General features: G+C 71.7%; 102 protein-coding genes, 5 pseudogenes and 2 riboswitches (2 of these 109 running past the window's edge). Of the genes and pseudogenes, 42 read left to right on the forward strand and 65 right to left on the reverse strand.

Annotated elements, in window-relative coordinates; all coding sequences use genetic code 11:
* Window positions 1-1080: the 5' portion of a histidinol dehydrogenase gene (gene hisD / locus Q5762_RS05930; RefSeq protein ID WP_315890892.1), read on the reverse strand. The gene continues 243 nt to the left of window position 1, outside the view; only the first 1080 of its 1323 coding nucleotides appear in the window; the start codon lies at window positions 1078-1080; its stop codon lies off the left edge, out of view.
* Between the two features lie 175 nt (window positions 1081-1255).
* Here hisD and Q5762_RS05935 point away from each other — a divergent pair, with 175 nt between their 5' ends.
* From Q5762_RS05935 to ybaK, 4 genes are all read left to right on the forward strand, one after another.
* Window positions 1256-2857 carry an oxidoreductase gene (locus Q5762_RS05935; protein ID WP_315890893.1) on the forward strand — a complete coding sequence of 534 codons (1602 nt, stop codon included), beginning with the start codon at window positions 1256-1258 and terminating at the stop codon, window positions 2855-2857.
* 316 nt (window positions 2858-3173) lie between these two features.
* Window positions 3174-4322, forward strand: a complete 1149-nt coding sequence (locus tag Q5762_RS05940) for a hypothetical protein (protein ID WP_315890894.1) — start codon at window positions 3174-3176, stop codon at window positions 4320-4322.
* 5 nt (window positions 4323-4327) lie between these two features.
* Window positions 4328-5065: an LON peptidase substrate-binding domain-containing protein gene (locus Q5762_RS05945; RefSeq protein WP_315890895.1), complete on the forward strand. Its 738-nt coding sequence runs from the start codon at window positions 4328-4330 to the stop codon at window positions 5063-5065.
* Between the two features lie 12 nt (window positions 5066-5077).
* The gene (gene ybaK / locus Q5762_RS05950) at window positions 5078-5575 is read left to right on the forward strand and encodes a Cys-tRNA(Pro) deacylase (protein ID WP_315890896.1); all 498 of its coding nucleotides are present in this window, start codon (window positions 5078-5080) and stop codon (window positions 5573-5575) included.
* Window positions 5576-6112: 537 nt separating this feature from the next.
* Here the strand turns inward: ybaK and Q5762_RS05955 are convergent.
* The 4 genes from Q5762_RS05955 to Q5762_RS05970 form a co-directional block, all read right to left on the reverse strand.
* On the reverse strand, window positions 6113-6778 hold the full coding sequence (locus tag Q5762_RS05955) for a DUF2567 domain-containing protein (RefSeq protein WP_315890897.1): 666 nt from the start codon (window positions 6776-6778) through the stop codon (window positions 6113-6115).
* Window positions 6779-6980: 202 nt separating this feature from the next.
* Window positions 6981-7814 (reverse strand): ABC transporter permease, encoded by an 834-nt coding sequence (locus tag Q5762_RS05960; protein ID WP_399494540.1) that lies wholly within the window; start codon window positions 7812-7814, stop codon window positions 6981-6983.
* A 13-nt stretch (window positions 7815-7827) separates the two neighbouring features.
* Window positions 7828-8817, reverse strand: coding sequence for an ABC transporter ATP-binding protein (locus tag Q5762_RS05965; RefSeq protein ID WP_315890898.1), 990 nt, complete (start codon window positions 8815-8817; stop codon window positions 7828-7830).
* A gap of 28 nt (window positions 8818-8845) precedes the next feature.
* Complete coding sequence (locus Q5762_RS05970) at window positions 8846-10186, reverse strand: NYN domain-containing protein (RefSeq protein ID WP_315890899.1); 1341 nt, start codon at window positions 10184-10186, stop codon at window positions 8846-8848.
* Window positions 10187-10423: 237 nt separating this feature from the next.
* Here Q5762_RS05970 and Q5762_RS05975 point away from each other — a divergent pair, with 237 nt between their 5' ends.
* Window positions 10424-10597 carry a hypothetical protein gene (locus Q5762_RS05975; RefSeq protein WP_315890900.1) on the forward strand — a complete coding sequence of 58 codons (174 nt, stop codon included), beginning with the start codon at window positions 10424-10426 and terminating at the stop codon, window positions 10595-10597.
* Window positions 10598-10714: 117 nt separating this feature from the next.
* Here Q5762_RS05975 and dnaE read toward each other — a convergent pair whose 3' ends face one another.
* Window positions 10715-14254, reverse strand: coding sequence for a DNA polymerase III subunit alpha (dnaE, locus tag Q5762_RS05980; RefSeq protein WP_315890901.1), 3540 nt, complete (start codon window positions 14252-14254; stop codon window positions 10715-10717).
* Between the two features lie 177 nt (window positions 14255-14431).
* Between dnaE and Q5762_RS05985 the strand changes: the two genes are divergently transcribed.
* From Q5762_RS05985 to Q5762_RS06005, 5 genes are all read left to right on the forward strand, one after another.
* Window positions 14432-15757: a DUF2252 domain-containing protein gene (locus tag Q5762_RS05985; RefSeq protein WP_315890902.1), complete on the forward strand. Its 1326-nt coding sequence runs from the start codon at window positions 14432-14434 to the stop codon at window positions 15755-15757.
* Between the two features lie 62 nt (window positions 15758-15819).
* Window positions 15820-16506: a hypothetical protein gene (locus Q5762_RS05990; protein ID WP_315890903.1), complete on the forward strand. Its 687-nt coding sequence runs from the start codon at window positions 15820-15822 to the stop codon at window positions 16504-16506.
* Window positions 16507-16568: 62 nt separating this feature from the next.
* Window positions 16569-17384, forward strand: a complete 816-nt coding sequence (locus tag Q5762_RS05995) for a DsbA family protein (RefSeq protein ID WP_315890904.1) — start codon at window positions 16569-16571, stop codon at window positions 17382-17384.
* Window positions 17385-17543: 159 nt separating this feature from the next.
* Window positions 17544-19193: an alkaline phosphatase D family protein gene (locus Q5762_RS06000; RefSeq protein WP_315890905.1), complete on the forward strand. Its 1650-nt coding sequence runs from the start codon at window positions 17544-17546 to the stop codon at window positions 19191-19193.
* A gap of 326 nt (window positions 19194-19519) precedes the next feature.
* Window positions 19520-20485, forward strand: coding sequence for a zinc metalloprotease (locus tag Q5762_RS06005; RefSeq protein WP_315890906.1), 966 nt, complete (start codon window positions 19520-19522; stop codon window positions 20483-20485).
* Window positions 20486-20545: 60 nt separating this feature from the next.
* On the opposite strand, the gene Q5762_RS06010 is transcribed toward Q5762_RS06005, so the two are convergent.
* The 6 genes from Q5762_RS06010 to Q5762_RS06035 all read right to left on the reverse strand — a co-directional run bounded on the left by Q5762_RS06010 (window position 20546) and on the right by Q5762_RS06035 (window position 25870).
* On the reverse strand, window positions 20546-21124 hold the full coding sequence (locus Q5762_RS06010; protein WP_315890907.1) for a dienelactone hydrolase family protein: 579 nt from the start codon (window positions 21122-21124) through the stop codon (window positions 20546-20548).
* 28 nt (window positions 21125-21152) lie between these two features.
* Window positions 21153-22739: a Na+/H+ antiporter gene (locus tag Q5762_RS06015; protein WP_315890908.1), complete on the reverse strand. Its 1587-nt coding sequence runs from the start codon at window positions 22737-22739 to the stop codon at window positions 21153-21155.
* A gap of 146 nt (window positions 22740-22885) precedes the next feature.
* Complete coding sequence (locus tag Q5762_RS06020; RefSeq protein ID WP_315890909.1) at window positions 22886-23365, reverse strand: GNAT family N-acetyltransferase; 480 nt, start codon at window positions 23363-23365, stop codon at window positions 22886-22888.
* A complete protein-coding gene (locus Q5762_RS06025; RefSeq protein WP_315890910.1) occupies window positions 23362-24303 on the reverse strand; it encodes an RluA family pseudouridine synthase in 942 nt (313 codons plus the stop codon). The genes Q5762_RS06020 and Q5762_RS06025 overlap by 4 nt, the downstream gene beginning before the upstream one ends.
* Before the next feature lie 29 nt (window positions 24304-24332).
* On the reverse strand, window positions 24333-24965 hold the full coding sequence (lspA, locus tag Q5762_RS06030) for a signal peptidase II (RefSeq protein WP_315890911.1): 633 nt from the start codon (window positions 24963-24965) through the stop codon (window positions 24333-24335).
* Window positions 24966-25027: 62 nt separating this feature from the next.
* Window positions 25028-25870 (reverse strand): TraR/DksA family transcriptional regulator, encoded by an 843-nt coding sequence (locus Q5762_RS06035; protein ID WP_315890912.1) that lies wholly within the window; start codon window positions 25868-25870, stop codon window positions 25028-25030.
* A gap of 588 nt (window positions 25871-26458) precedes the next feature.
* Between Q5762_RS06035 and ileS the strand changes: the two genes are divergently transcribed.
* The gene (gene ileS / locus Q5762_RS06040; protein WP_315890913.1) at window positions 26459-29590 is read left to right on the forward strand and encodes an isoleucine--tRNA ligase; all 3132 of its coding nucleotides are present in this window, start codon (window positions 26459-26461) and stop codon (window positions 29588-29590) included.
* Between the two features lie 471 nt (window positions 29591-30061).
* Here the strand turns inward: ileS and Q5762_RS06045 are convergent, their stop codons facing one another.
* The 16 genes from Q5762_RS06045 to rsmH all read right to left on the reverse strand — a co-directional run bounded on the left by Q5762_RS06045 (window position 30062) and on the right by rsmH (window position 47810).
* The gene (locus Q5762_RS06045) at window positions 30062-31222 is read right to left on the reverse strand and encodes a DivIVA domain-containing protein (RefSeq protein ID WP_315890914.1); all 1161 of its coding nucleotides are present in this window, start codon (window positions 31220-31222) and stop codon (window positions 30062-30064) included.
* A 55-nt stretch (window positions 31223-31277) separates the two neighbouring features.
* Entirely contained in the window at window positions 31278-31568 is a 291-nt protein-coding gene (locus tag Q5762_RS06050; protein ID WP_315890915.1) for a YggT family protein, read from the reverse strand.
* Window positions 31569-31645: 77 nt separating this feature from the next.
* Window positions 31646-32266: a cell division protein SepF gene (locus Q5762_RS06055; protein WP_315890916.1), complete on the reverse strand. Its 621-nt coding sequence runs from the start codon at window positions 32264-32266 to the stop codon at window positions 31646-31648.
* Window positions 32267-32392: 126 nt separating this feature from the next.
* On the reverse strand, window positions 32393-33112 hold the full coding sequence (locus Q5762_RS06060; RefSeq protein ID WP_315890917.1) for a YggS family pyridoxal phosphate-dependent enzyme: 720 nt from the start codon (window positions 33110-33112) through the stop codon (window positions 32393-32395).
* Window positions 33099-33887 (reverse strand): peptidoglycan editing factor PgeF, encoded by a 789-nt coding sequence (pgeF, locus tag Q5762_RS06065; RefSeq protein ID WP_315890918.1) that lies wholly within the window; start codon window positions 33885-33887, stop codon window positions 33099-33101. The genes Q5762_RS06060 and pgeF overlap by 14 nt, the downstream gene beginning before the upstream one ends.
* Window positions 33884-35095 carry a cell division protein FtsZ gene (gene ftsZ, locus Q5762_RS06070; RefSeq protein WP_315890919.1) on the reverse strand — a complete coding sequence of 404 codons (1212 nt, stop codon included), beginning with the start codon at window positions 35093-35095 and terminating at the stop codon, window positions 33884-33886. The genes pgeF and ftsZ overlap by 4 nt, the downstream gene beginning before the upstream one ends.
* 279 nt (window positions 35096-35374) lie before the next feature.
* The gene (locus Q5762_RS06075) at window positions 35375-36178 is read right to left on the reverse strand and encodes an FtsQ-type POTRA domain-containing protein (protein WP_315890920.1); all 804 of its coding nucleotides are present in this window, start codon (window positions 36176-36178) and stop codon (window positions 35375-35377) included.
* 39 nt (window positions 36179-36217) lie between these two features.
* Window positions 36218-37309, reverse strand: a complete 1092-nt coding sequence (murG, locus tag Q5762_RS06080; protein ID WP_315890921.1) for an undecaprenyldiphospho-muramoylpentapeptide beta-N-acetylglucosaminyltransferase — start codon at window positions 37307-37309, stop codon at window positions 36218-36220.
* 6 nt (window positions 37310-37315) lie between these two features.
* The gene (ftsW, locus tag Q5762_RS06085; RefSeq protein WP_315890922.1) at window positions 37316-38656 is read right to left on the reverse strand and encodes a putative lipid II flippase FtsW; all 1341 of its coding nucleotides are present in this window, start codon (window positions 38654-38656) and stop codon (window positions 37316-37318) included.
* Window positions 38657-38711: 55 nt separating this feature from the next.
* A complete protein-coding gene (gene murD, locus Q5762_RS06090) occupies window positions 38712-40139 on the reverse strand; it encodes a UDP-N-acetylmuramoyl-L-alanine--D-glutamate ligase (protein ID WP_315890923.1) in 1428 nt (475 codons plus the stop codon).
* Window positions 40121-41191, reverse strand: coding sequence for a phospho-N-acetylmuramoyl-pentapeptide-transferase (gene mraY / locus Q5762_RS06095; RefSeq protein ID WP_315890924.1), 1071 nt, complete (start codon window positions 41189-41191; stop codon window positions 40121-40123). The genes murD and mraY overlap by 19 nt, the downstream gene beginning before the upstream one ends.
* Complete coding sequence (gene murF, locus Q5762_RS06100; RefSeq protein WP_315890925.1) at window positions 41188-42612, reverse strand: UDP-N-acetylmuramoyl-tripeptide--D-alanyl-D-alanine ligase; 1425 nt, start codon at window positions 42610-42612, stop codon at window positions 41188-41190. Before murF ends, mraY begins: the two co-directional genes overlap by 4 nt.
* A gap of 3 nt (window positions 42613-42615) precedes the next feature.
* Window positions 42616-44265 carry a UDP-N-acetylmuramoyl-L-alanyl-D-glutamate--2,6-diaminopimelate ligase gene (locus Q5762_RS06105; protein WP_315890926.1) on the reverse strand — a complete coding sequence of 550 codons (1650 nt, stop codon included), beginning with the start codon at window positions 44263-44265 and terminating at the stop codon, window positions 42616-42618.
* Between the two features lie 16 nt (window positions 44266-44281).
* Complete coding sequence (locus tag Q5762_RS06110; protein ID WP_315890927.1) at window positions 44282-46303, reverse strand: penicillin-binding protein 2; 2022 nt, start codon at window positions 46301-46303, stop codon at window positions 44282-44284.
* 5 nt (window positions 46304-46308) lie between these two features.
* A complete protein-coding gene (locus Q5762_RS06115) occupies window positions 46309-46854 on the reverse strand; it encodes a septum formation initiator (protein WP_315890928.1) in 546 nt (181 codons plus the stop codon).
* Window positions 46851-47810, reverse strand: coding sequence for a 16S rRNA (cytosine(1402)-N(4))-methyltransferase RsmH (gene rsmH / locus Q5762_RS06120; protein ID WP_315890929.1), 960 nt, complete (start codon window positions 47808-47810; stop codon window positions 46851-46853). Before rsmH ends, Q5762_RS06115 begins: the two co-directional genes overlap by 4 nt.
* Before the next feature lie 311 nt (window positions 47811-48121).
* On the opposite strand from rsmH, the gene Q5762_RS06125 reads away from it, so the two are divergent.
* The 4 genes from Q5762_RS06125 (at window position 48122) to Q5762_RS06140 (ending at window position 53675) form a co-directional block, all read left to right on the forward strand.
* Entirely contained in the window at window positions 48122-48670 is a 549-nt protein-coding gene (locus Q5762_RS06125) for a carbonic anhydrase (protein WP_315890930.1), read from the forward strand.
* A 159-nt stretch (window positions 48671-48829) separates the two neighbouring features.
* Window positions 48830-49849 carry a MoxR family ATPase gene (locus Q5762_RS06130; RefSeq protein ID WP_315890931.1) on the forward strand — a complete coding sequence of 340 codons (1020 nt, stop codon included), beginning with the start codon at window positions 48830-48832 and terminating at the stop codon, window positions 49847-49849.
* The gene (locus Q5762_RS06135) at window positions 49849-51237 is read left to right on the forward strand and encodes a DUF58 domain-containing protein (RefSeq protein ID WP_315890932.1); all 1389 of its coding nucleotides are present in this window, start codon (window positions 49849-49851) and stop codon (window positions 51235-51237) included. The genes Q5762_RS06130 and Q5762_RS06135 overlap by 1 nt, the downstream gene beginning before the upstream one ends.
* A complete protein-coding gene (locus tag Q5762_RS06140) occupies window positions 51234-53675 on the forward strand; it encodes a DUF3488 and transglutaminase-like domain-containing protein (RefSeq protein WP_315890933.1) in 2442 nt (813 codons plus the stop codon). The genes Q5762_RS06135 and Q5762_RS06140 overlap by 4 nt, the downstream gene beginning before the upstream one ends.
* Window positions 53676-53839: 164 nt before the next feature.
* On the opposite strand, the gene Q5762_RS06145 is transcribed toward Q5762_RS06140, so the two are convergent.
* The 3 genes from Q5762_RS06145 to Q5762_RS06155 all read right to left on the reverse strand — a co-directional run bounded on the left by Q5762_RS06145 (window position 53840) and on the right by Q5762_RS06155 (window position 55922).
* The gene (locus Q5762_RS06145) at window positions 53840-54244 is read right to left on the reverse strand and encodes a DUF3040 domain-containing protein (protein WP_315890934.1); all 405 of its coding nucleotides are present in this window, start codon (window positions 54242-54244) and stop codon (window positions 53840-53842) included.
* 271 nt (window positions 54245-54515) lie between these two features.
* Window positions 54516-55304, reverse strand: a complete 789-nt coding sequence (locus Q5762_RS06150; RefSeq protein ID WP_315890935.1) for a methyltransferase — start codon at window positions 55302-55304, stop codon at window positions 54516-54518.
* Between the two features lie 90 nt (window positions 55305-55394).
* Window positions 55395-55922: an SAV_6107 family HEPN domain-containing protein gene (locus Q5762_RS06155; RefSeq protein ID WP_315890936.1), complete on the reverse strand. Its 528-nt coding sequence runs from the start codon at window positions 55920-55922 to the stop codon at window positions 55395-55397.
* Window positions 55923-56081: 159 nt separating this feature from the next.
* Between Q5762_RS06155 and Q5762_RS06160 the strand changes: the two genes are divergently transcribed.
* The 8 genes from Q5762_RS06160 (at window position 56082) to Q5762_RS06195 (ending at window position 64734) form a co-directional block, all read left to right on the forward strand.
* Complete coding sequence (locus Q5762_RS06160) at window positions 56082-56975, forward strand: ATP-binding cassette domain-containing protein (protein ID WP_315890937.1); 894 nt, start codon at window positions 56082-56084, stop codon at window positions 56973-56975.
* Window positions 56947-59034, forward strand: a complete 2088-nt coding sequence (locus Q5762_RS06165; RefSeq protein WP_315890938.1) for a YhgE/Pip domain-containing protein — start codon at window positions 56947-56949, stop codon at window positions 59032-59034. Before Q5762_RS06160 ends, Q5762_RS06165 begins: the two co-directional genes overlap by 29 nt.
* Window positions 59035-59086: 52 nt before the next feature.
* Entirely contained in the window at window positions 59087-59695 is a 609-nt protein-coding gene (locus Q5762_RS06170) for a helix-turn-helix domain-containing protein (RefSeq protein WP_315890939.1), read from the forward strand.
* A gap of 296 nt (window positions 59696-59991) precedes the next feature.
* Window positions 59992-60615, forward strand: coding sequence for a DUF4126 domain-containing protein (locus tag Q5762_RS06175; RefSeq protein ID WP_315890940.1), 624 nt, complete (start codon window positions 59992-59994; stop codon window positions 60613-60615).
* Window positions 60616-60688: 73 nt separating this feature from the next.
* Complete coding sequence (locus Q5762_RS06180) at window positions 60689-62122, forward strand: NAD(P)/FAD-dependent oxidoreductase (protein WP_315890941.1); 1434 nt, start codon at window positions 60689-60691, stop codon at window positions 62120-62122.
* Between the two features lie 67 nt (window positions 62123-62189).
* Window positions 62190-62891, forward strand: coding sequence for a VanZ family protein (locus Q5762_RS06185; protein WP_315890942.1), 702 nt, complete (start codon window positions 62190-62192; stop codon window positions 62889-62891).
* Window positions 62892-62900: 9 nt separating this feature from the next.
* Window positions 62901-63656, forward strand: coding sequence for a response regulator transcription factor (locus Q5762_RS06190; protein ID WP_315890943.1), 756 nt, complete (start codon window positions 62901-62903; stop codon window positions 63654-63656).
* Window positions 63649-64734, forward strand: a complete 1086-nt coding sequence (locus Q5762_RS06195) for a HAMP domain-containing sensor histidine kinase (RefSeq protein WP_315890944.1) — start codon at window positions 63649-63651, stop codon at window positions 64732-64734. Before Q5762_RS06190 ends, Q5762_RS06195 begins: the two co-directional genes overlap by 8 nt.
* 16 nt (window positions 64735-64750) lie before the next feature.
* Here the strand turns inward: Q5762_RS06195 and Q5762_RS06200 are convergent, their stop codons facing one another.
* From Q5762_RS06200 to Q5762_RS06225, 6 genes are all read right to left on the reverse strand, one after another.
* Window positions 64751-65578 carry a hypothetical protein gene (locus Q5762_RS06200; protein WP_315890945.1) on the reverse strand — a complete coding sequence of 276 codons (828 nt, stop codon included), beginning with the start codon at window positions 65576-65578 and terminating at the stop codon, window positions 64751-64753.
* Between the two features lie 51 nt (window positions 65579-65629).
* Window positions 65630-66547: a methylenetetrahydrofolate reductase [NAD(P)H] gene (metF, locus tag Q5762_RS06205; protein ID WP_315890946.1), complete on the reverse strand. Its 918-nt coding sequence runs from the start codon at window positions 66545-66547 to the stop codon at window positions 65630-65632.
* 134 nt (window positions 66548-66681) lie between these two features.
* Window positions 66682-67332 carry a thiamine phosphate synthase gene (thiE, locus tag Q5762_RS06210; protein ID WP_315890947.1) on the reverse strand — a complete coding sequence of 217 codons (651 nt, stop codon included), beginning with the start codon at window positions 67330-67332 and terminating at the stop codon, window positions 66682-66684.
* A gap of 91 nt (window positions 67333-67423) precedes the next feature.
* Window positions 67424-67789 carry an Rv2175c family DNA-binding protein gene (locus Q5762_RS06215; RefSeq protein WP_315890948.1) on the reverse strand — a complete coding sequence of 122 codons (366 nt, stop codon included), beginning with the start codon at window positions 67787-67789 and terminating at the stop codon, window positions 67424-67426.
* 42 nt (window positions 67790-67831) lie between these two features.
* On the reverse strand, window positions 67832-69046 hold the full coding sequence (locus Q5762_RS06220) for an FAD-dependent oxidoreductase (RefSeq protein WP_315890949.1): 1215 nt from the start codon (window positions 69044-69046) through the stop codon (window positions 67832-67834).
* A gap of 28 nt (window positions 69047-69074) precedes the next feature.
* Window positions 69075-69428, reverse strand: coding sequence for a hypothetical protein (locus Q5762_RS06225; RefSeq protein ID WP_315890950.1), 354 nt, complete (start codon window positions 69426-69428; stop codon window positions 69075-69077).
* A 54-nt stretch (window positions 69429-69482) separates the two neighbouring features.
* Window positions 69483-69595, forward strand: a riboswitch (TPP riboswitch).
* On the opposite strand from Q5762_RS06225, the gene thiO reads away from it, so the two are divergent.
* From thiO to Q5762_RS06255, 6 genes are all read left to right on the forward strand, one after another.
* Entirely contained in the window at window positions 69593-70750 is a 1158-nt protein-coding gene (thiO, locus tag Q5762_RS06230) for a glycine oxidase ThiO (protein ID WP_315890951.1), read from the forward strand. Its footprint overlaps the riboswitch before it by 3 nt.
* A complete protein-coding gene (gene thiS / locus Q5762_RS06235; protein ID WP_315890952.1) occupies window positions 70747-70947 on the forward strand; it encodes a sulfur carrier protein ThiS in 201 nt (66 codons plus the stop codon). The genes thiO and thiS overlap by 4 nt, the downstream gene beginning before the upstream one ends.
* Window positions 70948-70952: 5 nt before the next feature.
* Window positions 70953-71747 carry a thiazole synthase gene (locus tag Q5762_RS06240; protein WP_315890953.1) on the forward strand — a complete coding sequence of 265 codons (795 nt, stop codon included), beginning with the start codon at window positions 70953-70955 and terminating at the stop codon, window positions 71745-71747.
* A gap of 102 nt (window positions 71748-71849) precedes the next feature.
* Entirely contained in the window at window positions 71850-73778 is a 1929-nt protein-coding gene (gene pknB, locus Q5762_RS06245; RefSeq protein ID WP_315890954.1) for a Stk1 family PASTA domain-containing Ser/Thr kinase, read from the forward strand.
* A 6-nt stretch (window positions 73779-73784) separates the two neighbouring features.
* Window positions 73785-74636 (forward strand): deoxyribonuclease IV, encoded by an 852-nt coding sequence (locus Q5762_RS06250; protein ID WP_315890955.1) that lies wholly within the window; start codon window positions 73785-73787, stop codon window positions 74634-74636.
* An 82-nt stretch (window positions 74637-74718) separates the two neighbouring features.
* Window positions 74719-75258: a DUF4396 domain-containing protein gene (locus Q5762_RS06255; protein WP_315890956.1), complete on the forward strand. Its 540-nt coding sequence runs from the start codon at window positions 74719-74721 to the stop codon at window positions 75256-75258.
* A gap of 6 nt (window positions 75259-75264) precedes the next feature.
* On the opposite strand, the gene Q5762_RS06260 is transcribed toward Q5762_RS06255, so the two are convergent.
* The gene (locus Q5762_RS06260; protein WP_315890957.1) at window positions 75265-75897 is read right to left on the reverse strand and encodes a sulfite oxidase-like oxidoreductase; all 633 of its coding nucleotides are present in this window, start codon (window positions 75895-75897) and stop codon (window positions 75265-75267) included.
* A gap of 176 nt (window positions 75898-76073) precedes the next feature.
* Here Q5762_RS06260 and bfr point away from each other — a divergent pair, with 176 nt between their 5' ends.
* Window positions 76074-76550, forward strand: a complete 477-nt coding sequence (gene bfr / locus Q5762_RS06265; RefSeq protein WP_315890958.1) for a bacterioferritin — start codon at window positions 76074-76076, stop codon at window positions 76548-76550.
* Between the two features lie 13 nt (window positions 76551-76563).
* Here the strand turns inward: bfr and Q5762_RS06270 are convergent, their stop codons facing one another.
* Both Q5762_RS06270 and Q5762_RS06275 read right to left on the reverse strand, forming a co-directional pair.
* Window positions 76564-76809, reverse strand: a complete 246-nt coding sequence (locus Q5762_RS06270) for a (2Fe-2S)-binding protein (protein WP_315890959.1) — start codon at window positions 76807-76809, stop codon at window positions 76564-76566.
* Between the two features lie 130 nt (window positions 76810-76939).
* The gene (locus Q5762_RS06275; RefSeq protein ID WP_315891099.1) at window positions 76940-78286 is read right to left on the reverse strand and encodes a class II 3-deoxy-7-phosphoheptulonate synthase; all 1347 of its coding nucleotides are present in this window, start codon (window positions 78284-78286) and stop codon (window positions 76940-76942) included.
* A gap of 163 nt (window positions 78287-78449) precedes the next feature.
* On the opposite strand from Q5762_RS06275, the gene Q5762_RS06280 reads away from it, so the two are divergent.
* Both Q5762_RS06280 and Q5762_RS06285 read left to right on the forward strand, forming a co-directional pair.
* Window positions 78450-81230 carry an N-acetylmuramoyl-L-alanine amidase gene (locus tag Q5762_RS06280; protein WP_315890960.1) on the forward strand — a complete coding sequence of 927 codons (2781 nt, stop codon included), beginning with the start codon at window positions 78450-78452 and terminating at the stop codon, window positions 81228-81230.
* 266 nt (window positions 81231-81496) lie between these two features.
* Entirely contained in the window at window positions 81497-83470 is a 1974-nt protein-coding gene (locus Q5762_RS06285; protein ID WP_315890961.1) for an anthranilate synthase family protein, read from the forward strand.
* On the opposite strand, the gene Q5762_RS06290 is transcribed toward Q5762_RS06285, so the two are convergent.
* The 5 genes from Q5762_RS06290 to Q5762_RS06310 all read right to left on the reverse strand — a co-directional run bounded on the left by Q5762_RS06290 (window position 83467) and on the right by Q5762_RS06310 (window position 88357).
* Complete coding sequence (locus Q5762_RS06290) at window positions 83467-84465, reverse strand: 2-hydroxyacid dehydrogenase (RefSeq protein WP_315890962.1); 999 nt, start codon at window positions 84463-84465, stop codon at window positions 83467-83469. The two genes, Q5762_RS06285 and Q5762_RS06290, sit on opposite strands and share 4 nt — an antisense overlap.
* Before the next feature lie 76 nt (window positions 84466-84541).
* Window positions 84542-85570 (reverse strand): 6-phosphofructokinase, encoded by a 1029-nt coding sequence (locus Q5762_RS06295; RefSeq protein WP_315890963.1) that lies wholly within the window; start codon window positions 85568-85570, stop codon window positions 84542-84544.
* Window positions 85571-85682: 112 nt separating this feature from the next.
* Complete coding sequence (locus Q5762_RS06300) at window positions 85683-86330, reverse strand: response regulator transcription factor (RefSeq protein ID WP_315891100.1); 648 nt, start codon at window positions 86328-86330, stop codon at window positions 85683-85685.
* A gap of 47 nt (window positions 86331-86377) precedes the next feature.
* Window positions 86378-87589: a MacS family sensor histidine kinase gene (gene macS, locus Q5762_RS06305; RefSeq protein ID WP_315890964.1), complete on the reverse strand. Its 1212-nt coding sequence runs from the start codon at window positions 87587-87589 to the stop codon at window positions 86378-86380.
* A 36-nt stretch (window positions 87590-87625) separates the two neighbouring features.
* The gene (locus Q5762_RS06310; protein WP_030547417.1) at window positions 87626-88357 is read right to left on the reverse strand and encodes a 1-acyl-sn-glycerol-3-phosphate acyltransferase; all 732 of its coding nucleotides are present in this window, start codon (window positions 88355-88357) and stop codon (window positions 87626-87628) included.
* A 226-nt stretch (window positions 88358-88583) separates the two neighbouring features.
* Here Q5762_RS06310 and Q5762_RS06315 point away from each other — a divergent pair, with 226 nt between their 5' ends.
* Both Q5762_RS06315 and Q5762_RS06320 read left to right on the forward strand, forming a co-directional pair.
* On the forward strand, window positions 88584-89366 hold the full coding sequence (locus Q5762_RS06315; RefSeq protein ID WP_315890966.1) for an alpha/beta fold hydrolase: 783 nt from the start codon (window positions 88584-88586) through the stop codon (window positions 89364-89366).
* Window positions 89359-90033: a hypothetical protein gene (locus Q5762_RS06320; RefSeq protein ID WP_315890967.1), complete on the forward strand. Its 675-nt coding sequence runs from the start codon at window positions 89359-89361 to the stop codon at window positions 90031-90033. Before Q5762_RS06315 ends, Q5762_RS06320 begins: the two co-directional genes overlap by 8 nt.
* Before the next feature lie 43 nt (window positions 90034-90076).
* On the opposite strand, the gene Q5762_RS06325 is transcribed toward Q5762_RS06320, so the two are convergent.
* The 6 genes from Q5762_RS06325 to Q5762_RS06350 all read right to left on the reverse strand — a co-directional run bounded on the left by Q5762_RS06325 (window position 90077) and on the right by Q5762_RS06350 (window position 94854).
* Window positions 90077-90820 (reverse strand): endonuclease/exonuclease/phosphatase family protein, encoded by a 744-nt coding sequence (locus tag Q5762_RS06325; RefSeq protein ID WP_315890968.1) that lies wholly within the window; start codon window positions 90818-90820, stop codon window positions 90077-90079.
* Between the two features lie 74 nt (window positions 90821-90894).
* Window positions 90895-91836, reverse strand: coding sequence for an ROK family glucokinase (locus tag Q5762_RS06330; protein ID WP_315890969.1), 942 nt, complete (start codon window positions 91834-91836; stop codon window positions 90895-90897).
* A 66-nt stretch (window positions 91837-91902) separates the two neighbouring features.
* Complete coding sequence (locus tag Q5762_RS06335; RefSeq protein WP_315890970.1) at window positions 91903-92358, reverse strand: DUF5304 domain-containing protein; 456 nt, start codon at window positions 92356-92358, stop codon at window positions 91903-91905.
* A gap of 41 nt (window positions 92359-92399) precedes the next feature.
* On the reverse strand, window positions 92400-93518 hold the full coding sequence (locus Q5762_RS06340) for an ArsA-related P-loop ATPase (RefSeq protein ID WP_315890971.1): 1119 nt from the start codon (window positions 93516-93518) through the stop codon (window positions 92400-92402).
* A gap of 49 nt (window positions 93519-93567) precedes the next feature.
* A complete protein-coding gene (locus Q5762_RS06345) occupies window positions 93568-94017 on the reverse strand; it encodes an SRPBCC family protein (RefSeq protein ID WP_315890972.1) in 450 nt (149 codons plus the stop codon).
* A gap of 69 nt (window positions 94018-94086) precedes the next feature.
* On the reverse strand, window positions 94087-94854 hold the full coding sequence (locus Q5762_RS06350) for a metallophosphoesterase (protein ID WP_315890973.1): 768 nt from the start codon (window positions 94852-94854) through the stop codon (window positions 94087-94089).
* Window positions 94855-95108: 254 nt separating this feature from the next.
* On the opposite strand from Q5762_RS06350, the gene Q5762_RS06355 reads away from it, so the two are divergent.
* Window positions 95109-96905, forward strand: a complete 1797-nt coding sequence (locus Q5762_RS06355) for an AMP-dependent synthetase/ligase (protein WP_315890974.1) — start codon at window positions 95109-95111, stop codon at window positions 96903-96905.
* 159 nt (window positions 96906-97064) lie between these two features.
* Here Q5762_RS06355 and Q5762_RS06360 read toward each other — a convergent pair whose 3' ends face one another.
* Entirely contained in the window at window positions 97065-98207 is a 1143-nt protein-coding gene (locus Q5762_RS06360) for a glycosyltransferase family 4 protein (protein ID WP_315890975.1), read from the reverse strand.
* A 66-nt stretch (window positions 98208-98273) separates the two neighbouring features.
* Between Q5762_RS06360 and Q5762_RS06365 the strand changes: the two genes are divergently transcribed.
* A complete protein-coding gene (locus Q5762_RS06365) occupies window positions 98274-99536 on the forward strand; it encodes a glycosyltransferase family 87 protein (RefSeq protein ID WP_315890976.1) in 1263 nt (420 codons plus the stop codon).
* Between the two features lie 84 nt (window positions 99537-99620).
* Here Q5762_RS06365 and Q5762_RS06370 read toward each other — a convergent pair whose 3' ends face one another.
* The 9 genes and pseudogenes from Q5762_RS06370 to Q5762_RS06410 all read right to left on the reverse strand — a co-directional run bounded on the left by Q5762_RS06370 (window position 99621) and on the right by Q5762_RS06410 (window position 107069).
* Complete coding sequence (locus Q5762_RS06370; RefSeq protein ID WP_315890977.1) at window positions 99621-100685, reverse strand: MFS transporter; 1065 nt, start codon at window positions 100683-100685, stop codon at window positions 99621-99623.
* Between the two features lie 53 nt (window positions 100686-100738).
* Window positions 100739-100915, reverse strand: a pseudogene (locus Q5762_RS06375) (MFS transporter); the annotation flags it as partial.
* Window positions 100916-100999: 84 nt separating this feature from the next.
* Window positions 101000-101245 (reverse strand): hypothetical protein, encoded by a 246-nt coding sequence (locus tag Q5762_RS06380; RefSeq protein WP_315890978.1) that lies wholly within the window; start codon window positions 101243-101245, stop codon window positions 101000-101002.
* An 85-nt stretch (window positions 101246-101330) separates the two neighbouring features.
* On the reverse strand, window positions 101331-101462 hold the full coding sequence (locus tag Q5762_RS06385) for a hypothetical protein (RefSeq protein WP_315890979.1): 132 nt from the start codon (window positions 101460-101462) through the stop codon (window positions 101331-101333).
* 204 nt (window positions 101463-101666) lie between these two features.
* A complete protein-coding gene (locus Q5762_RS06390) occupies window positions 101667-102896 on the reverse strand; it encodes a hypothetical protein (protein ID WP_315890980.1) in 1230 nt (409 codons plus the stop codon).
* A 40-nt stretch (window positions 102897-102936) separates the two neighbouring features.
* The gene (locus Q5762_RS06395; RefSeq protein WP_315890981.1) at window positions 102937-103956 is read right to left on the reverse strand and encodes an NlpC/P60 family protein; all 1020 of its coding nucleotides are present in this window, start codon (window positions 103954-103956) and stop codon (window positions 102937-102939) included.
* A gap of 186 nt (window positions 103957-104142) precedes the next feature.
* Complete coding sequence (locus Q5762_RS06400; RefSeq protein WP_315890982.1) at window positions 104143-105171, reverse strand: NlpC/P60 family protein; 1029 nt, start codon at window positions 105169-105171, stop codon at window positions 104143-104145.
* 255 nt (window positions 105172-105426) lie between these two features.
* A complete protein-coding gene (locus Q5762_RS06405; protein WP_315890983.1) occupies window positions 105427-106791 on the reverse strand; it encodes an NYN domain-containing protein in 1365 nt (454 codons plus the stop codon).
* Window positions 106792-106826: 35 nt separating this feature from the next.
* Window positions 106827-107069, reverse strand: coding sequence for a hypothetical protein (locus Q5762_RS06410; RefSeq protein ID WP_315890984.1), 243 nt, complete (start codon window positions 107067-107069; stop codon window positions 106827-106829).
* 179 nt (window positions 107070-107248) lie between these two features.
* Between Q5762_RS06410 and Q5762_RS06415 the strand changes: the two genes are divergently transcribed.
* From Q5762_RS06415 to Q5762_RS06435, 5 genes and pseudogenes are all read left to right on the forward strand, one after another.
* Window positions 107249-108001 (forward strand): rhomboid family intramembrane serine protease, encoded by a 753-nt coding sequence (locus Q5762_RS06415; RefSeq protein ID WP_315890985.1) that lies wholly within the window; start codon window positions 107249-107251, stop codon window positions 107999-108001.
* Window positions 107998-108279, forward strand: coding sequence for an Lrp/AsnC family transcriptional regulator (locus tag Q5762_RS06420; RefSeq protein WP_017238849.1), 282 nt, complete (start codon window positions 107998-108000; stop codon window positions 108277-108279). Before Q5762_RS06415 ends, Q5762_RS06420 begins: the two co-directional genes overlap by 4 nt.
* Before the next feature lie 98 nt (window positions 108280-108377).
* Window positions 108378-108641: a small hydrophilic protein gene (locus Q5762_RS06425; RefSeq protein ID WP_315890986.1), complete on the forward strand. Its 264-nt coding sequence runs from the start codon at window positions 108378-108380 to the stop codon at window positions 108639-108641.
* Window positions 108622-109940, forward strand: a pseudogene (locus Q5762_RS06430) (sensor histidine kinase); the annotation flags it as partial. The gene Q5762_RS06425 and the pseudogene Q5762_RS06430, both read left to right, overlap by 20 nt.
* 126 nt (window positions 109941-110066) lie before the next feature.
* Window positions 110067-110255: pseudogene (locus tag Q5762_RS06435) on the forward strand (DNA-binding response regulator); the annotation flags it as partial.
* A gap of 262 nt (window positions 110256-110517) precedes the next feature.
* Here the strand turns inward: Q5762_RS06435 and Q5762_RS06445 are convergent.
* A pseudogene (locus tag Q5762_RS06445) lies at window positions 110518-110940 on the reverse strand (SLC13 family permease); the annotation flags it as partial.
* On the opposite strand from Q5762_RS06445, the pseudogene Q5762_RS06450 reads away from it, so the two are divergent.
* Window positions 110916-111224 (forward strand): annotated as a pseudogene (locus Q5762_RS06450) (glycerate kinase); the annotation flags it as partial. The pseudogenes Q5762_RS06445 and Q5762_RS06450 overlap by 25 nt on opposite strands.
* Before the next feature lie 10 nt (window positions 111225-111234).
* On the opposite strand, the gene Q5762_RS06455 reads toward Q5762_RS06450, so the two are convergent.
* From Q5762_RS06455 to Q5762_RS06465, 3 genes are all read right to left on the reverse strand, one after another.
* Window positions 111235-112635, reverse strand: coding sequence for an aminotransferase class V-fold PLP-dependent enzyme (locus tag Q5762_RS06455; RefSeq protein ID WP_315890987.1), 1401 nt, complete (start codon window positions 112633-112635; stop codon window positions 111235-111237).
* 189 nt (window positions 112636-112824) lie between these two features.
* A riboswitch (SAM riboswitch) is annotated at window positions 112825-112941 on the reverse strand.
* 140 nt (window positions 112942-113081) lie between these two features.
* Window positions 113082-114146: an anthranilate phosphoribosyltransferase gene (trpD, locus tag Q5762_RS06460; protein WP_315890988.1), complete on the reverse strand. Its 1065-nt coding sequence runs from the start codon at window positions 114144-114146 to the stop codon at window positions 113082-113084.
* Window positions 114147-114267: 121 nt separating this feature from the next.
* On the reverse strand, window positions 114268-115040 hold the 3' portion of the coding sequence (locus tag Q5762_RS06465; protein ID WP_315890989.1) for a cytochrome bc complex cytochrome b subunit. It continues 853 nt past the right edge of the window; the window shows 773 of its 1626 coding nt (coding positions 854-1626); the start codon falls outside the window, past its right edge; the stop codon is at window positions 114268-114270.

A 115040-nucleotide genomic window follows, 5' to 3' on the forward strand; every position in this document is an offset into this window, starting at 1 on the left:
CGCCCAGGGGCCGACGAAGATCGCGCCGGCGTTGCGGACGCGCTCGGCGCGGGCGGCGGCGTCGGCGGTCTGGATCTCCAGGTGCTCCGCCCCGTACGCGTCGACGACCTTGAGGCCGTCCTCCAGGTCGGTGACGAGGACGATCGCGGACTGCTTTCCGGCCAGGGCCGGGACGATCCGGTCGTCGATGTGCTTGGTGGCGGCGACCTGGGTCTTCAGCTCGGCCTCGGTGGCGGCGGCCAGTTCCTCGGAGTCGGTGACGAGGACGGCGGCGGCCATCGGGTCGTGCTCGGCCTGGCTGATGAGGTCGGCGGCGACGTGGACCGGGTCGGCGGTGGAGTCCGCGAGGATCGCGATCTCCGTGGGGCCTGCCTCGGCGTCGATGCCGATGCGGCCGGTGAAGTACCGCTTGGCGGCGGCGACCCAGATGTTGCCGGGGCCGGTGACCATGTTGGAAGGGGCGCAGGACTCGGTGCCGTACGCGAACATCGCGACGGCCTGGGCTCCGCCGACGGCGTACACCTCGTCGACGCCGAGCAGCGCGCACGCGGCCAGGATCGTCGGGTGCGGCAGGCCGCCGAACTCCTTCTGCGGCGGGGACGCGAGCGCGATGGACTCGACGCCCGCCTCCTGTGCCGGGACGGCGTTCATGATCACGGAGGAGGGGTAGACGGAGCGGCCGCCGGGCGCGTAGAGGCCGACGCGCTGGACGGGGATCCACTTCTCGGTGACGGTGCCGCCGGGCACGACCTGGGTGGTGTGCGTCGAGCGGCGCTGGGCGCGGTGGACGATCCGGGCGCGCCGGATGGACTCCTCCAGGGCGGCCCGGACTGCGGGGTCGAGCTGCTCCAGGGCCTCGGCGAGCGCCTCGGCGGGCACGCGCACGTGCTCCAGCGTCACGCCGTCGAACTTCTCCGCGTAGTCGACCAGTGCCGCGTCGCCCCGATGATGGACGTCCTCGCAGATGGGCCGCACCTTCTCCAGGGCGGCTTCCACGTCGAACTCGGCACGGGGCAGCAGGTCGCGCAGAGCGCCACCCTCGGGGAGGGCGTCGCCGCGCAGGTCGATTCGAGAGATCACGGGTCAATTCTCGCAGACGCCCCACGGGCGCCGGTCGCCCGTATCACTGGCTGATACGAGCCACATTGGCGTCTTGTCGCCACAGCTGACCGTTAGCGTTCACTCCGTCACTCAGCGGGAAGAACGGCTGTACGAATCCAGGGAAGCGGGTTCGTTGGAAAGCGAGGGGGCGGCAGTGACCGAGCCGCACGAGGACGGAATACCGGACGGTCTGACGGGCCCTGAGCGGGTCATGTGGCGGGCCTTCCGGATCGGCAGGACCTGTGATCTGAGTGAGGGGGACACGACGCTGGACGACCCCTTCGGGGCGCATGTGTGGGGCGTGGAGCGCAGTGTGCGCGCCGAGGTGGTGGCGCTGCTGCTGCTCGACGGCCCGCCGGCGCGCTCCGGGCGGGTCGCGGCGCTGAAGCTGCGCGGGGTGCGGATCACGGGCGTGCTCGACCTGGCCGGCGGCACGGTCGATCCGTACGTGGAGTGGAACCGGTGCCGGTTCGACCAGGAGATCGTGCTGCCGGAGGCGCGGTTCGGGACGGTGCGGATGGTGGAGTGCGCGATACCCCGCCTGGAGGGGGCGCGGCTGCACACCCAGGGCGATCTGCATCTGCCCCGGTGCCGGGTGCAGCGCGGCATCCGGCTGACGGACGCCCAGATAGGCACGGATCTGCTGATCAACCAGATCCAGGTATGGCCGGACCGGCGCGGCCGTGCGATCACGGCGGACGGGCTCGTGGTGGCGCAGGACCTCCAGGCCGAGCTGATCGAGGCGTACGGCGAGCTCAGCCTGCGCGGGGCGAAGGTCGGCGTGTCGCTGAGCCTGCGGGGCAGCGTGCTGCGCGGCGCCCAGCAGCGCCGCGCGCTGAACGCGCCGCAGCTGACGGTGGAGCGCTCGCTCTATCTGAACGCGGCATGGGTGTACGAGGGCTCGGGGAACTCGGCGGCCACTCCCCCGTACGGCATCGGATACACCCCGGTGCGCGGGGCCCGGCGCAAGCCGGTGGAGTGCCACGGCGGGGTCCGGCTCGACGACGGGCGGTTCGGCGACGCGGTGGACCTGCACTACGCGCGGTTCGTGCTCGACGGGGCGAAGCGGGAGGAGGTGTCGCTGCGCCGGATCGTCACCCCGGAGCTGCGGTTCAACGGGGAGCGGCCGGAGGAGGGGCGGGTGGTGCTCAACGGCGCCCGGGTGGTGACGCTGATCGACCTGTCCACGAGCTGGCCGGGTCCTGGCGGTCTGTCGATGAACGGCTTCGTCTACGAGAACCTCGTGCCGTACGGCCACTTCCCGCTGACGCGCCGCCTGGAGTGGGTGGCGGCGGCGACCCCGGAGTACGCCCCGGAGCCGTACGAACGGCTTGCGACGGTGCTGCGCAACACCGGGGAGGACGCGGACGCCCGGGTGGTGCTGCTCGCCAAGCAGCGCAGACGCCGGGAGACGCTGCCGGTGGCGGGGAAGCTGTGGGGCTACCTCCAGGACTGGACGGTGGCGTACGGCTACCGGCCGGGCCGGGCGGCGCTGTGGATGGCGGTGCTGTGGGCGGCGGGGGCGCTGGCGTTCTCCCGCTACGACCCGGTGCCGCTGAAGGCGGAGGAGTCGCCGAACTGGAACGCCACCCTGTACGCGCTGGATCTGCTGGTGCCGGTGATCAATCTCGGCCAGGACGGCTACTGGCGGCTCGAAGGCCTGTGGCAGTGGGCGGCGACGGCGCTGATCCTGCTGGGCTGGGTGCTGGCGACGACGGTGGCGGCGGGGGCGTCGAGACTGCTGCGGCGCGGGTGAGGCGGGTGGGCGGCGGCGTCGGGTGGGTCGGGTGGTCGCCCGGGCAGGGGCGAGGAGACAGCCGAGGGTCGCCGGGGCGGGCGCGAGAAGGGGCTGACGGGCAGCCGGGGCAAGGGGCTGACGGGCAGCCGGGGCAAGCGGGGACAAGGCTGCCGACCGGTCGAAGAGACTGTGGAGACGGATGGGGCTCAGGGGTCTGGATGCACCGACTCCGCCCCCTTTCTTTACGCTGTCTTGACCTCCCACAGGACAACTTTCCCGCCGCTACCAAAGCTTCACAGTCCCCTACTGGCGCCGCTCCCACCTGCGGTTTTCAATGGTCCGCACCATGTCTTTGCTCCGCGCCCTGATCGGCACCGCCCGTCTGGTCCGGCACGCACCGCGGCTCGCCGCCGCGCTGCCGCCGGACGACGACGTGCTGCTCGACGTGGCGGACGAGCGGCTCGCCCCCGCGCTGGTCGCGGCCGCCCTCGCCGACCCCGAGCCCGCGGCCAAGCTGCTGGCGACCACCCGGGACGGCGCCGAGTGGGAGGCCAGGGACCGGTACGTGGCCCGGCTGGCCACGTTCGCGTACAGCCGTGACGACTGGCTGGCCCACTGGCTGCAGGCCGCGCCGCGCGACCCGGACGCGCTGCTCGTGAAGGCCGAGCTGGCGGTGCGCCGGGCCTGGGAGTCGCCGGCCCGCGCGGAGCGGCTGCGTGAGCTGGGGCCGCTGATCGACGCGGCGGCGGAGGCCGCGCCCGGCGACCCGGTGCCGTGGCGGCTCGCCCTGGACCACGCGCGCGGCACGCACGCCGGGAACACGGTCTTCGAATCGCTGTGGGAGCAGGCCGTGCGCCGCGCCCCGCACCATTACGGCTGCCACATCGCGGCGCTGCGGTATCTGTCGGCCCAGTGGTACGGCTCGCACCGCGAGTGCTTCGACTTCGCCGAGCAGGCCGCCGACGACGCCCCGCCGGGCTCGCTGGCGCGGGTACTCCCGGTGAACGCCGCCTTCGCCCAGTACCTCACCGGCTCGGGTCCGCTGCCGGAGGACCGCATCGACGCGGCGGCGGAGCGTGGCCTTGCGCTGTCGGCGGCGTACCCGGAGGGGGATCCATGGCCTGCGGAGGTCCGCAATCTGCTGGTGTACGTGCTGGTCAGGCGGGAGCGCTGGGAGGAGGCGCTGGAGGAGTTCCGCAAGATCGGCCCGTACGCCACGACGTTCCCGTGGGCGCTGGTGGGCGACGACCCGCTCACGGGCTTCCTGGAGACGCGGGACGCGGTACGGGCGGAGGTGGCCAGGAGGACGCCGCTATGCGGGAAGAACGGCTACGGACAGGGGCAGGGAACGGGCCCCGGACCGAGGCACGACAGCGGTGGAGGGTCGGCCCACGAACCGGCCCACGAACCGGCCCACGGATCGGGGCGGCGGACCGGACATGGACGGGCCGGACGAGGCGGCCCCGGCGGCCATTACGCTTAGCCGCTGTGACCACCGCTCGCCTGCCCCTCTTCCCGCTCAACGCGGTGCTGTTCCCGGGCCTCGTGCTGCCCCTGAACGTGTTCGAGGAGCGGTATCGCGCCATGATGCGCGAACTGCTCAAGACCGACGAGTCGGAGCCGCGCCGCTTCGCCGTCGTCGCGATCCGCGACGGCCGTGAGGTCGCGCCGACGGCGCCGGGGATGCCGGACCCGACGGCCATGCCGGAGAAGGGGCCCGCGGCGGGCTTCGGCCCGGACCCCATCCAGGCGTTCCACCGGGTCGGCTGCGTCGCGGACGCGGCGACGATCCGGGAGCGGGCGAACGGCAGCTTCGAGGTGATGGCCACCGGCACTACCCGGGTGAAGCTGCTGTCGGTCGACGCGAGCGGGCCGTTCCTGGTGGCCGAGGTGGAGGAGCTCCCGGAGGAGCAGGGCGACGAGGCGGGCACGCTCGCTGAGGGCGTGCTGCGGGCGTTCCGGAGCTATCAGAAGCGGCTGGCGGGTGCGCGGGAGCGGTCCCTGACGACCAGCGAGTTGCCGGACGACCCGTCGGTGGTGTCGTACCTGGTCGCGGCGGCGGCGGTGCTCGACACCCCGGCGAAGCAGCGGCTGCTGCAGGCGCCGGACACGGCGACGCGGCTGCGGGAGGAGCTGACGCTGCTGCGGTCGGAGACGGCGGTGCTGCGGCACCTCCCGTCGCTGCCGGCGGTGGAGCTGACGCGGGCGCCGACGAGCCCGAACTGACGGAGGAGCCGAGTGGCGAAGAAGCAGAAGAAGCAGGCGGGCGGCACGCCGGCGACGGTGGCGCTGACGACGGCGGGCGTGGCTTTCAGGGTCCACGCCTACGAGCACGACCCGGCGTCGGCGTCGTACGGCGAGGAGGCGGCGGAGGCGCTCGGGGTCTCGCCGGACCGGGTCTTCAAGACGCTGGTCGCGGACGTCGACGGCGAACTGACAGTGGCGGTCGTCCCGGTCGCCGGCCAGCTGGACCTCAAGGCGCTGGCGTCGGCGGTCGGCGGCAAGCGCGCGGCGATGGCGGACCCGGCCCTGGCCGAACGCACGACGGGCTACGTCCGAGGCGGCATCTCCCCCCTGGGCCAGCGCAAACGCCTCCGCACGGTCCTGGACGCGTCGGCATCGACCCACGAAACGATCTGCGTCTCAGCAGGCCGCCGAGGCCTGGAGGTAGAACTCACCCCCACAGCCCTGACGACGATGACATCAGCAGTACTGGCCCAAATCGGCCGCGCCTAGCGCACCCGCACAACCCCAACGTCACGCCCCCGGGCCCGGGCCCGCGACTATGCGGTCACCCGCAGCACAAGGCCGCCAGTGCCGGAGGCCGGGTCCCAGGCCCACCACGAGCGGCGCGAAGCTGCCGCTCACGGATCGGGTACAGCGCCCCCGGTTCCTCGCGGGGCGAAGCTACCCCTCAGGGGGTTCGGGGCAGAGCCCCCAGCCCCGCAACGCGAGCCACCGCCCGCACCACAGGCGTAGCCCCCGGTCCGTCTCGGAGGGCGGTGCGGGGGACTCCCCCGCAACGCGAGCCACCGCCCGCAGCTCGGGGGCAGCCCCCTTGGTTTTCTCGCGGCGCGAAGCCGCCGCTCAAGGGCTCGGGGCAGAACTCCGGTCCCGTCAGAGTTTTGGGCCCCCCGTCGCGAAAGCCGCCGCACACGGGGATTCGGGTACGGAGCCGCGGGCTCGTCAGAGTTCGGGGGAGGGGTGTCTGGGGGACTCTCCCGGCTGCACCCCCGGCGCCTCCGGGACTCCCCCGGCCGCGCCCCGGGCGCCTCAGGCCGTCGGGGTCGCCGGCTTCGCGTCGTCCTGTGGGGGCCATGTCGGGTCCGGGTCCCTCGGGCCGAAGACCGCCGTCAGGGCCAGGTGGACGATCATCGCCGCCAGCGGCCACGCCAGCAACGCCCCCGCCCACATCTCCAGCTTCAGCGGCGCGTCGAACACCACGTTCGCGCCCACCTCCCGCGCATGGGCGACCACGTCGCGCGTCGGGCCCAGGAACGTCCCCACACCCCACCCGAGCAGCGAACCCAGCACACCGCCAGCCGCCAGCGCGAGCACCAGCGCCACGCCGCCGTGCCGGTGGACCAGGAAGACGAGCGTCGCCGCCACCACACCGAAGCCGAGCGCCAGCAGCACGAACGTTCCGTCCGCCCCGACCGCCGACTCACCCTCGCTGTCCCGCAGGAACACCGCCTTGCCGTCCGAGATCAGCGGCACCTTCGGCGCGAGCCACAGCCACAGCAGCCCCAGCGCCACACCCGCCACCGTCGAGATCGCCGCCACCACGACGGCCTGCCGAAGCTCCGAGGCCACGCTCGGGCCCCCGTCGTCCGCCGGCGACGGCGGATAGGGCGCCGGCCATCCGTGCGGCGGCACGGCGTCGTTCGGCGGCTCGTGAGGCTGCTGGGGCTGGTGAGGCGGTGTCAGAGGTGCGGTCACCCCGCCATCGTGCCAGGTGCACGCACGACCCGCCTCAGCGGCCGGTACGGAACGCAACCCACCCGCCTCAGCGGCCGGTACGGAACGCAACCCACCCGCCTCAGCGGCCGGTACGGAACGGAACCCACCCGCCTCAGCGGCCGGTACGGAACGGAACCAGAACGGAACCGGCCCGCCCCAGCTACCCGAACAGGCCCGCCCCTCACCGCACCGCCGCCCGCCGATACGCCCACGTCGCCACCGCCAGCGACACCACACCCACCGCCCCGCACACCGCGAGGTCGACCCCGACCGCTGCCCAGTCCGGGTGCGGCTCGAAGGTGCGGGCCAGGGCCTCCACCCCGTACGTCGACGGCAGCAGGTCCCGCGCCCAGCCGATCGGGCCGGGCAGCCGGTCCGCCGGCAGTACCCCGAGCAGCAACGCCGCCGACATGCCCAGCTGGCCGAGCAGCGTGGCCAGTTCCTGGCGTGGCGCGAGCAGCCCAAGCGCCGCGCCGAGCCCCGCCAGCGCCGCCCCCGCCAGCGGCACGACCGCCGCGAGGATCCACAGATGACCGAGCGGCAGCCCGAAAAGCAGCGACCCGATCACCGCGGTCACCACCGTCCCCGGCACCGTGAAGGACGCGTACGCCCCCGCCGCCCCGAGCACCACGGCCGCCGGCGGCACCGGCAGCGTGGCGTAGTGGTCGAGGCCGCCGGTCGCCCGCAGCTGGCCGAAGTACTGCGCGAGCAGGTTGAGCGCGACGAACGCCACGACGAGCACCGAGGAGCCCGCCACCACGGCCCGCGCCTCCGACCCGCCGTCGACGACGCCCCGCATCAGGACCATGATCCCGACGGACTGGAACGTCGCCACGAAGAGCAGCGGGATACGGGAGACCCGGGCCCGCGAGAGCTGCGCGCGGTACACCGCGGCGAGCGCGGGCAGCAGCCGGGCGCGCGGCGCCAGGGGCGCGGCGGCTCCGGCGGCGGCCGGTGCGCCGGGCGCCCAGGCCTGCGCGGCCTCGGCGATCGGGGCGGCGGGCACGATACTCACTCCGTACAGCTCCTCATGCCTTGACCAGTCCGGTGGCCCCTGCGGTCGCCCCGCCCAGCGCCAGATACACGTCCTCCAGGCTCGGCGTCGCAAGGGTGAAGTCGTCCAGGGCCGCGAACGCCGCCCCTCCCGTCACCGCCGCGACCGTCGCCCGGGCCTCGTCCGGGGCGAGCCGGAGGGTCCAGCGCCGCCCCGACTCCTGCGCGAGCCCGCGCAGCGCGGCGACCTCGGGCACCTCCAGCGGGGCGCGTTCGCGCCACACCAGGTCGACCCGGACCTCGCCCGCGACCTGCTCCTTGAGACCGGCCGGGGTGTCGCAGGCGATGACCCGGCCCCGCTCCAGGACGGCCACCCGGTCCAGTACGGTCTCGGCCTCGATCACGTTGTGGGTGACCAGCAGCACGGTGGTGCCGTGCTCGGCGCGCCGCCGGTCGACGGCGGACCAGACGGCCCGCCGGGCGATGGGGTCCATCCCGGTGGTGGGCTCGTCGAGGACCAGCACCGGCCGTTCGCCGACCAGGGCGGCCGCGACGCAGGCGAGCCGCCGCTGTCCGCCCGAGAGCTTCTTCAGCGGCCGCCCGGCGAGCTCGGCAAGGCCCAGCTCGTCCAGGACGGCGTCCCGCTCGTCCCGCGCGTCCCGTGCGGAGAGTCCGCGCAGCCGAGCGGTCGTCTCGGCGGCGAGCGCGACCGTCAGCTCGTCGAGCGCGGTGGACTCCTGGCCGAGGTAGGCGAGCAGGCGCGCGGCGCGCTCGGGATGGCGTACGAGGTCGTGGCCGAGCAGCTCGACGGTGCCGGAGTCGGGGCGCATCAGCCCGGTCAGCTGCCGGACCAGGGTGGACTTGCCGGCGCCGTTGGGCCCGAGCAGGCCGAAAATCTCGCCGCCCCTGACGTCGAGGCTGATGCCGTCGGTGGCGCGGATCTCGGGCGTCCCGGGCGTGCCGCGCCGGGCGCGCGCGGCGGGGTACGTCTTGACCAGCTCCCGCACCACGCACACCGTACTCACGGGGGAAGAGCCTACGGGGTCCCTCGGCCTACTCCCCCGCGGGGGCGCGTTCCGCGGCGGCCCGGACGTCGATCTCGCGCCAGAAGCCGGCCCGGATCGCGTACCGGTCGTGCTCGTCGATCTGGTCGTCCTTGTGGGCGAGCAGGCCGAACCTGGCCGCGTACCGGAGGAGTTCGCCGTCGATACGGTGCGGGATCCGTGGGTACATGAGGGACAGCTTCTGGACGTGGCTCTGCTCGGGGAGCCTTTCCATCCAGCGACGCGCGAACACCTGTCCGACCTCGAAGGGATCGCCGCCGACGGTGGTGATGTCCTCCTCGCGGTCGGCCCAGCGCTGCTCGGCGCTGGTGAGCTGGGCGAGGGTGGGCAGGGACGCGGTCTCGGGCGGTTCGCCGAGGGCGGAGGCGGGCCGGTCGATCCAGCCCTTGTCGGAGGACCAGCGGAGGGTGGCCCCGGTCGGCTGGTGCACTCCGGGCCCACCCGGGCCGCCAGGTCCGCCCGGTCCCCCCGGCCCCGCCGGTCCCCCCGGGCCGCGCAGTCCGGCGAGGTCCTTCGGCGTGGGGACGCCCTTCCCGGGCGACGGGGCGGGAACCCCGGCCACCGCCGGTCCGCCCTCGTCCGTCGGGGAGGCGGACGCGGGCGCGGCGGTCTCGGAGGCGGACGCTGCGTCGTGTGCGGCGGCGGCCGCGGCGGCCGCCGCCTCCGCGGCCCGCTCGGCGGAGGCGGCGAGGGCCGACTCGGGCAGCGGCGCGGAGAGGATCGCGGCGATCTCGGGGCGCGGGACGGGCGGGGGCGCGCAGAGGCCGGAGAGGTCCTTGGCGCGGACGGCCCGGGTGATCCAGGCCCGGTCGAGGACGCGGCGCTCGTCGGCCTCGGCGACGAGGTCCTCGGACTGGTTATAGTCGCCGTCGGCGGCCTGGACGGCCCAGAGGTGGACGGCGACGCCGTGTTCCTTCGCGGACATCAGGCCGGGCAGCAGGTCGCCGTCGCCGGTCACCAGGACCACGTCCGAGCAGGCCCGGTTCCGGGCCAGCTCGGTCAGCTCGGCGTGCATGGCCGCGTCGACGCCCTTCTGGGCCCAGCGGCCGTCGCTGCGGGTCAGCGCGCCCAGCCGGACGGTGACCCGGGGCATCACCCGGAGCCTGCGGTGCTCGGGCTGGGGCACCCGGTCGGGCGCGCCGTCGAACCAGTAGATACGGAGCAGGGGCTGCTCGGTGTCCGCCTCCGCCCGTTCTCGGAGGTTCTGGATGAGCGCGGCGTGGTCGACGGTGATCCTTGAGCGGGCCGGTTCCCCGGCGAGAAGGCTCGCGGCGGCGCCCAGCAGATAGCCGGCGTCCACCAGAACGACGCAGCGGTCCACGTGTTCCACCCTCTTTCGGGAACCTCGGGAACGGAAGTTGCGAATGATTTCCTTCGAGTCTGCCCGAACGTGGGGAGCTTGACGGCCGGAACTGGATCATCGGCGTGGCGAATGTCACTCCGCACTCCGCTCAATGCCGCTCCGCACCCTGCTCACTGTCGGTAATGATCCAAAATGCGGCGGTTCACCCTGTATGTGAGTCTGACAGCGGCCCTGGCCCCGAGTTCCCCATGAGGAGGCATCACCATGGCCAAGAATCGGAAGCAGAACCGTGAGCAGCAGAAGTCGTCGCCGGCCGAGCGCGGCGCCCAGCAGGCGCAGCAGTCGTCGATGGAGTCGCAGGCCGAGCAGCGCGCCTCGCAGGTGACTCCCGGTGACATGGCCCGCAAGGGTCGGCAGAAGCGCTTCGGTCACAACTGACCGCGCGTAACCCCGGAAGGGGCGCACCCGTGACGACGGGCGCGCCCCTTCCGCGCGTGGCTGTACGAAGCCGGAAGCCGAGGCGGCTGCGGCTGTACGAGGCCGGGACCCGGCCCGCTACCCCGCCAGGCAGGACGGACCGAGCAGCACCTTCAGGTCGCCGAAGAGCGCCGGATCCGCCTGGACCCGGTGCCGGTCGAGCCGCAGGACGGTCGTCTTACGCGGGCCCTGGAGCTTGATCCGTACCTCGGTGTTGCCCTTGTGGTGCCCGAGGATCTCGCCGAGCCGGGTGATCATCGGCGGCGTGACCTTCACCGTCGGGATGGTCAGGATGACGGGCGCGTTGGTCCCGGCGTTCGACACGTCGGGGACCATCAGCTCCATGGCGACAAGCCGGGGCACGTCCTCGCGCTTGTCGAGACGGCCCTTGACGAAGACGACCGTGTCCTCGACGAGCTGGGTGGAGACCAGCTGGTACGTGGCCGGGAAGAACATGCACTCGATGGAACCGGCGAGGTCCTCGACGGTGGCGATGGCCCAGGCGTTGCCCTGCTTGGTCATCTTGCGCTGGAGGCCGGAGATGATGCCGCCGATGGTGACGACCGCGCCGTCCGCGTGCTCGCCGCCGGTCAGCTGGGAGATCGCCGCGTCCGACTTGTCGGACAGGATGTGCTCGATGCCGAAGAGCGGGTGGTCGGAGACGTAGAGGCCGAGCATCTCGCGCTCCTGGGCGAGCAGGTACGACTTCTCCCACTCGACGTCGGAGAACTCCACGTCCAGGCCGAAGCCGGGCTCGTCGCTCGTCTCCTCGCCCATGCCGCCGAAGAGGTCGAACTGCCCCTCGGCCTCCTTGCGCTTCACCGCGACCACGTTGTCGATCATCGGCTCGTGGTGGGCGACCAGGCTCTTGCGGGTGTGGCCCATCTCGTCGAAGGCGCCGGCCTTGATCAGCGACTCGATGGTCCGCTTGTTGCAGACGACCGCCTCGACCTTGTCGAGGAAGTCCGGGAACGTGGAGTACTTCCCCTTCGCCTTGCGCGACTTGATGACCGACTCGACGACGTTGGTACCGACGTTACGGACGGCGGAGAGGCCGAAGAGGATCACGTCGTCGCCCTGGGCGGCGAAGTTCGACTCGGACTCGTTGACGTTCGGCGGCAGGACCTTGATGCCCATGCGGCGGCACTCGTTCAGATAGACCGCGGACTTGTCCTTGTCGTCCTTGACCGAGGTCAGCAGTCCGGCCATGTACTCGGCCGGGTAGTTCGCCTTGAGGTAGGCGGTCCAGTAGGAGACCAGGCCGTACGCGGCGGAGTGCGCCTTGTTGAAGGCGTAGCCGGCGAACGGGACCAGCACGTCCCAGAGCGCCTGGATGGCTTCGTCGCTGTAGTCCCTCTTCCGGGCGCCCTCCTGGAAGATGGTGAAGTTCTTCGCCAGCTCGTCGGGCTTCTTCTTGCCCATCACGCGGCGGAGGATGTCGGCCTCGCCGAGGGAGTACCCGGCGATGATCTGGGCGGCCTTCTGCACCTGCTCCTGGTAGACGATGAGGCCGTAGGTGACCGCGAGCACCTCTTCGAGCGGCTTCTCCAGCTCCGGGTGGATCGGTGTGATCTCCTGCTGCTTGTTCTTGCGCAGCGCGTAGTTCGTGTGCGAGTTCATGCCCATCGGGCCCGGCCGGTACAGGGCGGACACGGCGGAGATGTCTTCGAAGTTGTCGGGCTTCATCAGCCGCAGCAGCGAACGCATGGGTCCGCCGTCGAACTGGAAGACGCCGAGGGTGTCACCGCGCTGGAGCAGTTCGAAGGTCTTCGGGTCGTCCAGCGGCAGGGCGAGGAGGTCGAGGTCGATGCCCTTGTTGGCCTTCACCATCTTGACGGCGTCGTCCATGATCGTGAGGTTCCTGAGGCCCAGGAAGTCCATCTTGATCAGGCCGAGCGACTCGCACTGGGGGTAGTCCCACTGCGTGATGGTCACGCCGTCCGTGTGCCGCACCCAGATCGGGGCGTGGTCGACGATCGGCTCGCTGGACATGATCACGCCGGCCGCGTGCACACCCATCTGCCGGACCAGGCCCTCGACGCCCCGGGCGGTGTCGATGACCTTCTTGACGTCCGGCTCGTTCTCGTACATCGCGCGGATCTCGCCCGCCTCGCTGTAGCGCGGGTGCGAGGGGTCGGTGATGCCGTTGAGGTCGATGCCCTTGCCGAGGACGTCGGCGGGCATGGCCTTGGTGAGCCGGTCACCCATGGCGTAGGGGTAGCCGAGGACGCGCGCGGAGTCCTTGATCGCGTTCTTCGCCTTGATCTTGCCGTACGTGCCGATCATGGCGACCTTGTCGGAGCCGTACTTCTCCGTCACGTACCGGATCACCTCGACGCGCCGACGCTCGTCGAAGTCGATGTCGACATCGGGCATCGAGATGCGCTCGGGGTTGAGGAAGCGCTCGAAGATCAGTCCGTGCGGGATCGGGTCGAGGTCGGTGATGCCCATGGCGTACGCGACGATCGAGCCGGCCGCGGAGCCTCGGCCGGGGCCCACCGCGATGCCCTGCTTCTTCGCCCACATGATGAAGTCGGCGACGACGAGGAAGTAGCCGGGGAAGCCCATCGAGATGATCGTGTCCATCTCGTACTCGACCTGCTTCATGCGGTCGTCGGGAATGCCCCCGGGGAAGCGGCGGTGCATGCCCCGCATGGTCTCCTCGCGGAACCAGGTGACGTCGGTGTACCCCTCCGGGATGTCGAACTTCGGCATGAGGTTCTTCTCGACGAACATGCCCTCGGTGCTGACCTGCTCGGCGACCAGAAGGGTGTTGCGGCACCCCTCCTGCCAGGCGTCCGAGGAGTCGATGGCGTACATCTCGTCCGTGGACTTGAGGTAGTAGCCGGTGCCGTCGAAGCGGAAGCGGTCCGGGTCGGAGAGGTTCTTGCCGGTCTGGATGCAGAGCAGAGCGTCGTGCGCCATCGACTCGTGCGCGTAGGTGTAGTGCGAGTCGTTGGTGACCAGCGGCGGGATGCCGAGCTTCTTGCCGATCTCCAGGAGCCCGTCGCGGACCCGGCGCTCGATCTCGATGCCGTGGTCCATCAGCTCCAGGAAGTACCGGTCTTTGCCGAAGATGTCCTGGTACTCGGAGGCGGACTTGAGGGCCTCGTCGAACTGGCCGAGGCGCAGCCGGGTCTGCAGCTCTCCGGAGGGACAGCCGGTGGAGGCGATCAGGCCCTCGGACCACTGGGAGATGGTCTCCTTGTCCATCCGGGGCCACTTCTGGAGCCAGCCCTCGGCGTAGGCGTCGGAGGAGAGCTTGAAGAGGTTGTGCAGTCCGGTGCTGTTCGCCGCCCAGATCGTCTTGTGGGTGTAACCACCGGAGCCGGAGACGTCGTCCCGCTTCTGGTGCGGCTGGCCCCACTGGATCTTCCGCTTGTTCCGCCGGGACTCGGGGGCGACGTACGCCTCGATGCCGATGATCGGCGTGACCCCGGCCTTCTTGGCCGAGTGGAAGAAGTCGTACGCCCCGTGCAGGTTGCCGTGGTCGGACATCGCGATATGGGTCATACCCATCTCGTTGCACGCGTTGAACATGTCCTTGAGCCGCGCGGCACCGTCCAGCAGCGAGTACTGGGTGTGTACGTGAAGGTGCGTGAAGGGCGGCTTGGTCACGGCGGAAGGCCTCCGGAAACGAGAGACGACAGGCTGCGGACAGTCTGGGGGGACAGCGTGGAAGTCTACGTCGGCGGACTGACAGAGGTGGGGCACTCAGGGGTACGGTCGCGCGTTGGGAGACACAGAACGCCTGTCCCAATTGTCATGCAGTCTCGCGCCCAGGAGGCACTCTCGATGTCGGTCCCCCAGCCCACCGCCGCCGAGCGCGGTGAGCAGATTCTCGCCGTCTTCGACACCGCCTTCGGAGAGCTCCTCGCCGCCGACCCGGCCGCCTTCCGCGTGAAGTTCCGGAAGATGGCCGGCTCCGCCTTCGCCTTCTACCGGGGCGCGGCGGGCCTCTTCTACGCCGACCTGGAGCAGGAGCAGCACGCCGGACCGTACCTGGACGAGCGGACCGGCCGGGTCTGGATCCACGGCGATCTGCACGCCGAGAACTTCGGCACGTACATGGACGCCAACGGCCGGCTGATCTTCAACGTCAACGACTTCGACGAGGCGTACGTCGGCCCCTTCACCTGGGACCTGAAGCGGCTCTCCGCCTCGCTCGCGCTGATCGGCTACACGAAGGCGCTCAGTGACGAGCAGATCACCGAGCTGGTGCGGATCTACGCCGCCGCCTACCGGGAGCGGATCCACGCCCTGGCGACCGGCGCCAAGAACGACGAGGTGCCGCCGTTCACACTGGACACGGCCGAGGGCCCGCTCCTGGACGCCCTGCGCGTCGCCCGCTCGCTGACCCGCTTCGGGCTCCTCGACTCGATGACCGAGATCCGTGAGTTCGAGCGCCGTTTCTCGTCGGGCGGCGGCTCCATCGAGCTGGACGCGGCGACGCGCTACAAGGTCCTTGCAGCCTTCGACGGCTATCTGGAGACCCTGCCGGAGTCCTCGCTCGCGCGCCCCGACTCGTACCGGGTCAAGGACGTCGTCGGGCGGCGCGGGATCGGCATCGGCTCGGCCGGTCTCCCGTCGTACAACATCCTTCTGGAGGGCAACAGCGACGCCCTGGAGAACGATGTCGTGATCTACATGAAGCAGGCGCAGACGCCGGCGGTTTCGCGCCATGTGACGGACGCGGCGGTACGGGGGTACTTCCAGCACGAGGGCCACCGCACGGTCATCTCCCAGCGGGCCCTGCAGGCGCACGCGGACCCGTGGCTGGGCTGGACGGAGCTGGACGGCTCCGGGCAGCTGGTCGCCGAGGTCTCGCCGTACGCGGTGGACCTGGACTGGTCGGACATCGACGACCTGGAGGAGATCGCGGCGACCGTGGCCGACCTCGGGCGGGCGACGGCGACGATGCACGCGGCGGCCGACGACTCCAGCGGCCACTCCCTGGTGCCGTTCTCGACGGAGCGGGCCATCGACGCGGCGATCGCGGCCGACGAGGAGGGCTTCGCGGACCTGCTGGTCGACTTCGCCCACAGCTACGGGGCACGCGCGCGTGCGGACCACCAGATCTTCGTGGACCTGTTCCGCAACGGCCGGATCCCGGGCCTGTAGACCAGGCTCACAGCTCGCCCTTAAGGGCCCCTTACAGGAAGGCATGGCACACTTTTCAGGCTATGGACATATCGGGGAAGCGGCTCAGGGGGCTGCGGGCGGCACTCTTCACGGCACTGGTCGTGACGCTGTCCGCCGGCTCGCATGTGCTGCTGTCCCAGGTGCCACTGCCGCTGCTGACCGTGGGGCTGCTCTCGGCCGGCGTCTTCGCCGTCGCGTACGCGCTGGCCGGCCGGGAGCGCGGCTTCGGCCCGATCGCCGGGCTGCTCGTCCCGCTGGAGCTGGCCGCCGACACGATCTTCACCGCCGGGCAGGCGGTCTGTTACGGACCCTCCGGCGGCCCCGTCACCGGCTCGCTGCGCGCGGTGGGCGTGGACGTGCTGTGCGGTGGCGCCGTCGGCACCCCGCTGCCGGGCGTCGCCGCGCCGGAGACCGGGACCGCGGCCGCGCTGCTCAGCTCCCCCGCCCCGGCACTGCCGTGGCTGCTGCTCGCCGCCCATGTGTCGGTCGGGCTGTTCGCGGCGGCCTGGCTGCGGCACGGCGAGCGGGCGCTCGCCCGGCTGGTCGGCGCCGTCGCCGCCCTCGCGTTCCGGCCGCTGCTGCTCGTCGCCGCGTTCTTCGGCGCGCCCCGCCCGGTCTCCGGGCGCCCGGGCCGCCCCACGGACGGGCCGCGCCCGTCCCGTACCCGCCTTCTCGTGCACTCCGTCGGACGGCGGGGACCGCCGCGCTCGGGCTACGCCCTCGCCTGAGCACCGCAGTCCCCTTTCCTTTCGCCCGGTCCGGGCATTCGACCTTCACGGAGAACACGACCATGAGCGCACGCAACAACCAGGCCAACAAGGCAGCCGCCCGCGAGCGGCTGCGCGTCGAGCGCGAACGCCAGGCCAAGAAGGAGAAGGCGCGCCGCCAGGTGACCGTCGCCGTCTCCGCGGTCGCCGTCCTGGCGGTCGCCGGCGGCATCGGCTACGCCGTCGTCCAGTCCAACCAGCCGACGCAGTGGGAGGCGGCGGCCAAGGAAACGAAGATCACCGCGCCCGAGAACACCGAGGGCACGAACGGCACGACGGTCGTCGTCGGCAAGCCGGCCGCCAAGAAGACCCTGGAGCTCTACGAGGACTCGCGCTGCCCGGTGTGCGCGCGGTTCGAGCAGCAGGTGGGCTCGACGGTCGACAAGGACGTCGAGGCCGGCAAGTACAAGATCAAGTACGTCGGTGCCACCTTCATCGACAACTCCGACCAGGGCGAGGGCTCGAAGAACGCCCTGTCGGCCCTGGGCGCGGCCCTGGACGTGAGCCCCGAGGCGTTCCTGAAGTACAAGGCGGCGCTCTACTCCGCGGAGTTCCACCCGGAGGAGAGCAAGGACGAGTTCGCCAAGGACTCCTACCTTCTGAAGGTCGCGGACTCCGTCCCGGCGCTGAAGGGGAACGCGGAGTTCAAGAAGAACGTGGAGAACGGCACCTTCGACGCCTGGGCGATGAAGATGTCGGAGACGTTCGACAAGAGCGGGGTCACGGGCACGCCGACGCTGAAGATGGACGGCAAGACCCTGACGGTCCAGGGCAGCCAGAACCCGCCGCTGACGGTCGAGGAGTTCAACGCGGCTCTCACCCCGGCACTGAAGGGCTGACCGCCCGGCGCGAGGTCGTCTGAGGCACGGGTCCGTGGGAGTCCGACTCCCACGGACCCGCCCCGTTTGTCCCGGCGAGGAGAACCGCCGGGCGACGAGTGGGCGAACTTTCCGGATTCGCCCGCCTGTTCGTCATACTGGTCGGTAATCTGACTGCCCGTGACCAGTCGACACATATCCCACGCCCCCACGCGCCGTACCGTCGTGAAGGCCGCCGCCGTCACGGCCGTCGCCGCCCCTGCCCTGGTGGGCGCCGCCTCCCCCGCGTTCGCGGGCGCCGAGCCCCCCGCGTTCCTGCACGGCGTCGCCTCCGGCGACCCGCTGCCCGACGGCGTCCTGCTCTGGACGCGCGTCACCCCCTCCTCCGACGCCACGCCCGGCTCGGGCAAGGGCCCGGCCGTCGAGGTCCGTTGGGAGATCGCCGAGGACCGCGCCTTCACCCGGACCGCGGCCCAGGGCGCCGCCACCGCGACCGCCGCCACCGACCACACGGTGAAGGTGGACGTCCGGGGCCTGCGCCCGGCGACCCCGTACTGGTTCCGCTTCACCGCGGGCGAGACCGTCTCCCCCGTCGGCCGCACCCGCACCACCCCGACCGCCGACGCCACCACCCCGGGCGTCCGCTTCGGCGTGGTCTCCTGCTCCAACTGGGAGGCCGGCCACTTCTCCGCGTACCGCCACCTGGCCGCCCGCACGGACCTGGACGCGATCCTCCATCTCGGCGACTACATCTACGAGTACGCGTCCGGCTCCTACCCCACGGCGCCGTACACCGTGCGGCAGCACGAGCCCAAGCACGAGATCGTCTCGCTCGCCGACTACCGGCTGCGGCACGCCACGTACAAGACGGACGCCGACCTCCAGGCGCTGCACGCCACCCACCCGATGATCGCGATCTGGGACGACCACGAGGTCGCCAACGACACCTGGTCGGGCGGCGCGGAGAACCACACGCCGGGCGCCGAGGGCGACTGGGCGGCCCGGGTCGCGGCGGCCAAGCAGGCGTACTTCGAGTGGATGCCGGTCCGCGCCTCGACCGAGGGCACGGTCTACCGGCGGCTGCGCTTCGGCAAGCTGGCCGATCTGCACCTGCTCGACCTGCGCTCCTTCCGCTCCCAGCAGTCGTCCGTCGGCAACGGCGCGGTCGACGACCCGGAGCGTACGATCACCGGCCGCGCCCAGCTGGACTGGCTGAAGTCCGGGCTCGCGGGCTCGGACGCGACCTGGAAGCTGGTCGGCACCTCGGTGATGATCTCGCCGGTCGCCTTCGGCGCGCTGCCGGCCCACCTCCTCGCCCCGCTCGCCGAGTTGCTCGGTCTGCCCAAGGAGGGGCTCGCGGTCAACGTCGACCAGTGGGACGGCTACACGGACGACCGCAAGGAGCTGCTCGCGCACCTGACCCAGCGGTCGATCCGGAACACCGTCTTCCTGACCGGTGACATCCACATGGCCTGGGCCAACGACGTGCCGGTGAAGGCGGCGACGTACCCGCTGTCGCAGTCGGCCGCGACCGAGTTCGTGGTGACCTCTGTGACCTCGGACACCGTCTCCGACCTGCTGCACGTGCCGCCGGGCACGGTCTCCGTGGTGGCGTCCGGCGCGATCAAGGCCGCCAACCGCCATGTGAAGTGGGTGGACATGGACCACCACGGCTACGGCGTCCTCGACGTCACCACCGCCGCCACGCAGATGGACTACTACACCGTCTCCGACCGCACGAAGCCGGACGCCACGACCGCGTGGCAGCGCTCGTACCGGACGAAGAGCGGAACGCAGAAGATCGAGCGGGTGTACCAGCCGGTGCGATGAGATGACCGCGTGGTCGATTTTCGGCCATGATCCCTTCTGTTAACGGGAGATCACATCGCTACGACGGGTGGTGGGTTCGGGTGGCCGAAACCGGACACACCACCCGTCTGCGTCACCCGGCTTGTTACGTCGGCATCTCAAACTCCGGAACGGACCGGATTTTTTCTTCCCGATGCCCTGATTTACACCATGAATGATTGGGCCTGATCAATGCTCAACAAGGTCTGACATGGACCCGTAATCTCCCCGCCGTGGCGAGGAAGTACCTCTCCACAACCCCCCGCGAGGAGTCACCTGTGCGTGCTCTTGTTCGTATATCGCCGCGTATGTCACGTCGTATGCTCGGCACCGCCGTGTTGGCCGGAACCCTGGCCCTGGCACCCCTCTCCGCCCCGTCGGCGGCCCCGGCAGCCACCACCTCCGCCGCCGGCGTCTCCGCCGAGGAGTGCGTGGAGGAGGCGGACGCCCAGTCCGCCGCCCGCAAGTCCCGCGGCGCCGACACCCAGGCCGGCGAGCCCAACGAGGTCTCCGCGGCCCAGGCCAAGGCCATGGACGCGGACCTGAAGAAGAGACTGGAATCGGTTCGCGCCAGTGGCATGAACTCCACCGCCGCCGTGGTGAACATCCCCGTCTACTTCCACGTCGTCCACAGCGGTACCGCGGGCAAGCTGAGCGCCACGGACATCAACAACCAGATGGCGGTCCTCAACGCGGCCTTCGGCGGCCAGGGCACCGGCAACGTGAACACCAACTTCCAGTTCACGCTCGCCGAGACCGACTACACGGACAACGCCACCTGGTACAACCTGGCATCCGGCTCCACGGCCGAGAAGCAGATGAAGCAGACCCTCCGCAAGGGCGGCGCCGGCGCGCTGAACGTCTACACCGCGAAGCTCAGCGGCGGTCTGCTCGGCTGGGCGACCTTCCCGTCCTCGTACAACTCCAACCCGTCCATGGACGGTGTCGTCGTCCTCGACTCCTCGCTGCCGGGCGGCTCCGCGGCCAACTACAACGAGGGCGACACCTCCACCCACGAGGTCGGCCACTGGCTGGGGCTTTACCACACGTTCCAGGGCGGCTGCAACGGCAACGGCGACTACGTCAGCGACACCCCCGCCGAGAAGAGCCCGGCCTACGAGTGCCCGGTCGGACGTGACAGCTGCGCGTCCAAGCCCGGTGTGGACCCCATCAAGAACTTCATGGACTACACCTACGACGCGTGCATGACGCAGTTCACCATCGGCCAGGTCACGCGGATGACCGACATGTGGACCGCGTACCGCGCCGGCTGACAACCCCTCGGCTGAGTTAGGGCGCGGCGGGAGAGCCCCCGCCGCGCCCTTCCGCGCGTCCTACAGATCGTCCAGGAACGCCAGCGCGACATTCCAGGTCCGCTCGGCCGCGTCCTCGTCCCAGTCCGGCAGGTCCGGGTCGGTGAAGAGGTGCCCGGCTCCCGGGTAGCGGTAGACCTCCACATCGGCCCCCGCCTTCCCCATCTGGAGATACCAGGACGTCAGCCAGTCGTGCGGCTCGAAGGGGTCCGGGTCGGCGAGGTGCAGCTGTACGGGAAGGTCGTCGGCGGACGCGTTCTCCGCGATGTCCGAGGTGCCGTGCAGCAGGAGCAGCCCGCGCGCCTTGTCGTCCCCGAGGGCGAGGGTCTGAGCGACCGAGGCGCCGAAGGAGAAGCCCGCGTAGACCAGACCCCGTTCCGAGTACGGGGCGGCGGCCAGGACCGCCCGCTTCAGCAGCTCGTCCTTGCCGATCTCCTCCTGGAGCGCCATGCCCGCCTCCACGGTGTCGGCGGTCCGGCCCCCGAACAGGTCGGGCACGTGCACCTGATGTCCGGCGGCCCGCAGGCGTTCGGCCGCGGCCTCCACCGCCGGACGCGGACCGTAGGTCGAGTGGAAGAGCATGATGTCCATACGGTCCATCCTGCCAGCCGCCCGCGCCGCCCTACGGTCACCTCAAGCTGCGCACGTCCAGCTGGCGCAGCACCCGGTCCACCACCTCGGGGTCGGCCCCGTGCTCGCTGCGCGCCGCGAGCACCTCGTGCCGCGCGGCCGACATCATCTCGCGCTGGATCCGCTGGACGGCCTTGAGCCGTCCGGCCCGCTCGGCGAAGGCCGCCCGCCGTTCCTCGTCCACCATGTCCGGGCTGATCCGCGCCCCGATGTCGTACGCCCCGCGCTGGAGCCGTTCCTGGACCTCCTCCGGCAGCTCCTCGACGTCCTCGATCTCCTTCAGCCGCCGCTTGGCCGCCTTGGCCGCGCGGACCGCGAGCTCCCGCTCCAGGGCGCGCTCGGCGTCCGTGTCGGCCCGTACACCGAGCCGCTTGACCAGCCAGGGCAGGGTGAGCCCCTGGAGCAGGAGTGTGGTCATGATCACGCAGAAGGCGATGAAGACGATCTCGTCCCGGCCGGGGAACGGCGATCCGTCGTCCGTACGCAGCGGAATGGCGAGCGCGAGCGCCACGGAGGCCACCCCGCGCATCCCGGACCACCACATGACGACGGTCTCCCGCCAGCTCACCGGGATCTCCTCGTCGTAGTCGCGGCGGGTGTGCAGCCGCTTGGCCAGCCAGGTGGCGGGCAGCAGCCACAGCAGCCGTACGACGATCACGACACCGGCCACGGCGGCGCCCCAGCCGAGCATCTCGCCGAGCTGGTCCTCGGCGGTGCCGAAGACGTTGTGGAGCTCCAGGCCGATGAGTCCGAAGGCGATGCCGGTGACCAGGGTGTCGACGATCTGCCAGAAGGTCTGGCCGGCGAGCCGGCCCATCACGTCGTCGGCGTCGAGGGCGTTCTCCGCCAGGTAGAGCGCGACGACGAGGACGGCGAGGACGCCGGAGCCCTTCATCTCCTCGGCGAGGACGTAGGCGACGAAGGGGACGAGGAGGGTGAGCCCGGTCTGCAGGGTGGCCTCGCCGAGGAGGCCCATGAGCTTGTTGCTGACCCAGCCCAGGACGAGACCGACGGCGATGGCGACGACGGCGGAGAGGACGAGTTCGAGACCCGCGCCCTCCCAGCTGAAGCTGCCGCCGACGGCCGCGCCGATCGCCACGTGGTAGAGGACGATCGCGGTGACGTCGTTGAAGAGCCCCTCGCCCTCCAGGATCGAGACGAGCCGGCGCGGCAGCCCGAGCGAGCCGGCCACGGCGGTCGCGGCGACCGGGTCGGGCGGCGCGACGAGCGCGCCCAGGGCGACGGCGGCGGCGAGCGGGAGCGCGGGCACGAGCGCGGTCGCCGTGGCGGCGACGGCGGCCGTGGTGACGAAGACCAGGGCGACGGCGAGCAGGAAGATGGGCCGCCGGTTGGCCGCGAACTGCCGCCAGGAGGTGCGCTGCACGGAGGCGTAGAGCAGCGGCGGGAGGACGAGCGGAAGGATGTACTCGGGCGGGATGTCGACGTTCGGTACGAAGGGCAGGAAGGCCAGCACGATCCCGATGACGGTCATGAGCACGGGGGCCGGCAACCCGAGCCGGTCCCCGAGCGGCACGGTGACCACCGCACCGAGCAACAGCAGGAACAACAGGGCCAATTGATCCACGGGGTGCCCTCAGGTCGACGATCGGACCTCAACCCTGCCACGGGAGGGGGCAAATCATCCTTCTTGTGGGCATACGTTCCGCAGGGGATGGGGGTCCCCCCTTGCTCGAGCGAAGCCGAGAGCTTGGGGGAGGGTCGGCCCTGTGGCTAAAGAACCCGCCGCATCGCGCGATGCGGGATCCCCGCGTCCGGGAACTCCGGCCCGTACACCTCGTACCCGAGCCGCTCGTAGAAACCGAGCGCATGGGTCTGGGCGTGCAGATCCACCGCCGCGAGGCCACGCCCCCGCGCCGCGTCCTCGATCGCGCGGACGAGCGCCGCACCGACCCCGAGACCGCGCGCCGCCCTGGAGACCGCGAGCCGCCCCAGCGAACCGACGGAGGCGTCCGCTCCGGTCTTGCCGACCGCGTCGGCCCCGTGCAGCAGTCGGCCGGTGCCCAGCGGCAGCCCGTCCTCGCGCAGGGCGAGGACGTGCACGGCCGTCTCGTCGTACGTGTCGTACTCCAGCTCCTGCGGCACGTTCTGCTCGACGACGAAGACCTCGCGGCGCACCGCGAAACAGGCCTCCCGGTCCTCGGCCCCGACCGCCTCCCGGAGGACGTACCCGGTGCCGGCGTCCGCGCTCACGCGCTCTCCGCCTCGATCCGGTCCAGCGCGTTCTGCAGGTCCGCCGGGTACGTGGACGCGAACTCGACCCAGCTCCCGTCCGACGGGTGCTCGAAGCCGAGCCGCACGGCGTGCAGCCACTGCCGGGTCAGGCCGAGCCGCTTGGCCATCGTCGGGTCCGCCCCGTAGGTGAGGTCCCCGACGCAGGGGTGGCGGTGGGCCGACATGTGCACGCGGATCTGGTGCGTACGGCCGGTCTCCAGCTTGATGTCGAGCAGCGAGGCCGCGCGGTACGCCTCGATCAGGTCGTAGTGCGTGACCGACGGCTTGCCCTCGGCCGTCACGGCCCACTTGTAGTCGTGGTTGGGGTGGCGCCCGATCGGCGCGTCGATCGTGCCGCTCATCGGGTCCGGGTGGCCCTGGACCAGCGCGTGGTAGCGCTTGTCGACGACCCGCTCCTTGAACTGCGCCTTGAGCAGCGTGTACGCCCGCTCCGACTTGGCGACGACCATGAGCCCCGACGTACCGACGTCGAGCCGGTGCACGATGCCCTGGCGCTCGGCGGCACCGGAGGTGGAGATGCGGTACCCGGCGGCGGCGAGGCCGCCGATGACCGTGGTCCCGGTCCAGCCGGGGCTCGGGTGCGCGGCGACCCCGACCGGCTTCATGATCACGACGATGTCGTCGTCGTCATGGACGATCTCCATGCCCTCGACCGGCTCGGCCACGATCTGCACCGGCGCCGCCGCCCCGGGCATCTCGACCTCCAGCCACGCGCCGCCGCTCACCCGCTCGGACTTGCCGACCACGGCGCCGTCGACCTGGACCCTCCCGGAGGCGGCCAGCTCGGCCGCCTTCGTACGGGAGAACCCGAACATACGGGCGATTGCGGCGTCGACGCGCTCGCCCTCCAGGCCATCGGGAACGGGCAGCGTGCGGATCTCGGGACTCATACTCACTCGTCGAGTATGCCTTGTGCCGGGAGTGGTCAGTCCTTGTGGACGGTGCCGTCGGGGTCCAGGCCCCGGAAGGACAGGATCACGATGAGGAAGCCGCCGCAGACGATCGCCGAGTCCGCGAGGTTGAAGACGGCGAAGTTCGCGGGGGCGATGAAGTCGACGACCGCGCCCTCGAAGACGCCGGGCGAGCGGAAGATCCGGTCGGTCAGGTTGCCGAGTGCACCGCCGAGCAGCAGCCCGAGCGCGATCGCCCACCAGGTGCTGTAGAGCTTGCGCGCGAGCCGGATGATCACCACGATCACGACGGCCGCGATGCAGGTGAAGACGATCGTGAAGGCCTCGCCCATGCCGAAGGCGGCGCCCGGGTTCCGGAGCGCCTCGAACCTCAGCAGGTCGCCGATCACCTGGATCGGCTCGTGGCCCTCCAGCTTGGCGACCACGAGCATCTTGCTGCCGAGGTCGATCAGATACGCGACGAGCGCGACCACGAGCAGCGCGAAGATCTTGCGCTTGCCCTTGGGCCGCTCGGCGGGAGCCTGGGCCTCGACCTCGGCCTCTCCGCCCGAGCCGCCGACGCCGTCCACGCCGTCGGCGCGGTCCGCGCCTTCAGCGCCGTCAGCGTCCGAATCCGGCGTACCGATGATGCGCTCCGCCTCTGCCACGTGAGTCCCTCAACCTAGGTGCCTGACTGTGCACGAGGGTACGGCACACCCTTTCGGGGCCGTCAGCCGCGGCGCTCCTGCTTCTGCTTGTCCTCGACGCAGAGCGTGGCCCTCGGGAAAGCCTGCATCCGCGCCTTGCCGATCGGCTTGCCGCACACCTCGCAGAGGCCGTACGTGCCCGCGTCGAGGCGCTCCAGGGCGTGCTCGGACTGCTCCAGCATCTCGCGGGCGTTGGCCGCCAGGGCGAGCTCGTGCTCGCGCGTGATGTTCTTGGTGCCGGTGTCGGCCTGGTCGTCGCCGGCGCCGTCCCCGGAGTCCCGCATGAGGCCGGTCAGCTCCTCCTTGGAGTGCAGCAGCTCCGCACGCAGCCGCAGGACCTCGCTCTCGAGCCCCGCACGGGCCTCGGCGACCTCCTCGGGCGTCCAGGGGTCCTCTCCGGGCCGTACGGCCAGCTCACCGGTACGCGCCTGGGGAACCGCGGCCTCGCTCTCGGCCGTCGTGACGCCACCCGCGGTCTTCTTCGCTGCCACTGTCCCGGCTCCTGTCTGCTCCACGTGCGCCGCGGAAGCGGCCTTCTTCTTGACTGCGGACTTCTTCGCGGCGGCCTTCTTGGCGGCCGGTGCCTTCTTCGCGGCGGCCTTCGTGGGGGCTGCCTTCCTGGCCGCCGTGGCCTTCTTGGTGGCCGGAGCCTTCTCGACCGCCGGGGCCTTCTCGGCGGTCGTCTTCTTGGCGGCCGTCTTCTTGTTCCTGGCGGCCGTCTTCTTGGCGGTCGCCGTCTTGGCAGCTGTCTTGGTGGCAGCCTTCTTCGCGACCGTCGACTTCTTGCCGGTGACGTCCTTGACCGCGCCGGCGGTCGAGGTCTTCCTCGCGGCGGACTTCTTCGCGGCGGTCTTCTTCGCCACCATGTCGCGGCCCCTTCACATTTTGTGATCTCGCTCGCGAATCGTGCTGGGACGATAAATCGGCCCAAGGCCCGCGGCAACGGGGCACGCCGCCGTTCGCACCCGCCCCATGCCGGCGGCAAGGCGAGCTTGCATCCGTTGTGCCCAGCTCCCCGCCCGGTAATCCGCCCCGCGACGGTCCGGCGAGGCCCTGCGAAGTCCGGCCGCGCCCGTATGACCATTCGGGTCACGCCGGACCCCCGGCGGACCACCCCGCAGGCCACCCGGCGGGCCACCGGGAAATCGGTCTGCCGAGGCCCCTCCGGCCCCGTACACTGGGCTCAGCGAAAGGCTTGGATGGGGACGAGTAGCGTCGTACGCAGCCGTGAGCGACCCGGGGACGGTGAGAGCCCGGGGGCGAGCCCGATGTGAAGCATCACCCCGGAGCCGCCGGAAGAAAGCCGTCAGGCGACTAGAACCGGCATCGCGACCCCAATGAGGGGGCCACGGGCAGCACGCCCGGGGTCAAGGAGGGTGGTACCGCGGGAGCCGCACAGCACGGCGCTCTCGTCCCTCCGGACGGAAACGAAGCAGTCCGCCGGAGGAAGATCGATGACGCAGTACCGCCAGGTGCCCGCCCAGGTCGACCTGCCCGCGCTCGAGCACGCCGTGCTCGATTTCTGGCGCGAGAGCAAGGTCTTCGCCAAGACCCTGGAGCAGTCCGAGGGCCACCCCGAGTGGGTGTTCTACGAGGGCCCGCCGACCGCCAACGGCATGCCCGGCGCCCACCACATCGAGGCCCGCGTCTTCAAGGACGTCTTCCCCCGGTTCCGGACCATGCGCGGCTACCACGTGGCCCGTAAGGCCGGCTGGGACTGCCACGGCCTGCCGGTCGAGCTCGCCGTGGAGAAGGAGCTCGGCTTCACCGGCAAGAAGGACATCGAGGAATACGGCATCGCCGCGTTCAACGACAAGTGCCGCGAGTCCGTGACCCGCCACACCGACGCCTTCGCCGAGCTGACGACCCGCATGGGCTACTGGGTCGACCTGGACGACGCGTACCGGACGATGGACCCCGAGTACATCGAGTCGGTCTGGTGGTCGCTCAAGCAGATTTTCGAGAAGGACCTGCTGGTCCAGGACCACCGCGTCGCCCCCTGGTGCCCGCGCTGCGGCACCGGCCTCTCGGACCACGAGCTGGCGCAGGGGTACGAGACGGTCGTCGACCCCTCCGTCTTCGTCCGCTTCCCGCTGACCTCCGGCCCGCTGGCCGGCCAGGCCTCGCTCCTGGTCTGGACGACGACCCCCTGGACCCTGGTGTCCAATACGGCGGTCGCCGCGCACCCCGAGGTCACGTACGTCGTCGCGACCGACGGCGACGAGAAGCTGGTCGTCGCCCAGCCGCTGGTGGAGAAGGCGCTCGGCGAGGGCTGGGTCACCACGGGCGAGTCCTTCACGGGCACCGAGATGGAGCGCTGGACGTACGAGCGTCCCTTCGCCCTCGTGGACTTCCCGGCGGAAGCCCACTACGTGGTGAACGCCGACTACGTGACGACCGAGGACGGTACGGGTCTGGTCCACCAGTCCCCCGCCTTCGGTGAGGACGACCTCAAGGTCTGCCGTGCGTACGGCCTGCCGGTGGTTAACCCGGTCCGCCCCGACGGCACCTTCGAGGAGGACGTGCCGCTGGTGGGCGGCGTCTTCTTCAAGAAGGCCGACGAGGCGCTCACGAAGGACCTGGACGCACGGGGCCTGCTCTTCCGCCACGTCCCGTACGAGCACAGCTACCCGCACTGCTGGCGCTGCCACACGGCGCTGCTCTACTACGCGCAGCCGTCCTGGTACATCCGTACGACCGCGGTGAAGGACCGTCTCCTCGAAGAGAACGAGCAGACGAACTGGTTCCCGGACTCGGTCAAGCACGGCCGCTTCGGCGACTGGCTGAACAACAACATCGACTGGGCGCTCTCCCGCAGCCGCTACTGGGGCACCCCGCTGCCGCTGTGGCGCTGCGAGGACGGCCACCTCACGTGCGTGGGTTCGCGCGCGGAGCTGTCCGAGCTGACGGGCACGGACCAGTCGGAGCTCGACCCGCACCGCCCGTACATCGACGCGGTGACCTTCCCCTGCCCGAGCTGCTCGAAGACGGCGACGCGCGTGCCGGAGGTGATCGACGCCTGGTACGACTCGGGCTCGATGCCGTTCGCGCAGTGGGGCTACCCGCACAAGAACAAGGAACTCTTCGAGTCCCGCTACCCGGCGCAGTTCATCAGCGAGGCGATCGACCAGACGCGCGGCTGGTTCTACACGCTGATGGCGGTCGGCACGCTGGTCTTCGACAAGTCCTCGTACGAGAACGTGGTCTGCCTGGGCCACATCCTCGCCGAGGACGGCCGCAAGATGTCCAAGCACCTGGGCAACACCCTGGAGCCGATCGCGCTGATGGACCAGCACGGCGCGGACGCGGTGCGCTGGTTCATGGCGGCGGGCGGCTCGCCGTGGGCGGCGCGCCGGGTGGGCCACGGCACGATCCAGGAGGTCGTCCGCAAGACCCTCCTCACGTACTGGAACACGGTGGCGTTCCAGGCGCTGTACGCCCGTACGTCGGGCTGGGCGCCGAGCGCGTCGGACCCGGCGCCGGCCGAGCGCCCGGTCCTGGACAAGTGGCTCCTGTCCGAGCTGAACACGCTGGTGTCGGAGGTCACCCAGTCGCTGGAGTCGTACGACACGCAGCGGGCGGGCAAGCTGATCTCGTCGTTCGTCGACGACCTGTCGAACTGGTACGTGCGGCGTTCGCGCCGCCGGTTCTGGCAGGGCGACGCGGCGGCGCTGCGCACCCTCCACGACGTGATCGAGACGGTGACGCGCCTGATGGCGCCGCTGACCCCGTTCATCACGGAGCGGGTGTGGCAGGACCTGGTGGTCCCGGTGACCCCGGGCGCCCCGGAGTCGGTGCATCTGTCGACGTGGCCGGAGCCGGACGCGTCGCTGGTCGACCGGACGCTCTCGTCGCAGATGCTGCTGGTCCGCCGCCTGGTGGAACTGGGCCGGGCGACGCGGGCGGAGTCGGGCGTGAAGACCCGTCAGCCGCTGTCGCGCGCGCTGGTGGGGGCGACGGGCTTCACGGACCTGTCGCCGGAGCTCCAGGCGCAGATCACGGAAGAGCTGAACGTCTCGTCCCTGGCGTCCCTTTCGGAGGTGGGAGGGTCTCTGGTCGACACGACGGCGAAGGCGAACTTCCGCGCGCTGGGCAAGCGTTTCGGCAAGGGCGTCCAGGACGTGGCGAAGGCGGTGGCGTCGGCGGACGCGGCGGCCCTGTCCCTTGCCCTCCGCAACGGCGAGGCGACGCTGGAGGTCAACGGCGAGACGATCACGGTCGGCCCGGAGGAGATCATCATCACGGAGACTCCCCGGGAGGGCTGGTCGGTCGCGTCGGACGCGGGCGCGACGGTCGCCCTCGACCTGGAGATCACTCCGGAGCTCCGCCAGGCGGGCCTGGCGCGTGACGCGATCCGCCTGATCCAGGAGGCCCGCAAGAACAGCGGCCTGGACGTTGCGGACCGCATCGCCCTCCGCTGGACCTCGGAGTCCCCGGAAACGACGGAGGCCCTGACGACCCACGCGACCCTGATCGCGGACGAGGTCCTGTCGACGGACTTCGCATCGAGCCCGGCGGACGACACGTACGGCACCCCGTTCACGGACGAGTCCCTGTCCCTGACGTTCCGCCTCCGCAAGGCGTAACACCACACCGAAAGGCCCGGCACCGCAGACGGTGCCGGGCCTTTCGGTTCCCCACCCCCCAGACTCGGTCCGGGGGGACCCCCGAAACTCTGACGAGCCCGGCGGCTCCGCCCCCGAACCCCCGACGCCGGCGCGGCGGCCGCGAGCGAAGCCCAGCAGGCCGTCGCGGCGCGAAGCGGCTGCCCCGGATGCCCGGCGAAGCCTCGCGGCGCGAAGCTGCCGCGCCCGGGCCGGGGGCGAAGCCCGCGGCCCCCGGGGTTCGGGGGCGGAGCCCCCGCGACCGACCCACCCCCCGGGGTGTTCGGGACGGGGCGGGGTGGGGAAGGAGCCCGCCGCAGGCGCCCCACCCGCACCCGGCCCCCACCCCCCCCGACCGCCCCGCCCACGGCAAAGGGCCGGGCCCCTGGTTTCCCAGGGGCCCGGCCCTTTAGCCTGCCGACGGCTACGCGCTCATCGCGCGAGCTCCCGCCGTCAGTTGTCGTCCTCGTCGATCAGGAAGCCACGCATCGGCGCCGGCGCCTGCTGCATCGGCTGCGGCGCCTGCGGGCGGACCGGAGCCATCGGCTGCGTCATCGCCGGGGACATCTGCTGCTGGCCGCCGTAGGACGGGGCACCACCCATGGACGGCGCGCCGCCCATCGACCCGTTGCCGCCGTACGACGGGGCGCTCGCACCGGCCGAGGCCATCGAGGGCGCCGGCGGCAGCGAAGCCGTGGCCGGCGTCCGCGGCGGGGCCAGCGAGTCGTCCGCCTGGGTCTCCAGCTGACGCAGCTGCGACTCCAGGTACGACTTCAGACGCGTCCGGTACTCACGCTCGAAGCCCCGCAGGTCCTCGACCTTGCGCTCCAGCGTCGCGCGGGCCGACTCCAGCGAGCCCATCGCCACGCGGTGCTTCTCCTGCGCGTCCCGCTCCAGCGCGTCCGCCTTGGCGCGGGCGTCCCGCTCCAGGCCCTCGGCGCGCGAACGCGCCTCGCCGACGATCTTGTTGGCCTCGGAACGGGCCTCCGCGATCGCCTGGTCGGCCGTCTGCTGGGCCAGCGAGAGGACACGCGCGGCGCTGTCGCCACCGGGGCCCTGCTGCGGCTGCTGCATGGGCTGCTGCATCTGCTGCTGCGGGTGCCCCATGGGGCCGCCCATCGGCTGGCCCATCGGGCCACCCTGCATCGGACCGCCCTGCATCGGACCGCCCTGCATCTGGCCGCCCTGCATCGGGCCGCCCTGCATCTGGCCGGGGCCGGGGCCCATCGGGCCACCCTGCATCGGACCGGGGCCGTGGCCACCAGGACCGGCGGGGAGCTGCGGCGCACCGGACGGCAGCTGCGGCGGGCCCATCTGCGGGGGCTGCTGCTGGACCGGCGGTCCGGATATGGCGGCGGGCACCGGGGCGCCGGGACCGACGGGACGATCCTGCTGCTCCGGGGGCTTGCGCATGCCCTGCTGCTGCTGGTTCTGCGCGGCGGCACGCGTCGCCGCGGCCAGCTTGGCGCGCAGGTCCTCGTTCTCGCGGAGCAGGCGGGTCAGTTCGCCTTCGACCTCGTCGAGGAAGGCATCGACCTCGTCCTCGTCATAGCCTTCTCGAAGGCGGACGGTCGTGAACTGCTTGTTCCGCACGTCCTCGGGGGTCAGCGGCATCTCTTCTTCACCTCTACGTAGTCGTCGGCAGTCGGCAAGACCGTATCGTCCACATTCACCTCGCGAAGCTGCTCACGATGGAGATCAGGATGTAGACGATGATCATCAGAACGAAGAAGGACAGGTCGAGTGCCACGCCCCCGAGACGCAGCGGCGGGATGAACCGCCGCAGAAGCTTGAGCGGTGGATCGGTGACAGTGTAGGTGGCCTCCAGAACGACCACCATCGCCTTGCCGGGTTGCCATGAACGCGCGAACTGAAAGACGTAGTCCATGACCAGCCGGAAGATCAGCACGATGAGGAAGCACATCAGCGCGATGTAGATCACTTGTAGTGCGACGCCCATCCCGCGCTTCCCTCTCCCCTGGCTCGTGCTCTCGCTTGTCCGGCCTTGCGGCCGGGCCCGTTCCGGTCTTCGTTGTCTCAGCTCTGGTTGAAGAATCCGCCCTCTGCGATCCGGGCCTTGTCCTCCGCCGTGACATCGACGTTAGCAGGCGACAACAGGAACACCTTCTGCGTCACGCGCTCAATGCTGCCATGGAGCCCGAAGACGAGTCCGGCGGCAAAGTCGACAAGTCGCTTCGCATCGGTGTCGTCCATCTCCGTGAGGTTCATGATCACCGGAGTGCCCTCACGGAAGTGTTCCCCGATGGTACGGGCTTCGTTGTAGGTCCGGGGGTGCAGCGTGGTGATGCGGTACGGCTCCCGCTCGGACACGACCTTGGGCATGATCACCGGTGCGTTCTTCTCCATGCTCGGACGTTCGGGTGTGATGGACGCCACGGGGGCGATTCGTGCCGGACGTCCGCTTTCGACGGATAGCGGGGCGGCGTGAGCGACCGGCTCACGGGGCGCGGGCTGCTGCACCACGCGCACCGGTTCCGCCCGCTCCACCTGACGCGGGGGCTGGTGACGCCGCTCACGCTCGGGTTCCGGTTCCAGCTCGGGTTCGAAGTCGTCGTCGGGGTCGAACCCCCGGCCGTCGTACCCATCGTCCTCCACGAGGCCGAGGTAGACCGCCATCTTGCGCATCGCGCCGGCCATTCTCTGAGTCCTCCGCTCTGTGGTGGATCGGCCTCGTCGCCAAGTGCCCGTGATCCACGCGGTCCGCCCCCGCCGACCGGCGGGAATGACCATATTTTCTGCTGTGGTCCGACTTGCTTCGCGACGTTACCGGAGCCTGGGGCGGACACCCAGTACCGCCGTACCGATGCGCACATGTGTCGCTCCGGCCGCCACGGCGTCCTCAAGGTCCGCGCTCATTCCCGCGGACACCATGTTCGCAGCCGGACGGGTCGTGCGCAGGAGAGTCGACAAATCCATCAGACTGTCGAACGCCGCACGTTGGCGCCCCGCGTAGGGGCCGGCGAGCGGCGCGACGGTCATCAGTCCGTCGAGCCTCAGCCCGGGCGCCGCGTCCACCGCGGCGGCCAACTCCTCGACGCCGTCCGGTGCCACGCCGCCGCGCTCGCCCCGCGCGCCCGACTCGGCGTCGAGGGCGACCTGGACGAGACAGCCCAGCTCGCGCCCGTTCTTCTCCGCCGCCGCCGAGAGGGCGGTGACGAGCTTCAAACGGTCGACCGACTGCACGACATCCGCATAACTCGCCACAGAACGGACCTTGTTGGTCTGCAACTGGCCGACGAAGTGCCAGCGGAGGTCCAGATCCGCGCAGGCGACGGCCTTGGGCGCGGCATCCTGATCACGGTTCTCCGCCACGTCCCGTACGCCGAGTTCGTGCAAGATCCGCACATCGCTCGCCGGATAGGTCTTGGTGACCACGATCAGGGTCACATCCGACCGCTTCCGCCCGGCGGCCGCGCAGGCTGCGGAGATTCGTTCCTCCACCTGCGCCAGGTTCTCGGCGAGTTCCGTCTTACGGTCCCTCATGAGCTCTTCCTGCCGGGGGTCCGGGGGTTTTCCCCCGGGTAGGCACAGCGTCCAACCAGACATATCCCGCGAGTCGCCCTGTGGTGCGATCGCGGCGGTACGAGAAGTGGTCGCCCGACTCGAGAGTGCAGACTTCACTGGCCCGCCGGTCCCGAATCCCCAGCCGCTCCAACTGCGCGTGGACTCCCCCGACGACGTCGACGGCCGGGGTTCCCCAGCTGGTCTCGGCGTACGCGGCCGGTTCGGCCGCGGCCACCTCGGCCCGCATCGCCGCCGGCACCTCGTAACAGCGCCCGCAGACGGCGGGGCCGGTACGGGCGGTGATCCGGGCCGGGTCGGCGCCCAGTTCGATCATGGCCCGCACGGCGGCCGGGACGACCCCGGCGACCATCCCGGGCCGCCCGGCGTGGGCGGCGGCGACGACCCCGGCCACGGGGTCCGCGAGCAGTACGGGGGTGCAGTCGGCGGTCAGGACCGCGAGGGCGAGTCCGCGCCGGGTGGTGACGATCGCGTCGACCTCCGGAACCGGACGGTCGCCCCAGGGTCCGTCGACCACCGCGACATCGGGGCCGTGCACCTGGTTCATCCAGACGACCCGCCCGGGGTCGAGCCCCAGGCCCCCGGCGGCCCGCGCCCGGTTGGTCCGGACGGCCTCGGGGTCGTCCCCCACGGCGCCGCCGAGGTTGAGCTCCTCGTACGGAACGGCGCTCACCCCGCCCCACCTGTCGGTGAAGGCGAAGTGCGCGCCGCTCACGGGTTCGAGCTGCTCTATCACTTCAAGAAGTCCGGAACATCCAGCTCTTCGGCCTGGGTGTCCGGGTACGGGCGGGCCGGCGGGACCACCGGCGGGGTGACCGGCGGCAGCGGGCTCTCGGCCGAGGCGACCGGAGCCGACTCGGCCGGGGCGGACGGCTCGTCGCGCGGGGCAACGGTGCCGAGGCCGCCGAGCGGGCGCTCGGTGGCGCGCGGCGCCGGGGCCGGCTCCTCGCGCTTGGCCGAGGCCGAGCTGAGGATGTTGTCCCGGCGGGTCGGCGGCTGGCCGCCGTCGAAGCCGGCCGCGATGACCGTGACCCGTACCTCGTCGCCCAGGGCGTCGTCGATGACGGCGCCGAAGATGATGTTGGCCTCGGGGTGGGCGGCCTCGCTCACCAGCTGCGCGGCCTCGTTGATCTCGAAGAGACCGAGGTCCGAGCCGCCGGAGATGGAGAGCAGGACGCCCCGGGCGCCGTCGATGGACGCCTCCAGGAGCGGCGAGGAGATCGCCATCTCGGCCGCCGCGACCGCGCGGTCGTCGCCGCGGGCGGAGCCGATGCCCATGAGGGCCGAACCGGCCTCGGACATGACCGACTTGACGTCGGCGAAGTCGAGGTTGATCAGACCGGGGGTGGTGATGAGGTCGGTGATGCCCTGCACACCGCTCAGCAGCACCTGGTCGGCCGACTTGAAGGCGTCGAGCACGGAGACCTGGCGGTCCGAGATCGAGAGCAGCCGGTCGTTCGGGATGACGATGAGGGTGTCGACCTCTTCGCGGAGCTCGGCGATGCCGTCCTCCGCCTGGTTGGCCCGGCGGCGTCCCTCGAAGGTGAACGGCCTCGTGACCACACCGATCGTCAGGGCGCCGAGCGAGCGCGCGATGTTGGCCACGACGGGTGCGCCGCCGGTGCCGGTGCCGCCACCTTCGCCGGCGGTGACGAAGACCATGTCGGCCCCCTTGAGGACCTCCTCGATCTCCTCACGGTGGTCCTCTGCCGCCTTGCGACCGACTGCCGGGTTCGCCCCGGCCCCGAGGCCACGGGTGAGTTCACGGCCGACGTCGAGCTTGACGTCGGCGTCGCTCATCAACAGCGCTTGCGCATCGGTGTTGATCGCGATGAACTCGACGCCCTTGAGACCGACCTCGATCATTCGGTTGATGGCATTGACACCACCGCCGCCGACACCGATGACCTTGATGACTGCGAGGTAGTTCTGCGGTGCTGCCACGTCGAAGGCCTCTCGCCTCGAGTTACGTGTCGCCGCTACGCGTTGGTCTTCGCGCTGCGGCGACTGATGCCGATGGGACGGTCCGAAACGCCGACCCAAACCCTAACGTTGAAGTTTAGGGTTACCAGTGTCTCTGTTCGCTGGACTCTTCCGAACAGGACACTAAGTCGACAAGCGGCGCACGTTCAACGAACACGCCGAACCTCCCGTTTTTCTTTTCACCCTATGTGATCACCCGTAGCGCTGGCCAACCAGGGTGCTGGCCAGCGCGTATGGGCGTCAACTCCCCGACGCGGCGGGCGCGGTAGGGGCGCTTACATCGAAGTGCCCCGCTTTGGGCGTTGCCTTCATCAGAGCGGCGAGGACCCGGGCCTTGACGGCACCGTCCTCACCGCTGCCCCAGAAGACCGTCCGGCCGCCGCTGAGCTCCAGGGTGATGGAGTCGTACGACGCGACCTCGACGACACGAGCGTCCCGGGCGATTTTCTCCGGGAGTTCGCCCGTCACGCCCACCGCCTCCAGGAGCAGCCGGTCCTCGTCGAAGCGGCGCAGGCTCGGCGCGGAGGCGGCGTTCAGGAGGAGTTCCGGTACACCTGCGGGCGCTTCGTCCACGGTGGCGAATCGCGTTCCGCCGGAGTCCACTTCAATGAACTTTCCGCCCTTTTCCACCACCAGAACCGGTTTCCGCTCCGTCACTTTCAGACCGATTCCATGCGGCCAGGACCGAATGACCTCGACCGTGTCGATTCGGGGCAGTTCCCGCACCAGTCGCGCCTCGATGGCGTCCGTGTCGACGGAGACCAGCGGGGAACCGATCGGCACGGCGGCGGCCTCCTCGACCTCACGGGGTGTCAGAACCTGCGTGCCGGAGGTCGTCACCCGTTCCACGCGCAGCCAGGTGGAGCCGTAGAGCGCCCAGATCCCGCCGGCCACGATCAGGACCACGGCGAGCGCGATCAGCAGGAGACGCGGTCCGGGCACCCGGAATACGGGATTCGGGGTGCCCGGACCGGAGGTGGCCCGTTCCGGCGACCCCTTCGGCTCGCGTGTGCCACGCTTCTCCGCTGTCGTCGGTCCGGACACGTCCCCTGCCTCCTGTGCTGTGCGGGTGTGTCCCGCCGCCTACGAGCGCCGCGCGGCGATCGCCTCGTACACCATGCCGACGAGCAGGTCGTCGGCGTCCCGGCGGCCGAACTCGGCGGCGGCGCGGGACATCTCGTACAGCCGGTGCGGGTCGGCCAGTACGGGCAGGACGTTGCCCTGCACCCACTGCGGCGACAGCTCCGCGTCGTCGACGAGCAGCCCGCCGCCCGCCTTGACCACCGGCTGGGCGTTGAGCCGCTGTTCGCCGTTGCCGATCGGCAGCGGGACGTACGCGGCGGGCAGCCCGACGGCGGAGAGCTCGGCGACGGTCATCGCGCCCGCGCGGCAGAGCATCATGTCCGCCGCCGCGTACGCGAGGTCCATCCGGTCCACGTACGGTACCGGGACGTACGGCGGCATCCCGGGCATGTTGTCGACACGCGGCATCTCGTTCTTCGGGCCGACCGCGTGCAGGATCTGGATGCCCGAGCGCTGGAGCACCGGGGCGATCTGCTGGATGACCTCGTTGAGCCGCCGGGCGCCCTGCGATCCACCGGACACCAGCAGCGTCGGCAGGTTCGGGTCGAGGCCGAAGGCGGCGCGCGCCTCGGGCCGGACCCGGGCCCGGTCGAGGGTGGCGATGGTGTGCCGCAGCGGGATACCGATGTAGCGGGAGTTGCGGAGTTTGGAATCCGGGGTGGCGACGGCGACCCCGGCCGCGTACCGCGAGCCGATCTTGTTGGCAAGGCCCGGCCGGGCGTTGGCCTCGTGGACCACGATCGGCACGCCGAGGCGCTTGGCGGCGAGGTAGCCGGGCAGGGCGACGTAGCCGCCGAAGCCGACCACACAGTCCGCCTTGGTGCGCTCCAGGATCTGCTCGGCCGCCTTGATGGTGCCGCGCAGCCGTCCGGGGACGGTGATCAGCTCAGGGGTGGGCTTGCGCGGCAGCGGCACGGCGGGGATGAGCGCCAGCTCGTAGCCCCGTTCGGGCACGAGCCGGGTCTCCAGGCCCTTCTCCGTGCCGAGCGCCGTGATGCCCACGCTCGGGTCCTGCCTGCGCAGGGCGTCCGCGAGGGCGAGCGCGGGCTCGATGTGGCCGGCGGTCCCCCCACCGGCGAGTACGACATGCACCGAAATTCACCGCTCTCCGGACGGACGCTTCTTGACGCGCCGTCGCATCGACTTCCATCTCACCCCGGCCCGCTTGCCCCAGCCGGGGCGGCGCATGGCCAGGGCCGCTTTCGCGGCGGGTTCCTGTCGCGCGAAGGCGATGAGGAGCCCGACGGCGAACATGGTCGGCAGCAGGGCCGACCCCCCGTACGAGAACAGCGGGAGCGGGACACCGGCGATCGGCAGCAGACCGAGCACCGCACCGATGTTGATCACGGCCTGCGCCGTGATCCAGGTGGTCACGCCTCCCGCGGCGTACCTCACGAAGGGGTCCTCCGTGTGTCCGGCCACGCGGATACCCGCATAGCCTAGAGCCGCGAACAGGGCGAGTACCGACAGCGTCCCCGCCAGACCCAGTTCCTCCCCGGTGACGGCGAAGATGAAGTCGGTGTGCGCTTCGGGTAGTTGGCCCCATTTTTCCACACTGGCGCCCAGTCCGGAACCGAACCATCCGCCTGACGCCAGAGCATAGAGCCCGTGGGCGGCCTGCAGGCAGGGGGCACCCTCTCCCCCGGGGTCGGTGGCGCCGATGCAGGCGAACCGCTTCAGCCGGTTGTCGCTGGTCTTGATCAGCAGGAAGCCGATCGCGCCGGCGATCGTGAGCACCCCGACGAAGAGCCTGGTGGGCGCGCCGGCCGTCCACAGCAGCCCGAAGAGGATCGCGGCGAGCACGATGGCCGTGCCCATGTCCCCGCCGAGCATGATGAGGCCGAGCAGCAGGAACGTGCCGGGTACCAGCGGCACCAGCATGTGTTTCCACTGGGTGAGAAGTTTCATGTCCTGTTTGCGGGCCAGCAGGTCGGCGCCCCACAGGATGAGCGCCAGTTTGCCGAATTCGCTGGGCTGGAGCATGAACGGTCCGCCCAGCGAGATCCAGTTCTGGTTTCCGCCGACCGCGCGCCCTATCCCCGGGATCTGGACGAGCACCATCAGGAAGACGGCGCCGACCAGGATCGGGTACGCGAGCGCCCGGTGCAGCTTCACCGGCATCCGGGAGGCGACCAGGAGCAGCGCGGTGCCGAGGATCGCGGCGAAGAACTGCTTGCGGAAGAAGTACGAGGGCACCAGGTCGTAGCGGAGCGCAGTGATCATCGAGGCGCTGTAGACCATCACCAGGCCGAGCATCGTGATGAGCAGCGCGGCGCCGAGGATGACGTAGTACGCGGTCAGCGGCCGGTCCCAGGCCCGCCGGGCCTGCTCGTACATCCGCCGTACGCCGCCGGCGCGGGGTGGCCGGGGCGGCGTGGGAGCCCGGCCCCCGCCGCGGAGGGCGGAGGGCCGGCGGGTCCCGGCGATTCTGCTCGGCATGGGCGCTGTCCCCTCCAGTCGTGCCCGGCGCGGCCGGACCTCCTTGCTGGTCAGGTCAGACGCGCCCGGTGGTGGCGAGGGCGCGGACCGCGTCCGCGAAGGCCTCGCCCCGCTTGTTGTAATTGGCGAACATGTCCATCGAGGCGCAGGCCGGGGCCAGCAGAACCGTGTCGCCCGGCCGGGCGAGCCGGGCCGCCTCGCGGACCGCCTCGGACATCGCCCCAGTGTCGGTCCGGTCGAGGTCCACGACCGGGACCTCGGGGGCGTGTCGCGCCAGGGCTTCGCGGATCAGCGCGCGGTCCGCGCCGATCAGGACGACCCCGCGCAGGCGCTTCGCCGAGGCGGTCACGAGCTCGTCGAAGGTCGCGCCCTTGGCGAGGCCGCCGGCGATCCAGACGATCGGGTCGTAGGCCGCCAACGAGGCTTCCGCGGCGTGGGTGTTGGTGGCCTTGGAGTCGTCGACGAAGACGACGCCCTCGATCTCCTCGACCAGTTCGATGCGGTGCGGGTCGGGCCGGAAGGCCCGCAGTCCGTCCCGTACGGCCTTCGGCTCGACGCCGAAGGCGCGGGCGAGGGCGGCCGCGGCGAGCGCGTTGGCGACGTTGTGCGGGGCCGGCGGGTTCACGTCCGCGACCTCGGCGAGCTCCTGGGCCTGCTTCTGCCGGTTCTCGACGAAGGCCCGGTCGACGAGGATGCCCTCGACGACGCCGAGCTGCGAGGGGCCGGGGGTGCCGAGGGTGAAGCCGATCGCGCGGCAGCCCTCCTCGACGTCGGCCTCGCGGACCAGGTCCTCGGTGGCCTTGTCGGCGACGTTGTAGACGCAGGCGACCTGGTTGCCCTCGTAGATCCGGCCCTTGTCGGCGGCGTACGCCGCCATGGAGCCGTGCCAGTCGAGGTGGTCGGGCGCCAGGTTGAGCACGGCGGCCGAGTGGGCGCGCAGGCTGGGCGCCCAGTGCAGCTGGTAGCTGGAGAGTTCGACGGCGAGGACGTCGTACGTCTCCTCGCCGAGGACGGCGTCGAGGAGCGAGACGCCGATGTTCCCGACGGCGGCGGTCCGCAGCCCCGCGGCCTCCAGGATCGAGGCGAGCATCCGGACGGTCGTCGTCTTGCCGTTGGTGCCGGTCACGGCGAGCCAGGGAGCGGCATCGGGGCCACGCAGGCGCCAGGCGAGCTCGACGTCGCCCCAGACCTCCACGCCCGCCTCGGCGGCGGCCGCGAAGAGCGGCTTGTCGGGCCGCCAGCCGGGGGTGGTGACGACCAGTTCGGTGCCGTCCGGCAGGGTGTCGCCGTCGCCGAGGCGGACGGTGATCCCCTCGGCCCGCAGCTCGTCGGCCTGCGCCCGGGAGCGTTCGTCGTCGCCGTCGTTGACGACGGTCACGACGGCGCCGAGGCCGTGCAGGACCCGGGCGGCCGGGATCCCGGAGACCCCGAGACCCGCGACGGTGACCCTCTTGCCGTTCCAGCTCACTTTTCGGATGCCCATCCCGCGTAGAAGAGGCCCAGGCCCACGATCACGCACATGCCCTGGATGATCCAGAACCGGACGACGACCAGGACTTCCGACCACCCCTTGAGTTCGAAGTGGTGCTGGAGCGGGGCCATCCGGAAGACTCGCTTGCCGGTCATCTTGAACGAGCCGACCTGGATGACCACCGACATGGTGATCAGTACGAACAGGCCGCCGAGCAGGGCGAGCAGCAGCTCGGTACGGGAGCAGATGGCGAGACCGGCGAGCGCGCCGCCGAGGGCCAGCGAACCGGTGTCGCCCATGAAGATCTTGGCCGGCGAGGTGTTCCACCACAGGAAGCCGAAGCAGGCGCCCATGAGGGCGGAGGCGACGACCGCGAGGTCGAGCGGGTCGCGTACCTCGAAGCAGGCGTTGGGGTTGGTCAGGGTCACCGCGTTGGCGCAGGACTCCTGGAACTGCCACAGGCCGATGAAGGTGTACGCGCCGAAGACCATCACCGACGCGCCGGTGGCCAGGCCGTCCAGACCGTCCGTCAGGTTCACGCCGTTGGACATGGCCAGGATCATGAAGAGCGCCCAGACCACGAACAGCACCGGCCCGATGGACCAGCCGAAGTCGGTGATGAAGGAGAGCTTCTCGGAGGCCGGGGTGAGCCCGCGCAGATCCGCGAACTGCAGCGAGAGCACGGCGAAGGCGATGCCGACGATCAGCTGGCCGGCCATCTTCGCCTTGGCCCGCAGACCCAGCGAACGCTGCTTTACGATCTTGATGTAGTCGTCGAGGAAGCCGACCAGACCCATGCCGGCCATCAGGAAGAGGACCAGGACACCCGAGTACGTCGGGTCCTCACCGGTGATGACCTTGGCGAGGGCGTACGCGATGAGCGTGGCCAGGATGAAGGAGATGCCGCCCATGGTGGGCGTGCCCTTCTTCCCGGCGTGGCCGCGCGGGCCGTCGTCGCGGATGAACTGCCCGTACCCCTTGCGGGCAAGGAGTTTGATGAGCAGCGGGGTGCCGATCAGGGTCAGGAAGAGCCCGATGGCCCCCGCGAAGAGGATCTGCCTCATCGGCCCGCGACCTCGCTCTCGGAGTCGAGGAGGGCCAGGGCGACCTGCTCCAGACCGACCGACCTGGAAGCCTTCACAAGGACGACGTCCCCCGGGCGCAGCTCACTGCGCAACAGGTCGACCGCCGCCTGCGCGTCGGACACGTGCACCGACTCCTCACCCCACGAACCCTCGTTATATGCGCCCAGTTGCAGCCAGGACGCTTCCCTGTCCCCGACCGCGACGAGCTTGCTGACGTTGAGCCGGACGGCGAGCCGTCCGACCGCGTCGTGCTCGGCGAGCGATGCGTCTCCGAGCTCGGCCATCTTGCCGAGCACCGCCCACGTGCGGCCCCCCTGGGCCTGTGCGGCCCGGCCCATGGCCGCGAGCGCGCGCAGGGCGGCTCGCATGGACTCGGGATTCGCGTTGTAGGCGTCGTTGACGATCGTCACGCCGTCCGGACGCTCCGTGACCTCCATGCGCCAGCGCGACAGGGTGCCCGCCTCGGAGAGCGCGGTGGCGATCTCCTCCACGGGCATGCCCAGCTCATGGGCGACGGCGGCCGCGGCGAGCGCGTTCGACACGTGGTGCTCACCGTACAGGCGCAAGGTCACGTCACTGCACCCGGTGGGTGTGTGAAGCTTGAAAGAGGGCTGTCCAGCGGCTGTGAGACGGACGTTCTCGGCACGTACGACCGCTTCGTCCGACTCTCCGAACAGCGTCACGCGCGCGTGGGTGCGTTCGGCCATGGCCCGGACGAGCGGGTCGTCGGCGTTGAGGACCGCCACTCCGCCCTGGTCGGCCGGCGGGAGCGCCTCGACGAGTTCGCCCTTCGCCTGGGCGATCTGCTCGCGGCCGCCGAACTCGCCGATGTGGGCGGTGCCGACGTTGAGGACGAGGCCGATGCGCGGCGGGGTCAGTCCGGTGAGGTAGCGGATGTGACCGATGCCGCGGGCGCCCATTTCGAGGACCAGGTGCTGGGTGTCGTCGCTCGCGCGCAGTGCCGTCAGCGGCAGCCCGATCTCGTTGTTGAGCGAGCCGGGCGTCCACACCGTGGGTGCGTGGCGCTGGAGGACCTGGGCGATCAGGTCCTTGGTGGAGGTCTTGCCGGCCGATCCGGTCAGCGCGACGACATCGGTGCCGAGGCGTTCGACGACGGCCCGGGCGAGGGCGCCGAGCGCCGTCTGGACGTCGTCCACGACGATGGCGGGTACGCCGACGGGGCGGGCGGCCAGTACGGCTGCCGCGCCCGCCTCGACGGCGCGGGCCGCGTAGTCGTGGCCGTCGACCTGTTCGCCTGCGAAGGCGGCGAACAGGCTGCCGGGCTTCACCTCACGGGAGTCGATGACGACGGGACCGGTGATCCGGACGGCCGGATCCGGTATGTCGTACGACTGCCCGCCGACGATTTCGGCGATCTCGGCGAGGGAGAGGGCGATCACAACTTATCCCTGACTGTTCTTGAGGCTGCGTTCAATCGCTTCGCGCAGGACCCGGCGGTCGTCGAAGGGGCGGACCACACCGGCGATGTCCTGGCCCTGCTCGTGGCCCTTGCCGGCGACGAGGACGGTGTCGCCGGGCTGCGCGCGGGCCACGGCCGCGGCGACGGCGGCGGCCCGGTCGGCGTCGACCAGGACGTCGCCACGCTCGTGCGCGGGCACCTCGGCGGCGCCCGCGAGCATCGCGGCCAGGATCGCGAGGGGGTCCTCGGAGCGGGGGTTGTCGGAGGTCAGTACGGCGGTGTCGGCGAGGCGCGCCGCGGCGGCGCCCATCGGGCCGCGCTTGGTGGTGTCCCGGTCGCCGCCGCAGCCGATGACGATGTGCACCTTGCCCTCGGTGACCTTGCGCAGCGAGCGCAGGACCGATTCGACGGCGTCCGTCTTGTGCGCGTAGTCGACGACCGCGAGGTACGGCTGGCCCGCGTCGACGCGCTCCAGGCGGCCCGGCACGCCGGGGACGGCGGCGACGCCGTCGGCGGCGGTCTGCGGGTCGATCCCGGCGACGGCCAGGGTGACGATCGCGGCGAGGGTGTTGGCGACGTTGAACGGGCCGGGCAGCGGGGCGGCGGCGGAGATCCGCTCGCCCTGGGGGCCGACGACCGTGAACGTGGAGCCGTGGGAGCCGATCTCGACGGACTCGGCGCGCCAGTCGGCGTCCGGGTGGCCCTCGGCGGAGAAGGAGACGACCGGAACGGTCGCCTCCGCGACCAGCCGGCGGCCGTAGGCGTCGTCGAGGTTCACCACGCCGCGCCTGCTGCGCTCCGGGGTGAAGAGCCGCGCCTTGGCGTGGAAGTAGTCCTCCATGTCGGAGTGGAACTCCATGTGCTCCGGGCTCAGGTTGTTGAAGACGGCGACGTCGAAGACGCAGCCGTCGACCCGGCCGAGCACGAGGGCGTGGCTGGAGACCTCCATGGCGACGGCCTCGACGCCGCGTTCGCGCATGACGGCGAAGAGGGCCTGGAGGTCGGTGGCCTCGGGGGTCGTACGTTCGGACTTGATGCGCTCGTCGCCGATCCGCATCTCGACCGTGCCGATGAGGCCGCTCTTCCGGCCGGCCGCCTTGAGGCCGCCCTCCACCAGGTAGGCGGTGGTGGTCTTGCCGGAGGTGCCGGTGATGCCGATCTGGAGGAGGTCCTCACCCGGCCGGCCGTAGACCTCGGCGGCCAGCTCGCCCATCCGGCCGCGCGGATCCTCCACGACCAGGACCGGCAGGCCGGTCGCGGCGGCGCGTTCGGCGCCCGCCGGGTCGGTCAGGATCGCGGCGGCTCCGAGACCGGCTGCCTGGTCGGCGAAGTCGGCGCCGTGGACCCGGGCGCCGGGGAGGGCCGCGTACACGTCTCCGGGGCGTACCGCCCGCGAATCGTGCGTGATGCCCGTGACGTCCGTGGCGCCTGGCGCCTCGACGCCGAGCCGTGCGGCCAGGTCGCCCAGGGGTGTCGGGCGGGCCTGCTCCGGGCGGGGCGGGGTGGTTCGGTACTGATCAGCGTGTGGCACGGCGGTGAGCGTACCGGGCCCACCCGCCGCGGGGCCAAAAGAGGCCCGGGCGTCGCCGGAGTTCGAATTCCGGTTCCCGGAATCGGGGGTGATCGTGCTCACTGGTACTCCCGGGGTGTCACTCGCTGTCCTTGAAAATGACCGGCAGTCGGGCGGGCTCGCTGCCGGTCGGGGCCACGTGGAGGGTCTTGAGGGCGAACTCCATGACCTCCTTGTAGATGGGGCCGCAGATCTGGCCGCCGAAGTAGCTGCCCTTGGTGGGGTTCTGGATGGCGCAGTAGACCGTGATCTGCGGGTCGTCGGCGGGCGCGAAGCCGGCGAAGGAGGCGGTGTACCCCTTGTAGCGGCCGAGCTCGGGGTCGACGCGGTTGGCGGTGCCGGTCTTGCCCGCGACCCGGTAGCCGGGGATACGGGCCTTGGTGCCGGTGCCCTCCTCGTCGCCGACCACGGACTCCAGCATCTGCGCGAGGGTCTTCGCGGTCTTCTCGCTGACCACCCGGGTCTGCCCGGGCGCGGGCGCGGGGGTGAACCGCCCGTCGGCCCCCTTGGTGCCGCGGACGAGGGTCGGCTCGATCCGTACGCCGCCGTTGGCGATGGTCGAGTAGACCGAGGCGGCCTGCATGGCGTTGACCGAGAGGCCCTGGCCGAAGGGGATCGTGTACTGCTGCGAGGTCGACCAGTCCTGGGGCTTGGCGAGGATGCCCGGGGTCTCGCCGGGGTAGCCGAGCCCGGTGGGGCTGCCGATGCCGAACTTGCGCAGGTACGAGTGGAGGACCCGGTTGGACTCGGCCTGGGTCCTGCCGAGCTGGCCGGTGGCCAGGATGGTGCCGATGTTGCTGGACTTGGCGAGGACCCCGTTGAGGGTCAGGTACCAGGTGGGGTGGTCGATGTCGTCCTTGAAGAGCCGGTCGCCGCGGTGCAGCCGGTTGGGGACGGTGACGTGGGTGTCGGGGGTGGCCGCGCCTTCCTCCAGGACGGCGGCCATGGACATGACCTTGCTGGTGGAGCCGGGCTCGTAGGCGTCCTGGAGGGCCGCGTTGCCCAGCGCGGCGGCGTTGGCCGCGGACAGGTCGTTGGGGTCGAAGCCGGGGGCGTTGGCCATGGCCAGGACCTCGCCGGTCTTCGTGTTCTGCACTATGACGTAGCCGCGGTCGGCCCTGGACTTCCTCACCTGGTCGGTGATGGCCTGCTGGGCGGCCCACTGGATGTCCCGGTCGATGGTCAGCTCGATGTCGACGCCGGGCACGGCCGGCGTGCCCTGGGAGCCCGCGGTGGGCACCTGGCGCCCGCCGGACTCGGCGAACCTGATCTTGCCGTCCTGGCCCGCGAGCTCCTTGTCGAGCTGGGACTCCAGGCCGCCGGCGCCGCGGCCCTCGGCGTTGACGTACCCCAGTATCCCGGCGGCGAGTTCGCCGTTGGGGTACACGCGCTTGGTGCTGGGCTCGCTGAGGATGCCGCCCAGGAGGTTGATCCCGTTGCCGCCCTCGGAGGTCTTGGCCTTCTGGCCGTAGACCTTCTTGAGGTCCTTGATCTGGTTCCAGACCTGGGGGGTCTGCTTGCGGGCGAGCAGCGTGTAGCGGGACTTGGGGGTGCGGAGCTTCTTGGCGAGGTCCGCGGGCTCCTTGCCGAGGAGCGGCGCGAGGAGCGCGGCGGCCTGCTCCGGGGCGTCCGGAACCTTGCTCTCCTCGGGGGTGAAGAGCTTGGGGTCGGCGGTGATGTCGTACGCGTCGACGCTGGCGGCAAGCGCGATCCCCGAGCGGTCGGTGATCTCGCCCCGGTCGGCGGAGAGCGTGTACTCCTGGAAGCGGTGGGCCTCGGCCTTGGCGGCCAGCGTGCCGGCGTCGACGGCCTGGACCTGGAGCAGCCGGATGACGAAGGCCACCATCACGAGGGTCAGGCCGAGGGAGACGAGCCGCAGCCGGGGCTTGGGGCTGCCCAGCCGGATGGTGTGCGCCTTCGGTCGCGCCTGTGGGCGGGGCGCGGGCCTGCGCGGGGCGCCTCCCGAGCGGGCGCCGGCGGACGGGCGGGCTGCGGCGGACGGCCGGGCCGCGGCCGACGGCCGGGGGCGGGCGGGGCGCGCGGGCCGCTCGGAGCGGGCGGGGCCGGGCACGCGGCGGCGCGGGGGCTCCTTGGGGGGCACTGAGGTCACCTGCCGGAGTTCGTCGGGGCGGGCGCGGTCGTCTTCGCGGGTGGTGGCGTGACGGGGGTGGTGTTCGTGCCGGGGTTCGCGGGCTGCGAGGCGGACCCGGACGGCGTGCTGGTCGGTGTGCCGCTCGGCGTGGTCGCCGGGGTGGGGTCGGGCTTCGGGGTCGGAACCGGCTTCGGGGCGACCGCCTCGGAGGGCTCCCCGCGGACCGTGCCGTCCGGGTCGAGGAAGGCGGGGCTGCCGCCGGGGACCATGCCGAGCTCGCGGGCCCGCCGCTCCAGCGCGTCGGGCGCGGAGTAGTCGTCCACGTCCCGCTGGAGCGCCTGCTCCTCGTCCGTGAGCTCGGTGGTGCGGTTCTTGAGGTCACGCAGATGGAAGGAGCCCTGGTTGAGGGCGGAGTTCAGCAGCAGGAGGGTGATGAGCCCGCCGCCGAGGAGCACGACGACGAGCAGGACGAAGGGGGTACGGGCGGCGCTGCTGGGTCCCGACGGCATGAGCCGCCCGAGTCGTGCCGCCCGCCCTTTGAGCGGCCCCTTCGTCGTCATGCCTTCTCGTCCTCCCGGATGCGCTGCGCTCCCCGGAGCCGGGCCGGGGCCGCGCGGCGGTTCTCGGCGATCTCCTCCTCGGTGGGGAGCTCGGCGCCGCGGGTGAGCAGCTTCAGGCGGGGCTGGTACTGCTCCGGGACCACCGGCAGGCCGGGCGGCGCGGTGTTCGCCGCGCCCGCCGCGAAGACCTGCTTGACCAGCCGGTCCTCCAGGGAGTGGTACGACAGGACCGCGATCCGGCCGCCCACCGCGAGCGCCTTCACGGCCGCCGGGATCGCGTCCTCCAGGACCGTCAGCTCGCCGTTGACCTCGATGCGCAGCGCCTGGAAGGTGCGCTTGGCCGGGTTGCCGCCGGTGCGCTTGGCCGCCTGCGGGAGGGCGTCACGGATCAGCTCGACCAGCCGGGCGCTGTTGGTGAAGGGCTCCTTCTCGCGCTCGCGCACGATCGCGGAGACGATCCGCTTCGCCTGCTTCTCCTCGCCGTACGCCCGCAGGATGCGGACCAGCTCGCCCGGCGGGTAGGTGTTGAGGACCTCCGCCGCGCTGACGCCGGTCGTCTGGTCCATGCGCATGTCGAGCGGTGCGTCCTGCGCGTACGCGAAGCCGCGGTCGGCCTCGTCGAGCTGCATGGAGGAGACGCCCAGGTCGAAGAGGATGCCGTCGACGCGGGGGATGGCGAGCCGGTCGAGGACCTCGGGCAGCTCGTCGTAGACCGCGTGGACGAGCGTCGCGCGCTCCCCGTAGGGGGCCAGCCGCTCACCGGAGAGCCGCAGCGCCTCCTTGTCCCGGTCGAGGGCGACCAGGCGCGCCTCGGGGAACCGCTTGAGCAGCGCCTCGCTGTGGCCGCCGAGGCCGAGGGTGCAGTCGACGACGACCGCGCCGGGGCGCTCCAGGGCGGGGGCCAACATGTCCAGGCACCGCTGGAGCATCACCGGGACGTGTCGGTCGTTGCTCAATGCGCCCTCTCAGAATTCGGCTCAGATTCGGCGCGGCCGCTACGCATCCGCCGCACACGCGGGGGAGAAACTGCGGAAATCGCTCAATGTCTCCGTGAACTTCGCGTCACTTTAGTCCACTGGCCCCGGCGGTCAATCAACCGGCTGGCGCGTCGCCCGGGGCTTCGACCGGAGCCGGACATTCCTGACGACTCACCCGGATGGGCCCGCTCTACTCATGCCTGTGGGTTACCTCACAACAAGGCTCATTGACGTTCTTTGTCCGCTCTCACAGCAGGCCACGATCCCGTGTGACCACTACCGTCATAGACATGTCGACCTCTGCGCACCCCTCCGCCGACGCCGCCGACGTGATACACGCCGGCGGCACCGTCACCGACCGTCTCGTCGAGGCCAACGAGCGATACGCGGCCGACTTCACCGATCCCGGCATGGACGCCCGACCCGTGCTGAACGTGGCCGTGGTGGCCTGCATGGACGCCCGTCTCGACCTGCACGCCGCACTCGGCCTTGAGCTCGGCGACTGCCACACCATCCGCAACGCGGGCGGCGTGGTCACCGACGACGTGATCCGCTCGCTCACGATCAGCCAGCGCGCCCTCGGCACCCGCAGCGTGATGCTGGTGCACCACACGGGCTGTGGTCTGGAGTCGCTGACCGAGGACTTCCGGCACGAGCTGGAGGACGAGGTCGGCCAGCGTCCCGCATGGGCCGTCGAGGCCTTCCGCGATGTCGACCAGGACGTCCGGCAGTCGATGCAGCGAGTGCGGACCTCGCCGTTCCTGCTGCACACCGACGACATCCGCGGCTTCGTCTTCGACGTGACCACCGGTCTGCTGCGCGAGATCGACCCCTCCTGATCTGCCGGGCGCAACACAGCAAACCCCGGCATATCGCTCCCACTTGTCCACAGGCAAGTGACACAACCCGGCAGAGGCAACAAGAATGCTCGGGTGACACCCCCCGAAGAACCGCGGGGGCAGGTGTCGGTGTTCAACGGAGGGGCCGAGGAGGGCCGGGTGACGACCTATGACGATCGAGCGAGCCTCACAGATCTGACCACCACAGCGGAGCGTGTCCGCAGGTCGGTGGAGGGTGTGATCGAGGGCAAGCCTGAGGTCGTACGGCTTTCGCTGACCGTGCTGCTCGCCGAGGGGCATCTTCTGATCGAGGATGTCCCCGGCGTCGGCAAGACGATGCTGGCCAAGACGCTGGCGCGGTCCATCGACTGCTCGGTGCGCCGTATCCAGTTCACGCCCGACCTGCTGCCGTCGGACATCACCGGCGTGTCGATCTTCGACCAGCAGCGGCGGGACTTCGAGTTCAAGCCGGGCGCGATCTTCGCCCAGATCGTGATCGGCGACGAGATCAACCGCGCTTCGCCGAAGACCCAGTCCGCGCTGCTGGAGTCCATGGAGGAGCGGCAGGTCACCGTCGACGGGCAGACGTACGAGCTGCCGAGCCCGTTCATGGTGGTGGCCACCCAGAACCCGGTGGAGATGGAGGGCACGTACCCGCTCCCCGAGGCCCAGCGCGACCGCTTCATGGCGCGGGTCTCGATCGGCTACCCCAGCCCGGAGGCCGAGCTCCAGATGCTCGACGTCCACGGCGGGGTCAGCCCGCTGGACGACCTCCAGCCGGTCGCGCACGCCCATGACATCGTCAAGCTGATCGACGCGGTACGGAGCGTCCATGTGGCCGACTCCGTCCGCCGGTACGCGGTCGAGATCGTCGGCGCGACGCGCAACCACCCGGACCTGAGACTCGGCGCCTCGCCGCGTGCCACGCTGCATCTGCTGCGCGCCGCCAAGTCCTCCGCCGCGCTCAGCGGCCGCGAGTACGTCCTGCCGGACGACGTCCAGGCTCTCGCCGTGCCCGTGCTCGCCCACCGGCTGCTGCCGACGGCGCAGGCCCAGCTGAACCGGCGGACTTCGGAGCAGGTCGTCCTCGACATCCTGCAGCGCACGCCCGTCCCGGCCGCGGCGCCGCCCGCCGGCCCGTCCTACGGCCAGCGGCAGCCCGGTGGCCGGCCGCTGTGATGACCACCGCCGCCGCGCCGGACGCGCAGCGGGGCGACGACCGGGACGGCCGCCCGGGTGACGGTCGCCCGGGCGAGGACGAGGCCGGACTGCGCGCCGCCCTGAGCGGTCTCACCACGCGCGGCCGGTCCTTCCTCGCCGCCGGGGTCGCCGCCGGGATCTGCGCCTACGTCCTCGGCCAGGGCGATCTGCTGCGCGTCGGGCTGCTGCTCGCCGTGCTGCCGCTGATCTGCGTCGGCGTGCTGCACCGCACCCGGTACCGGGTCGCGGGCAGCCGCCGGCTCTCGCCGCAGCGGGTGCCCGTCGGCTCGGAGGCCCGGGTCCACCTCCGGATGGACAACGTCTCCAAGCTGCCCACCGGGCTGCTCATGCTCCAGGACCACGTCCCGTACATGCTCGGGCCGCGGCCCCGGTTCGTCCTGGACCGGGTCGAGGCGGGCGGCCGGCGTGAGGTGTCGTACCGGGTCCGCTCCGATCTGCGCGGGCGGTTCCCGCTGGGCCCGCTCCAGCTCCGGCTGAACGACCCGTTCGGCATGTGCGAGCTGACCCGCTCCTTCAGCGCGTACGACACCCTGACCGTCATCCCCCGGACCGAGCCGCTGCCGCCGGTGAAGCTGACCGGCGAGGCGGCGGGGTACGGCGACGGCAGCCTGCGCTCGCTGGCGCTCGCCGGGGACGACGACATCATCCCGCGCGCCTACCGCCACGGCGACGATCTGCGCCGGGTCCACTGGCGGTCCACCGCGCGCTACGGCGAGCTGATGGTGCGCCGTGAGGAGCAGCCGCAACGGGCCCGCTGCACGGTGCTGCTCGACACCCGCGCGATCGGCTACCAGGGCGCGGGCCCGGACTCGGCCTTCGAGTGGGCCGTGTCGGGCGCGGCCTCCGTCCTGGTGCACATGCTGGAGCGGGGTTTCTCGGTGCGGCTCCTCACCGACACGGGTACGGCGGTGCCCGGCGAGGGCGCCGAGGGCTTCGCCGGCACCTCGCAGGACGCGGCCGAGGCGGCCGGCCTGATGATGGACACCCTCGCCGTCGTGGACCACTCCGACGGGGCCGGTCTCTCCCGCGCGTACGACGTGCTGCGCGGCGGGAACGAAGGCCTGCTGGTCGCCTTCGTGGGCGACCTCGACGACGAGCAGGCCGCGCTGGCGGCCCGGATGCGGCAGCGCGGCGGCGCGGCCGTCGCCTTCGTCCTGGACTCCGGGTCATGGCTGACCGGCGGCGCCGTGAGCGGCACGGTCGAGGAGCGGCTGCGACAGCTGCGCGAGGCGGGGTGGACGGCGCTTGCGGTGCCCCCGGGGGCCAGGCTCGCCGAGCTGTGGCAGCGGGCGGGCGGCCTCCGCGCGGAGAGCGCCTCGGGCGAGACGTACGGAGGTTGGTCATGAGCGGCCGCGGGCGGCTGACACTGGGGGCCTACGCCGCCACGCTGATGGCGGCGGGCGCGCTCCTTCCGCTGGTGAGTCCGTCGACGTGGATCTTCACGGCGGCGATCCTGCTGGCCGTGCAGAGCGGCGTCGGGGCCTGGGCGCGGCGGGTACCGCTGGCGCGGCCGGTGACGCTGCTGCTGCAGCTCGTCGCGACGCTCCTGCTGCTGACCCTGGTCTTCGTCCGGGAGCAGGCGGCGCTCGGCTTCCTGCCGGGGCCGGAGGCCTGGGCGCGGTTCGTCGCGCTGTTCCAGGCGGGCGCCGAGGACGTCGGTACGTACGCGACGCCGGCCCCGGACACCGAGGGAATCCGGCTGATGGTGGTCAGCGGTGTGCTCCTGATCGGGCTGCTTGTGGACACCCTCGCGGTGACCTTCCGCAACGCGGCCCCGGCGGGTCTGCCGCTGCTCGCGCTGTACTCGGTGGCCGCGGGGCTCTCCGACGGCGGTGCGAGCTGGATCTGGTTCCTGGTGGCGGCCACCGGCTATCTCCTGCTGCTCCTGGCGGAGGGCCGGGACCGGCTCTCGCAGTGGGGCCGGGTCTTCGGCGGCGCGGCACGGACCGGACGCCCGGGGGCGGGCGGGTCCGGGGGCGGCAGCGGCGGGAGCGCGAGCGGCGGGAAGGCGTTCGCCCCGGTGCGGACCGGCCGGCGGATCGGCGTGGTCGCCATGGGAGTCGCCCTGGTGGTGCCGGCGGCGCTGCCCTCGCTCTCCGGGGGACTGTTCGGCGGGGCCGGCGACGGACCGGGCGACCGGGGCAAGGGCGGCACGATCTCGGCGGTGAACCCGCTGGTGTCGCTCCAGGACAACCTGCGGCAGCCCGAGGACCGCGAGGTGCTCCGGTACCGGACGAACGCGACGGACACCAGCGGCATGTATCTGCGGCTCGTGGCGCTCGACCAGTTCGACGGCACGTCGTGGAAGTCCTCGGTCCGCCCGATCGAGGACGTGCCCGAGCGGCTGCCCCGGCCGACGGGCCTGGGCGACGGGATCCGTACGGTCGAGGTGACGAGCAACTTCGTCGCCGCCCAGACGTATCAGCAGAAGTGGCTCCCGATGCCCTACCCGGCGGACCGGGTGGAGATCGACGGGCGCTGGCGGTACGAGCCGGCCGGGCGGATGCTCGTCGGCGACGACGAGCAGAACACGGCGGGCGCCCGGTACACGGTGACGAGCCTGGACGTCCGGCCGACGGCCGAGCAGCTGGCGGCGGCCCCGCCGGCACCGGACGCGCTCCGCGCCGAGTACACCAAGGTCCCCGACTCGATGCCGCAAGAGGTGCGGGCGACGGCGCTGCAGGTCACGAAGGGCGCCCGGAACGACTACGAGCGGGCCGTGAAGCTCCAGGACTGGTTCACGGTGGACGGCGGTTTCCGCTACGACGTCGATGTCGACTCCGGTACCGGAGTCCAGGCGATCACGCGCTTCCTGGAGCGGCGGGAGGGCTTCTGCGTCCACTTCTCCTTCTCGATGGCGGCGATGGCTCGGTCGATGGGGATTCCGGCGCGGGTGGCGGTCGGCTTCATGCCGGGCAGCCGGCAGTCGGACGGCACGATGTCAGTGGGCATCCGGGACGCCCACGCCTGGCCCGAGCTGTACTTCGAGGGCGCGGGCTGGACCCGGTTCGAGCCGACGCCGTCCCGGGGCTCCACGCCGGAGTACACCCGTGAGCAGTCCCCCGTCGGCACGCCGACGGAGTCGGCGCAGCCGTCGACCAGCACCTCGGCGGCGCCGTCCGCGGCGCCCCGGACCTCGGAGGGCTGCCCGGCGCAGCTGCGCGCCCAGGGCGACTGCGGGCAGGAGGAGGCGGGTGCGGCGGCGTCGGACGGCGGCGGACCGGACCCGCTGACGGTGGTACTGGTGGCACTTGGGGTGGCGCTGCTGTTGGCCCTGCCCCTGTCGCCACTCCTCTGTCGGACGCGGGTACGGAATCGGCGGCTCGGCTCCTCGGGCCGTACCGCCGAGGAGGCGGTCGCGAGGACGCTGGCGGCGTGGCGGGAGATCGGGGACACGGCCTGGGACCACGGGGTGGTCCCGGACGAGTCGATGACTCCCCGCAAGACGGCGGCCCGGATCGTCCGCCTCGGCGGCCTGGAGGGCGAGCCGGCGAACGCGGTGCACCGGGTGGCGCGGGGGGTCGAGCAGGTCCTGTACGCCCCGGAGCCGCGCCCGGGCACGGGCCTCGCGGACGAGGTGTCCCTGGTCCGCGCGGGCTTCGCGACGACGGCGACTCGTGGTGCCCGGCTCCGAGCGCTGCTGTTGCCGCGCTCGGCGGTCCGGGTGATCTGGACGGCGTCCGCCCGGTGGTCGTCCACGACCACCCGCTGGCGCACCCACCGCGAGTCCCTGACGTCCCGCCTCACCACCCGCCTCCGCCCGAAGCCCACCCCGGACGCCTGACGGGAGGCGGCCCGTGACGGGAGGCGGCCCACCGGGTCGCCTCCCGTCACGGGCCACGGGACGACGCGGCGCGGGCCTGGTAGACGTCGAGCCCCGTTGGGCGCCGCTCTGTGCGGGCCCACGGGGCTCGTGGTCTTGTCGGGGCCGGGGGCCTCAGGGGGGCGTCAGTGGCCGCCGCCCTGCTGCTCGTCGCGGCGGCGCTGCCACCGCTCCTCGATCCGGTTCATCATCGAGCGGCGCTGCCGGGTCCGACGACCACCGGCCGCCGCCCCGCTTCCCGCCTGCTGCTCACCCGGCTTGGGCGCCTTGCGCCATCCAGTGACCGCCAGTACCGCGCAGCCCAGCATGACGAGGAACCCCACCACGCTGATCCAGATCTGCTGAGCGACCATTCCAGCCATGAGGAGCGCGATACCCACCAGGAAGCCGGCGACTGCCTGGTAGACCCGTCGCCGGGTGTACGTACGCAGTCCGCTTCCCTCGAGCGCTGTCGCGAACTTGGGATCTTCGGCGTACAGCGCTCGCTCCATCTGCTCGAGCATTCGCTGCTCGTGCTCCGAGAGCGGCACGGAGTCCTCCTAGTCGTCGGTCGCGGGGGCGACCGGGATGCGGCCCTTTCAGGATAGGCAGGGAATCGCCCCCGTGAAACCCGCCCTCAACGCCTATTCGCCAATCCGGGCCGCCACGCGGTTCGGGTTGCTGAAGCGTTGATTCCCCAGCACCTTGCCCGTCATGCCGGACGATGTCCCCCGATCATACGGGGCAAAGCCGTCGACCGGGGGTGCTGTGGCGTACTCCATGTGCGGCTGCGTCGCTGATCAGCGCGCCACCACCGCGTTCTCAGGCGCGCTTCTCGCCCAGGAGATGCAACTGGGTGGCAATGGCATGGAACGACGGGAGCTCCGCCGCGGCGGCCTCCAGCTTCAGCAGAGCCTCCGCCGCGCCGGGCTCGGTGTCGACCAGGACACCGGGGACCAGGTCCGCGAAGACCCGTACGCCGTGGACGGCGCCGACCTCCAGACCGGCCGCGCCCGCCAGTTCCGTGAGCTGGTCGGCGGTGAAGCGCCGGGGCACCGGGTCGCCGTCGCCCCAGCGTCCGTCCGGGTCCCCGAGCGCGTTCCTGGCCTCGGTGAAGTGGCCGGCCAGCGCGCGGGCGAGGACGGCGCCGCCGACCCCCGCGGCGAGCAGGCTGAGCGAGCCGCCGTCCCGCAGCGCGGCCGCCGCGTTCCGTACGCCCTCGGCCGGGTCGTCCACGTACTCGAGGACGCCGTGGCAGAGCACCACGTCGTACCCGTCGCGTCCGACCACGTCGAAGAGGCCGCGGATGTCGCCCTGGACGCCGGTGACCCGCTCGGCGACGCCGGCCTCGGCGGCCCGCCGCTCCAGGGCGAAGAGCGCGTTGGGGCTGGGGTCGACGACCGTGACCCGGTGGCCGAGGCGGGCCACCGGCACGGCGAAGTTGCCGGAGCCGCCGCCCGTGTCGAGGACATCGAGGCAGTCCTTCCCGGTGGCCTTGACCCGGCGGTCGAGGGCGTCCTTGAGGACGTCCCAGACGACGGCCGTACGAAGGGAGGCGCGCGACGGGCGCGACGTCGCCTCTCGACCGAAGACAGGGGAAGGGTCCGACACGGCTGTTGACTCCTCGGTGACGGTGTACGAACGCTCCCACCCTATGGCCTCGGACGCCTTCCCCGGCTCAACCGCTCCTCAGCCCCGCGACTACACCGCCTCCCCGGCACCCGGCTGACGGGGCAGCACCGGCTGGAGGACGAGAAGGCGCTCGACCAGGCGCAGGAACATCGCGGCGTCCCGCATCAGGTCGTCGGCGTCCCGCGGGCTGGCCGCGCCCGGTATGCCCGCCTCGGCCCGCGCCCGGCGGGCGGCACCGGAGGCGAACAGGGCGCTCCACTCGGTGAGCTCGGGCGCTATCTCGGGCAGGACCTCCCAGGCGCTGCGGATCCTGCCCCGTTTACGGGGGTTGGTCTCGGGCCTCCCCCGGACGGCGAGCACCGCGGCCGCCGTGCGCAGGGCGGCGAGGTGGGCCGTGGCGTACCGCTCGTTGGGCCGGTCGAGGCCGACCGCCTCGGCGAGGCCGTCGCGGGCCTGGGCGAGCAGGCCGAGGGCGGCGGGCGGCGCGCCGGCGCGGCGCAGCACGGGGTGGATGTCGGTGGGCGGTCCGGCCGGCGCGGTGGCAGGGCGGCCTCCCGGGCGGCGCCGGGGCGCGGCGGATGCGGAGGAGCTGGTCATGACGAGCCTCCTGTCGTCGTGTGACGGCTCTGTGTCCGTATGTGTCCATCGTGAAGGGCGCCACTGACAATGGGCCTGACCTGCGGCTTTGCCGAGATCGATGATCCAGGGGTAAGTTTTTGCACTGACTGGTCAGTTCATAAATGGGGAATGGGGGGTGTGCCGGTGGAACCGGTGGACGTGAACCCGGAGGAGCCGCACGGCGCCGCCGTCGTCGCGGACGGGTTCGGACTGAAGGGGCCGCGCGGCTGGGTCTTCCGCGAGGTCGGCTTCCGGGCCGAGCCGGGCGCGCTCGTCGCGATCGAGGGCCCGTCCGGATCCGGGCGTACCTGTCTGCTGCTCGCGCTGACCGGCCGAATGAAGCCGCACGAGGGCCACGCCGAGGTCGGCGGGCTCCCGCTGCCACGCCGGATGGCCGCGGTGCGCCGGTTCAGCGCGCTCGGCCCGGTGCCCGGGGTCAGCGACCTCGACCCCGCCCTGACCGTCGCCGAGCACCTGCGCGAACGCGCCCTGCTCCAGCGCCGCTACGACGGCGCCGTCCGGGCCCTGCTCAAGCGGCCCGCCGAGCGCGCCGCCGCCACCCGGGCCCGGATCGACGCGGCCCTGGAGGCCGCCGGGCTCGACCCGGACACCCTGCCGAAGGCCGAGCGGACCTCCGTACGGGACCTGGAACGGCTGGAGGCCCTGCGCCTCTCCGTGGCCCTGGCCCTGATCGGCCGCCCCCGGCTGCTCGCCCTGGACGACACCGACCTCAAGCTCTCCGCCGCCGACCGGGCCGAGGCCTGGACGCTGCTCCGCTCGATCGCCGACGCCGGCACGACGGTGCTCGCCGTGTGCAGCGAGGCCCCCGAGGGCGCCCTGAAGATCACCACCGCACCACGCACGACCGAAGAGGCCGCGGAGGCCGCCGAGGCCGAAGAAGCCACCGAAGAGGCGGCCACGGACGCACCCGAAACCGCCTCCGAAACCGCCTCCGAAGACGCCACCGAAGACGCCGAAGACACGACCGAGGAGGGGGAAGCCGATGCGCTCGCCGAGACTGGCCGCGCTTGAGCTGAAGCGGTTCGGCAGGGGGAAGCTGCCGCGCGCCGCGCTCGTCGCGATCCTGCTGCTGCCGCTGCTGTACGGCGCGCTGTACCTGTGGTCCTTCTGGGACCCGTACAGCAGGCTCGACCGGATACCCGTCGCGCTCGTCAACGACGACAAGGGCGCCACCGCCGACGGCAAGAAGATCGACGCCGGTGCCGACATCACCGAGAACCTGCTCGACAGCAAGGTCTTCGACTGGCGCCAGGTGAGCGACGCCGAGGCCCGCAAGGGCGTCGAGGACGGGACGTACTACCTCTCGCTGACCATGCCGGCCGACTTCAGCACCCGGATCGCCTCCAGCTCGGGCGACTCCCCCGAGACGGGCGCGCTGAAGGTCCGTACGAACGACGCCAACAACTACATCGTCGGGCAGATTTCGCGGACGGTCTTCTCCGAGGTGCGCACCGCCGCCTCCATCAAGTCCTCGCGCTCCTTCCTCGACAAGATCTTCATCTCCTTCTCCGGCATCCATGACGCCACCGCCGAGGCGGCCAAGGGCGCGGGTGACGTCAAGGACGGCGTGGACAAGGCCAAGAAGGGCTCCAAGGGCCTGGCCGACGGTCTGAAGGACGCCAAGACCGGCAGCGGGAACCTGGCCACCGGCCTGAAGAAGCTGGACAAGGGCGCGGGCGAGCTGGAGACCGGTTCGAAGCAGGTCGCGGCCGGTACGAAGGAGCTGGCCGGCAAGGTCAACGGGACGGCCGACAAGGTCCGCCCGTACCTGAAGAACAACGGCAAGACGATCGGCGACACCGCCCGGCTGGTCGGCGACGCGGCCACGGCCGTCCGCAACGACCTGGCCGACGTGGTCCGGCGCGCGCCGCTCGCCCGGAGCGCCGCGCAGCTGGCCGCCGACAAGCTGGCGGCCCTCCACAAGAAGGAGTGCGTCGACAGCCCGCTTCCCGACCTCAAGGCCTGCCCGCTCCTCAAGGAGGCCAAGGTCTCGGCCGCCGACGTGGCCAAGGTCGCCGACGACCTCCACGAGCTCTCCAAGGACAGCAACGGGGACCTGAAGAAGCTCGACACCCGGCTCGCCGACGTGCAGAAGCGGGCCAACGAGCTGGTCAAGGCCGCCCCCCGCCTGGACGACGACCTCGAAGGCGCCGTCAGGAAGATCAACAAGCTCAACGAGGGCGCCCAGAAGGTGGCCAAGGGGGCCGACGAGCTCCACACCGGCCTCACCACCGCGAAGAGCGGCTCGGTGAACCTCGACGGCGGGGTCGGCAAGCTCAAGAAGGGCGCCGGGGAGCTCGACGGCGGGCTGTTCAAGCTGGCCGACGGCTCGGGCGAGCTGGCCACCGGGCTGAAGGACGGGGTCGACAAGATCCCCGACTACGACAAGGACGCCCGCGACCGCCGTACGGAGGTCATGGCCGACCCGGTCGAACTCGCCTCCCAGTCGCTCCACAAGGCGCCCAACTACGGCACCGGATTCGCCCCGTACTTCATCCCGCTCTCCCTCTGGGTCGGCGCGATGGTGGCGTACATGCTGATCCAGCCGCTCAACCGGCGCGCGCTCGCCGCCGGTGCGTCGGCCTGGCGGATCGCCCTGACCGGCTGGCTGCCGGTCGCGGCCATCGGGCTGCTCCAGGTCGCCGCGCTGATGTCGGTCCTGCACTGGGGGCTCGGCCTCCAGATGACCAGGGCCGCCGGTACGGTCGGCTTCCTGGCCCTGGTGACCTGCTGCTTCGCCGCGATCATCCAGTGGCTCAACGCCCGCTTCGGCGCGGCGGGCCGGATCCTGGTGCTCGCCGTGCTCATGCTCCAGCTGACCTCGGCGGGCGGCACGTACCCCGTGCAGACCAGTCCCGGGTTCTTCAACGCCATCCACCCCTTCCTGCCGATGAGCTACGTGGTCGAGTCGCTGCGCCGGCTGATCTCGGGAGGCGGGATCGGACCCGTCTGGCAGGCGTGCGCGGTGCTTGCCGCGTTCACGCTCGGGGCGCTCGCGCTGACGGCCGTGTCGGCCCGGCGCAAGCAGGTCTGGACGCTGGACCGGCTCCACCCCGACCTGAGCCTGTGAAGACCTCCGGTCCGAGCCGGTGAGACCTCCGGAACCTGTGAGAATCGAGCCCATGGACAGCAGCAGCACCAGACGCCAGGCCACGCGCGCGAAGCTCTACGAGGCCGCCGTCACCCTCATCGCCGAGCAGGGATTCTCGGCGACCACGGTGGACGAGATCGCCGAACGCGCGGGTGTCGCCAAGGGCACGGTCTACTACAACTTCAAGAGCAAGACCGAGCTCTTCGAGGAGCTGCTGCGGCACGGTGTCGGGCTGCTCACCGCCTCCCTGCGGACGGCGGCCGAGGAGACGGCGGAGCGGGGCGGGAGCCGGGTCGACGCGCTGGACGCGATGATCCGGGCCGGTCTGGTCTTCATCGACCGCTATCCGGCCTTCACCCAGCTGTACGTGGCCGAGCTCTGGCGCACCAACCGGGCCTGGAACTCGACCCTCCTGGTGGTCCGCCAGCAGGCGGTCGCGGTGGTGGAGGACGTGCTGCGCGAGGGGGTCGAGGAGGGCGAGCTGAGCCGTGAGATCGACATTCCGCTCACGGCGGCGGCGCTGGTCGGGATGGTCCTGGTGGCCGCCCTGGACTGGCAGGCCTTCCAGCGGGAGCGCTCGCTCGACGACGTCCACAGCGCCCTGTCCCGGCTGCTGCACGGGCGCGTGAGCGGGCGTTAGCCCGGTCCGGCACGACGCACGACGGACGTACGACGAACGGCGAGGCTCGATCCCCCCGAGCCTCGCCGTTCGCCGTTCCTGCACCCCCGTGCACCCCCGTGCACCGCGTTCCCCCGTGCGTTCCCCGTGGTGCCGGCAGGCGCGCGGCCCCGTTCCGCCACCCCGTGTCGGCGGTACCGGAGCCGCGCCCCTTCCGTGCCCCCCACTCTCTCGTCCCCGCAGGTGGGAACCCATCCGCGTACCTACTCATCTCGACACCTAGGTACGGATACTCAGACCTGGTTACGATCGCGGGCGTGTCCGTACTCCCCCTGGTCTTCACCAGCGGCTGGGCGAGCGGGATCAACGCGTACGCGGTGGTCCTCCTGCTCGGCATCTTCGGCGCGACCGGTCTCACCGACGAGGTGCCCGAGTCGCTGCAGCGCACCGACGTCCTGATCGCCGCCGGGGTGCTGTTCCTCTGCGAGGCGGTGGCGGACAAGATCCCCTACGTGGACTCCGTCTGGGACTCCGTCCACACCGTCATCCGGCCGGTGTCCGGCGCCGTGGTCGGCGCCCTGCTCGCCGGGCAGTCCGGTTCGCTCCCCGACCTGGCGGCGGGCGCGGTCGGCGGCTCGACCGCCCTGATGAGCCACTTCGTCAAGGCCGGGACGCGGATGGCGATCAACACCTCGCCGGAACCGTTCTCCAACATCGCCATGAGCACGGCGGAGGACCTCGGGGTCGCCGGGATCATCACCTTCGCGATGTTCAACCCGGAGGTCGCGGCGATCATCGCGGCCGTCCTGCTCGTGCTCGGCCTGGTGATACTGATCTTCCTCGCCCACAGCATCCGCCGCTTCCTGCGCCGCCGGGCTCAACGGCGGGAGGAGCGGAAGCTGGCCGCGGCGGAGGCCCGCGGCTCGGGCCCGCCCGGCTGACCGGAGCTCGGGCCCGCCCGGCTTACCGGGGCACGCGGCGGGGCTGTCGGTGGCGGCCGATAGGGTCGCTGGCATGGCACGGATTGTGGTGATCGGCGCAGGCATGGGCGCCATGGCGGCGGCCGCCCGGCTGGCCGTGGCGGGCCACCGGGTGACGGTGTACGAGCGCGGCGGGACGTACGGCGGTGCGGTGCGCCGCTTCGAGCGGGACGGGTTCGGCTTCGACACCGGCCCCGGGCTGCTGCACCTGCCCGCGGTCTACCGCGATCTGTTCGTCAAGACAGGCAAGGAGCCCCTGGAGGACTGTGTCGAGCTGACGCAGGTCGATCCGGCGGCCCGTCATGTCTTCGCCGACGGCACCCGCGTGGACCTGCCGAACGCCTCCCGGGCGGGCACGGTCTCCGCCCTGGACGCGGCGCTCGGCGCGGGCGCGGGCGAGCGCTGGGGCGACTTCCTGGGCCGGGCCCGCGAGGCCTGGGACCGCACGCGCCGCCCCCTCCTGGAGGAGCCGCAGGCCGCGGACACCTCCCCGCTCGCCCGTGAGCCGTACCCGGCTCTGAAGGCGCCGTTCCTGCGGCGCCGGACGACCACCCTCGACCAGATCGGCCGGCGGGAGCTGCGCGACCCCCGGCTCGTCGCGCTCTTGGACTCGTACGCCTGGGCCTACGGCTTCGACGCGGCCACCGCCCCTGCCTCGGCCGCCGTCCTGCCGTACATGGAGCAGACCTTCGGGACCTGGTACGTGAAGGGCGGCATCCGGGCGCTCGCCGACGCGGTGTACGAGCGGTGCCTGAAGCGGCGGGTCGAGTTCGCCTTCGGTGCCGAGGTCACCGCCGTACGGGAGAAGGACGGCCGGACCGTCGGGATCGAGCTGGCGGGCGGCGAGGTCGTCGAGGCGGACCACGTCGTCGCCGGCGCTCCCGTTCCCGCGCTGTACGGGGACCACGTCGTGGCCTGGGAGCGTCAGGACGACTGGCCGCGGTACCAGCACGACGTGACCGGACGGGTAACGGTCTGTCTGGCTCTGCGCGGAGCCCGGGAGGCGGAGGCCGCGCACCGTACGGTCGTCCATGAGGCCGGGGACCACCCCACCACGACGGTGCTGCGGCCCGACGACCCGTCACTGCGCCCCGACGGCGACCACGAGTCGGTGACGGTCACGGCAACGGTGAACGTGTATCCGGAGCACGACTGGTCGGAGATCGCCGAGGAGATCGTGAAGGCTGCGGAGGCGGCCGTTCCCGGGCTCCGTGACCGGCTGCTGTGGCAGGAGGTCCGTACCCCGGACGACACCCTGCGGGAGACGGGCGTCCCCGAGGTCCCCGGCCCCGCCCTCGCGGGCGACGGCGGCGACTTCCTGCCCGCCGACAACCGCGCCCCGCTGCCCGGCCTGTACTTCGCCGGCGGCTGGTCCCACCCGGGCGGCGGCCTGGCCCACGCGGGCATGTCGGGCGCGCTGGTCGCCGGCCTGATCGTGGAGGGCGACGACTTCCGCGGCTCCCAGTGAGGACGTATCGCGGGCGTATCGAAAATCGCATACGCCCCCGCAACAGGCTGCCGTCTTCAATCGCGGCATGAACCACAGCGCATCCCTGTCAGCACCGCCCCGCCGCACCCGCTGGATCGTGATCATCGGTCTGGCGGTCCTCGGCGTGGCGATCGCCCTGCTCTTCCCGCGCCGCATGCTCATGATGTCCGCGCCACGGTGCATGGCCGGGCGCTGGCACGGCTGCTACGACACGTTCAACGGTGTCGTGCTCATGACCTTGGTCGCGCTGCCGTTGGCGGCCCTGGTGGCGGGTGCTCTGGCGTGGCGTCGGCGTGCCGCGGGCGTCCCCTCGGCGTGGCGGATGTCGCTGGCCGAGGTGGGCATGGTCCACGGGACGGTGCCGTTCGTGTGGCTGACCATGATGCCGGGCGCCGGGGCCGGCATCGTCCCCGGCCGGTTCAGCCTGGTACCGCTGCGGGACCTGGTCACGATGGGGCCCCTCGGTATCGTCGGCAACCTGTTGGTCTTCGCCTCGCTGGGGTTCTTCGCCCCGATGCGGTTCGCGGCGCTGGCGTCCGTGCCGCGGATCCTGGCCCTCGGGGCGGGCTGCTCGGTCCTGGTCGAGATCGCCCAGTACGTCCTGCGCCTCGACCGGGTGTCCTCCGTGGACGACGTACTGGTCAACGCCACCGGCGCCGTACTGGCCGCGCTGGCGTCGCGCCACTGGTGGCGCACGACGGCGGAGGCACCGTCCGCGCATTCGTCGGCGACATACGGAGCTGCTTAGGCTTCGGACATGCGCGTACTGATCGTGGAGGACGAGCCCTACCTGGCCGAGGCCGTCCGTGACGGTCTGCGGCTTGAGGCGATCGCCGCCGACATCGCCGGCGACGGCGACACCGCCCTGGAGCTGCTCGGCGTCAACTCCTACGACCTCGCCGTCCTCGACCGCGACATCCCCGGCCCGTCCGGCGACGAGGTCGCCCGGCGCATCGTCGCCTCCGGCAGCGGCATCCCGATCCTCATGCTCACCGCCGCCGACCGGATCGACGACAAGGCCTCCGGGTTCGGGCTCGGCGCCGACGACTACCTCACCAAGCCGTTCGAGCTGCGGGAGCTCGTCATGCGGCTGCGGGCGCTCGACCGCAGGCGCGCGCACGCCAGGCCCCCGGTCAGGGAGATCGCGGGCCTCCGGCTCGACCCCTTCCGCCGGGAGGTCTCCCGCGACGGACGCCACGTCGCGCTCACCCGGAAGCAGTTCGCGGTGCTCGAAGTCCTCATCGCCGCCGAGGGCGGTGTCATCAGCGCCGAAGAGCTGCTGAGGCGGGCCTGGGACGAGAACGCCAACCCCTTCACCAACGCCGTCCGCATCACCGTCTCCGCACTGCGCAAACGGCTCGGGGAACCCTGGCTCATCGCCACGGTGCCGGGTGTCGGCTACCGCATCGACACCGGCCCGGACACCACCGGCTCAGACACCACCGGCGCGGACGCGGCCGCCCCCGACACCACCGGCCCCGACACCACCCGCCCCGGCGACGCTCGTGGATAGACGCCCGGGGCTCAGCGCCCGGCTGAAACTCACCCTCAGCTACGCCGGGTTCCTCGCCCTCGCCGGCGCTCTCCTGCTGGCCGTGGTGTGGGTGTTCCTGCTGCGCTACGTACCCGACAAACCCCAGGGCCTGCTCGGGATCTCGCCCAACCGCTACCTCCTCGTCCGCACCTTCGTCCCCGCCGCGGCCGTGGCGATGGCCGTCCTGCTCGTGTTCGGCCTCGTCGGGGGATGGTTCCTGGCCGGCCGGATGCTCGCACCGCTCACCCGGATCACGGCCGCGGCACGCACCGCCGGGAACGGATCGCTGTCGCACCGGATCCGCATGAAGGGCCGTCAGGACGAATTCCGCGAGCTCGCCGACGCGTTCGACACCATGCTGGAAGAACTCGAATCGCACGTCGCCGAGCAGCAGCGGTTCGCCGCGAACGCCTCCCACGAACTGCGCACCCCGCTGGCGATCTCGCAGGCGCTGCTCGACGTCGCCCGCAGGGACCCCACGCGGGACCCGGGCGAACTCGTCGAACGCCTCCACAAGGTCAACACCCGGGCGATCGACCTCACCGAGGCACTCCTGCTGCTCAGCCGCAGCGACCGCGGAAACGTCACCCGCGAGCCCGTCGACCTCTCCCTCATCGCCGAGGAAGCCACCGAAACGCTGCTTCCCCTCGCCGAACGGCGCGGGACGACGCTCGACGTCACCGGCGGGGCGGCCCGGACCAGCGGCTCCGCGGAGCTGCTCCTGCGGATGATGACGAACCTCGTCCAGAACGCCGTCGTCCACAACCTCCCCGCCGGCGGCACCGTGACGGTCCACACCGAGGCGCAGCCCGACGCGAGCGTGCTGCGGGTCGAGAACACCGGCCATCGGCTCCCACCGGAACTGGTACCGACCCTGACCGAGCCCTTCCAGCGCGGAACGGAACGCGTACGCACCGACGAACACGCCGGCGTCGGCCTCGGCCTGGCCATCGTGCACAGCATCGTCCGCGCCCACGACGGGACCCTCGACCTCACGCCCCGCCCGACCGGCGGTCTCATCGTGACGGTCCGGCTTCCCCTACGGGACGACCTTTAGGACCGGTCGGTGCCGGTCAGTACCGGTACTGCTGGTCGTTGTCGTAGCCGTAGAACTCCTGGCCCTGCTGCGGCGGCGGGGCGCTCTGCTCGCCGTCACGCTGCTGCGGCACCCAGACCCCGCCGGGCGGCGTGTCGTAGGCGTACGAGGGCGCGTACGGGTCCTGGTAGGGCTGCTGGCCACCGGTGCCGTAGTCGTACGCGGCGTACTGCTGGCCGTCCGTGCTCGGGCCGATGTACGGGTCCGAGTAGGCGGCGTACTGCTGCTGGCCGGTGCCGTAGCCGTAGGCCGGCTGCTCGTAGCCGGGCTGCTGCTCGTACCCGGGCTGCTGCTCGTACCCGGGCGTGCCGTAGCCGCCGTCGTATCCCCCGTAGGAGTGCTGCGGGGTCTCGGCGTGCGCCTGGGAGTGGTCGTACGCGGGGGTGTAGACGCCGTACTGGCCGGTGTCGTCGGGCATCGGCTCGGGCGCGTAGACGGCCGCGGTCTCTCCGGGCGCGGGGTCGGCGGCCTCGTAGGAGAGGTCGCTGACCTCCAGCGTCGGTCCGGCCTCGGCGGGCGGGGCGGACTTGCGGCGCCGGCTCGCGCCGGGGCTGCCGCCGATCGCCCAGCCGGTGGAGAAGCCGCGGCGGAAGGAGAGGGTCACATAGGTCTGGCCGACGGCGAAGGCCACCGCGCCCACGACGATCACCGCGACGGACGGCAGCAGGACGCCGATGACGACGCCGAGGAAGCCGGAGAAGGCGAGCAGGCGCCAGCGGAGCCGCGCCTTGTACTGCAGAAGCACCTCACCCAGCAGCCACAACGCGACGACACCGAACGCGATGTAGAGGACCGTCCACCCCATGCCCGCCCCTCTCCTACGGCCACCGCCTCGGGTCTGGGGCGGGTACGCCGGTCACGACTGCACGTGCAGTCCGAGATTCTCGTAGATCTCCAGCGTCGCGGTGGAGTTGTTCAGCGTGATGAAGTGCAGTCCGGGGACACCCTCGGAGAGCAGCCGCGCGCAGAACTCCGTCGCGAACTCGATGCCAATGGAGCGTACAGCGGCCGGATCGTCCTTGACGGCGAGGATGCGGTCTTTCACATCCGACGGGAAGAGAGCGTTGCTCAGCTGGGGCAGCCGGTCGAGGGTCTTCACGTTAACAACAGGCATGACTTCGGGGATGATCGGCGTCTCGCAGCCGGCCTTCACCACGCTGTCGCGCATCCGCAGGTAGTTCTCCGGGTCGAAGAACATCTGGGTGATCGCGTAGTCGGCGCCGGCCCGGCACTTGTCCACGAAGTGACGGATGTCCGTGTCCCAGTCGATGGAGCGCGGGTGCATCTCCGGGAAGGCGGCGACGCCGACGCAGAAGTCGCCGGACTCCTTGATCAGCCGGACCAGGTCGGCGGCGTACCGGACGCCCTCGGGGTGCTCGATCCACTCCCCCAGCGGGTCGCCCGGCGGGTCGCCGCGCAGCGCGAGCATGTTGCGGATGCCGGCGTCGGCGTACTGGCCGAGGACGTTGCGCAGCTCGGCGATCGAGTGGTCGACGGCGGTGAGGTGGGCGACGGGGGTGAGGGTGGTGTCGCCGGCGATCTTCTGGGTGGCCTTGACCGTGCCGCCGCGGGTGGAGCCGCCGGCGCCGTAGGTCACGGAGACGAAGCTCGGGCCGACCGCCTCGACCCGCCGCAGGGCGTTCCAGAGGCTCCGTTCGCCCTTCTCCGTCCGGGGCGCGAAGAACTCGAAGGAGTACGACGGCTTGCCGGAGGCGAGGATCTCGCGGACCGTGCGTGCGCGGTCCGAGCGGGTGGAAGCGGTACCAAGGGCCATACGGGCAGGTTAGACGGGGTGCTGCGGCCGACGAAGCGGTGTCCGAGTGATGGACACCGATTTGGACACCGGTGCGGACGCGGTTGCGGACACCGCGTCCGACAGCAGACGGTCACCGTCCGCTACACCGTCCGCTACGCCGTACGCTCGCGGACCCGCTTGGCCAGCCGGGCCGTGGCCGCGGCCGGGTCGTCGGCCTCGGTGATCGCCCGGACGACGACGATCCGGCGGGCGCCCGCGTCCAGGACCTCGTCGAGAGTGGTCTCGTCGATGCCGCCGATGGCGAACCAGGGCCGGTCCTGCTCCAGGGCGGCCGCGTACCGCACGAGGCCGAGGCCGGGGGCGTACCGGCCGGGCTTGGTGGGGGTGGGCCAGCAGGGGCCGGTGCAGAAGTAGTCCACGCCGGGCTCGGCGGCGGCCGCGTCCACCTCGGACTCGCCGTGGCAGGACCGGCCTATGAGCAGGTCCTCGCCGAGGATCGCCCGGGCGGCGGGCACCGGCAGGTCGCCCTGGCCCAGGTGCAGCACGTCGGAGCCGATCGCGTGGGCGACATCGGCCCGGTCGTTCACGGCGAGCAGCTTGCCGTGCCTGCGGCAGGCCTCGGCGAAGACGGCGAGGTGCTCCAGCTCCTCGCCGGCCTCCATGCCCTTGTCGCGCAGCTGCACGATGTCCACGCCGGAGGAGAGCACGGCGTCGAGGAAGGCGGGCAGGTCGCCCTGGCGCCTGCGGGCGTCCGTGCAGAGGTAGAGCCGGGCGTCGGCGAGCTGGGCGCGAGGCGTGGACATGGGTGGGATCCCCCCGTCGGTGCGGTGGCCCGAGGGGGCCGGGCGGACCCGGCCCCCAGGGGCCTCCTGTGGTGTCTTCGGTACGTGTGCGTCAGACGGCGAGCGCCTGGGCGCGGCGCTTCACCTCCGTGCCGCGATTCTCGCTGAGGGCCTGCGCGGGCGTGCCCGGCAGGCTCGGGTCGGGAGTGAAGAGCCACTCCAGCATCTCTTCGTCGGTGAAGCCGTCGTCCCTCAGGAGGGTCAGGGTCCCGGAGAGGCCCTTGACCACCTTGTCGCCGTCGATGAAGGCGGCGGGCACCTGAAGCGCCTTGTTCTCGCCGCGTCGTACGGCGATGAGCTGGCCCTCCTTGACCAGCTGCCGCACGCGCGTCACCTCGACATCGAGCATTTCCGCGATGTCGGGGAGGTAGAGCCAGGCGGGGACGAGAGCATCAGTTCTTGCGTCAATCTCGGTCACGGGACAAGCCTGCCATCCCGGACTGACAGTCGGTAGTCGGGCCTAGCCGACTGCCGCCTTCAGAGGGACGGAGGGGTCGGCGGCGCGCTCCGGATCGAGCCGGGCGGCCGACTCGATCAGCTTGCGGCCCTGGGTCAGGTCGCGGGGCCGGCCGACGGCGAGCAGGGCGACGAGGGCGCCGTCGCGCAGCCAGAGGACGGACCAGGCGGGATCGGCCGGGTCGCCCCGGCGGACCAGCTCGGCGGCTCCGGTGTGGTGTCCGGCGTACTGCACGAACCGGCCGAACTGCTCGGACCAGAAGTACGGCACCGGGTCGTAGACCTGGGGGGTCTCGCCGATGATGTCGGCCGCGACGGTACGGGGGCCCTGGAGGGCGTTGTCCCAGTGGTGGACCAGGAGCCGGGCGCCGTAACGGGCGGAGGGGAAGGAGGCGCAGTCGCCGACGGCGTACACGTCGGGCAGGGAGGTGCGCAGCCGGTCGTCGGCGGTGACGGAGCCGTCCTCGCCCAGGGCGATGCCTGAGCCGTCGAGCCAGCGGGTGGCGGGCCGGGCGCCGATGCCGACGACGACCGCGTCGGCGGGCAGCCGCCGACCGTCGGCGAGGACGACCGTGCCGGGTTCGACGCGGTCCACGCGCGCGTGGGTGAGGAGTTCGGCGCCGCTCTCCTCGTACCAGCGGGCCATCGGGGCGGCGACCTCGGCGGGCAGCGCGCCGGCGAGCGGCCGGTCGGCGGCCTCCACGACGGTGACCGCGCACCCCGCCTCGCGGGCGGCGGTGGCGAACTCGGCGCCGATCCAGCCGGCGCCGACCACGACGATGTCGTGGCGCCGCTCCAGGACGGGCTTGAGGCGGGCCGCGTCGTCCAGGGTGCGCAGCAGATGGACGCCGGGGACACCCTCGGTGCCGGGCAGGGTGACCGGTTCGGCGCCGGTGGCGAGGACCAGGACGTCGTACGGGACGGGTCCGGCCTCGGTGTCGATCTCGTGGGCGTCGGCGCGCAGGCCGGTGACGTCGAGGCCGAGGCGCAGGTCGATGGAGAGGGCCTCGAAGTCGACGTCGAAGGCGGAGTCCTCGGCCTTGCCGAGGAGGACCGCCTTGGACAGCGGCGGGCGGTCGTAGGGCTGGTGGGGCTCGGCCCCGATGAGGATGACGGGTCCGGTGAACCCCTGTTCGCGCAGGGCGACGGCGGTCTGTACCCCCGCCATCCCGGCGCCCACGACGACGACCCGCTGCTCTGCCTGCTTCTGCTCGCTCACCCGATCACCTTAACTTTCTGACGCACCGTCAGGAAGGCAGACAGTCAGGCAGCTGCTCCACGACGCTGGTGCCGGAGCCCTCCTGGGACTCCCATGCCCAGCTCTCCTCCAGCCGAACGCGCCCGTCCGGCAGCTCCGTCACGGTGGAGACACAGCACCCGGAAGATGTCGTTCCGTCCCGCTTCAGCTGTACGTAACGGAAGTCGAGCCGGTCCCCCGCGCGCGTGCCGACGAGAAACCCGCGCACCACGTCACCGCCCGCGTACTCGGCCCAGATCCGGCCGTCCTCCTCGTGGTACGTGAACCGGGTCCGCGTCCCGACCTGTCCGGGGGCCTGGTCGGCGACGGGGGCGAGGGTCAGACCGTCGAGAGATCGCGCCACGGTGAAGGCTCCCTTACTGGGCGTCGGAGGCGAGGGTTAGGCTGGCCGTCAACGTAGAGCACTCGCGGGAGCCCGGACGCACCGGGCTGAGAGGGAGGCTGGCCGGCCTCCGACCGTACGAACCTGATCCGGGTCATGCCGGCGAAGGGAGGGGCTGGACGCCCATGTCGCGTACATCCGACGTCCTCGTCATCGGGGGCGGAATCATCGGCCTGGTCACGGCCTGGCGGTCCGCGCAACGCGGGCTGCGCACCACGGTCGTGGACCCCGAGCCGGGCGGCGGGGCCGCCCGGGTGGCGGCCGGGATGCTGGCCGCCGTCACCGAACTCCACTACGGCGAGGAGACCCTGCTCGCCCTCAACCTCGCATCCGCGCGCCGCTATCCCGCGTTCGTCGCCGAACTCCAGGACGCCACGGGCCACGACGTCGGCTACCGCGCCTGCGGCACGCTCGCGGTCGCGCTCGACGCCGACGACCGCGCCCATCTGCGCGATCTGCACGCCCTGCAGATCCGCTCCGGCCTGGAGTCGGAGTGGCTCAGCGGGCGCGAATGCCGCCGTCTCGAACCGATGCTGGCGCCGGGGGTGCGCGGCGGACTGCGGGTCGACGGCGACCACCAGGTCGACCCGCGCCGGCTCGCCGCCGCCCTGGTCACCGCGTGCGAACGGGCCGGGGTGGTCTTCCACCGGGGCCTCGCCGAGCGGCTGACGACGGTACGGGACCGGGCCACCGGCGTCGCCGTCGCGGACGGCGGCCCGCTGGCGGCGGACCAGGTCGTCCTTGCCACCGGCAGCCTCAGCGGCCGGCTCGCGGGCGTACCGCCGGAGGTCCTGCCTCCGGTACGTCCCGTCAAGGGACAGGTGCTGCGGCTCACCGTGCCACCCGCGTACGCGCCGTTCCTGTCCCGGACCGTCCGGGCGGTCGTGCGCGGCAGCCACGTCTATCTGGTGCCGCGCGAGAACGGCGAGCTGGTGGTCGGCGCGACCAGCGAGGAGCTGGGCTGGGACACCACCGTCACGGCGGGCGGGGTGTACGAGCTGCTCCGCGACGCCCACGAGCTCGTCCCCGGCCTCACCGAGCTGCCACTCACCGAGACGCTGGCCGGCCTGCGCCCGGGGTCGCCGGACAACGCCCCGCTGCTCGGCCCGACCGCGCTCGACGGCCTCCGTCTGGCCACCGGGCACTACCGCAACGGCGTCCTGCTCACCCCGGTCACCGGCGACGTCATGGCCGAGTTCCTCACCACCGGCGTGCTTCCGGACGAGGCCCGCCCCTTCACTCCCCGCCGCTTCTCCCCCGTACGTCAGGAGCAGCCCGCATGAACGTCTCCGTCAACGGCGAGGCCCGCGTCCTCGCCGCGCCCACGACCCTCGACGCCCTGGTCACGACCTTGACCGCCGCGCCCTCCGGCGTTGCGGCGGCCGTCAACGAGACCGTCGTACCGCGCAGCCAGTGGTCCGCGACCGTCCTCGGCGAGGGCGACCGGGTCGAGGTCCTCACCGCCGTGCAGGGGGGCTGAGCGCCATGTCCGACGACACCTTCCTCCTCGGCGGTACGGAGTTCGCCTCCCGGCTCATCCTGGGCACGGGCGGGGCCCCGAGCCTGGACATCCTCGAACGCTCGCTGGCCGTCAGCGGCACGGAGCTGACGACCGTCGCCATGCGGCGCCTCGACCCGACCGTGCGGGGCTCGGTCCTCTCCGTCCTGGAGCGGCTCTCGATCCGCGTCCTGCCGAACACGGCGGGCTGCTTCACGGCGGGCGAGGCGATCCTGACCGCCCGCCTGGCCCGGGAGGCGCTCGGCACCGACTGGATCAAGCTGGAGGTCATCGCCGACGAGCGGACCCTGCTGCCGGACCCGATCGAGACGCTCGACGCGGCGGAGACGCTGGTGGACGACGGTTTCGTCGTCCTGCCGTACACCAACGACGACCCGGTCCTCGCGCGGAAGCTGGAGGACGTGGGGTGCGCGGCGATCATGCCGCTCGGCTCCCCGATCGGCTCCGGGCTCGGGATCCGCAACCCGCACAACTTCCAGCTGATCGTCGAGCGCGCGGGCGTGCCGGTGATCCTGGACGCGGGCGCCGGGACGGCCTCGGACGTCGCGCTGGCGATGGAGCTGGGCTGCTCGGCGGTCATGCTCGCCTCCGCGGTGACCCGGGCCCAGGACCCGGTGCTGATGGCGGAGGGGATGCGGCACGCGGTGGAGGCGGGCCGCCTCGCCCACCGGGCGGGCCGGATCCCCCGCCGCCACTTCGCCGAGGCCTCCTCCCCGACGGACGGCCGAGCGACTCTGGACCCGGAACGCCCGGCGTTCTGAGCCAGGCTCCGGTCACGCCGAGGCCGTGCGTCGCGTCACAGGTGTGCAGCGGTCGGGGCCGGTGGGGACGGGGTGTCCTCACCGGCTCGTAAACTCGTGGCCGTGGACACGACCCTTCAGGACCCCCTCGTCGGGCAGCTGCTCGACGGCCGCTACCGCGTCGACGCGCGCATCGCCGTCGGCGGGATGGCCACGGTCTACCGGGCCGTCGACACCCGCCTCGACCGGGTGCTCGCGCTCAAGGTGATGCACCCGGCCCTCGCCACCGACGCCGCGTTCGTCGAGCGGTTCATCCGCGAGGCCAAGTCCGTCGCCCGGCTCTCGCACCCCAACGTGGTCGGGGTCTTCGACCAGGGCGCGGACGGCGCGTACGTCTACCTCGCGATGGAGTACGTCGCCGGGTGCACGCTCCGCGACGTGCTGCGCGAGCGCGGGGCGCTCCGCCCGCGCGCCGCGCTCGACATCCTGGAGCCGGTGCTCGCCGCACTGGGCGCCGCGCACCGGGCCGGGTTCGTGCACCGGGACATGAAGCCGGAGAACGTCCTGATAGGGGACGACGGCCGGGTGAAGGTCGCCGACTTCGGTCTCGTCCGGGCGGTCGGCTCCGCCACGAACACCACGGGCTCCGTCCTGGGCACCGTCTCCTACCTGGCACCGGAGCAGATCGAGCACGGCACCGCGGACACCCGCGCCGACGTGTACGCCTGCGGTGTCGTCCTGTACGAGATGCTCACCGGCGGCAAGCCGCACACCGGGGACACCCCCGCCCAGGTCCTCTACCAGCACCTGAACACCGACGTTCCGGCCCCCTCGGCGGCCGTGCCCGGCCTCGCCCTCGAACTGGACGAGCTGGTGGCGACCGCCACCGCCCGGAACCCCGAGATCCGCCCGCACGACGCGGTCGCGCTCCTCGCACAGGCCCGGGAGGCCCGGGCGAGGCTCGGGGACGCGCAGCTGGACGCCGTACCGCCGCAGGCGCACGCCGAGGACCGTACGGGGACGGAGGACCGGACCAGCGTGATCCCCCGGGCCGTCTCGGCACCCCTGCCGGAACACGACGTGCAGCACACCAGCCGGCTGACCATGCCGCCGCCCGAGCCCCCGGCGGAGGGCCGGGCGGCGCGCCGCCGGGACCGTGGGCCGCTGCCGCGCGGGCCGATGCTCGTCGTCGCCGCCGTGCTGCTCGCCCTCGGGCTCGGGGCGGGCGTCTGGTACATCAATTCCGGCCAGTTCACGCGCGTCCCGGCGGTCCTCGGCCAGACCGAGGCCAAGGCGACCGAGCGCCTCAAGGACGCGGGGCTCGACGTCGGCGCCACGAAGCGGGCGTTCAGCGAGGTGTACGAGCGCGGCACGGTCATGGCCACCGACCCCACGTCCGGCGCGCGGATACGGGGCAACGGCACGGTCACGCTCACCATCTCCCGGGGCCCCGAGATCGTGAAGGTCCCGCGGCTCAAGGGGAAGCCGCTGGCCGAGGCCAAGCGGCTGCTCGCGGACGAGGGCCTGGCGGCCGGTCTGATCACGAGAGCGTTCAGCCAGGACGTCCCGCAGGGCGCCGTGATCAGCTCCGACCCGGAGCCCGGCACGGAGCGCAGCCCCGACTCGGCCGTGGCGCTCGTGGTCAGCAAGGGCCGCCCGATCGACGTGCCCGACGTGGCCGGCGACGCGGTGGCCGACGCCACCCGCACGCTCCAGGACGCCGGGCTCAAGGTCGAGATCGCGAGCGAGGAGATCCACTCGGCGGAGGCGGCCGGCACGGTCGCCGCCCAGTCCCTGGCGGAGGGCAGCCGGGCCGCGAAGGGCGACCGGATCGTCCTCACCGCCTCCAAGGGGCCGCGGATGATCGAGGTCCCCGACGTGACGGGCGAGTCGACCGACGCCGCGCGCGCGAAGCTGGAGGGAGCGGGCTTCGAGGTGAAGGTCGAGAAGACCTTCCCCTTCCTCGGCGACACGGTTTCCGGCCAGTCGGTCGAGGGCGGCTCCACGGCGCCCGAGGGCTCCACCGTCACCATCACGATCAAGGGACTGTAAGAACTCATGCGCAACCCCGTCGGCGGCCATGTCCCCGTGGCCGGCGGCCTCGCCACGGTCGGTCTCGGCTACGCCCGCGAGCTGGGCGCGGAGACCGTCCAGGTCTTCGTCGCCAACCCGCGCGGCTGGGCCACCCCGGTCGGCAACCCGGCGCAGGACGAGCTGTTCCGCGCCGGGTGCGAGGCCGGGTCCCTGTCCGCCTGGGTCCACGCCCCGTACCTGATCAACTTCGGCTCCCACACCGAGGCCACCGTGGAGAAGTCGGTCGAGTCGCTGCGGCACTCGCTGCGCCGGGGCCGGGAGATCGGCGCGAAGGGCGTGGTGGTCCACACCGGTTCGGCGACCGGCGGCCGGCCGCGCGCGGAGGCGCTGGCGCAGGTACGGGAGCGGATGCGGCCGCTGCTCGACGAGCTGACGCACCCGGACGCCCCGGACCTGCTCCTGGAGTCGACGGCCGGGCAGGGCTTCTCGCTCTGCTCGCGCGCCGAGGACTTCGGCCCGTACTTCGAGGCCCTCGACCACCACCCGAAGCTCGGGATCTGCCTCGACACCTGCCACATCTTCGCGGCCGGCCACGATCTGACCGGACCGTACGGGATGACGCGGACGCTCGACGAGCTGGTGGCGACCGTGGGCGAAGGCCGGCTGAAACTGATCCACGCCAACGATTCCAAGGACGTCGTCGGCGCGCACAAGGACCGGCACGCGAACATCGGGGCCGGTCACATCGGCGAGGATCCGTTCCGCGCGCTGATGAGGCACCACGCGACCGACGGGGTGCCGCTGATCATCGAGACGCCGGGCGGGAAGGAAGGGCATGTGGCGGACGTGGAGCGGCTGAAGAAGCTCCGCGGCTGAATTTCCCGTTGAGCAATACCCCTAGGGGGTATACGGTTCTTGTGTAGGCAGCAGGAACCGCCGACGGTCAACGGGGGAACCCATGCAGCACGAAGCGCACACCGAGCACCACGACCACCACGCCGACCACCACGGAAACGGCCAAGGCCACCACGGGCACGAGCACGGACAGGCGCCGGGCGAGGTCAGCTGGTCCATGGCGATGAAGGCCACCCTCCACTGCCTGACCGGCTGCGCCATCGGCGAGGTCCTCGGCATGATCATCGGCACCGCGCTCGGCTGGGGCAACGCCAGGACGATGGTCCTGGCCATCGTCCTGGCCTTCTTCTTCGGCTACTCGCTCACCCTCTGGGCGGTCGTCCGCGTCGGCCTGAGCCTGAAGGCCGCGATCGGCGTCGCGCTCGCCGCCGACACCCTCTCCATCACCGTCATGGAGATCGTCGACAACGGAGTCCTGCTGATGGTGCCGGGCGCGATGGACGCGCACCTCTCGGACGCGCTCTTCTGGGGCGCCCTGGCCTTCGCCTTCCTCGTCGCCTTCGTGATCACCACACCCGTCAACAAGTGGATGATCGGCCGCGGCAAGGGCCACGCGGTGGTCCACCAGTACCACCAGCACTGACACCGGTCAGAGCTCCGGGCCGTCCCCCGGCTCCTCCTGGTACGAGTACCGCTGTTCCTTCCAGGGATCGCCGAGGTTGTGATAGCCGCGCTCCTCCCAGAAGCCGCGGCGATCGGCGGTCATGTACTCCACGCCCCGGACCCACTTGGGCCCCTTCCAGGCGTACAGATGCGGCACCACGAGCCGCAGCGGGAAGCCGTGCTCGGCGGTGAGCAGCTCACCGTCCTTGTGCGTGGCGAAGATCGTGTGGTCGGCGGCGAAGTCGGCGAGCCGCAGGTTGGCGCTGAAGCCGTACTCGGCCCAGACCATCACATGCGTGACCTGCTCGGCCGGCGGGGCGAGATCGAGGATCGTCCGGGCGGGTACGCCACCCCATTCGGCCCCGAGCATGCTGAATTTCGTGACGCAGTGGAGATCGGCCACGACCGTCGCGAAAGGCAGCGCCGAGAACTCCTCGTGGGTCCAGCACCGCTTGTCGCCGTCCGCCGTCGCCCCGAAGACGCGGAACTCCCAGCGGTCGGGCTTGAACTTGGGGACCGGGCCGTAGTGGGTGACCGGCCAGCCGCGCTGCAGCCGCTGCCCCGGCGGAAGATCCGACTCCCCTGCTGCCCGGTGTACCCCGCTCTCCGGCTGACCCATGTCATCCATGGTGACAGACCGCGAGGGGTGGTCATGACCAGCCAACCTCCCCAGCAGCGCCGGTTTGGGGCATCTCCCACTAAGCCTGTACTTACTGGACGCCCCCCACCCGTGGTGCAAGGATGCGGCCATCCTGCCCAGTCACGACTTAGACATGCGTGGAAGGAGCCTCTGCGATGCAGGGCGACCCCGAGGTCCTCGAGTTCCTCAACGAGCAGCTGACCGGCGAGCTGACGGCCATCAACCAGTACTGGCTGCACTACCGCATCCAGGACAACAAGGGCTGGACCAAGCTCGCCAAGTACACCCGCGAAGAGTCCATCGATGAGATGAAGCACGCGGACAAGATCACCGAGCGCATCCTGATGCTCGACGGTCTGCCCAACTACCAGCGGCTCTTCCATGTGCGGGTCGGCCAGACGGTCAAGGAGATGTTCGAGGCGGACCGCCAGGTGGAGGTCGAGGCGATCGGCCGCCTGAAGCGCGGCATCGATGTCATGCGGGCCAAGGGCGACATCACCTCGGCCAACCTCTTCGAGGAGATCCTCGCCGACGAGGAGCACCACATCGACTACCTCGACACCCAGCTGGAGCTGATCGAGAGCCTCGGCGAGGCGCTGTACATCTCGACCCTGATCGAGCAGCCGAGCTGACCGACCGCCGGAACTAGGCGGCTTCCGACAGCTCGTCCGGCTCGGTGAACTCCGCCGTCAGGGCGGGCATCCCCTGGTCGAGCAGCTCCCGTCGCGGGCAGTTGCCGCGTCCGAGGATGGCCTGTATGCGCCGTACGCAGGAGCCGCAGTCGGTTCCGGCCTTGCAGGCCGAGGCGATCTGGCGGGGCGTGCAGGCGCCCGCGTCCGCGTGCTCCTTCACCTGCTTCTCGGTGACACCGAAACATGAGCAGACGTACACGCGGATTCACCTCCCGCCGGGATCGATAAGGCTAACCTAACCTTACCCGGCGACCCTGAGGTGTAAAGCTCTGGAAATGACATGGGGCGCGGATCACAGCGATCCGCGCCCCAAAGCCGTAGGAAGCTACTTACTGATCGCGGTACATCTCCGCCACCAGGAACGCCAGGTCCAGGGACTGGCTGCGGTTGAGCCGCGGGTCGCAGGCCGTCTCGTAGCGCTGGTGCAGGTCGTCGACGAAAATCTCGTCGCCGCCTCCCACGCACTCGGTGACGTCGTCACCGGTGAGCTCGACGTGGATGCCGCCCGGGTGGGTGCCGAGGCTCTTGTGCACCTCGAAGAAGCCCTTGACCTCGTCGAGCACGTCGTCGAAGCGCCGGGTCTTGTGACCGGAGGCCGCCTCGAAGGTGTTGCCGTGCATCGGGTCGGTGACCCAGGCGACGGTCGCGCCGGAGGCGGTGACCTTCTCGACCAGCTCCGGGAGCTTGTCCCGGACCTTGTCGGCGCCCATGCGGACGATGAAGGTCAGCCGGCCGGGCTCGCGCTCCGGGTCGAGCCGGTCGATGTACGTCAGCGCGTCGTCGACCGAGGTGGTCGGGCCCAGCTTGATGCCGATCGGGTTCGCGATCCGCGAGGCGAACTCGATGTGGGCGTGGTCGAGCTGGCGGGTGCGCTCGCCGATCCAGACCATGTGGCCGGAGGTGTCGTACAGCTTGCCGGTGCGCGAGTCCGTACGCGTGAGGGCGCCCTCGTAGTCGAGCAGCAGCGCCTCGTGGGAGGCGTAGAACTCGACGGCCTTGAACTCGGCCGGGTCGGTGCCACAGGCCTTCATGAAGTTCAGCGCGTTGTCGATCTCGCGCGCCAGCTGCTCGTAGCGCTGACCCGACGGGGACGACTTCACGAAGTCCTGGTTCCAGGCGTGCACCTGGCGCAGGTCGGCGTAGCCGCCGGTGGTGAAGGCGCGCACCAGGTTCAGCGTGGAGGCGGACGCGTGGTACATCCGCTTCAGCCGCTCGGGGTCCGGGATGCGGGCCTTCTCGTTGAAGTCGAAGCCGTTGACGGAGTCGCCGCGGTACGTCGGCAGGGTCACGCCGTCACGGGTCTCAATCCCCTTGGAGCGGGGCTTCGAGTACTGCCCGGCGATGCGGCCGACCTTCACGACGGGCACGGAGGCCGCGTACGTGAGGACGGCGCTCATCTGCAGCAGCGTCTTGAGCTTGGCGCGGATGTGGTCGGCGGACACGGCATCGAAGGCCTCGGCGCAGTCGCCGCCCTGGAGCAGGAACGCCTCGCCACGGGCGACGGCTCCCATGCGGGCGCGCAGCTGATCGCACTCGCCCGCGAAGACGAGCGGCGGATACGACTCGAGGTCCGCGATCACATCGCGCAGAGCCTCGGCATCGGGGTACTCAGGCTGCTGCGCCGCGGGAAGGTCTCGCCAGGTGTTGCCACCGGTTGCGGTGGTCTTAGCGTTCACGGTCACAACCACCACATTACGGTGTCCGGCGCCCTGTCCATGGCTCCGCCCATTGAGTGAGACGCGCGCCCGCTTTGTCCGGTGGCGATCATCACGCCTTCGGGTGGTGTTACCCTCACGCGCGTTTAAACATCTGAGACCTAAATACTTCACAGGGGTGGGCGTGAGCCAAGGGCACCGCAGGGACCGAAAGAAGAGACGGCTGCTTTACGGTGCGGCGGCGGCTGTCGTCGCGACCGCGACGATCGGCACGATCGCCGTGGCGTCGCCGGACATTCTGAACTCCTCGGACGGCAAGGGGGGCGCGGACGCTTCACTGCAGTCGCAGTTCGCGGCCGCCGCCGCGGAGTTCGATGTTCCGCAGAGCGTTCTGATGGCCGTGTCGTACCGGCAGACTCGGTGGGAGTCGCACGACGGCGAGCCGAGCGTGACCGGCGCGTACAACGTCATGGGTCTGACGGACGTCGATGCCGAGGACGTCGCGGTACCCGAGGGCGACGAGCGCCTCGCGCACCTCAACGCCAGTGGCAAGGAGGAGATCGAGAAGACCTTCGACAAGGCCAAGGCGCTGCGCAGCCTGCCGAAGGAGACCGTCGACACCGACGATCCGCGGCTGCACACCCTGGACAAGGCCGCCGGGCTGATCGACGGCTCCGCCGAGACCCTGAAGAACGACACCGCGGAGAGCATCCGGGCCGGCGCGGCGCTGCTCGCCGAGTACCAGAAGCAGGCGACCGGCGACCTGCCGGACGAGCCGGGCCAGTGGTACGCGGCCGTGGCGCGCTACAGCGAGTCGCCGGACAAGAAGGGCGCCGACCTCTTCGCGAAGCGCGTCTTCGAATCGATCAAGACGGGTGAGCAGGCGCTCACCATGGACGGCGAGCAGGTCGTCCTGCCGGCCGACCCGTCGGTCGACCCGGTCAAGCCGTCGGACGTGCCGCTGGCCGCGAGCTTCGCGGCGACGACCGCGACGCCGACGCCCGAGTGCCCGTCCGGCCTGAACTGCAACTTCATCCCGGCCGAGGTCCCGAGCACCGGACAGCGCAACTACACGGTCGCCCCTCGTCCGGGGGGCGGTGTCGACATCCGGCAGATCGTTCTCCACGACACCGAGGGCAGCTACGACGGCACGATCGCCACCTTCCAGAGCCCGACGGCCAAGGGCAGCGCGAACTACCTGATCCGCGCCTCGGACGGTCTGGTCACCCAGATGGTCGAGAACAAGAACATCGCCTGGCACGCGGGCAACTGGACCACGAACTCGCACGCCATCGGCGTGGAGCACGAGGGCTACGCCATCAAGGCGGGCAGCTGGTACACGGAGCCGCAGTACGAGTCCTCCGCCGCACTGGTGAAGTTCCTGGCGGCCAAGTACGGCATCCCGCTCGACCGCGAGCACATCATCGGCCACGACGAGGTGGCGGGATACAACGACGCCAAGATCGCCGGCATGCACTGGGACGCGGGCCCGTTCTGGGACTGGAACCACTACATGTCGCTCCTGGGTGCCCCGACGGGTGCCGGTGGCGCCGGCGGCCTGCTCCAGGCCGGTCAGCTGGTCCGTGTCGTCCCGCCGTTCACCACGGCGAACCAGCCCACGATCACGTACGGCGGCAGCACCGTCGCCGCCCAGCCCGCGAACTTCGGCTACCTGTACACCACCGCGTCGACCGCGACGCCCATCAAGGACCCGTACATCCCCAACGTGCTGTGGAGTGACGGACCGAACTGGGGGAACAAGGTCCGCGCGGGCGGCACGTACGTCGTCGCCGAAGCCCGGAACGACTGGACCGCGATCTGGTACGGCGGGCAGAAGGCCTGGTTCTACAACCCCGGCGGCCAGTACACGGCCCCGGTCACCGGCTCCCCGACCGTGATCAAGGCCAAGGCCGGAGTGACGGCCCGGATCTACGGACGCTCCTTCCCCGAGACCGCCGCCTACACCGCGGCCGGCGAGGCCCCGCCGTCGGACCCGGGCGCCTACTTCACGAAGTACTCGCTCCCCGCGGGCCAGGGGTACGTGAAGGCCGGCCCCGCGATGAAGGGCGACGACTGGTTCGGCAGCTCCCAGAAGAACGTCGTGGGCACCGACGAGTACATCCCGATCCGGTACAACCACCGGATGGCGTGGGTGAAGGCGACCGAGGTGCAGGAGGTTCCCGGCACCGCACCCGTCGCGGCCACCAACCGCTACAACCTGCTCGCCCGGGACGCCTCCGGTGTCCTCTGGCAGTACCAGGGCACCGGTAAAGCCTCCCCGGCGTTCCTCACCCGGTACCGCGTCGGCCCCGGCTGGAACATGTTCAACGCGATCACGCCGATGACCGCGCTGCGCGCGGACGGTACCGGGGACATGGTCGCCCGGGACGCGGAGGGCGTGCTCTGGTACTACAAGGGCACCGGCAACCCCTCCGCGCCGTTCAAGGCCCGGCTCAGGACCGGTGGCGGCTGGCAGGTCTACGACAAGATCCTCGGCAGCCGTGACCTGGACGGGGACCAGATACCCGATCTGATAGCCCGCGAGAAGTCCGGCATGCTCTGGTTCTACAAGGGCACGGGCACCCCGGCCACGCCGTTCGCCCCGCGCGCCAAGGTCGGCGCCGGCTGGCAGACCTACAACCAGCTCGTCAGCACCGGCGACCTGAACGGCGACGGCAAGGCCGATCTCGTCGCCCGCGACGGCGCCGGGGACCTGTACTTCTACAAGGGCACCGGCAGCTCCACCGCGCCGTTCGCCCCGAAGGTCAAGGTCGGCGGCGGCTGGCAGGCCTACAACCAGCTGGTCGGACCGAGCGACCTCAACGGCGACGGCAAGGTCGACCTCGTCGCCCGCGACGCCTCCGGGACCCTCTGGTTCTACAACGGCACCGGCAGCGCCACCGGCCCGTTCGGGCCCAAGGTCCAGGTCGGCAGCGGCTGGCAGATTTACAACCTGATCTTCTGAGATCGGGGAATTCCTGGGGCCCGGTCCGCACCGTCCACGGTGTGAACCGGGCCCCTCGCGCATGCTCCCCTGGGTTACAGTGCTCGCATGTTCGCGCAGACGACCCTGAACTGGTGGTGGCCCGCTCCTCCGGCGGCCCACTGACTTGCGCGTACCCCACGACACGCGAAGGCCGCCCGAGAGGGCGGCCTTCTCCGTTTCGCGGGCCGTTCCTCTCCCACCCGGAAGACCCAGAACCCGGACCCCGGAAGGAACGACGCACGCCCATGGACCTCTCCCTGGACCTCTCCCGTCTCCTCGACGACTCCTGCCCGCCCTTCGCCCTGCTCCGCAGGCGCACCCCCGGCCGTGACCACGACACCGTCGAGGTGCTCATCGGAGCGGTCCACGAGGCCGAACGGCTGGCCGACCTGCCCGTCGGCGACCTGCCGACCCTCGCCCTGGTGCCGTTCCGGCAGATCCGCGAGCGCGGCTTCGACGTCCGAGACGACGGCACCCCGCTCTCCGTCCTGGTCGCCGAGGAGGCGTACGAGCTGCCGCTGGCCACCGCGCTCGAACAGCTCCCGGACCATGCCGTACGGGTGGAGGGCGGCGGGTTCGACGTGTCGGACGAGGCGTACGCCGAGACGGTGCGGCGGGTGATCGAGGACGAGATCGGCGCGGGCGAGGGCGCCAACTTCGTCATCCGCCGGACGTTCACCGGCGAGATCCCGGACTTCGGCCGCGCCGACGCCCTCGCGCTGTTCCGGCGGCTGCTGGCCGGCGAGCGGGGCGCGTACTGGACCTTCGTCGTCCACACCGGCGACCGGACCCTGGTCGGCGCGAGCCCCGAGGTGCACGTCCGGATGTCGGGCGGGACCGTCGTCATGAACCCGATCAGCGGGACCTTCCGCTACCCGGCCGGCGCGGCGCCGACCGCCGAGGACCTGCTCGCCTTCCTCGCCGACCGCAAGGAGACCGAGGAGCTCTCCATGGTGGTCGACGAGGAGCTGAAGATGATGTGCACGGTCGGCGACATGGGCGGGGTGGTGATCGGGCCGCGGCTCAAGGAGATGGCGCACCTCGCCCACACCGAGTACGAGCTGCGGGGCCGCTCCTCGCTCGACGTACGGGAGGTGCTGCGGGAGACGATGTTCGCGGCGACGGTCACCGGCTCGCCGGTGCAGAACGCCTGCCGGGTCATCGAGCGGCACGAGACAGGCGGCCGGGGCTACTACGCGGGAGCCCTTGCCCTGCTCGGCACGGACGAGAACGGCGCGCAGACCCTGGACTCCCCCATCCTCATCCGGACCGCCGACATCTCCCGCGACGGGGCGCTGCGCGTGCCGGTCGGCGCCACCCTCGTACGGCACTCCGACCCTGCGGGTGAGGTCGCGGAGACGCACGCGAAGGCGGCGGGCGTGCTCGCGGCGCTGGGGGTACGGGAGGGGCGGCCGCGCGACGAGTCGCCGGCGGCGCCGAGGCTCGCGGACGATCCGCGGGTCCGGGCGGCCCTGGACGCCCGGCGGGCCGACCTGGCACCGTTCTGGCTGCGGATGCAGATGGGGAACCCCCCTGCTCGAACGGAGTTGAGAGCTTGGGGGAGGTCGGCCGAGCTGACCGGCCACGCGCTGGTGGTCGACGCCGAGGACACCTTCACCGCGATGCTCGCGCACCTGCTGCGCTCCTCGGGCCTGGAGGTCACGGTGGTCCGCTACGACGAGCCGGGCCTGCGGGAGCTCGCGCTCGCCCACGACGGCCCGGTGGTGCTGGGCCCGGGGCCGGGGGACCCGAGCGACGCGGCCGACCCCAAGATGCGCTTCCTGCGTGGGCTCACCGCCGATCTCGTACGGGACCACCGCCACGGGCCCTCCCGTCGCCCGACCACCACCCCTCATCGAGGCCCTTCGGGCCGCCCCAGCCTGCTTGGCGTCTGCCTCGGCCATGAGCTGATCGCGGCCGAACTGGGCCTGGAGATCGTCCGCAAGCGCACACCGTTCCAGGGCGCGCAGGTGCGGATCGACCTCTTCGGGCAGGAGCAGACGGTCGGCTTCTACAACAGCTTCACGGCCCGCTGCGACGAGCGGACCGCCACCGAACTGGCCCTGCACCGGATCGAGGTGAGCCGGGACGAGGAGACGGGTGAGCTGCACGCGCTGCGCGGGCCGGGGTTCGCGGGCGTCCAGTTCCACCCGGAGTCGGTGCTGACGATGGACGGGCCGGCACTGACGGCGTCGCTGCTCGCCGGCGTACTGGTCTAGGAAGCGGCCGGTACCAGGACGTTCTCGCTGCGCCTGCCCGCCGCGTAGTCGAGGACGTTCTGGAGCGTCGTGTCCACGATCTGGCCGACCGCGTCCACGGTGTAGTACGCCTGGTGGGAGGTGACCACGACGTTCGGGAAGGTCACCAGGCGGGCCAGGGTGTCGTCCTCGACCACCTCCAGGGACTTGTCGAGGAAGAAGAGCCCGGCCTCCGCCTCGTACACGTCGAGCCCCACGCCGGTGAACCGGCCGGCGCGGAGTTCGGACACCAGGGCCTCGGTGTCGACGAGGCCGCCGCGGCTGGAGTTCACCAGGATGGCGTCGTCCTTCATGGCCCGGAGGGCGGCGGCGTCGATGATGTGCCGGGTAGCGGGGAGCAGCGGCACGTGCAGGCTGACGAGGTCGGCCTCGGTGAGGAGCTGCTCCTTCTCGACGTACTTCATGCCGAGTTCGACGCAGGCGGGGTTCTCGGCGACGTCCCAGCCGAGGAGGTTCATACCGAAGCCGTGGGCGATCCGGCTGAACCCCTCGCCGATCTTCCCGGTGCCGAGGACGCCGACCGTACGGCCGCGCAGATCGCGGCCCATCAGGCCGTCGAGCCGGAAGTCGAAGTCGCGGGTCCGGTTGGAGGCGCGGACGATCCGCCGGTTGACGGCCATCGCCAGGGTCCAGGCGAACTCGGCGACGGAGTAAGGCGAGTAGTACGAGACCCGGGCGACGGTGAGGCCGAGCTGGGTGGCCACGTCGAGGTCGATGTTGTTGAAGCCGGTGGAGCGCTGGGCGACGAACTTCGTCCCGCCGGCGGCGAGGGCCCGCAGGACCCGTGCGCCGAGGTCGGCGTTGACGCTGGTGGAGACGATCTCATGGCCGGACGCGATGGGGGCCGTGTCCTCGGTGAGGAAGACGTCCAGACAGTGGACCTCGTGGTGTCCCGCGAAGGCCTTCTCGATCAGCGGCTTCTCGTCGGCCTGCACACCGAATGCCAGGATTTCCACGGATCCCCTCCCGGGGTCGCATATTCGCCTGAATTGTCTGGTCCCGGCGAATATACGACCCCCGGAAGGGGTCCGCTCAGCCGAAGAACACCCCCACCTCCGCGTACAGCGCCGGATCGACCGTCTTCAGCCGGGCCGTGGCCTCGGCGATCGGGACGCGGACGATGTCCGTGCCGCGCAGCGCGACCATCTGCCCCCAGTCGCCGTCGCGGACCGCGTCGATGGCGTGCAGGCCGAAGCGGGTGGCGAGCCAGCGGTCGAAGGCGCTGGGCGTACCACCGCGCTGCACATGACCGAGGACCGTGGTCCGGGCCTCCTTCCCGGTCCGCCGCTCGATCTCCTTGGCGAGCCACTCCCCCACGCCCGAGAGCCGGACATGTCCGTACGAGTCGGTGGTGCCGTCCTTGAGGACCATGTCCCCGTCCTTGGGCATCGCGCCCTCGGCGACGACCACTATCGGGGCGTAGGTGGCCTTGAAGCGCGAGTGGACCCAGGCGCAGACCTGGTCGAGGTCGAAGCGCTGCTCGGGGATGAGGATGACGTTGGCGCCGCCCGCGAGACCGGAGTGCAGCGCGATCCAGCCCGCGTGGCGGCCCATCACCTCCACCACCAGGACCCGCATATGGGACTCGGCGGTGGTGTGCAGCCGGTCGATGGCTTCCGTGGCGATGCCGACGGCCGTGTCGAAGCCGAAGGTGTAGTCGGTGGCGGAGAGGTCGTTGTCGATGGTCTTCGGCACGCCCACGCAGGGGATGCCGTGCTCCTCGACCATCCGGGCGGCGACGCCGAGGGTGTCCTCGCCACCGATCGCGATCAGGGCGTCGATCTCGTACTTCTCGAGGTTCTCCTTGATCCGGCGGACGCCGTTGTCGGCCATGAAGGGGTTGGTGCGGGAGGAGCCGAGGATCGTGCCGCCGCGCGGCAGGATCCCCCGGACGGCCGGGATGCCGAGCGGTACGGCGATGCCCTCCAGGGGACCGCGCCAGCCGTCGCGGAACCCGGTGAACTCGTAGCCGTACTCCTGGACTCCCTTGCGGACGATGGCGCGGATGACCGCGTTGAGACCGGGGCAGTCGCCGCCTCCGGTCAGTACGCCGACGCGCATGGAGCTCTCCTTCGCCGTGGCGGACGGGGTGTACGACCCACGCTAGTAGTGACGTGGGTCACTCCGACACGGCATGGAGCGTGAAATGCCGACCGTCACCCGGCCGGACCGCTCAGGCGTCGTCGAGGCCGCGCTCGATGGCGTACCGGACGAGCTCCACCCGGTTGTGCAGCTGGAGTTTGCCGAGGGTGTTCTGTACGTGGTTCTGGACCGTACGGTGCGAGATGACCAGGCGCTCGGCGATCTGCTTGTAGCTCAGGCCCTTGGCCACGAGCCGGAGCACCTCGGTCTCGCGCTCGGTCAGCTGCGGCGCCCCGGGCTCGTCGGCGCCGGTGGCCGGGAAGGGCTCGGAGGCGAGCCGGCGGTACTCGCCGAGGACCAGGCCCGCGAGCCCCGGCGTGAACACCGGGTCGCCGACGGCCGTGCGGCGCACCGCGTCGATCAGCTCGGCCGTACTGGCCGACTTCAGCAGATAGCCGGTGGCACCGGACTTGACCGCCTCCAGGACGTCGGCGTGCTCGCCGCTCGCGGAGAGCACCAGGACCCGCAGCGAGGGGTTGGCGCCGACCAGCTCCTTGCAGACCTGGACGCCCGGCTTGGCGGGCAGGTTGAGGTCCAGGACGAGGACGTCCGGGCCCACCGCCCCGGCGCGGCGCACGGCCTGCTCGCCGTCGCCGGCGGTGGCCACCACGTCGAAGCCCGCCTCGGCGAGGTCGCGGGCGACCGCGTCCCGCCACATCGGATGGTCGTCCACGACCATCACCCTGATCTGCTGCCGCTCGCTCGCCTGCTCGCTCGTCTGCCCGCTCATCGCGTTCCCGCCTTCCCCCGTGTGTCCCTCGGGACCTTCAGTTCCACTTCCGTGCCCTGGCCCGGTACCGAGATCAGCTCGGCCGTGCCGCCCAGTTCCCGCAGTCGGCCGCGGATGGAGAGCGCGACGCCCATCCGTCCCTCGCCCTCCGCCTGCGCGAGCCGCCCCTCCGGGATGCCCGGGCCGTCGTCCCGTACCGTGACGATCACCTCGTCCGGCCAGTCCTCGACCAGGATCCACGCCTGGGCCTCGTCGCCCGCGTGCACCCGGACATTGTCCAGGGCAGCGCCGACCGCGGCGGCCAGCTCGCGGGCGGCGGGCGGCGGCAGCAGGACCGGCGTTCCCGGGTCCGAGACCGTGATCCGCGCCCCGGCGCGCGGGGCGAGCAGGGCGCGCAGGTCGACCGGGCAGTCGTCGTCCGGCTCTTCCACGATCCGGACCACCGCCCCCTCCGACTCGTCCTCGGAGACCAGCGACGGCCTGGTCAGCCCGCCGGCGACCAGGGTGCGCAGCGCGACCTCCTGCTCCCCGGCCATCCGGCCCAGTTCGGCGGCCTCGCCGCCCAGGGCGGTGCCGCGCCGCTGCACCATGGCCAGGACCTGGAGGACGCTGTCGTGGATGTCCCGCGCGAGGCGCTCCCGCTCCCGGGTCGCGGCCTCGATCTCCAGGGCGCGGGCGAGGGTGCGCTCGGAGGCCCGGGCGACCTCGACGACGTACCCGATGGCGATCGACGCCACCCACACAAGGAGAACGTTGTGGAGGGTGTCCCGGGTGGGGTTGTCGCGCTCGATGATGTTGGCGACGGCGACCAGCGAGGAGGCGAAGCCGGCCCAGCGCCAGCCGCCCTTGATCGCGTACGCGAGGACGGCGCCGGCGGTCCATATCGACGGCAGGGTGGGGCTGTCCACCGTCTGCGCCTGCTCGTCGGCGAGCGGGGTGAGCAGGATGCCGGTGAGGGCGATGGTGAGGTCGGCGACCAGGAAGCGCTTGGTGCAGCCGGCCGCGTTCGCCACCTTGGGGAGGGTCGCCAGGGTCCAGACGCACATCACGGCGAGGAACGCGATGGCGACCCAGGGCCGCTCGTAGCGGTCCCGGCCGAAGACGAAGATCAGTACGGCGTAGATCATCGTCCCGATGCGGTACGCGGTGAGCGCGCGCCACAGCGGCTGCTCGACCGACATCCGCACGACACGCTCGCGCTTGGCCATCTCCCCCACCCGCCCCCGGGCGCCGCCCCGCAGGGGTCAGGCGCCGGACTCTTCCCGTGCCGCGATCTCGGCCTTGACGGCCTCCTTGGCGGCCTTCTCGGCATCCGCGATCTGGCGCTTGGCGGCCGTCGCGTAGATGTCGACGTACTCCTGGCCGGACAGCTTCATGATCTCGTACATGACCTCGTCGGTCACCGAGCGCAGGATGAAGCGGTCCCCCTCCATGCCCTGGTAGCGGGTGAAGTCGAGCGGCTTGCCGATCCGGATCCCCGGGCGCATCAGCTTGGGGACGACCTTGCCGGGCGGCTGGATCTTCTCCGTGTCGATCATGGCGACCGGGATGACGGGGGCGCCGGTGGCCAGGGCCACGCGCGCGAGGCCGCCGGGCTTGCCCCGGTAGAGCCGGCCGTCGGGCGAGCGGGTCCCCTCGGGGTAGATGCCGAAGAGCCCGCCCTTCTCGATGACCTCGATACCGGCCTTGATCGCCGCCTCGCCCGCGCCGCGGGCGCCGGAGCGGTCCACGGGGAGCTGGCCGACGCCCTTGAAGAAGGCGGCGGTGAGCTTGCCCTTCACACCGGGCGAGGTGAAGTACTCGGCCTTGGCGATGAAGGTGACCTTGCGGTCGAGCACGGCGGGCAGGAAGAAGGAGTCCGAGAAGGACAGGTGGTTGCTCGCGAGGATCGCCGGCCCCTCGGCGGGAACGTTCTCGAGGCCCTCCACCCACGGCCTGAAGGCGAGCTTCAGTGACCCTCCGAGGGAGAACTTCATTGCGCCGTAGATCAACTCGAGTGCCTTCCGTGTGCTGTCGCACTGACCTTATCCCGCCTTTTCCCGCCCGCCCGCGCCGGTGCGGCCGCGGCCGGGGCACCTTCGTGCGAACGGCCCTGGTCGGGTGTCGGTCCGGTCGCGTACCGTGAAGGCCTTCCCCTTTTTTGCCCTCGCTTCGTCGAAGCCCCGCCCTCCTCGAAGCCGAACCCCCGAACAGGAGACCCCGGTGCCGGTCCTTCCCGGAGCCGAGCCGTACCGCCACGAGGGCGGCAAGGTAGGCGTTCTTCTCTGTCACGGATTCACCGGTTCCCCGCAGTCGATGCGCCCCTGGGCCGAGTACCTGGCCGGGCGCGGGCTGACGGTGTCGGTGCCGCTGCTGCCCGGGCACGGCACACGCTGGGAGGACATGGCGCTCACCACCTGGCACGACTGGTACGCGGAGGTGGACCGGGAGCTCCGGGACCTCCTCGCCCGCTGCGAGCAGGTCTTCGTCTTCGGCCTCTCCATGGGCGGCGCGCTGGCGCTGCGCCTGGCGGCCAGGCACGGAGACGCGGTACGGGGTCTGGTCCTGGTCAACCCGGGCAACAAGGTGCACGGCCTGGCGGCGCACGCGCTGCCGGTCGTCCGCCACTTCGTCCGCTCGACGAACGGCATCGCGAGCGACATCGCCAAGGAGGGCGTGGCCGAGATCGGCTACGACCGGGTGCCGCTGCACGCGGCGCACTCCCTGCGGCAGTTCTTCCGGACCGTGGACGCGGAGTTGCCGCAGGTCACGCAGCCGGTGGTACTGCTGCACAGCCCGCAGGACCATGTGGTCCCGCCGGCCGACTCGGCGCGGGTGCTCAGCCGGATCTCCTCGACGGACGTGACGGAGATCCTGCTGGAACAGAGCTACCACGTGGCGACGTTGGACCATGACGCGGAGCGGATCTTCGACGAGAGCTGGGCCTTCCTGGGCCGGCTCGCTCCGGACGTGGTCGGTGAGAAGGGGAGCACGAGCGGTGGCTGAGCAGCAGGACGGTGAGCGCGAGCCGCAGCCCATCGACGAGGAGGCGGCCTGGGCCGCGATCGTCGCGGGGTACGGCGACGAGCCGGCGGACCCGCCGGGGGCGAAGCCGTTCCGGTCGGTGGAGGACCTGGCGCTCCCGGAGCCGGTGGAGGACGACGCCGACGGCGACTCGGACTCGGAGGACTCCGACGAGGAGGACTCGGACGAGGACGACGAGGACGATCGGCCCGCGAAACCGGCCCTCGGCAGCTCGATCGTCTTCGCGCCCGGGGTCGGGGTGGGCGTGGGCGGTGGCGGCCCCCGGGACTACTCGCTGGCGGACCCGGACGCCGAGTCCGACTCCGGGGAGGCCGGGGAGGCCGGCGAGGCGGCTGGCAAGAAGGCCGGGAAGAAGCGCGACGACGACGGCGAGGGCCACTTCGTCCCGCCGGAGCCCCCGCCCCTGCCGGAGGCGGACGCGACGACGAAGTTCGCCTGGCTGGGCGTCGTCGGCGGCCCGCTCCTTATGCTCCTCGCCGTCCTGCTCCAGTGGGACATGACGTGGTGGCTCTCGACGGTCTGCGTCGGCGGCTTCCTGGGCGGTTTCGCCACCCTCGTAGCCCGGATGAAGCACGACGACGAGGACGACGACGGCTACGACGACCCGGGCCGCGGCGCGGTGGTGTAGGGCCGGTCCCGCCCGGGGCCGGGGCGGCCGCCGCACCCGGCCCTCAGGACGCCGGGATGCGTACCGCCGCCAGGACCGGGAGGTGGTCCGTCGCCGCGCGGAGGTCGGCCGGGTCGAGGTCCTGCGGGACGCCGCAGCCGAGGAACTCGACTCCCGGCGTCGCCAGGATCGCGTCGATGCGCTGGTGCGGGTCGACAGGGGTCGATGTGTACTCGCCGCCCCAGGGGCTGACCGCCCATCCGTCCTGGAGTTCCTTCGCGAGGCGGGTGAAACTCCGGCCGCCGGGGCGCTCGTTGAGGTCGCCCGCCACGATGGTGTGCGGGGCGCCCATCGCGGCCACCCGGTCCAGGAGCATCCCGGCCTGGGCGTACCGCTCGTCGCTCCGCAGGCTCAGATGGCAGCTGATCAGACCGACCCGGGCGCCCGCGAACCGTACGACGGCGGTGGCGAACCCGCGCCGGTGCAGCCCGGGGGTGAGCGGAAGCAGTACGTCCTCCGTGTGTTCCACGCTGGCCCGCAGCGAGCACATCAGGAGCGGCCCGGCGGCCGTCGCGCCCCCGCTGAGCATCACGAGTTCGCTTTTCGCGGCGAGCCGGGCCGCGTGCTTGCGCCAGCGGAAGAACCGGGGCGCCTCCTGGACGAGGACGAGATCGGGCGCGCAGGCCCGGATGACCCGGGCGAGCGCGTCCTCGTCGTCGCGCATCGAGCGGATGTTGTAGCTGAGGACCCGGACGACGGCCGAACCGTCCGCCTCGGTGCGGGAGTTGGGCAGCGGGGTGATCGCCATGCCCAGCAACATACGACACCGCCCGCCGCTCCCCGGGGGGACGCGACGGGCGGGTGAGGGTGGTGCTGGGAAAGCTAGCCCTGCCGGGCCAGGTCGGCCGCACCGACGAGACCTGCCTTGCCGCCGAGCTGCGCGGCGAGGACCTGGGCGTGCGGACGCCACTGGCCACCGATCAGCCAGCGGCGGAACGACTTACGGATCGGGTCGAGGACCAGCTCACCCTCGTCGGAGACCCCGCCGCCGACGATGAACGCCGACGGGTCGAAGAGCGACGCCAGGTCGGCGAGACCGGCACCCGCCCAACGGGCCAGCTCGCGGAAGGAGTCCACGGCCACCGGGTCACCGGCGCGGGCGGCCTCGCTGATGTGCTTGCCCTCGATGCCCCCGGGCGTGCCGTCGCCGAGGCCGAGGAGGACCTCCGCGCGCTCGGGCGTGGCGTTGGCGCGCTGCTTTGCGTACCGGACGAGGGCGCGGCCGGAGGCGTACTGCTCCCAGCAGCCCTGGCTGCCGCAGCCGCACAACAGGCCGTCCGGCACGACCCGGATGTGGCCGAACTCGGCCGCGACGCCGAAGCGGCCGCGGCGCAGCTTGTTGCCGATGATGATGCCGCCGCCGAGGCCGGTGCCGAGGGTGATGCAGATGACGTCCTCGTGGCCCTTGCCGGCGCCGAACTTGTACTCGCCCCAGGCCGCCGCGTTCGCGTCGTTCTCGACGACGACTGGCAGGCCGACCCGCTGCTCGACCTTGTCCTTCAGCGGCTCGTGCCGCCAGTCGATGTTCGGCGCGAAGAGGACGGTGGCGCGCTTGTCGTCGACGTAGCCCGCGGCACCGATGCCGACAGCCTCGATCTGATGGCCCTTGCCGGCCTCGGAGACCGCGGCGCAGATCGCGTCGACGATGCCTTCGGGGGTCGGCGGGGTGGGCACCTTGTGCGTGTCGAGGATGTTGCCCTCCTCGTCGACCACGCCGGCCGCGATCTTCGTGCCGCCGATGTCGACGCCGATGGTGAGTCCCATGTGTCCCTCAGTTTTCGGTCGAGCCCCGCTAGGGCCAACCGTACCCGAGGGGGCCGACCGTCCTGATCAGTCCAGGTCGATGGGGCGGCCGGGTCCGGGCCCGTCGTCGTCGGGCCTGGGCTTGGCCTCAGGGTCCTTCGCGTCCTGGGCCGGCCCGTCGCGGCGCGGGTCGTTCGGCTCGTCGCGGGTCCAGCGGGTCTCGTGGCTCTCGACCGCCGAGCGGTAGGCGGCGAGCAGCTCGTTCCCGGCGGCCGCGAGGTGGTCGAAGACCTGCGGGTTGCGCTCGACGATCGGCTCGACGGCGGCCTTCGCCTGGTTGACGAACTGCTGCACGGTGCCCTGGGCGGCCATGCCTGCCAGGGGTCCGCGCAGGCCGGAGACCTTCTCGGCGACGGCGTCGAAGAGTTTGCGGAACTCCTCGGCGGCCGAGCCGGGCTCCGCGCCGGAGGCGGCGCGGCGGCGGGCCTTCTCGGCCTCCAGGTCCTCGGCGCACGCCTTGGCCCAGGCATCCGAATCGCTCATGGCGTACTCCTTACGGCTTATACCGTCGACGGTACACGCCCTCAGGGGGCCTTCGGCCAGAGTCCGGCGTCCGGGGTGAACCTGACCTTCAGATCGCCGTCCACGAGACCGGCGCCGGCGACGGTGCAGCGGCGCAGGGCGGGCGGCAGCGGGACGTTGCGCCGGAACGGGCCGACGGAGAGGAGGAGTTCGTCGCCGCGGCGGACGAGGGAGAGCTCGTTCTTGACGGCGCCGGGCAGCGGGATGTGCCAGACGAGGATGCCGTCCTCGGCGCGGCGGTCCTCGACGGTCCACTCCGGGGCGGCGGGTGCGGGTTTGGTGTCGACGGCGAGCAGGGCGAGGTCCTCGGGGCCGCGCGGGTCCCGGCCGAGGTGCGGCAGGGCGTGGACGGCTCCGTCGTGTCCGGTACGGAGCCGGGTCAGGTGCTCGTGCTGCTGGGCGGTCAGGGCGGCGAACCAGGGGTCCGGGGAGTCGGCGGGGAGCAGCTTGTTGGCGACGACGGTGTCGAGGGCGAGGCCGTGCAGCGCGAGGCCGAGGCGGGCGGCGCGGAGGGTCTCGGTGGCGGTGGGGCCGGGCTCGACGACGAGGCGGACGGTGGTGGTGGGGGCGTCGACCACGGCCTGGACGGCGGCGAGCTCGGCCTCCCAGCGGGCGGTCGTCGCGTACAGCCACTGCGCGGGCATGGGGACGCCGGCGAGCTGGGCGAGCATGGGGCGCAGGGCGCGGGCGGCCTGCCGTTCGGGCGGCAGCAGGCGGCGGAGGTAGCGGCGCAGCTGCTCGGGGAGGGCCAGGAGGGCGAGGGCGTCGAGGAGCGGGGGGAGGTCGGCGACGACGAGGTCGCGGTCCTGGGCGGCGGCGTCGCGGAGGGCGCGGAGCAGGGCGAAGTGGGCGCTGCCGGGGAGTTCGGTGAGCTCGGCGTCCTCGAAGGGGGTGGCGCCGAGAAGGTCGAGGGCGGTGGCGGAGCGTTCCTGCAGGGCGAGGAACTCCCGGCGGAAGTCGGTGGCGGGGGTGGGCCGGAGGACGTCGACGCCGAGGCCGTCGGGGGCGTCGGCGGAAACGAGCAGAACGTTGCGCCCGGCGCGGGCCTCGGCGGTGGCGGCGGCCGCGGCCACCGTACTCCGCCCGGCACCACCGGCCCCGGTAACAAGCAAGATCCCCATGGCGGGGAACGTTACCCCTACCGGGGTGGGGCCCGGTGGCCGCTCGGCGTCAGGCGGAGGCGCCCGACTCCACGCGCTTCTTCAGGCCTGCCAGGGCCCGGTCGATGATGACCTTTTCCGCCTTGCGCTTGATCATGCCCAGCATCGGGATCTTGACGTCCACCGTCAGCTGGTACGTGACCTCCGTGCGGGCGCCGTCGCCCGCCGGGGACAGCCGGTAGGAGCCGTCCAGCTCGCGGAGCATCTGGGACTTGACCAGCTTCCAGGAGACCTCGTTGTCACCGGTCCACGTGTACGCCAGCGTGTGATCGTCCTTGATCGCGCCCGCGTCGAGCAGCAACCGGACCTTCTCCGCGCGGCCGGCCGCGTCCGTCTCCAGGACCTCGGCCTCCTTCACCTCGCCCGTCCACTCCGGGTAGCGCGCGAAGTCGGCGATGACGCTCATGACGTCGGCCGGGGCCGCCTCGATGGTGATGCTCGAGCTGGTGTGTTCGGCCATCGCGGGTGGCTCCTCCACTATGCGGTCAACGTGCCGACCGAAGGCTATCGCGCCCCCGGCGGCGGCCCGTCACCACTCCAGCGTCCACGGCCTCCCCGTCGCCGCGAAGTGGCCCACGTTCACGCACTCCGTGCGGCCGACCCGCATGCGCCGGGCCAGCGGCTGGTGGACGTGGCCGAAGAGCGCGTACCGGGGCCGGGTGCGCCGGATCGCGTCGAGCAGGGCCCGGCTGCCGCGCTCGAAGCGCCGCGCGACCGTGTCGTACGTCAGCTCCGGGACGTCCGGCGGGATGTGGCTGCACAGCACGTCGACCTCGCCGAGCGCCTCGACCTTCGCCGCGTACTCCTCGTCGGAAATCTCGTACGGCGTGCGCATCGGCGTGCGCAGTCCGCCGCCCACGAAGCCGAAGACCAGGCCGCCGAGCTCGATCCGCTCGCCGTCCAGGACCGTGGTCCCCGGGCGGGCGTACTCGCGCCACAGCCCGGGGATGTCGACGTTCCCGTACGTCGCGTACGTCGGCGTCGGGAAGGCCGCGAAGAGCTCCGCGTACTGGCGGCGCACCGCGCCCTCGATCGCGGCGTCGCGGTCGACGGCTAGCTCGGTCCAGAGGCGTCGCCCCAGGTCACGGGCCTCGTCGAAGCGGCGGGCGGTGCGCAGCGAGACGATCAGGTCGGCGTTCTCGACGCCGAAGAGGTCGGGGAAGATGCCCCGGCTGTGGTCCGCGTAGTCGAGGAAGAGCACCAGGTCACCGAGGCAGACGAGGGCGTCCGCCCCCTGTCCCGCCTTGGCGAGGGCCTCGCTGTTCCCGTGTACGTCGCTGACCACGTTGATCCTCATGTCGTCAGCGTAGGGCGTCGGACCTGCGGTTACTTCCGAGTCGTCAAACCTGTGGACTACTGTGCGCGGAGCACCGCCATAGCTGTGTGACGCACGGAACATCTGGCCAGGACCCCCTATCGGGAACTAGGTACTGATGGGTAACGTCCGGGCAGTCCAGTCGTGCTCACCCCACTGAGCACCTGCCCGATCTTGGACCGCACCGGCGCATCACACAGAGTCGTGGCGCCGGCGCCCGATGAGGAGCAGCAGTCTTGCGCGAGTTCAGCCTTCCGGCCCTGTACGAGGTCCCCTCGGACGGCAATCTGACGGATCTCATCCGCCGCAACGCCACCCAGCACCCAGATGTCGCCGTGATGGGACGCAAGGTGGACGGTGTCTGGACGGACGTCACCGCCGAGCAGTTCCTCGCCGAGGTCCGCGGGGCCGCGAAGGGGCTGATCGCGGCGGGTGTGGAGCCGGGCGACCGGGTGGCCCTGCTGTCCCGGACGCGGTACGAGTGGGTGCTCCTCGACTTCGCGATCTGGAGCGCGGGCGCGGTCACCGTGCCGGTGTACGAGACCAGTTCGCCGGAGCAGATCCAGTGGATCCTCGGTGACTCGGGCGCCTCGCTGGCGCTCGTGGAATCCACCGCCCACCAGGAGTCGGTGGAGTCGGTACGGGCGAACCTGCCGGCCCTGAAGGGTGTCTGGCAGATCGAGGCCGACGCCGTCGCCCAGCTCACCGCCACCGGCGCGGACGTCTCCGACGAGCTGCTCGACGAGCGGATGTCGAGCGCGCACGCCGACGACCCGGCGACGATCGTCTACACCTCGGGCACCACCGGCCGCCCCAAGGGCTGTGTGCTGACGCACCGCGCGTTCTTCGCCGAGTGCGGCAACGCGGTGGAGCGCCTGAAGCCCCTCTTCCGCACCGGCGAGTGCTCGGTGCTGCTCTTCCTGCCCGCCGCCCACGTCTTCGGGCGTCTGGTCGAGGTCGCCGCGGTGATGGCGCCGATCAAGCTGGGCTGCGTACCGGACATCAAGAACCTCACGGACGAGCTGGCCTCCTTCCGGCCGACGCTGATCCTGGGTGTGCCGCGCGTCTTCGAGAAGGTCTACAACTCGGCGCGGGCGAAGGCCCAGGCGGACGGCAAGGGCAAGATTTTCGACAAGGCCGCGCACACGGCGATCGCGTACAGCCGGGCGATCGACTCGCCGCAGGGCGCGTCGCTGGGCCTGAAGCTCAAGCACAAGGTCTTCGACAAGCTCGTCTACTCCAAGCTGCGGGCGGTGCTCGGCGGGCGCGGCGAGTACGCGATCTCGGGCGGCGCGCCGCTGGGCGAGCGGCTCGGCCACTTCTTCCGCGGCATCGGCTTCACGGTCCTGGAGGGCTACGGCCTCACCGAGTCGTGCGCGGCGACCACGTTCAACCCGTGGGACCGGCAGAAGATCGGCACGGTCGGCCAGCCGCTGCCGGGCTCGGTGGTGCGGATCGCCGACGACGGCGAGGTGCTGCTGCACGGCGAGCACATCTTCGCCGGGTACTGGAAGAACGAGGCGGCGACCGCCGAGGCGCTGGCCGACGGCTGGTTCCACACCGGTGACATCGGCACCCTCGACGAGGACGGCTACCTCGCGATCACCGGCCGGAAGAAGGAGATCCTGGTGACGGCGGGCGGCAAGAACGTCGCCCCGGCGGTCATCGAGGACCGGATCCGGGCGCACGCGCTGGTCGCGGAGTGCATGGTGGTCGGCGACGGCCGCCCGTTCGTGGGCGCGCTGGTCACCCTGGACGAGGAGTTCCTGGGCCGCTGGGCCTCGGAGCACGGCAAGCCGGCGGGCTCGACGGCGGCGACGCTGCGCGACGACGCGGAGCTGCTCGCGGAGGTCCAGCGGGCGGTGGACGACGGCAACGCGGCGGTGTCGAAGGCCGAGTCGGTCCGCAAGTTCCGTATTCTCTCGGCGCAGTTCACGGAGGAGGCAGGCCACATCACCCCGTCGCTGAAGCTGAAGCGGAACGTGGTGGCGAAGGACTTCGCGGACGAGATCGAGGGTCTCTACCGCGCGTAACGCGGACCCCGGGATGTGAGGGAGGGCCCCTCGGTGCTCACGTACCGAGGGGCCCCGTTCGCGTCTGGGCGGTGGCCCGCCGAGCCCGCGGCCGCACGAGCCGTGGGCCCGTGCGGCCTGCAGGCCCGTGCGGCCTGCAGGCCCGTGCGCTCGTACGCCCTAGAGCAGTTCCTTCAGGCGCTCCGCCAGGAGGTCCCAGCGCCAGCGGTCCTCGACCCAGGCGCGGCCCCGGGTGCCCATGCGGCGGCGCAGCTCCGGGTCCAGGAGGAGGGTCGCGATGCGGTCCGCCGACTCCTCCGGGGAGTCACCGCGCACCACCCAGCCCGTCTCGCCGTCCAGGACCGCGTCCGGCGCTCCGCCCGAGTCGCCCGCGACGACCGGCAGGCCGGTGGCCGAGGCCTCCAGGTAGACGATGCCGAGGCCCTCGACGTCCAGGCCGCCCCGGCGCGTACGGCAGGGCATCGCGAAGACGTCACCGGCGCCGTAGTGGGCCGGCAGCTCCTCCCACGGCACCGCCCCCGTGAAACGTACGGAATCGGACACTCCCGTCGTGGCGGCGAGGCGCCGCAGGTCCTTCTCGTACGGCCCGCCGCCGACGATCAGCAGCACCGTGCCGGGCACCCGGCGCAGGATCTCGGGCAGCGCCCGGATCAGCGTGTCCTGGCCCTTGCGCGGCACGAGCCGCGAGACGCACACGACGACGGGGCGGTCGCTGAGCCCGAGCCGTTCCCGTACCGCGGCGCCGCCCGAGTCCGGGTGGAAGGTCTTCTCGTCGACGCCCGGCGGGAGCTGGACCATCCGCCCGGCGGCGGCCGGCGTCAGCGCGCCCGCGATCCGCGAGCGGGTGTACTCGCCGAGGTACGTGATCGTGTCCGTGCCCTCGCCGATCCGGCGCAGGAGCTGCCGGGAGCCGGGCAGCTGGGCCCACCCCGCCTCGTGCCCGTGGGTCGTCGCGACGAGCCGCCGGGCGCCCGCCTTGCGCAGCGCGGGCGCCATCAGACCGAGGGGCGCCGCAGCCCCGAACCAGACGGATTCGCAGCCGTGCTCACGCAGCAGGGCGGTGGCCCGCGCGGTCACCCGAGGTGTGGGCAGCAGCATGGTGGTGCTGTCCCGCACGACCATGAAAGGCTGCTCCGCGTCGAACGCGGCGGTGGCCTCGATCCCTTCGCGGCTGCGCTTCCACGTGGAGGCGTAGACCACGACCCGTTCGGGATCGAGTCGCAGCGCCATGTTGTGCAGGAACGCCTGGATTCCACCGGGGCGTGGCGGGAAGTCGTTGGTTACGATCAGGGTCTTGTGCATCGTCGCCGAATGTACGTGACCGCACCCCCCGCCCGGCAACATCAACCAGAAAAGGACGAGGTAGGAATGACGGGCGTACTGGGTACGGCTGCCGAGCGCGCGAGGAACAACCCCCTCCTCATCTGGGGTCTCACCCGGATCATCCTGCTCCTCTGCGTCTTCAAGGTCGTCACCGTCCCAGGGCCGGACGTCACGAGCGACATAGAGCAGATCTACCAGGGCTGGTACGAGGTCCTGAAGACCGGCACGTACCCGCTGGACGACGTGACCTGGCAGTACCCGCCGCTCGCCGCCCTGGCGATCCTCTCCCCCGCGCTGCTGCCGTTCCTGGGGTACTCCGCCGCCTTCTTCGTGCTCTCCTTCCTGTGCGACGCGCTCGTCTTCGGGCTGCTGACGTACGCGGGACGGCGCCGCGGCCGGAGCCCGCACGGTGCGTGGATCTGGATCGCGGGCGTGCCGCTGCTCGGCCCGACCGCCTACGCCCGGTACGACCTGATGGTCACCGCCGTCGCCGTGACCGCGCTGCTCGCCGGTCTCTCCCGCCCGCGGGTCCTCGGCGCGCTGGCCGGCTTCGGCGCGATGCTGAAGGTCTGGCCCGCGCTGCTGCTCGCGGGCACCCCGCGCGGCCGCGCCACCTTCCGCTCCTGGTCGACGGCGGCGGGCGCGGCGGCCGGACTGCTGCTCCTGTGCGTGCTCGCGGCGCCGGGGGCGCTGGCGTTCCTGACCTTCCAGCGCGAGCGGGGCCTTGAGCTGGAGTCGCTGGGCGCCATCGTCTTCCACGTGGCCCGGCACCTCGGCTGGGACGGCATGGCGATGATGAACTACGGCTCGATCGAGTTCCTCGGCCCGTACGTCTCCACCGTCGCCTCGGTCCTGATGCTCCTGACCGTCGCCGCCTTCGGCTGGCTGCTGGTGTGGCGGCTCCGGGCCCGGACGTTCACGACGTCGACCCCGGCCGACGCGGCGTTCGTGGCGGTGCTGCTGTTCACCACCACGAGCCGGGTGATCAGCCCCCAGTACATGATCTGGCTGGTGGGTCTCGCCGCGGTGTGCATGGCGTACCGGGCGAGCCGGATGCGCCGGCCGGCGCATCTGGTGATCTGGGCGACCGCGGTGACGCAGTTCGAGTTCCCGGTGTGGTTCTCGCACGTGACGGACAGCGATCCGCTGGGCATCGCGCTGCTGCTCGTACGGAACGGTCTGCTGGTCGCCGCCTCGGTCTCGGCCTGCCGCATCCTGTGGCGGCAGACGGTCACGGAGCCGCGGCTCGCCCCGGCGAAGATCCCGGTCCAGCAGCCGGAGCGGGCGAGGCACCTGCCCGTCGCCTGACCGGCGGCGGAGGAACAGCGGTGCGTCGGGCCCAGGGCCCCGCACCGCCGTACCCCCGCAGCAACCCGATCCCGGGGCCCGGTGTCACTCGCCCTTGGCGGGCTCGTACCGCAGATCCTGGCTCGGCCCCGCCGCTTCCGCCGGTTCTGCCGGTTCCGCGCCGGTGGGCTCGTCGCCCGGTTCGTGCGCGGCGGGCGTGACCTGGCGGAGCATCAGGGCGGCACCCACGGCCAGGACGAGCATCAGCGGAGCGCCCACGATCGCGCTGATCTGCAGCCCGTCGGCGAAGGCCGCGCGGGCGGCGGCCGCCAGCGCGGCGCCCGCCTCCCCCGACAGGCCCGCCGCCACCTCCAGCGCGCCGGCCAGCGTGTCCTCCGCGCCGGCGGGCACCTCCTTGGGATACGCGTCGGCCATGCTGCCCCGGAAGACGGCGGTCGCGAGGCTGCCCACCAGCGCGATCCCCAGTGCGCCGCCGAACTCGTTGCTGGTCTCCGACAGGGCCGCGGCCGGGCCGGCCTGCTCGGGCGGGGCAGAGCCGACGATCATGTCCGCGCCCAGGGCGGCGACCGGGGTGATGCCGACGAACATCAGGATCGCCGCCACCACGACCGGTCCGGGACCGGAGTCCGCCGAGGCTCCCCACAGGATGACGAAGCCCCCGGCCGCCACCGTCATGCCCGCGCCGAACACGTACGCCGGCCGCACCCGCCGGACGATCCCCGTGGCGGCCAAAGCGGCCACCATGCCGCAGAGCACGGGCGGTAGCAGCCACAGCCCCGTCTCCAGCGGGGACAGCGCGAGCACGCTCTGCAGGAACTGGGCGATGAGGAACAGGTTCCCCATGAGGAACATCATGGTCAGCAGCAGGATCGTCAGCGAGGCGCTGAACGCCCGGTGCCGGAACATGGTGAGGTCGAGCAGCGGGTGGGTCAGGGTGCGCTGGCGCCGGACGAAGACGTACCCGACGACAACACCGGCCACCACGGCCATCACGGACACCGGTTCCGGGCCGTGCTTCGGCATCTCCTTGATGCCGTAGATCGCGGACAGCATGGCGATGAACGACAGCCCGGCGCTGACGAGGTCGACCCGCCCGGCGTCCGGATTGCGGTACTCGGGCAGCAGGACGGGGCCGAGGGTGAGCAGCACACCATCACCGGGACGGCCAGCAGGAAGACCGAACCCCACCAGAAGTACTCGAGGAGCGCCCCGCCGACGACCGGGCCAAGGGCGCCGCCCAGCAGGAAGCTGCTCGACCAGATGGTGACGGCGGTGGTCCGCCGCGCGGGATGCGGGAACATGTTCCGGATCAGCGACAGGGCCGAAGGGGCCAGACAGGCGCCCGCGACGCCCAGCAGAGCGCGGCTCACGATCAGCATCTCGGGCGACTGTGCGTACGCCGTGAGGACCGAGGTCACGCGCCGTGAGGACCGAGGTCACGCCGAAGGCACCGGCACCGAGCATCAGCAGCAGCCGGCGCCCCACGCGGTCGCCAGGGTGCCCATGGTGACGAGGAAGCCCGCGATGGCTAACCCGTAGATGTCGGTGATCCACAGGAGTTCCGTGCTGCTGGGGTTCAGATCCGCGCTCATATGCGGCACCGCGAGATAAAGCAGTGTCAGGTCCATCGTGACCAGCATGGACGGCAGGGCGAGGACGGCCAGGCCGATCCACTCCCGTTTCGTCGCGCGCGGCGGGCTGGCTTGCATGGGTGGCAACTTCCTCTCGGTCGAAAGCGGACCCGCCCCGGGCACACGCGTGCCTGGGACGGGGCTGAACATCGGATCGCGGCACTCAGGCCACGCAGCCGGGCATGGCGCCCGCCGCCGTCGAGGCGGTGTAAGGACGGTGGGCACGGCCGACGAGCGCGACCGGGACCCCCTGACCGAAGCCGGGTCGCCGCCCCTGATTCGAGGTGTGCGGCATCAGGGAACTCCTTGGAGATGGCGAGAAGTTGGCGGGACCCCCCCTCCGGACCCCCGCGCCGACGCGTCCGCTGATGTCTGACGCTGCCATCGTTGTCGGGCAACGTCCCGCCGTCCGACAAAGGCACGGACTGGCCGGAAGAAGGGGTCGATACGCAGCCACGACGACACCCGGGCCGAGGTCCGGGTGGGCACGCCGGATCGGCTACCCGAGCCGCTCCCGGAGGAACGCCCGCCAGTCCGTGGTGAACGCCTCCGGCGTCGTGCCCAGGACCTCGCCGAGGGCCTTCTCGACCGCGCCCTCGCGCTGCGGGTGCCCGCCCACCGCGCGGTAGAACTCCCGGAGTTCCGGCTCGCCCCAGCGCTCCGCGATCAGGTCGCACGCCAGCCAGCCGCCCTCGTACGCCCGGGCCAGGGCCTCCGCGTCGCCGCCGAACGCGAAGGCCTTGTCGTCCGGAAGGGCCGCCGGGAGCTCGCCCGCGCGGACCGCGCGGCGCAGTTCCGGGGCCGCCTGGGCCGCCGTGCGGCCCGTGTCGCGGTACGCCACCCAGTCGGCGAAGCCCTCGGACAGCCAGACCGGGGTGGCCGCGGAGGTGGCGGCGCGGGTGGCCACGTGCGTCGTCTCGTGGGTGAGGACGACCTGGCGGCCGAAGTCGCCGAGCACCCCGTACGCCTCGGGGTTGACGATCACCCGGTCCGCGGGCGCGTCCGGGCCGCCGCCGACCTCCCCGGTGGTGACGGCCGCTATCCCCCGGTACGAGGACGGCGGCGCCCCGAGCAGCCCACCCATGGCGTCCAGCGAGGCGGGCACGAGGACGACCACGCGCCTGGCCCACTTCCCCGGCCAGGCGGCCGAGACCGCGGGCACCGCCCGGTCCGCGGTCGCCGCGATGGCCTTCAGCCGCTCCTCCGACTGCCCGACCCCGAGGACGAGGCTGCGCTCCCCCCGTACGGTCTCCACGTCGCCCTGCTGCCACAGCTGCTGGGTGGCGCCCTCGGCGGGCCGGTCGCCGGTCACGTACCAACGGCCGTCGCGCTCGGTCAGGTCCAGGACGCGTTCGGTGGTGACGGGACCGGAGTCGTAGCCGGAGATCCGGTAGCTCAACTCGGCGCGGACGGTCGCCCGGTCCTGCCCCGCCCCGTCCTGCCCGGCCCGGTCGACGTCCTTCAGCCGGTAGTCCCAGGAGGCGAGCGGCACTTCGGCGAGCCGGTCGAACTCCTCGATCGCGGTGGGCGCGAGCGCGGGGTCGAGGGCCACCGCGTAGGCCGCCTCGTCGCGGGCGAGCAGCGCCCGCGCGTGCCGGTCGAGGAGCGTACGGATCTCCTGGGGCGCGGGGTCGGCCGGCTCGGGGGCCGCGCATCCGGCGAGGGCGAGCAGCGCCGTCAGCAGACAGGCCGCCGCCCTTCGTCCCGCACCACGCCCCTGACCTGCCACGCTCCCGATCGTACGGGCAGACGAGCAGACGAGCGTCCGATCAGACCCGGGTCACCGTCACGTGGGACATCATCCCGACCGGGTCGTAGCGCACCCGCGCCCCCGGATACGGGGCGTGGATCACCTGCCCGTTGCCCGCGTAGATCCCGACGTGGCTGGCGTCGCCGCGGTACGTCACGAGGTCGCCGGGCTGCGCCTGCGAGAGCGGCACCCGCCGGCCGGCGGCCCGCTGCGCCGCCGAGGTCCGGGGCAGGCTGATCCCGGCCTGCCCGTACGACCAGACCATCAGGCCCGAGCAGTCGAAGGCGGACGGCCCGGTCGCGCCCCACACGTAGGGCTTGCCGATGGCGCTGCGCGCGGCGATCACCGCGGCGGCGGCCCGCGAGGAGGCCGGGCCGAGTTCGGCGAGCGGCGGCAGCTCCCCGGCGAGTCCGTCGCGGCCCGACCGGGAGGCCCGGCCCTCGAACTCCGCGCGCTCCTCGGCCGTCAGCGACTGGAGCACGCGGCGGGCCTCGGCGAGCTTCCGCTCGACGGTCCGCTTGTGCCGGGCCACCTGGGTCCGGCTGCGCTCCAGTTCGGCGAGGAGGCGGCCGGCCTCGGTCCGCTGCTGGTTGAGCCGGCGCTGCTCCTGCTGGAGCCTGCCGAGCTCGACACCCTGCCGGGCGGCCACCCGGTCGAGGACGGAGGCCCGGTCGAGGTACGTGTCGGGGTCGGCGGAGAGCAGCAGCGCGAGGGCCTGGTCGATGCCGCCGGACCGGTACTGGGCCCCGGCGACCGAACCGAGCGCGCCCCGCATGCGGTTGATGCGCTCCTGGCCGCGCGCCACGCTGTCCCGTGCCCGGGCGACCGTCCCCCGCAGCTCGTCCGCCCGCTCGTCGGCCTTGTTGTAGCCCTCGGTGGCCTGTTCGGCCTCCTCGAAGAGCCGGTCGACCGTGGCGCGCGTCTTCTCCAGGGTGCCACCCGGGTCGGCGCTCGCGGGGACGGCGCCGAATGCCGTGGCCGCGGTCGCCGCGGTCGCGGTCAGGACGGTGACCCTGGCGGGTCGTCGGTGGGACGCCACGTATCGCGCTCCGTTCGGTGGTTGCCCGGACTGGCGGGGCAGACAGTAGCCGTTGATCACTCTCCGTCCAACGAAGCCGTCGGGTACACAAAGTGACGCCCCGCCGGAGACCACAGGTCACCGGCGGGGCGTCACCTCAGCGAAGGATGCGACGAACCACCCGATTGGGCGTCATGTCGGGATGCGTCAGATACGCACGCCGAACTGGAAGGTGCCCATGTAGTTCATCGACTCGTAGCGGACCACGGCTCCGGGCTTCGGGGCGTGCAGGATCGTGTTGTTGCCCGCGTACAGACCCACGTGGGCCAGGTCGTTGAAGAAGACCAGGTCGCCTGGCTTGAGCTGGCTCCGGCCGATCTTCACGCCGTCGTTCTGCTGGGTGAAGGTGGTGCGGGTGAGCGTGACACCGGCCTGGCGGTAGGCCCACTGCGTCAGACCCGAGCAGTCGTACGAGTTGGGACCCTCGGCGCCGGCGACGTACGGCTTGCCGAGCTGGGTGTCGGCCGCGGCGAGGGCGGCGCGGCCACGCTCCGAGGCCGGGACCTCGTTGCCGAGCTCGACGCGGTCGCCCGCCGCACGGCTGGCGCGCTGCTCCTCCTGCTGGATCTTGGCGCGCTCGGCGGCGGTGAGTGTGTTGAGCAACTTCTGCGCCTCGGCGAGCTTGCCCTGGAACTTCTTCTTCTTCTCGCCGAGCGTCTTGCGGACGTCCTCGAGGTCGGCGAGCTTCGTCGTCGCCTCGGCGCGCTGCTGAGCGAGAGTGCGCTGCTTGGACTGGATCGACTGGAGCACGTCGGCCTGCTTGGCACCGAGCTGGTCGATCGCGGACGCCTTGTCGAGATAGGTGTCCGGGTCGGAGGAGAGGAAGAGCTGGATGGCCGGGTCGATGCCACCGGAGCGGTACTGCGCGCCGGCAACCGAACCGATCTTGCCGCGCAGGGTGTTGAGCTCCTCCTGACCTCGGGCCACCCTGTCCTGGATGGCGCCGACCTCCTTCTGGAGCTTGCCGCGCCGTTCCTCGGCCAGGTTGTACTGCTCGATGGCCACTTCGCCCTCGTGCTGAATCTTCTCGACCTCGGCCTTGACCTCGTCGATCTTCGGCTTCGGAGCCGCCTGGGCACCGGTCTGGGCGGTGAGCGCGACAGCAGCGGCGGCGGTGACGGTGAGCACGGTCACGCGGGTGCGGCTCGGCTGCTTGGGTCGACGGTGGGACGCCACGAAGGCGATCTCCTTCTTCCTCGAGCCGCCCAACCGAACTGCGTCAGGCGATTCCTCCGCTGCCATCCCGGATGGATGATCAACCGCGCGAAGGTCGAGGCCCGACCCTAGTGACCATCTTGTGATCAGCTCAAATCCTCATGAGCAGAATCTCGCCCACAGGGCACATTATTTGCACACACCACACGGGTAGGGCCGGGCACTTGCCCCTGCGCTCTCCAGAATTCGGGCATTACGCCCAGGACTTACGATCCGTCACAACGCGCGTGAAAGCCGCTTGAGCAACAAGGCGGACGCGACGGGCCGCGCACCGGCCTTGGCGACTCCGTCGGCCACCTCGCGGTCGGTGGAGACCACGACGACCGGCCGGCCCGGCGGCTCGGCGCGCACCAGCTGACGGATCAACTCGTCGGCCGTGACGCCCGGCTTGGAGAACAGCACCCGCACGCCACGCGGCGGCGCGAGGAGGACGGGGGCGGCCAGCTCCGCCCCGTCGAAGACGCAGGTGACCTCGGCGCCCGAGCGGGCCGCCAGCGCGGAGAGCCCGCCGAGCAGCCGCAGCCGCTGCTTCTCCAGCGGCATGGTCGGGTAGCCGGTCTTGGTGACGTTGTAGCCGTCCACGACCAGATGGGCCTGCGGCAGCGCGAGGAGCTGGTCGAGGAGCGCCGGGTCGGTCTCGGAGAGCGCGCGGGCCGCGATGTCCTTCGGCGACATCCGGCCGGGCTCCACCGCGTCGACGGTGTCGGCGGGGTGCACGGAGACGGGCGGCAGGGCGAGTTCGCGGCGGAGCCCCTGGGCGGCGTCGAGCACCGTGTCGAGCAGCAGCCGCAGCCGCATGTCCTCCACCGAGCGCCCCTCACGGGCGGCCCGGCGGCTGGCCTCAAGGGCGGCCTCGACCTCGGCGAGCCGGGCCTTGAGCCGGCGGGTCTCGCTCTCGGCGGCCGAGACCTGCGCCGCCGACTCGGCCCTGATCGTGTCGATCTCGCCATGGGTCCTGCGCAGTGCCGCCTCGCCGCGCTTCACATCGCTCTGGGCGCTGCGCAGCTTGCGGTGAAGCGATTCGGCTTCCCGGCGCGCCGCCTCCAGATCGTGGCGCAGTTCCTCGGTCTCCGCCCGCCCGCGGTCCCTGGCGGCGGCGACCTCCTCGCGGAGCCGCTCCAGCTCGCGCCGGCCGGCCTCGTCGGCCCGCTCGGCGTCGGCCCGCTGGGCCTCCTCGCCCGCGGCGGCGACCAGCTTGACCCAGCCGGTGGGGCGCAGCACATAGGCGGCCGCGGCGACGTCGACGGGGTCGGCGGCGGCCGGCGGGGCGCCGGTCTCGACGGCCCCGGCCAGCTCGGGCTGCGCCTCCTTGAAGCGCTCGCCGATCCGCTGCCGGAACAGCGGATCGCTCTCCAGGGCGGCTGCCATGGCGTTGCCCGCGAACTTGGCGCGACGGCTGGCGGTGAAGCGGGCGTACTGCCGCAGGGGTGCCGGAAGTTCGGCGACGGTCAGCCCGCCGAAGGCGTCCGAGACCAGCGCGACGACCCTCCGCCGCACACCGTCCGGCAGCGGGCGGTCGAGCGCCTCGGCAGCGTCACCTGCCGCGCCGGCCTGCTCATCACCGCGCGCGGGCTGCTCCACGTTGCGTCACCCCATCGTCATGGGCGCCGCCTCCGTCAGGAAGCGGTGCCGGGCCTGTCCACCAGTTCGATCTGGTCCACCGCGTTGCACCAGCGGCAGCGAACCGACTCGATGGTCTCACTGACCACCTCGCGCTCCTCGACCTTCGACTCACCCGCGAGATCCAGATGGACGTACTCGACGACCTTGGAGGAGCGGGTGACGTCGAACCGGGTCAGATTGCCGCAGAGAGTGCAGCGCCAACGGGTCTCGGCGGTCGGCAGGGGAACCGTCGTCATCGTGGCCGTCCTCTTTCTTGTGCGTGTTGCGGGTGCGGGTGCCGCGGTGCGCCGTCGAACTGCGGAGGTACAACGCGTAACCCTACGGCCTTGCGGGTACCCCATGTCGCGGCGAGGCACTCTGTATGTCGCGGCGAGGCACTCTGTCCAGGTCGGCCCCGTTACGCCATGATCTGTCCATGATCGACGGGCGGCGGATCGACTGGCGGCGGACGGCCCTCGGGGCGTGGCGGGGCGCCCGGAGCGGGCCCACGGTGACGTACGCCCTGATCGGCGCCTGCTGCCTGGTGTTCGCGATCAGTCCGGTGTCCGGCCTCAATCCGGTGTACGGGACCGGGGAAACGGTCCTGGCGGCGCAGAGCGCGTACTTCCACCGCTGGGGCGTCGTCCCGGCCGAGCTGCTCGGCGGCGGCCCGCCGCGCACCCTGCTCACCCCGCTGACCGCGCTCTTCGTCCACGGCAGCTGGCTGCACCTCCTCGGGAACATGCTCTTCCTCTACGTCTTCGGCGCGATGACCGAGGAACGGATGGGCCCGCTAGCGTTCGGCCTCTTCTATCTGGGCTGCGGCTATCTGGCGCTGCTCGGCTACGCGGCGGCGTACGCGAGCAGCGAGCAGACGCTCGTCGGGGCCTCGGGGGCGATCTCGGGGGTGCTCGGGGCGTTCCTGTACCTCTTCCCGCGTGCCCGGGTGACCAGCCTCTTCCCGTTCCTGCTCTTCCTGCCGCTGCGGTTTCCGGCCTGGATCGTGCTGGTCTTCTGGATCGTGCTCCAGTGGCTGGCGGCCCGCTCGGCGGGCGCGGGGCCGGGCGTGGCGTATCTGGCCCATGTGGTGGGCTTCGCCGTCGGCTTCCTCTACGCCTGGGGCCGCTACCGGCGTGGGGATACAGTGAAGTCCCCAGCCGCGGCCACCGAGGGAGAAAGCCAGCCGTGATCACCGCGATCGTGCTCATCAAGACCAGCGTGGACCGCATCCCCGAGATCGCGGAGTCGATCGCCGCGCTCGACAGCGTCAGCGAGGTCTTCTCGGTGACCGGTACGTACGACCTGATCGCCATGGTCCGGGTGCCCCGGCACGACGACCTGGCGGACGTCATCCCCGGCCGGATCAGCAAGATCCCGGGTGTCGAGGCGACGGACACGCACGTGGCGTTCCGTACGTACTCCCAGCACGACCTGGAAGCGGCCTTCGCCATCGGCCTGGAGTCCTGACGCCGGAGCCCGGGCTCCGCACCGCTCGTCGGCGAAGATGAAGGAATCCTCATCGGGGCCTCATCCTCGCCGGTGCCCGGGCGCGCAAGCCTGATCGCATGTCCTTCACCCATCGCATGGCCACGCTGGCCGCCGTCGTCGCCATCCCGCTCGGGATAGCGGCGACGAGCTACGCCCTCACCGACGAGCCCGAGGCTCCCCGGGTGCCGCCGGCCGTGGAGATCGGCTCGACCGTCGCACCCCCGAGCGGGCCCGCGCCGAGTTCCGGTACGGCCACCCCGACCCCGCCGCCCTCCGACGCGGTCGTGCCCGGGCCCTCGGCCACCGGCGACGACGGTGACGATGCCGCCGACGAGAACTGACCGCCGTATCTCGGCACGCGTCCGCATCCTGCTCTGGCTGCTCCTGGTGATGGCCCTGGCCGCCGTCGCCGTGGCCACCCGCTCGATCCTGCTCCGGGACGTGGACCACCGGATCAACCAGCTCCTGACCCAGGAGACCGGGGAGTTCGCCAACTTCGTGGAGCAGGGCGTGGACCCCGCGACCGGGCGCTCTTTCACCGACCCGGACGCACTGCTGCGGGTCTTCCTCCAGCGCCAGTACTCCGACCCCGACGAGGAACTCCTCGGCCTGGTCGGCCCGCCGGGCACGGGCCTCCGGGTCATCCGGCAGTCCCGCGACATCCCGAGCTCCGTCGCCCTGCACCGCGACCGCCCGTCGCTGGACGCCATCGCCGCCTCCGACGCGTCCTCGGGGCGGCTCGACCGCGCTCGGGCGAGGTCCGCTGGGCGAAGGTGCCGATCGAGAGCCCCGACGACGCCGGGCCCCGGGCGGCCTTCGTGGTGGCCTTCCACGCCGACCGCGAGCGGGCCATCGCCGACGAGGCGTTCCGTGCCCTGCTCGCCATATCGGGCGTGGCGCTGCTGATGACGACCGGCATCGGCTGGGCCGTCGCGGGCCGCATCCTTGCACCCGTACGAGTGGTACGCGCGACCGCCGCCGAGCTGACCGAACGCGATCTGACCCAGCGGATCCCCGTGCAGGGCCGGGACGACATCGCCGCGCTCGCGGAGACGTTCAACGCGATGCTGGACCGGCTTGAACAGGCGTTCGCCGGGCAGCGCCAGTTCGTCGACGGCGCCGGGCACGAGCTGCGCACACCCATCACCATCGTCCGCGGCCATCTGGAGCTGATGGGCGACGACCCGGCCGAGCAGCGCGAGACCGTCCGGCTGGTGACCGACGAGCTCGACCGGATGAGCCGGATCGTGGAGGACCTGCTCCTGCTCGCCAAGGCCGAACGGCCGGACTTCGTCCGCACGGAGCCGGTCCAACTCGCCGAGCTGACCGCCGACGTCTTCGTGAAGGCCCGGGCGCTCGGCGACCGGGACTGGGTCCTCGACGGGGTCGCCGACCGCGCGGCCGTCCTCGATCCCCAGCGGATCACCCAGACGGTGGTGCAGCTCGCTCAGAACGCGGTCCAGCACATCGTCGCCGGCCAGCGGATAGCGATCGGCTCGCGGGCGGTCGAGGACCGGATCGAGCTGTACGTCGCCGACCGCGGCCCGGGCGTCCAGGAGCAGGACGCCGAGATCATCTTCGAACGGTTCCGGCGCGGCACCGCCCGCCGGGTCGCCCGGACCGGCGGCGCCGGGCCAGGGCCTGTCCGGCGGATCAGGGTCGGATAGGCCGCGGCGTCTGGTGCGGTGCATCGCAAGGCGCCGGAGCGCCTCGATAGCGGAGCTATTGGGGTGTTTCGGCAACGCCGCGAGGTGCCGTGCCAGGCGTCGCGGCCGTTCCGCTTCGAGGAGCTGCTTGCCCGGATCCGGCTGCGGCTGCGCACCGCCGCCCGTACCCCCGAGGTGACGGTGCTGCGCAGCGGCGACGACCTGAGCCTGGACCTGCGCACCCGGCGGGCCCGGTCCGGGGAGCGGACGGTGGATCTGACGGCCCGTGAGTTCGTGCTGCTCGAACTCGCCGCCTTCCTGGTCAGCGGGGCCCGTACCGTACGGCAGCTGGTCCATCTGACCACCGCGGCCCTGGTGGTGACCGCCTTCGCCGTCCCCGCCACCTCGGGCCGGGCCGCGCTCGCGCTGCCCGTCTTCCTCGCGCTGGCCCGTGGTGCGCGGAGCCCCTGCACGGGGTGTCGCCCGCCGTGGTCGCCCTGAGCGGCGCGGTGGTGGCCTCCTCGCCGGCGCTCGGGACGGTACGGCTCAAGGAGGGTCCCGGGTCCGTGCCCACCGTGCCGAGCAGCAGCAGGCACCGGGTCTCCGCCGTGGTGAGCGGGCCCGAGACCGGGGTGGGGGAGTGCTCCTGGAGGCGCGCGACGGTGATCCGTACCGGCTCGCGCCGGTCAGCGCGGCGGGTGGTCGTCAACAGCACGGTCTCCGCCGCCAGATGGGAGGCGACCACCGCGAGCGGCAGCCCGAGCACCAGCCACTCCACGAAGCCGATCCGCTCACCCGTCCGCTCCAGGAGCAGACTCACCGTGATGAGGTGCGCGCCCGCGCCGATCAGCGTGGCCACCGCCGAGAGCAGCACGACCGTAGGGAAGAGCAGCGCCAGCATCACGACCAGCCTGCGCCGTTCGGCAAGCACCTGCGCTGGTCGGGGGCCTTCCGGCCGGGATACCCGCCGCCCGGCTCGCCCGCGCCGACCTGGTCATCACGGCCGAGGGTGCCCTCGACGGGCAGACCGTCCGGGGCAAGATCCCCGCCGAGGTCGCCCGCCGGGCCAAGGCCCACGGCGTCCCGGTCCTCGCCCTCGCGGGCACCCTCGGCCAGGGCGCCCACCACGTACGGGCGGTGGGGGTGGACGCCTACGGTTCGATCCTGCCGGCCCCGATGGCACTGCCCGAGGCGCTCGACCGCGGCGCGGAGTTCCTCGCCGACGCGGCCGAGCGGTCCCTGCGGATGGTCCTGGTGGGGACCCGGCTGGCGGCCTGAGCTGCAGGTGTCAGCCGCGGTCCGGGACGCAACGGCCGTCCTCGGTGCGGTACTTCCACCGGGCACCGTCCCGGACGAGCTCCTTCACGGCCCGTACGAAACGCTCCACGTGCTCGTCCGGCGTACCGGCACCGAAGCTGACCCGGATGGCGTTGAGCGACTTCTCGCCGGGCGCGGCCTCGGGCGCGCCGCACTCGCCCTGGCTCTGCGGGTCGCTGCCGAGCAGGGTGCGGACCAGCGGATGGGCGCAGAAGAGGCCGTCGCGGACGCCGATGCCGTACTCGGCGGAGAGCGCGGCCGCGAAGTGGGAGCTGTTCCAGCCCTCGACGACGAAGGAGATGACACCGACGCGCGGGGCGTGGTCGCCGAAGAGCGAGAGCACCTTGACCTCGGGGACCTCGGCGAGGCCTTCTCGTACGGTCGCGATGAGGTGGTTCTCGCGGGCGACGAGCTGGTCGAAGCCGGCTTCGGTGAGCGCCTTGCAGGCGGAGGCGATGGAGTAGACGCCGATGACGTTCGGCGAACCGGCCTCGTGGCGGGCGGCGGTGGTGTGCCACTCGACGTCCACGCCGCCGTCGGCACGACGGGCGACCTTCTTCGAGGCGCCGCCACCGGCGAGGTACGGATCGGCGTCCTGGAGCCAGTCGGCACGGCCCGCGAGCACGCCCGAACCGAACGGGGCGTACAGCTTGTGACCGGAGAACGCGACCCAGTCCACGTCCAACTCCCGTACGGAGACCGGGTGGTGGGGCGCGAGTTGCGCGGCGTCGAGGACGATCCGGGCGCCGTGCGCGTGCGCGGCGGCAGCCAGCTCCTTGACCGGCCACAGCTCACCGGTGACGTTCGACGCACCGGTCACGCAGACGAGGGCGGGCCCGTAAGGGTCACGCTCGGCGAGGGCGCGCTCCAGGGTGGCGACGGCCTGGGCGTGCGTACGCGGGGCGTTGAGGTAGGTGACCCGGGCGTCTTGCCACGGCAGGAGCGAGGCGTGGTGCTCGGTCTCGAAGACGAAGACCTGGCAGTCCGCGGGGATCGCGGCGGCGAGCAGGTTGAGCGAGTCGGTGGTGGAGCGGGTGAAGACGACCTGGTCGCCGTCGCGGCAGTCGAGGAACTCGGCGACCGTGAGGCGGCTGTTCTCGAACAGGTCGGTGGAGAGCTGCGAGAGGTACCCGGCGCCCCGGTGGACGCTGCCGTAGTACGGGGCGTACGCGGCGACGTCGTCCCACACCCGCTGCAGGGCCGGCGCGCTGGCGGCGTAGTCGAGCGCGGCGTAGGTGACCTCACCCCCGGTCACGAGCGGCACGGTGACGTCCCGCCCGAGGACCGGGAGCGGAGCGGCACAGCAGGGATCGGCCGATTCGGCGTCCGTGGTGGCGGTGGCGGTGGTGGTGGCGTTCGGGTACGCGGACATGGCGGTATCTCCTGGCAGGACTGGGCAGCGAAGGGCCCGCAGGGCAGCGCGAAGGGGGTGCCTCAGGCGGGTGTTGCCTCAACACACGGTGTTCGTGCGGAGGGTGGGGAAACGGGGCCGAAGGCCCTAACGCATTCGCTTGCTCACGAGACTGCTCCCTTGAGGACCAGGACCCCAGGGGTTGCAAGGGGTCCGCGCTTGCCGTGGACCTTGCTGTCCACGGCCTGGTCTTCACCCGGGGCACCCCGCCACGGACGGAGGGTTGCCGGACAGCAAGCCGGGGCTTCGTAGCTGTCACTCATGACCTGGCCAAGAAGCTATGCCACGTGATCGCACCCGCGCAACCCGTGTCCGGAATCCGGGACGCGAAAAGGGGCCCGGGAATCCCGGACCCCTCCCCCAAGCTCTCCGAGCAGGGGGGACCCCCGTTGCCGCGCGCCCAAGCGCTACGCGTTACTGGCCGCCACCCAGCGCTCCAGCGCCTTCCGCGCCGCCCCCGAGTCGATCGATTCCGCCGCCCGGGCGATCCCCGCGCGCAGCTGCTCCGCCAGGGTGCCCTCCCCCGGGTCCAGCGCGACGAGCGCCGCCGCCGAGTTCAGCAGGACCGCGTCCCGTACCGGACCGGTCTCCCCCGCGAGCAGCCGCCGGGCCACGTCCGCGTTGTACGAGGCGTCGGCGCCGCGCAGCGCCTCCACCGGTACGAGGTCGAGGCCGGCGTCGCGCGGGTCGAAGGACTCCTCCCGCACCGCGCCGTCCCGGACCACCCACACCCGCGAGGTGGCGGTGGTCGTCAGCTCGTCCAGGCCGTCGTCGCCGCGGAAGACCAGCGCGGAGTTCCCGCGCTCGGCGAGCACGCCGGCCACGATGGGCGCCATCAGGGCGTCGGCGACGCCGACCGCCTGGGACCGCACCCGGGCCGGATTGGTGAGCGGGCCGAGGAAGTTGAAGACGGTACGGATGCCGAGCTGGCCGCGGGCGGCGCCCGCGTACCGCAGTGCCGGGTGGAACTTCACCGCGAAGCAGAAGGTGATCCCGACCTCGTCGGCGACCTCGGCCACCCGCTGCGGGGTCAGCTCCAGGTTGACGCCGAGCTTCTCCAGGACGTCCGAGGCACCGCTCGCGCTGGAGGCCGCCCGGTTGCCGTGCTTGACGACCTTGGCGCCGGTGCCGGCCACGACGATCGCGGACATGGTGGAGATGTTGACGGTCTTGGCGCCGTCGCCGCCGGTGCCGACGATGTCGACGGTCCGGCCGGGCACCTCGATCAGGTTGGCGTGCTCGTACATGGCCCGGACGAGTCCGCCGATCTCCTCGACCGTCTCGCCCTTGGCCCGCAGGGCGACCACGAAGCCGGCGATCTGCGCGTCGGTCGCCTCGCCCCGCATGATGCGGTCCATCGCCCAGGCGGTGTCCTCGGCGCTCTGGTCGCGGCCGTCCAGCAGCCCGTTCAGTACGGCCGGCCAGGAGCGGCCCGCCGACGTAGGTCCTCCAGCGGGGGTCGCAGCGCTCATGGCAGCTCCTGGGTCAGTGCGTAACCGATACGACACCACCCTATCGACCCACGGGGACGGCAAAGAGCCCCGTCCATCGAATGGACGGGGCTCCCGCTGTGGCGACCTTCAGGTCAGGCGATCAGTGGTGGCCGTGGCCGCTGGTGATCTCCTTGTACTCCTCGGAGGTCGGCTTGGCGATCTGGTTGTCCTCGCCGTAGTAGCTCTTGCTGAGCCTGACGCGGAGCTTCTCCATGCGACCGACCTTGCGCTCGACGCCGTTCTCGTCGACCAGCGGGCCGAGCTCGGCCGGCTGGTTCTGCTCGTGCGCCGTGAGCTTGTACAGCTCGCCCTGGCTGAGCGGCTGGTGGACCTCGACGAACTCACCGTGCGGCAGGCGCTTGATGATGCCGGACTCGCGTCCGTGCAGCACCTTGTCCTTGTCCCGGCGCTGGAGGCCGAGGCAGATCCGCTTGGTGACGACGAACGCGATGACCGGTCCGGCGAAGAAGAAGATCCGGACGAACCAGGTGATCGAGTTGATCGACAGGTTGAAGTGGGTGGCCCAGATGTCGTTTCCACCACCGACGAGCATGATCATGTACGCCGTGATCCAGGCGACACCGAAGCCGGTGCGCGTCGGAGCGTTGCGCGGGCGCTGCGCGATGTGGTGCTCTCGCTTGTCGCCGGTGATCCAGGACTCGATGAACGGGTAGACCGCGATCGCCGCGAGGACCGCCGGGAAGATCGCCAGCGGGATCATCACGCCCAGGACGAGCGTGTGGCCCCAGAGGTTGATCTCCCAGCCCGGCATGACACGGATCAGCCCCTCGGCGAAGCCCATGTACCAGTCGGGCTGGGCTCCGGTGGAGACCTGGTCAGGACGGTAGGGACCGATCGCCCAGATCGGGTTGA

Source organism: Streptomyces sp. P9(2023), assembly GCF_032436795.1.
GTDB lineage: Bacteria > Actinomycetota > Actinomycetes > Streptomycetales > Streptomycetaceae > Streptomyces.

Excerpts from the sequence above, each read along its gene's own strand:
- Q5762_RS05940 (WP_315890894.1), top strand. The coding sequence starts at position 3,174 with ATGGTCCGCACCATGTCTTTGCTCCGCGCCCTGATCGGCACCGCCCGT.
- Q5762_RS05975 (WP_315890900.1), top strand. The coding sequence starts at position 10,424 with ATGGCCAAGAATCGGAAGCAGAACCGTGAGCAGCAGAAGTCGTCGCCG.
- Q5762_RS05985 (WP_315890902.1), top strand. The coding sequence starts at position 14,432 with ATGTCGGTCCCCCAGCCCACCGCCGCCGAGCGCGGTGAGCAGATTCTC.
- Q5762_RS05990 (WP_315890903.1), top strand. The coding sequence starts at position 15,820 with ATGGACATATCGGGGAAGCGGCTCAGGGGGCTGCGGGCGGCACTCTTC.
- Q5762_RS05995 (WP_315890904.1), top strand. The coding sequence starts at position 16,569 with ATGAGCGCACGCAACAACCAGGCCAACAAGGCAGCCGCCCGCGAGCGG.
- Q5762_RS06005 (WP_315890906.1), top strand. The coding sequence starts at position 19,520 with ATGTCACGTCGTATGCTCGGCACCGCCGTGTTGGCCGGAACCCTGGCC.
- Q5762_RS06010 (WP_315890907.1), bottom strand. The coding sequence starts at position 21,124 with ATGGACCGTATGGACATCATGCTCTTCCACTCGACCTACGGTCCGCGT.
- Q5762_RS06035 (WP_315890912.1), bottom strand. The coding sequence starts at position 25,870 with ATGGTGGCGAAGAAGACCGCCGCGAAGAAGTCCGCCGCGAGGAAGACC.
- ileS (WP_315890913.1), top strand. The coding sequence starts at position 26,459 with ATGACGCAGTACCGCCAGGTGCCCGCCCAGGTCGACCTGCCCGCGCTC.
- Q5762_RS06045 (WP_315890914.1), bottom strand. The coding sequence starts at position 31,222 with ATGCCGCTGACCCCCGAGGACGTGCGGAACAAGCAGTTCACGACCGTC.
- Q5762_RS06050 (WP_315890915.1), bottom strand. The coding sequence starts at position 31,568 with ATGGGCGTCGCACTACAAGTGATCTACATCGCGCTGATGTGCTTCCTC.
- Q5762_RS06055 (WP_315890916.1), bottom strand. The coding sequence starts at position 32,266 with ATGGCCGGCGCGATGCGCAAGATGGCGGTCTACCTCGGCCTCGTGGAG.
- Q5762_RS06060 (WP_315890917.1), bottom strand. The coding sequence starts at position 33,112 with ATGAGGGACCGTAAGACGGAACTCGCCGAGAACCTGGCGCAGGTGGAG.
- ftsW (WP_315890922.1), bottom strand. The coding sequence starts at position 38,656 with ATGCCGAGCAGAATCGCCGGGACCCGCCGGCCCTCCGCCCTCCGCGGC.
- murD (WP_315890923.1), bottom strand. The coding sequence starts at position 40,139 with ATGGGCATCCGAAAAGTGAGCTGGAACGGCAAGAGGGTCACCGTCGCG.
- mraY (WP_315890924.1), bottom strand. The coding sequence starts at position 41,191 with ATGAGGCAGATCCTCTTCGCGGGGGCCATCGGGCTCTTCCTGACCCTG.
- Q5762_RS06115 (WP_315890928.1), bottom strand. The coding sequence starts at position 46,854 with ATGACGACGAAGGGGCCGCTCAAAGGGCGGGCGGCACGACTCGGGCGG.
- Q5762_RS06125 (WP_315890930.1), top strand. The coding sequence starts at position 48,122 with ATGTCGACCTCTGCGCACCCCTCCGCCGACGCCGCCGACGTGATACAC.
- Q5762_RS06135 (WP_315890932.1), top strand. The coding sequence starts at position 49,849 with ATGACCACCGCCGCCGCGCCGGACGCGCAGCGGGGCGACGACCGGGAC.
- Q5762_RS06140 (WP_315890933.1), top strand. The coding sequence starts at position 51,234 with ATGAGCGGCCGCGGGCGGCTGACACTGGGGGCCTACGCCGCCACGCTG.
- Q5762_RS06155 (WP_315890936.1), bottom strand. The coding sequence starts at position 55,922 with ATGACCAGCTCCTCCGCATCCGCCGCGCCCCGGCGCCGCCCGGGAGGC.
- Q5762_RS06165 (WP_315890938.1), top strand. The coding sequence starts at position 56,947 with ATGCGCTCGCCGAGACTGGCCGCGCTTGAGCTGAAGCGGTTCGGCAGG.
- Q5762_RS06170 (WP_315890939.1), top strand. The coding sequence starts at position 59,087 with ATGGACAGCAGCAGCACCAGACGCCAGGCCACGCGCGCGAAGCTCTAC.
- Q5762_RS06180 (WP_315890941.1), top strand. The coding sequence starts at position 60,689 with ATGGCACGGATTGTGGTGATCGGCGCAGGCATGGGCGCCATGGCGGCG.
- Q5762_RS06185 (WP_315890942.1), top strand. The coding sequence starts at position 62,190 with ATGAACCACAGCGCATCCCTGTCAGCACCGCCCCGCCGCACCCGCTGG.
- Q5762_RS06190 (WP_315890943.1), top strand. The coding sequence starts at position 62,901 with ATGCGCGTACTGATCGTGGAGGACGAGCCCTACCTGGCCGAGGCCGTC.
- Q5762_RS06200 (WP_315890945.1), bottom strand. The coding sequence starts at position 65,578 with ATGGGGTGGACGGTCCTCTACATCGCGTTCGGTGTCGTCGCGTTGTGG.
- metF (WP_315890946.1), bottom strand. The coding sequence starts at position 66,547 with ATGGCCCTTGGTACCGCTTCCACCCGCTCGGACCGCGCACGCACGGTC.
- thiE (WP_315890947.1), bottom strand. The coding sequence starts at position 67,332 with ATGTCCACGCCTCGCGCCCAGCTCGCCGACGCCCGGCTCTACCTCTGC.
- thiO (WP_315890951.1), top strand. The coding sequence starts at position 69,593 with ATGTCGCGTACATCCGACGTCCTCGTCATCGGGGGCGGAATCATCGGC.
- thiS (WP_315890952.1), top strand. The coding sequence starts at position 70,747 with ATGAACGTCTCCGTCAACGGCGAGGCCCGCGTCCTCGCCGCGCCCACG.
- Q5762_RS06240 (WP_315890953.1), top strand. The coding sequence starts at position 70,953 with ATGTCCGACGACACCTTCCTCCTCGGCGGTACGGAGTTCGCCTCCCGG.
- Q5762_RS06250 (WP_315890955.1), top strand. The coding sequence starts at position 73,785 with ATGCGCAACCCCGTCGGCGGCCATGTCCCCGTGGCCGGCGGCCTCGCC.
- Q5762_RS06255 (WP_315890956.1), top strand. The coding sequence starts at position 74,719 with ATGCAGCACGAAGCGCACACCGAGCACCACGACCACCACGCCGACCAC.
- Q5762_RS06260 (WP_315890957.1), bottom strand. The coding sequence starts at position 75,897 with ATGGGTCAGCCGGAGAGCGGGGTACACCGGGCAGCAGGGGAGTCGGAT.
- bfr (WP_315890958.1), top strand. The coding sequence starts at position 76,074 with ATGCAGGGCGACCCCGAGGTCCTCGAGTTCCTCAACGAGCAGCTGACC.
- Q5762_RS06285 (WP_315890961.1), top strand. The coding sequence starts at position 81,497 with ATGGACCTCTCCCTGGACCTCTCCCGTCTCCTCGACGACTCCTGCCCG.
- Q5762_RS06295 (WP_315890963.1), bottom strand. The coding sequence starts at position 85,570 with ATGCGCGTCGGCGTACTGACCGGAGGCGGCGACTGCCCCGGTCTCAAC.
- Q5762_RS06300 (WP_315891100.1), bottom strand. The coding sequence starts at position 86,330 with ATGGTCGTGGACGACCATCCGATGTGGCGGGACGCGGTCGCCCGCGAC.
- macS (WP_315890964.1), bottom strand. The coding sequence starts at position 87,589 with ATGGCCAAGCGCGAGCGTGTCGTGCGGATGTCGGTCGAGCAGCCGCTG.
- Q5762_RS06310 (WP_030547417.1), bottom strand. The coding sequence starts at position 88,357 with ATGAAGTTCTCCCTCGGAGGGTCACTGAAGCTCGCCTTCAGGCCGTGG.
- Q5762_RS06325 (WP_315890968.1), bottom strand. The coding sequence starts at position 90,820 with ATGGCGATCACCCCGCTGCCCAACTCCCGCACCGAGGCGGACGGTTCG.
- Q5762_RS06330 (WP_315890969.1), bottom strand. The coding sequence starts at position 91,836 with ATGGGACTCACCATCGGCGTCGACATCGGCGGCACGAAGATCGCGGCC.
- Q5762_RS06335 (WP_315890970.1), bottom strand. The coding sequence starts at position 92,358 with ATGAGCGATTCGGATGCCTGGGCCAAGGCGTGCGCCGAGGACCTGGAG.
- Q5762_RS06340 (WP_315890971.1), bottom strand. The coding sequence starts at position 93,518 with ATGGGGATCTTGCTTGTTACCGGGGCCGGTGGTGCCGGGCGGAGTACG.
- Q5762_RS06345 (WP_315890972.1), bottom strand. The coding sequence starts at position 94,017 with ATGGCCGAACACACCAGCTCGAGCATCACCATCGAGGCGGCCCCGGCC.
- Q5762_RS06350 (WP_315890973.1), bottom strand. The coding sequence starts at position 94,854 with ATGAGGATCAACGTGGTCAGCGACGTACACGGGAACAGCGAGGCCCTC.
- Q5762_RS06360 (WP_315890975.1), bottom strand. The coding sequence starts at position 98,207 with ATGCACAAGACCCTGATCGTAACCAACGACTTCCCGCCACGCCCCGGT.
- Q5762_RS06365 (WP_315890976.1), top strand. The coding sequence starts at position 98,274 with ATGACGGGCGTACTGGGTACGGCTGCCGAGCGCGCGAGGAACAACCCC.
- Q5762_RS06380 (WP_315890978.1), bottom strand. The coding sequence starts at position 101,245 with ATGCAAGCCAGCCCGCCGCGCGCGACGAAACGGGAGTGGATCGGCCTG.
- Q5762_RS06385 (WP_315890979.1), bottom strand. The coding sequence starts at position 101,462 with ATGCCGCACACCTCGAATCAGGGGCGGCGACCCGGCTTCGGTCAGGGG.
- Q5762_RS06410 (WP_315890984.1), bottom strand. The coding sequence starts at position 107,069 with ATGACGACGGTTCCCCTGCCGACCGCCGAGACCCGTTGGCGCTGCACT.
- Q5762_RS06415 (WP_315890985.1), top strand. The coding sequence starts at position 107,249 with ATGATCGACGGGCGGCGGATCGACTGGCGGCGGACGGCCCTCGGGGCG.
- Q5762_RS06425 (WP_315890986.1), top strand. The coding sequence starts at position 108,378 with ATGTCCTTCACCCATCGCATGGCCACGCTGGCCGCCGTCGTCGCCATC.
- Q5762_RS06455 (WP_315890987.1), bottom strand. The coding sequence starts at position 112,635 with ATGTCCGCGTACCCGAACGCCACCACCACCGCCACCGCCACCACGGAC.
- trpD (WP_315890988.1), bottom strand. The coding sequence starts at position 114,146 with ATGAGCGCTGCGACCCCCGCTGGAGGACCTACGTCGGCGGGCCGCTCC.